The sequence below is a fragment of the Pseudomonas sp. Root329 genome, from assembly GCF_001424925.1.
Classification (GTDB): Bacteria; Pseudomonadota; Gammaproteobacteria; order Pseudomonadales; family Pseudomonadaceae; genus Aquipseudomonas; species Aquipseudomonas arabinosi.
The window spans coordinates 57672-173014 of the sequence record NZ_LMCV01000049.1 but is presented as its reverse complement, the minus strand read 5'-3'; the positions used below and the strand labels follow the sequence as shown (position 1 = coordinate 173014).

Sequence of the window (115343 nt, the reverse complement as noted above, 5' to 3'; positions counted from 1 at the left end):
TGCAAACACCTTCAGGGCCGTCCATCGATGAACTGGTAGCGGCTCAGCAGAGCAACGTCAAGCGCTTGGCCGCGTTGATCAGTCAAGCCGCTGCCGGAACACCGAGAGGCTGTCCATCGGTTCAGTAAAAGGTTTACTCGCGGTCCAGCTCAACGGTGAAACAACAACCGTTGGGCTGGCGGCTACTGAGTTGTACTCGCCAGTTCTGATTGCTGCAGATTCGTTGTACTAGTGAAAGGCCCAACCCCAACCCTTCACCTCGACTCTCGTCACCGCGCACGAACGGCTGAAATATCGCATGGCGTTCTTCTTCCGGGATGCCTATGCCGCTGTCTTCGATAATGAAGCCGTGTTCACGCAGGGTCAGTCGAATGTGGCCTTGATCCGTGTAGTGCCAGGCATTTCGCAACAAATTGCCCATGACCGATTGCAGGAACGTCAGGTTATGACGATCCGACGAAACGTGCTCGATGTCGTAAATGAATTCAATGCCCTTCTCCCGGATCAGTCGCCCCCAGATATCAACCAGCGCATCGGCGACTTCTTTGAGGGTGGCATTCGCCTCCGAACCGGAATCCTCTCGAGCGCGAGCCAGCATCAAAAACGTTTCGACCAATTGACGCATTTCGTCGGTGGCCCGGGCGATTCGGTTGACCTGAGCCACGGAACGAGGGTCCAGCGAGGGATTGCTCAGCAAAAGCTCACAGGAGCCGCCCAGCACCATCAGCGGGGTACGCAATTCGTGACTGACATCACTGGTGAAGAGTTTTTCCCGGCCCAGTGCTGCGCGCAGACGTCCCAGGGTCTGGTCAAAGGACTGCGCCAGCTCGCCCACCTCATCAGCCGCATAGTCGGGTCGAAGCGGCGACGCGAGGTCCAATAGTTGATCGCGATGACGCACCTGGTGCGCCAGGCGAATCACCGGAGCCATCACACGCCGAGCCAATAACCGGCCCAGCAGAATCGCCAGCAGAATGCTCAAAACGAAACCGACCATGACGATACCAAACAACATCCGCTCACGCTGTTCGAGGCTTTGCTGATCGCGCAGCAATACATACTTGCGTCCATCCACGACCTCGACCATCGCGTAGAAATCGGCGCCGTGATACAGGATTTCCTGAAATCCAAGATGTAGCGATTCCAGCTGCGAATCAAGCGCCATGAGGCCCTTCCCGCCCTGGGTAAAAAACAGCTCGTCTTTTTCCGGTTGATGGGTCCACTGACCGGGATTGTCCATCGACAGCAGACGGTGCATCCCTCCTGCCAATCGCGTCGTCGTGAGCTTTCGTTCAACCACGTGCACTGTTGCGACGATGCCCACCGCAAATACGCCCGCCACCAACGCACTCATCAGGGCGAATACGATGACGATCCTTTTCGTCAGGCTCTGTTTGAAATCCATTCTTCGTTTCCACTAGCAAGGTGTAAAAGATAAGAGTTCGCAAACATAAACTAACTAGGCGCTGCCCATAATCCGTGCAAATTTTTCACATCCATTTCACTTGTCCCACACCTGCCGATATTTAGCCTCTCTTATACCACCTCAATTTTGAATCCGCGCTCTGGCTTGACTGATAGGTTACTCGTCATGGGCGTATTGTAAGTTATTCGCTATAGCGTACTGACGGGTAAATAAAACGTGATTAAATCTTCATTGCGCAAGCAGTTATCCACGCGAGTCTTGAGCCCGCGGCTGACCAGGCTGACGTTGTCGGCGGTGGCACTCATCGCTGTAGCGTTAGTGACGGGTTTTGTCTTGTGGCCAAGATCGCCGGTCAATCTGGGCACGACCGGATCCGACGTTACCACGCGCTTGATCAATCAGTGGCACGCAGGCGAGATCATCGTACTGGTTCGCCATACCGAGCGCTGCGACCGCTCCGCCAATCCTTGCCTGGGCCCGGCCGACGGCATTACCCGAGTCGGCAGCGATGCCGCCGCGGCCGTGGGTCAAGGGTTCCAGCGCCTGGGTATGGACCAGACCGATGTCTTGAGCAGCCCGGTCACCCGTACGGCACAAACCTCGCATTCCATGTTTGGCAAAGACGCAATGACCCAGGAATGGTTGGCCAGCTGTGGCAAAACCCTGCGTAATGATGTGGTGGCGCACAAGCGTGCCCAGCACAATCTGGTGCTGGTGACGCACAGCGGTTGCATCAGCGATTTCGAAGCCCAGACCGGTTTTAAACACGCGGCTTCGAGTGAGTATGGCAGTTCGTTATTTGTTCGCATTGATGCCAATGGTCAGTTGCAAGTACTCGGCATACTTAATGCCGGTGATTGGCACTCCTTATTTAACGACCCGCGGACCAAGTAATAAGCTTGCAGTCTTGATGAGCCGCCCTCGATAAAAGCGCGCAGCGCTCGTCGCAACTAACAAATACATGATCTGATGTTTGCAGTTCGGATCAGTATTGATTGACGACATAGATAAAGTTCCGCGCACGCTGAAATGCCCTGCGCACGTCCCCCCTCCGAGCAACCTCTGCTGCGCCAAGGTCGAATCATGACACCTGATAACTTGCGGCCCTACGCTGCTGACGATTTACTGCGCCCCGCGGTCCAGACCTCCACCCTCACCGAACGCTGGGCCCTACCTGCGTTGCTGCTGGCGTTTTTGCTGTTTTATCTCTTGCCCCTGATGTCCCATGGACTGTGGACGCCAGACGAAACCCGTTATGGCCAGATCAGCCAGGAAATGCTGTTGAGCGGGAACTGGACCTCCCCGCATTTCATGGGCATTCGCTACTTCGAGAAGCCGATCGCCGGGTACTGGATGATCGCCATCGCGCAGGCTATTTTTGGCGACAACCTGTTCGGGGTGCGTATCGTCTCGGCACTGAGCACCGGACTGAGTGTCTGGCTGACGTACCTGATGGCCAGCCGCTTATGGGGCGAGCGGCGCAAAAGCGTTGCCTGCGCAATGCTGTATATGAGTTTCGGGCTGATCGCCGGTCAGGCCGGATATGCCAACCTCGATCCGCAATTCACGCTCTGGGCCAACCTGAGTCTGGTCTCGCTGTGGTTCGCCATTGATAGCCGTTCTTTGAGTCGTCGCCTCGGCGCCTGGGCGCTGTTGGGCGTTGCCTGTGGGATGGGTTTCATGACCAAGGGCTTTCTGGCGTGGCTACTACCGGCGTTGATCGCCCTGCCCTACATGCTCTGGCAACGACGCATGGGTGAGCTGTTGCGCTACGGGCCGTTGGCGGTGCTTGTCGCCATGGTGGTTTGTCTGCCGTGGGCGCTCGCAATCCACCATCAGGAACCGGATTTCTGGCGGTTTTTCTTCTGGAACGAACACATTCGCCGTTTCGCTGCCGATGATGCTCAACACGCTCGTCCGTGGTGGTTCTACCTGCCGCTGCTGGTCGTGTCGACTCTGCCATGGGCTGCGTTGTTGCCCACGACATTCGTCCAGGCCTGGCAGCAAAAGCGCCAGCCAGCGATCGGCTTCCTGTTGCTCTGGCTGCTGTTGCCACTGGGGTTCTTCAGCCTGAGCAGTGGCAAATTACCGACCTACATCATGCCGTGCCTGTTGCCCTTGGCGTTGCTGATGGGTCACGCACTGATGACGCTGCTGAACCAGGCACGAGGGCGCGCGATTCGCATCAACGGCGTGCTTAACACCGTCATCGCCACGTGTGCCCTGATCGCCTTGTTGTATCTGCAGGCCACCAAAGAGGTCTATGAAAACACCGAGATGTTCAGTTTGTCCCTGGTGTTTATCGTGTTGGTCGGCTGGATTATCGCCAATGCCTTGCAAGTCCTGCGTCCATTGGTGTTCTGGGGAGCGCCGGCGTTGGGTATCTGGCTGCTGGTTGCGTTGCTGCCGGCGGCGATGCCCAGCCAGATCGTCGATAGCAAGATGCCTGATCAGTTCATTGCCGAGCATCTGGATGCCTTGAGCCAGACGACCTCGCTGCTCAGTAACGATTTGGGTGCGGCATCGGCCTTGTCCTGGCGCCTGAAGCGGCCGCAGATCGCTCTTTACAACACTGTCGGCGAGTTGAAGTACGGCCTCGACGATCCCGCGATGGAATCAAGAAAAGTGACCAAGGACAGTGTCGGCCAATGGATGACCGAGGCCCGCAAAAAAGGCGCGGTCGGCGTGGTGATGCGGGTCAACAGTGTCCAGGAAGTGCAAGAAGTCGAGTTGTTGCCTATCGATGGCAAGCGTTATGAGCGCGGCAATCTGGAGATTCTGATTTTCCCGCAAATCCGCCCCTGACAAGACCGGCAAAAAAGAGAGGCCCTTGGGCCTCTCGATTCATTCGGGTTTAACAAACTGTCAGTGCGCGCTTTGTCTGGTGATTTTCGTCGACAAGGTATCCAGCGCCTCGGTGCAGGCTGCCAGGTCCGGCGACCCCGTCCTGACCTGCTTCAATGCCCGGTCCAATGACTTGTCGATCGAGGTCCAGCCTTCAGGATCGATCGCACGCAATTTTTCCTCGGCCTGATCCCAGGCACTCTCCAGGTCGGTGATCCGTGCGCGGGCACCTTTCATGTCGCCGCTGGCGAGCAGCTGTTGAGTGTCGGACAGAATGACCTTCAGGTAAGACAAATCGCCCATGGACCCCGCGGTCGCGGCCACCACTGGGGGGGCGGCACTGCTCTGCTTGTTTTCCAGCTTCGCCAGCAGGGTTTTCAACGCCTCTGCACAGGCTGCCGGATCTGGCTTACCCGAACGCAATTGCGACAGCGCGCGGTCTATTGACTTGTCGACGGAGGTCCAGTTAGCCGGAGACTTGGGTTGCAAGGTTTCTTCGGCCTGATCCCAGGCGGTTTCCAGGTCAGTGATCCGGGCCTTGGCTGCCTTCATATCTCCTGCATCCACTAATCGGGCGGTGTCCACAGTGATTTGCCGGAAACTCGACAAGTCTCCCAGGGAACCCGTATCGGTCGACATACTGAGCGCCGACTTGCCTGCCGTTGCCTGGGCGGGAATCCAGAACCACCCGCCCACACCAACCATACACACCGCCAGCAGCGCGCCAAGGAACGGCGTTGATGCCAGGTGCGGGACAGACCGAGGATTGATCTTCAAGGGTGAGCCAGCCTTGGCCGGCCATAGCTGGCGGCGCGACAGGGTCAGCCAGATCGCACTGGAGATGAAAATTGACGACGCTGCACCTGATATCAGCCCCAGCACAAGTGCCAGCGAAAACATTTGCAACGGCTCACACGCGAACAAATAAAGGCAGGTCGACGCCATCACTACCGTCAGCACGGTGTACAGCGAACGCCCCAGGGTCTGGCGGATACTCAAGTTGATCAAACGCCACAAGGACACTGGATCGCCGGGCGGGGATTTTTTCACATTCTCGACGATGCGCCCGAAAATCACGATTTTGTCGTTCAGCGAGTAGCCGATAATCGTCAATAGGGCCGCGATGTAGGTGACGTCGACCTCAAACTTGAACAGCGAAAATATCGCCGAGACGATCAGAATATCCTGAACGATCGGCAGCAGTGTCGCCAGGGCGATGGCCCAGGAAAAGCGCAGGCCGATGTAAATCGCGATACTGGCGAACGCCGCAATCACGGCATAGATCGCCCGGGTAGCGAAGTCTCGCGCTACGCCAGGGTCCGCGGTGTTCTCTTCGTATTCGACGCTCTGGTACTTGCCTTTGAATGCAGCAATGATTTGCTTCAGATCAGCCGGTTTGAGCACTTCATCGAAGCGCACGGCGATGTGTTGATTCTGGGCGCCGCCTACAGCCACCGTGGCCGGTATGGTGCCCGCCTCGGTCATGATTTGGGTGGCCGTTTGCTGAGTAATCGCCCGGTCAACGTCGATGTCCAGCGCGGTGCCTGCGGTGAAATCGATGTCCAGGTTCAGACCGTGAGCACGGTAGTACAGCGATCCGGCGACGATGGTCAGCAATGACACAAAAATCGCTGTTTTGCCCAGGCCAATGAAGTTGAAACTGCGGGCTGTGGTCGCGGGTGATTTGCCCTTGCCGATCAACCAGCGCTGGCTGACCCATTGAGTATCGGCCAGCCACAGTACTAGCCGCCGAACCAGGAAGAAGTTGGTGGCGATGCTGATCACGATGCTCACCAGCATCGTCAGCGCAAAGCCCTGGATCGGGCCAATGCCCGCCGCAAACAGGGCGATCATGGCCAGTGCGGTCACCAGGTTCGCGTCGCGAATTGTCGGCAGCGAGCCGTTGAAACCGTTTTGCACGGCCTCGCGCAATGACCGACCGAGGCCGAGTTCTTCACGAACGCGCTCCAGACAGATGATGCTGGCGTCTGCCGCCATGCCAATGCCCAGCACGAACGCGACCACCGCCGACAGCGATAAGGTCGCCCCCGATGCCGTGAATACAATCAGCAATACCCAGAGGTAGACCACCGTACAAAACGCGGCAAGCAAACCGGCGATGCGATACAGACCCACCAGCAGCAGGAAAATACAGGCGATACCGATCAACCCCGCTTGTACCGTTTCCGCCAGAGCCGTCTTGCCCAGCACGCTGCCGACGGTCTGGGTGTATTTCTCCGTCAATTGGGTGGGCAGTCCCTGAGCGCTGCCGAGCAGGGAACGCGACTCCTCGGCAGACGTCAGGCCGGCCAGTTTGACCCGAATGTGGTTGGCGCCTTCAACCCGGATGTCCGGCTCGGTAATGCCGATGCTATCGGCGCGCTTACTCAGGATCGCGACCGTTTGCAAAAGGTCATCCTTGGAAACCTGGGTTTTGCCCGGCGCCGGGTTTACAACGTAATAAATCTCGTAACCACCGCGAAACTCCAGTCCGAAACGCACATGGGTGGCCAGGCTGGAAAATGTCGCGGCCACCAGACAGGCCAATAGCACCGTCAGGAAGATGAACGACAGACGTCGACTGGAAAGGCTCATAAGGGAAGTCCAGGTGAGAAATTGAAAAGCGAACCGAACCCACAGGATCATCGTTCACCACTGCCGGGCAGTCTAAAGAGGTGAAAATGAACCGCTTGTTAACGAAGCCACGTTGTTGCGCGATGGCTTGCCAGCGCGTGGCGGACATGCAATGAATGCCCTCCTCTGCAACGCCCGGACAGGGAGCGAGTGATGAAAGTTCTGGTGGCTGAAGACAATGTTTTGCTGGGCAACAGCATCAAGCGTGGGCTTGAGGAAGAAGGCTGGGTGGTGGACCTGGCCAGGGACGGCAAAGAGGCGTTGTACTACGCGCAATCGAGCGAATACGACGTACTGGTGCTGGATTGGATGCTGCCGCACAGATCGGGCCTGGACGTGCTGAAGGAACTGCGCGGCATGGGCAACGAGGTGCCAGTGATCATGGTCACCGCCCGAAGTGAAGTGGCGGATCGGGTTCAGGGACTGGATCGCGGCGCCGACGATTATCTGACCAAACCGTTCGAAATGATCGAACTGGTGTCGCGCTTGAATGCGCTCTATCGACGCTCGATCGCCCGAGGCTCGAGATTGCTGTCTTTGGGCAATCTGAACATCGAACTCGACACGTTGCGGGTCAGCATCGGTGACCGACCGCTGGTACTGACGGGCATGGAATACGATCTGCTGGTGGCTTTGGCCGGCAAGGCCAATCAGTTGCAGACCCGCACGGTTTTGCTGGGGCTGCTCTATCCTTTTGACAGCGAGCCGGACAGCAACAGCCTGGACGTTCTGCTCAATCGTCTGCGGCGCAAGCTGACAGGTGCCAACGTCGAGATTGAAACCATTCGCGGCAAGGGGTTGATCCTTCGTGTGGCGTAGCCTGGCACTCAACATAAAAATTGCCATCACCTTGTTCCTGGTGCAGGCGTGCGTGTTACTGATCGGGTTTGTGTGGCTGAGTCATTGGGTGCAAACCACCCGCCTCGATGAATTGCGTCACCATCTCGATACCCAGTCGGATGTCATCGAATCATTGATCAGTGTCGAAGACGGTGATCTGGTCTATCAGCGCCATGGCGAGTTTGCCTCGGAACTGGATCACGATCACGACATGTACTTCGCACTGTCATCGATATCCGGGGCGCTGCTGCAAGACTCTCAAGGCCCGACTCCGCCCATGCGCGAAGCACTTCGCCGCGCCATGAATCAGGTTCGGGCGGACGGCGAAGAGACGTTCCTGTTCGACGTCGGTTATGAAAAATGGATTGCGCAGATCGGCGACCTTGAGCGCAATAGCCCCGAGGGGGCGATGAAGGCCAAGTTGCTGGTGGCTACCAACGCACAACCGGTACTTGATGCAGTCGCCGCCTTCAAACGCGTGGTGGCGCTTGCCGCATCGGGAATACTGCTGCTGACCACGCTCGGCAGTTTTTTCGTTGTGTCGTTCTCCACCCGAAACCTGCGCAGCTTCGCCCGACAACTGCGCACCTTGAAGCCGCCGGAGTTCACCCGTCGAGTGGTGTTCGAGCCGCATTCGGCGGAAGAAAAACTGCTGTTCGACAGCTATGCGCAAATGGAAACGGCAGTCCAGGAGGTGTTGGAGCGCCAACGGCTGTTTATCGCCAACGCCTCCCATGAACTCAAGACGCCGATCGCTGCGGTGACCTCGGCACTGGAGGTGATTCTGACCCGGCCCCGACAGGCCGAAGACTACGAACAGACCTGCCGTGATGTGCTGGCCGAAATGCAAGTGCTCAAACGCCTGTCACTCGGCCTGCTGAACCTGGCAGAACTGGAAGGCACCGCAGACACAGCCGGGCAGTCGAGCGTGCTGAATGACAACGTATTCGATGCCGTCGAGCGTTGGCGTAAAGCGGCGGAACAAAAGCAGCTCAATCTCTCCCTACGGTCGCTCGACGATGTCGGGGGCCGGGTGATGGGCACTCAGGAACAGTGGGAAGTGGTCATCGGTAACCTGCTGGACAATGCCATCAAGTACACCGCCCCTGGCGGTGAAATTAATGTACTCGTTGCGCACCACCCAGGCACTGGCTTCACAATCGACATTTGTGACAACGGCGTGGGCATGTCCGCCGATGAACTCAAGCAACTGGGCCAGGTGTTCTTTCGCGCCGATGCAGCTCGCTCACAAACATCTTCGTTCGGGCTGGGCTTTGCCCATTGCAAACGCATTGTCGAAACACTCGGTGGCCACATCACCGTGCACAGCGCTCCAGGCAACGGCTCGCGAGTGACTGTCTCGGTACCCGAGCCCACACGCCAAATGACAGGAATTAACGATTAAATTGACGTTTTTTTCTCATTTCAGGCACTACATTCGCCGCGTCTTAAACATGCAAATCATTCGTATTGATCTACACTCATCGACGACCTACCTCGTCGACGCTGTCGAATCTGCGCGCACGATTAAAAAAACAGGAGCTGCCGACGCATGAATGCCCATTTTCCCTCTTTCCTGAAAACCGCACTGCTGGCCACCGCTCTGCTGAGCGCCGGCCACGTATATGCAGCTGAGGCCGATGGCATTGTGGTCTACAACGCCCAGCACGAAAGCCTGACCAAATCCTGGATCGAGGGCTTTACCAAGGAAACCGGGATCAAGGTCACCGTGCGCAATGGCGACGACACCGAGATGGGCAATCAGATCGTGCAGGAAGGCGCTGCCTCCCCGGCCGACGTGTTCCTGACCGAAAACTCCCCGGCCATGGTGCTGGTCGACAACGCGGGGCTGTTTGCGCCGGTTGCGCCGGCCACCCTGGAACAGGTCGGCAATGCTTACCGCCCGGCCCATGGCAAATGGGTGGGGATCGCCGCGCGCTCCACGGTGTTTGTCTATAACCCGAGCAAACTGCCCGAAGCCGAACTGCCCAAATCGCTGATGGACCTCGCTGGCCCGAACTGGAAAGGCCGCTGGGGCGCATCACCGGCCGGTGCCGACTTCCAGGCCATCGTCGCCGCCGTGCTGGAACTCAAGGGTGAAGCCGCCACGCTGGAATGGCTCAAAGGGTTGAAGGCCAATGCCACGATCTATCGCGGCAACAGTGCGGTACTGAAAGCGGTCAACGCCGGGCAGGTCGACAGCGGCGTGATCTACCACTATTACAGCTTCGGCGACCAGGCCAAAACCGGCGAAAACAGCAAGAACACCGCCCTGCACTACTTCAAGCACAAGGATCCGGGCGCGTTTGTCAGCGTCTCCGGCGGCGGCGTGCTGGCGTCCAGCAAACACAAGGAACAAGCCCAGGCGTTCCTCAAATGGATTACCGGCAAAGATGGCCAGGCCATCCTCAAAACCGGCAAATCGTTTGAATACGCCGTGGGCAAAAACGCTGAATCCAATCCAAAACTGGTGCCTTTGCAGCAACTCGACGCGCCGACAGTCGATGCTTCAAAACTCGACAGTAAAAAAGCCGTGGAGTTGATGACTCAGGCGGGACTGCTCTAATTGATGCCTGAAACCTTGCCAGCGGGCGTCGCCGAGGCGATACCCGCGAACTTGCGACGACGATCCCGCGGCCTCTTCGCGGGGCGTGGTGGCGCGTGGGTGATCAGTTTGTCGGTGCTGGTGTCGCTGTTGTCGCTGCTGCCGATTGCCTTCGTCATCGGCGTATCGTTTCAGACAGGCTGGGCGACCCTTGTGCCGCTGGTATTCCGGCCGCGGGTCGCTGAACTGTTGATCAACACCGTTTTATTGGTGGTGATCACGATTCCGTTGTGCGTCACGTTAGGCCTGTCTCTGGCCTGGCTCACCGAGCGCACCAACCTGCCGGGGCGGCGCTGGTGGTCGTTGTTGGCGACCGCGCCGCTGGCGGTGCCGGCGTTCGTTCACAGCTATGCGTGGGTCAGTCTGGTCCCACCGATTCACGGGCTGTTTGCCGGGGTTCTGGTCTCGGTCATCGCCTACTTCCCGTTCCTCTACCTGCCGATTGCTGCGACGCTGCGCCGGCTCGATCCGGCCATCGAAGACGTTGCCGAATCGCTGGGGCTAAAACCCTGGGCGATATTTTTCCGCGTGGTGCTGCCGCAACTGCGCCTGGCCATCTGTGGCGGCGCATTGCTGGTGGGCCTGCACTTGCTGGCCGAATATGGCCTGTACGCGATGATCCGCTTCGACACCTTCACCACGGCCATCTTCGATCAGTTCAAATCCACCTTCAACGGCCCCGCCGCCAACATGCTGGCCAGCGTGCTCGCCCTGTGTTGCCTGGTGATGCTGACCGCAGAATCGGCCGCTCGCGGCACGGCGCGTTACGCCCGGGTCGGGTCGGGAAGCGCTCGCGAACAGCGAGTGGTGCGCCTGAAATCTGGAACCACACTCCTCGCCCTGACCGTGCAGGTCGCGACCTGTGCGCTGGCGCTGGGGGTGCCACTGGTGACCTTGGGTAATTGGCTGATCGCCGGCGGTACGCAAGTCTGGCAGATGGACGAACTTCTGCCGGCGCTGGAACAGACGCTGCTGCTCGGCCTTGCGGGTGCAGCCCTCACCACCTGCGCCGCCATTCCGATTGCCTGGCTGTCGATTCGCTCTCCGGGCCGGTTGCAACGTGTACTGGAAAGCTGCAACTACATCACCAGTTCGTTGCCCGGGATCGTCGTGGCCCTGGCATTGGTGACCGTCACCATCCATTTCGCCCGGCCGATTTACCAGACGACCATCACGGTGCTGCTGGCGTACCTGCTGATGTTTTTGCCCCGCGCCCTGGTGAGTTTGCGCGCCGGGATCGCACAGGCGCCGGTGGAGCTGGAAAACATGGCCCGCAGCCTCGGCCGCTCCCCCGCCCGGGCATTGTGGCTGATCACCCTGCGCCTGGCCGCGCCTGGTGCTGCCGCTGGCGCCGCACTGGTGTTCCTGGCGATCACCAATGAGTTGACCGCCACCCTGCTGCTCGCCCCCAACGGCACACGCACCCTGGCCACCGGATTCTGGGCCATGACCAGCGAAATCGACTACGCCGCGGCTGCGCCCTATGCCTTGCTGATGATTTTGCTGTCGCTTCCCTTGACCGGACTTCTTTATCACCAATCCAAACGAACGGCTGGCCGATGAACGCTCTTGAACTCCATTCCATTTCCAAGTCCTACGGCGCCCATAAAGCGCTGGAGAGCATCAACCTGTCGGTGCCAACGGGCAGCCGAACGGTCATCGTCGGCCCGTCCGGCTCAGGAAAAACCACGCTGTTGCGGATGATTGCCGGCTTCGAATTCCCGGATGCAGGCCGACTATCACTCAATGGCCAAACGCTCGTCGACGACACCCACGAAGTCCCGGCGCATCAGCGTTTGATTGGTTATGTTCCACAGGACGGCGCGCTGTTCCCGCACATGACCGTGGCCGCCAACATCGGTTTCGGGCTTTCGATCAAGGGCGGTGCAAAACAGGAGAGAGTCGCAGAGTTGATGGACAGCGTGGCGCTGGATGCGAACATGGCCAATCGTTGGCCCCATGAACTCTCCGGCGGCCAGCAACAGCGCGTGGCGCTGGCGCGGGCGTTGGCGCAACAGCCGCGCTTGATGTTGCTGGACGAGCCGTTTTCGGCCCTCGACACCGGACTTCGAGGCGCCATGCGCAAAATGGTCGCACGGCTGCTGTCCGACGCCGGCGTGACCACCATTCTGGTCACCCATGACCAGAGTGAAGCCTTGTCGTTTGCCGATCAGCTGGCGGTAATGCGCGATGGTCGGCTGGTGCAGTCAGGCCATCCGCTGGATCTTTACCGCTACCCCGAGGATGAACAAACCGCGCTGTTTCTGGGGGATGCCGTGGTCATGCCCGCCAGAATCGAAGCCGGCTGGGCCCATTGCGATCTCGGTCGCATACCGGTGAACAATCACCGGAACAACAAATCGGCGCAGATCATGCTGCGTCCCGAACAATTGCAACTCGTCAGCATCCAGCCCAGCCCAACCGAGGCTGCCGGGTGTCGTGCCGTCGTGACCGAGCGGGATTTCAGCGGCAATACCTGCACGTTGACGGTGGAACTGGAGGCTTTGGCTTCCGGGCAACAGTCTGGTCGATCATTGATGGTGCGCAGTTCAGGCCTGTATGCGCCACCCGCCGGCAGTGCGGTTCACGTCTCGACGATCGGCCATGCCCACGTACTGAGCGAATCCTGAACCCCGTCCATCAAAGATCGAACCGGTCCACGGCCCGACGCCGTTCGTTGTCATCGCGCACATCGTAGTTGGCCGTGGTCTGGATGTTGCTGTGATGGGCGAGTTTCTGGGCGATCGACAAGTCATATTCCTCAATCACTCGGGTAATGAACGAACGTCGGAAATCATGCGGCATGATTTTCACCCCGACCTGCGCGCCCCGCTGTCGGGCGATGTAATAGATCGCATGTTTGGTGATGCGTTCGCGGGTGATGTGGCTGCCGCGGCGGATGCGGTTGAACAGGAACGAATCGTCCACTTCACCCTCCTTCAGTAGCGAGCGCCGCAGTTCCAGCCAGTCATTGAGTTTGGCGAACGCCCAGGCCGGTGCGTACTTGATCAATTGCTTGTTGCCCTTGGCGGTCACACGAAGGCTGCGCTCGGTGAAATCGACCTGGTTCAGGTCCAGGTTGACCGATTCCGATTTGCGCATGCCCGAGCCATACAAAATCCCGATGATCGCCGCATCCCTCAACCCTTGTGGCCGTGGATCGGCGGCGCAGACCGCCATCAATTCCTGGATCAGCGTGCGCCTGAGGTTTCGCCCCTGGGACAATCGCGTGCCGGCAATCCCTTTCACCGAACGCATTTTCAGCAAGTGTTCCTGACTGATCAGGCTCATGCGCCACGCCTCGTTCATCACCCCGCGTACCGCGTTGACGTAAAGCGAAGAGGTGTTCGGCGCGTAGCCATCCGTGCGCAAGGCTGCCACCAGTGCGATGACATCTTCAGGTTGCAGGTTGTGCCAGGGAATTTCCTCGACGTTCATGTCTTCGAAGCCCAACCGGTCAGCGGCGTCCTGCAAAACATAACGCATGGTCAGTTGGCTGGAGGGCGCCAGACGCGCCAGATACAGGGTCAACGGATTGGTCTTTGAGGGAGTTGAGTCGGTAGCGGGTAAGTCGATCAAACGAAACGGCCTTCAGTGGAAACAGTTCATTAAACAACTAAGGATTGAAACATCCTTCATGTAAAGCGGGACACTTCTGTAGGACTTCTTACTAGAAAACTCGATGAGCGGCAGAAGCCTGAACAGTGGCTGTATGACATCCAGATAAACGATTCGCCGACCGGTTTTTCATGTTCCTTTCACAAAATCGGGAATAACCTCAATGGATCCGGCCTGTCTCTTTGCGAGGGACCAACCTGCCGACCATCGCAAAAAATGTCAACCTATCTAAATCGTCAGGTATTTCGAGTAAGTAATTGATGCAGCTTTTGTTTTAGCGTCTACGCTTGCAATGGATCCAAAATTTTTTTAGCCTCACAGGCTATTCACTCTTCAGCCCCGAGGTGTCCATGAGTCAGGCTTTTCTCCCCTTCTCCCGCCCCAGTATCGGCGATGAAGAAATTGCCGCCGTAGAGCAAGTATTGCGCTCTGGCTGGATCACTACCGGGCCGAAAAACCAGGAACTGGAAGAGCAATTCGCCAACTACGTGGGATGCCGTCATGCCGTGGCACTGTCCTCGGCCACCGGCGGGATGCACATTACTTTACTGGCACTGGGAATTGGTCCGGGCGATGAAGTCATCACGCCGTCGCAGACCTGGGTGTCCACTGCCAACATGATCTGCCTGTTGGGCGCGACACCGGTGTTCGTCGACGTTGATCGCGACACGCTGATGAGTGACCTGGCCAGCATCGAAGCAGCGATCACGCCGCGCACCAAAGCCATCATTCCAGTGCATTACGCTGGCGCGGCGTTCGATCTCGATCCGCTTTATGCGTTGGCCGACAAACACGGCATCCCCGTCATCGAAGATGCCGCTCACGCCGCAGGCACCTTCTACAAAGGTCGTCATGTCGGCGCGAAAGGCACGGCGATCTTCTCGTTCCACGCGATCAAGAACATGACCTGCGCCGAGGGCGCCATGTTTGTCAGTGACGATGAAGCCCTGGCCAGTCGTGTGCGCATGCTCAAGTTCCATGGCCTCGGTGTCGATGCCTATGACCGCCTGACCCACGGCCGCAAACCTCAGGCTCAGGTCATGGAGCCCGGCTTCAAGTACAACCTGGCCGACATCAATGCCGCCATCGCCCTGGTGCAGCTGAAGCGACTGGACGAAATCAACGCCAAACGCACGGAGCTGGCCGGCACTTATTTGCAGCGACTGGAAGGTTTGCCGGTGCAACCCCTGGCCCTTCCGGCGTATGCGCAGCAGCACGCCTGGCACTTGTTCATCCTGCGTATCGACACCGAGCGCTGCGGAATGGACCGTGAAGCGTTCATGAAGGCCCTGCAAGCGCAGAACATCGGCACCGGCATTCACTTCATCGCCACTCACCTCCACACCTACTACCGCCAGCGCTTCCCCAACATCTATCTGCCCAACACTGAATGGAACTCGGCACGGCTGTGCTCGATTCCGTTATTCCCCGACATGACCACCGATGACGTCGATCGTGTGGTCGGCGCTATTGAAAACGTTATGGACTCAAGCCTGTGAAACCTTACCCGATCCGTTGCGTGTCAATCGTCATCCCGGTCTACAACGAGCAAGACAGCCTGCCCGAGTTGCTCCGGCGTACTGAAGCGGCATGTCAGCAATTGCACCATGACTACGAGATTGTGTTGGTGGACGACGGCAGCCGCGACAACTCGGCGCAAATCCTCGAAGAGGCCGCCCATCGCGAGTGCAGCTCGGTGGTGGCGGTCATTCTCAACCGCAACTACGGCCAGCACGCGGCAATCATGGCCGGTTTCGAGCAGTGCAAAGGTGATGTGATTATTACCCTCGACGCCGACCTGCAAAACCCTCCCGAAGAGATTCCGCGGTTAGTGGCTCAGGCCGAGCTGGGTTATGACGTGGTCGCCACCGTGCGCAACAACCGTCAAGACTCGGCACTGCGCCGTTGGCCGTCAAAGCTGATCAATCTGGCCGTGCAGCGCTCAACCGGCGTCGCCATGACCGACTACGGCTGCATGCTCCGCGCTTACCGGCGAACCATTGTCGACGCCATGCTCGCCTGCCGTGAACGCAGCACCTTCATCCCGATCCTCGCCAACAGCTTCGCCCGGCACACCACGGAAATCCTCGTGCCCCACGCCGAGCGCGAACACGGGGAATCGAAGTACAGCCCCATGCGCCTGATCAATCTGATGTTCGACCTGATCACCTGCATGACCACCACGCCCCTGCGTTTGCTGAGCATCGTCGGCTTTGGCATGGCGGCCCTCGGCGTGCTGTTCGCCATTACGCTGATTGTGCTGCGCCTGGCCTTCGGCGCCCATTGGGCCGGCGACGGGACATTCGTGCTGTTCGCCGTGCTGTTCATCTTCACCGGTGGCCAGTTCATCGGCATGGGCCTGTTGGGCGAGTACCTGGGACGCATGTACGGCGACGTTCGCGCCCGCCCCCGGTTCTTTATTGAAAAAGTCCTGCGTAACCAACCCGCAGCCCCCGCTCCCGTTGTCACCGTTGACGGTCTCACCTCCATTTCTTCAGATCAGGTTCACTCATGAGTGCAAAAGCTGTTGTCTTCGCCTATCACGATATTGGCTGTGCCGGCATCGAATCCCTGCTCAACTCGGGCTTTGATATTGCCGCCGTGTTTACTCACCCTGATGATCCGAAGGAAAACGCGTTCTACGGCTCCGTTGCGCAACTGTGCGCACGCAAGGGCATCCCGGTGCACGCCCCGGAAGATGCCAACCACCCGCTGTGGATCGAGCGCATCAGCAAACTCAACCCGGATTACCTGTTCTCGTTCTACTACCGCAACCTGTTGAGCGAGCCGCTGTTGGCCACTGCCAGCAAAGGCGCCTTCAACCTGCACGGTTCGTTGTTGCCGCGTTACCGTGGTCGTGCGCCGGCCAACTGGGTGCTGGTCAACGGTGAAACCGAAACCGGCGTCACCCTGCACCGCATGGTCAAACGGGCCGATGCCGGCGCAATCCTCGCCCAGAAAAAGGTGGCGATCGAGCGCAGCGACACGGCGCTGAGCCTGCACGGAAAATTGCGTCTGGCCGCTACCGACTTGCTGCGTGACACGCTACCGGCGTTGCTTCAGGGCAAAGTCAACGAAACCCCACAGGACGAGTCCAAAGCCACGGTCTTTGGCCGTCGCACGCCAGCCGACGGCAAACTGGTCTGGAGCAAACCGGCGGAAGAACTGTTCAATCTGGTTCGCGCCGTTACCCAGCCGTACCCGGGTGCTTTCTGCGCCGTGGGCGAACACAAGCTGATTGTCTGGAACGCAGAAGTTGCCCAAGGCAATGAAGGTCAAGCGCCTGGTCGCGTCATCAGTGTCGACCCCCTGCGTATCGCCTGCGGCGAAGATTCCCTGGTGATCACCGCCGGCCAGCGCAACGACAACGGCCTGTACCTCAGTGGTCCGCAACTGGCCAACGAACTGGGCCTGGTGGACGGTTCCGTACTGCGTGGCGCCGAGTCCGGTCGCGCCCCGCGTCGCACCCGCGTGCTGATCCTCGGCGTCAACGGCTTCATCGGCAATCACCTGTCCGAGCGCCTGCTGCGCGACGACCGATACGAGGTGTATGGCCTGGACATCGGTTCGGATGCCATCGAGCGCCTGCGCAGCCATCCGAATTTCCACTTCGTCGAAGGCGACATCAGCATCCACTCCGAGTGGATCGAATACCACATCAAGAAGTGCGACGTGGTCCTGCCACTGGTCGCGATCGCCACACCGATCGAGTACACCCGCAACCCGCTGCGGGTGTTCGAGCTGGACTTTGAAGAGAACCTGAAACTGGTTCGTTACTGCGTCAAATACAACAAACGCGTGATCTTCCCGTCGACCTCGGAAGTCTATGGCATGTGCCAGGACCAGAACTTCGACGAAGACACCTCCAACCTCATCGTCGGTCCGATCAACAAACAGCGCTGGATCTACTCGATCTCCAAGCAACTGCTCGACCGAGTGATCTGGGCCTACGGCCAGAAAGGCCTGAATTTCACGTTGTTCCGTCCCTTCAACTGGATGGGCCCACGCCTCGACCGCCTGGACTCGGCGCGTATCGGCAGTTCCCGGGCGATCACCCAGCTGATCCTCAACCTGGTGGAAGGCACGCCGATTCGCCTGTTCGATGGTGGTGAGCAAAAACGCTGCTTCACCGACATTGCCGACGGCGTAGAAGCCCTGGCGCGGATCATCGACAACGACAACGACGCCTGCAACGGCCAGATCATCAACATCGGCAACCCGGACAACGAAGCCAGCATCCGCCAGTTGGGCGAAGAGCTGCTGCGTCAGTTCGAAGCGCATCCGTTGCGCGACAACTTCCCGCCGTTCGCCGGGTTCCGCGATGTCGAAAGCAAAGCGTTCTACGGCACCGGTTATCAGGACGTTTCGCACCGCAAACCGAGCATCGCCAACGCCAAGCGCCTGCTGGACTGGACCCCAACGGTTGAAATGAGCGAGACCATCGGCAATACGCTGGATTTCTTCCTGCGTGAAGCCATGCTCGAAATCGCGGACAAGCGCTGATGCGGGCAGGTCTGCGGATTGATGTCGACACTTACCGAGGCACCCGTGAGGGGGTGCCGCGGCTGCTGGAAATCCTCGATGAAGCGCAGGTCAAGGCGACGTTTTTCTTCAGTGTCGGGCCGGACAACATGGGGCGTCATTTATGGCGCCTGATCCGCCCGCAATTTCTCTGGAAAATGCTCCGTTCCAACGCGGCCGGCCTGTACGGCTGGGACATCTTGCTGGCCGGCACCGCGTGGCCCGGTAAACCGATCGGCCGTGATCTTGGGCATTTGATGCGTCAAACCGTGGCAGCCGGGCATGAAGTCGGCCTGCACGCCTGGGATCACCACGGCTGGCAGGCCAATGCCGGACGCTGGAGTGACAAGCAGCTGATCGAGCACCTTCGTCGGGGCGTCGACACCCTCGCCGACATCCTCGGGCAAAACGTCGAATGCTCGGCGTCCGCCGGGTGGCGGGCGGACGAGCGCGTGATCGAGGCCAAGCAGGCGTTCAGCTTTCGCTACAACAGCGATTGCCGGGGCCAGAGCCTGTTCCGACCGCGATTGGCCGATGGTGGTTTGGGTGCGCCGCAGATTCCGGTGGACCTGCCGACGTTCGATGAGGTGGTCGGCCCCAACGTGGCGGCCAAGGACTTCAACGCCTTCATTCTTGATCGCTTCAGCCCCGAAAAACTCAACGTCTACACGATTCATGCCGAAGTAGAAGGGATTCTGATGGCCAACGATTTTCGTCAACTGCTGGCCGATGCGCGCCAGCGAAACATCCGTTTTCAACCCTTGGGCGATCTGCTGCCCGAGGCCCCCGACACCTTGCCGGTCGGCCGGGTGCTGCGTGGCGCACTCGAAGGACGCGAAGGCTGGTTGGGAGTGCAAGGCGTATGAGCAAGCGCTGGGCATTGCCGTTGTTGCTGGTCATCTTCTCTCTGGCGTATCTGCTGCCGCTGGGCAGCCATGGCTTATGGATTCCCGACGAAACCCGCTACGCCCAGATCAGCCAGGACATGCTCCTGAGCGGCAACTGGGTGTCGCCGCATTTCATGAGTTTGCGTTATTTCGAAAAACCCGCGGCCGGCTACTGGATGATCGCCGCCAGCCAGGCACTGTTTGGCCAGAACCTGTTCGGCGTGCGGTTTGCCTCCGCCCTGAGCACCGGGCTGAGTGTGTTGTTGTGTTACCTCATCGCTCGCCGGATGTGGAACGATCCACGCAAGAGTTTTGCCTGTGCGCTGTTGTACATGAGTCTCACCGTCATCGCCGGCGCGGCGGGCTACGCCAATCTCGATCCGCAATTCACGTTCTGGGTCAATTTGAGTCTGGTCGCTTTGTGGTTTGCGCTGGACAGCGTCGACCGCACCCAACGCCTGATCAGTTGGGCCGTGCTGGGACTGGCCTGCGGCATGGGGTTCATGACCAAGGGTTTCCTCGCCTGGTTATTGCCGGTGTTGATCGCCCTGCCCTGGATACTCTGGCAAAAACGCTGGCGTGAGCTGCTGATCTACGGGCCGCTGGCGATTGTCGTGGCCATCGCCGTCAGCTTGCCGTGGGCCTTGGCGGTGCATGGCCAGGAGTCCGATTACTGGCGGTTCTTCTTCTGGCACGAACACATCCGCCGTTTTGCCGGGGACGATGCCCAGCATGACGCCCCGTGGTGGTACTACTTGCCGTTACTGGTTGCGTTCAGCCTGCCGTGGGTGGCGCTGTTGCCACCGGCGCTCAAGCAAGCGTGGCAAACACGTCGTCAGTCGAATATCGCTTTCCTGTTGTTGTGGCTGTTGATGCCGCTGCTGTTTTTCAGCCTCAGCAAAGGCAAATTGCCGAGCTACATCCTGCCGTGCCTGTTGCCATTGGCGTTGCTGCTGGGCCACGCACTGGTGGACCGCTTGAAGCTTGAGCAAGGCCGGGTACTGGGCATCAATGGTCTGCTGAACCTGCTGCTGGGCCTGACGATCCTGGTGGCCCTGGTCTACCTGCAACTGAAAAAACCGCTCTACAACCATGAACTGCACAACCTGGTGCTGGTGTTCATCGGTCTGACCGGCTGGATCATGGCCAACCTGCTGCAAGCCTTCAGACCTTTGCAATGCTGGGCGGCGCCGGCCTTCGGCAGTCTGCTGCTGATCGCCTTGTTGCCGGCCGGGCTGCCCGAGTCGGTGGTCGCCAACAAGATGCCCGATCAATTCATCCTCGAGCATGCCCAGGAACTCGGCCAGACCGATCAGTTGCTGAGCAACGACCTCGGCGCCGCCGGAGCGTTGGCCTGGCGTCTGAAACGCCCGGACGTGGCGTTGTACAACACGATAGGCGAATTGAAATATGGCCTCGCCTATCCTGACGGCGCACAGCAGCAAGTCGACCCGCGCCAGGTTCAAGCGTGGATGCGCGATGCCCGCCAGAGCGGTTCGGTCGGCGTGGTCATGCGCATCAAGGGTGACGACGAACTGCGCGAAATCGAACTGCTGCCCAAGGATGGCAAGCGTTATGAACAAGGCAACATTGTGATTCTGATTTTTCCTCAGGAGGCGTCATGAGCCTGTTACTGCTCTTGGCCGCCTGCCTGCTGACCTGCCTGGGCCAGATCGCCCAAAAATACGCGGTGGAAAGCTGGCGCGACAAGGCGTCAGGCTGGGCTGAGAAACTGCGCTCGCCGTGGTTGTGGCTGGCGCTTGCCTCTCTGGGATTGGGCTTGCTGGTGTGGCTGCTGGTGTTGCAGCGCCTCGAAGTCGGCATTGCCTACCCGATGCTGAGCCTCAATTTCGTACTGATCACCCTGGTCGCCCGCTTCGTTTTCCACGAAACCATCGACCGTCGCCACTGGTTGGGTGTGGCGCTGGTGATCGGTGGCGTGGTGCTGCTGGGGCAACACACATGAACCTGCGTCGCGGAATTACCTTCGCGCTGGGCAGCGTGCTGCTGGTCAGTGCCGCACAATTGGGCATGCGCTGGAGCATGAGTCGCCTGCCATCGCCCGAGCACTGGTTCACCACCAGCATCGATCTGAGCGCTGTCGCGGTGGTGCTGGTCGCCATTCTCGCTTACGCCCTGTCGATGCTCTGCTGGCTCGCCGCCCTGCGGGATTTACCGCTGGGCCGGGCCTATTCGCTGCTGAGTATCAGCTACGCGCTGGTCTACCTGCTGGCCGCCAGCCTGCCGCTGTTCAACGAAGCATTCAGCCTTTCAAAAACCATCGGGGTGGCCCTGGTCATCCTCGGTGTCATTACCATTAATTCTCGGCCTGCTCGCGCGCGCGAACTCAGGAGTACCCCATGAAAATCAGTGTATTTGGTAGCGGTTATGTTGGTCTGGTGCAAGCCGCCGTCCTGGCAGAAGTTGGCCACGACGTGGTCTGCATGGACATTGACGAGAAGAAAATCGAACTGTTGCAACAAGGCCACGTGAGCATTTTCGAACCGGGGCTTGCCAGCCTGGTGCGCGAAGGCCTGGAAGGCAAACGTCTACAGTTCACCACCGACGAAAAACTCGCGGTGCAGCATGGCCAGGTGTTGTTTATCGCGGTCGGCACACCGTCCCGGGACGATGGTTCGGCAGACCTGCGTTATGTGCTGTCGGTAGGAGAAGCCGTGGCGCGTCATCGTGAACAACCGGTGATTCTGGTGGAGAAATCCACGGTGCCGGTGGGCACGGGTGACGCCTTGCGCGCGCATATCGACAAGTGCCTGATCAAGGTCGGCCGCTTGCTGCAGTTCGATATCGTCTCCAACCCGGAGTTTTTGAAAGAAGGCTCGGCCGTGGCCGATTGCCGGCGCCCGGACCGGATCATCATCGGCTGCGAACGCGATGAGGTGCGTGACGTGATGCGTGACCTCTACGCGCCCTTCAACCGCAATCATGACCGGGTCATGTTCATGGACCTGCGCAGCGCCGAGCTGACCAAATACGCCGCCAACTGCATGCTGGCGACCAAGATCAGCTTCATCAACCAGATCGCCGAACTGGCCGAACACTTGGGCGCCGACATCGAATCGGTGCGCCTGGGCATCGGTGCCGATTCGCGCATCGGCTATCACTTCATCTACCCCGGTTGCGGTTATGGCGGCTCGTGCTTTCCCAAGGACATGCGCGCGCTGATCCACAGCGCTGAAGAGGCGCATTGCTCCAGCGATCTGCTGCAAGCGGTAGAAGCGATCAACGAGCGTCAGAAGCACAAGCTGTTCGAGCGCATCAACGCGTTCTACAAGGGCGATTTGCGCGGCAGGACTTTCGCCGTGTGGGGGCTGGCGTTCAAACCGAACACCGACGACATGCGCGATGCACCGAGTCGGGTGCTGCTTGAATCGCTGTTTGCCGCCGGGGCCAACGTCCGCGCGTTCGACCCGGAAGCCATGCAGGAAACCCAGCAGCTGTACCTCGATGAGTCCAAGTTGATGCTCATGGGCACCCCGGAGTCGGTATTGTCCGGCGCTGACGCGTTGATCATCTGCACCGAATGGCAGCAGTTCAAGGCCCCGGATTTCAGCCTGATCCAACAGCGGCTCAACGCACCGGTGATCTTCGACGGACGCAACCTCTACGACGCCGATCGCCTGGCTCGTGCCGGTTTCAAGTACTTCCCGATGGGTCGCGGTGAATCGCGCAATCTGCCGATTCCGCATCAGCAGTGGCCCGCTGCGTCGGTCATCGCTTGATTGCGACATCACCCGGTATCCGCCGACAGTCTCTAGGCCTAGGGCTGTTGGCGCTGCTGCTGTTCAGCGCCGGGGTGTATCAGCAGACAGTGATCGGCTTCGATTCGCGCTTCGTGCTGTTTGCTCAGGAAATGCTGCGCCACGGGCCGTCCGTTTTTCCGACGACCTATGGCCAGCCGTATGCGGACTATTCGGCGCTTTCGACGCTGTTCACCTGGCTGCTGTCGCTGCCGTTCGGGCAGGTCAACAGTTTGACTGCCTGGTTGCCGAGCGCCATTGCCGGGGCGGTGATCGTCACGTTGATGTACCGGCTGCTGGCGCCCTACTCCCAGCGCTGGGCGTTGCTGAGCATCACCCTGATGATGCTGACCAACACCTTTGTCACCGAAGCCCGTGCCGTGTCCCTGGATTTGATGCTCGCGGCGGTGGCGTTTTCAGTGTTCTACCTGGGTTATGCCGCCGATCATTTCGCCGCAAAGCGCCGGTGGTTGCTGATCTTTGCCTTGTTGTTGCTGGGTTTCGGGATTCGCGGGCCGATCGGGCTGGTGATTCCCACGGGCATGCTGTGCAGCTATTTCTTGCTCAATCGTCAATGGCAGCATTTTTTTGGTTTTGGCTTGGTGGCCGCCGTACTGCTGGCAGTGTGCATTGGCGTGCTGCTGTGGCTGGCGGAAACCATCGGAGGGGCGGACTTCATGCACGACGTGGTCCGCATGCAGTTCATGGGGCGCATGGACGGTAGCGAAGGAGTCAGCGGTTCGCTGTACTACTTCACCAGCTCGGTGGGCAACTATGCGCTTGCGTATCCGTTGGCGTTGCTGGTACTGGCCGCGGTCTGGCTGACAACTCCGCGGCAGGCGGGTCCTGCGTTGCGCCTGTTGCAGTACTGCACGGCAGCCGGCCTGATCGTGATGGTCGGGCTCTCGATCCCCCAGGCAAAAAAAGCCCGCTACCTGCTGCCGATGTTGCCCATGGCGGCGATCATTGCAGCGTATCCGTTTCAGGTAGCGCAAGGTCGGGTATTCGAGTGGTTGCGGGGGTTGATGCAAGGGGTGTGGCTGGTGGTCCCTGCCCTGTTGATCGGCGGACTGCTGGTCGCCCAGCGACGGTTTCCCGATGAACTGACGACGCTAACTTCGATACTGATCATTCTCGGCGTGCTGCAAGTCATTGCCCTGGCGGTGCTCGTGCGACCGCACTGGCGGGCGCAAACACTTGCCTTTTGCGCAGTCCTGGCGCTGTGGTCGGTGTATGTTTTGGTGTTCGAGCCGGTCGAACGCCGGCTCTACGATACCCGGACCTTCAGCCGCGCGGCATTCGCACTTGTCCAGAAAGACCCGGCGCCGCTGGTGCTGCACGCCATGGGTAAAGACGCCAAGGCGATCAAGTTCATGGTCAATATCGAGCAGGACTTTCAGCCGGTATTCACTGAATCAATCCAGGAACTGGAAGCACTTCCAGGACCAGCCTGGTTAATGATGGATCAGAACGATTACAAGACATTGCAAGGCACTGTTTTGGGTGCGCTACAGCCAGTGTTGAGTGGGCGTTTCGATAAGAACGATTTCGTGTTGCTGCACTTGCTGAAACCTTGAAACTTCTCGGTGTGCGCCCTTTGAGGCAGACATTCGTCTGACCTCAAACCGGCGCCTTCAAATCAACCCCCAACGCCTGGGCAAACGCCTTGACCAACGGACTGCGCACGGTGTTGTGGCGAAGGATCAGATTGAACGGCGTGACGATGTTGATGAGGTCCGGACGCACCGCCCGGAACTGCCCCAGCGCCACCAGCGACGCGGCGTAATGTTGGGGAAGAAAACCCACGAAACGCCCGGTCTTGATCAGTAATGCCACCGCTTCGACCTGGGTGGCCGAGGCGGAAAAGCTGTCGTAGTGGGCAAAATTCAGTTTGTCGCGATGAATCGCGTAGCGGTGGTTGATGCACTCATAATCCTTGAGCACATGACTGCCGATTTCTGCGTCCGGCACCGTAAATAACGGATGACCGACGGCGCAATAAACTTCGGAGCGTTCTTCATAAAGCGCGTAGTAATCAAACTCTTCGCGCTTCTGATAAACCGGCACGATCCCCGCCACTAATCGCCCCTCTACCACGCCTCTTTCCACCTCATCCAACTGAGAGGATTGAAGTTGGAACCTGACTTTGGGCGATGTCTCATTAATTATTCTAAGTGCAGCAACTAACGGCGAATTAACATCGGAAATCGTATTATCAATAACCCCCACACCAAGGTCACCGATCAGTTCGTTTTGCGCTGAACTAAGCCGATCACGAAAGTTGTCGACCGAGGCGAATAAATCAATGGACGCCTGATACACCAGACGGCCCTCTTCGGTCAGGTGAAAACCCTCGCGACCTCGGGTGCACAGGCGCATGCCGATGCGGATCTCCAGGTCGGAGATCTGTTTGCTGATGGCTGCCAGTCCCACATTCAGCTCGTTTTGGGCGGCACTGAAGCCGCCGGCCTCGACCACGGCCTTGAACACTTTGAGCAATTTGAAATCCAGGCCACTGAGGGTCAGCGGTGCCCGATGGCTCGTTTTCAACGGCGGGTTTCCGGAATTGGAAAGTGGGGTTTCCATAATGCCTATTTACCTCTGGCGCCCTATTCAACAACCTGTGTCCAACAACAAAAATAGTGCTGGTAAATAATAATGACCACAGAAAACCAGGCTTGGCAACCGCTAATAAATCCCGCACATCAGTGCCAACTCACTGATTTCGAACTATTAAAAGCTGACACTTCGACGTAGGAGCTGCCGAAGGCTGCGATCTTTTGATCTTGATCTTTTATGGGTCAACCAAGATCAAAAGATCGCAGCCTTCGGCAGCTCCTACATGAAGTATCGCTTCGATCTGACGGCACGCCGATTTCAGTTCGCTTTACCGACGAGGAAAACAACAATGTCTCAAACCACCGACCGTCTCTGGGGTGCTCGCTTCAAAAGCGGCCCGTCCGAAGCCCTGGCGGCCTTGTCCCGTTGCCCCGAGCGCTACTTTCGCCTCACCCCGTATGACCTCGCCGGTTCCAAGGCGCATGCCCGTGAATTGCAGCGCGCCGGGTTGCTGAGCGAACAAGAAACCCAAACCATGCTCGACGCTCTTGAGCGCATCGGTGATGACTTCCGCGCCGGCAGCATCGCACCGACCCTGGACGACGAAGACGTCCACACCTTCATCGAACGCCTGCTGACCGAACGCCTCGGCGCCCTCGGAGGCAAGCTGCGCGCCGGCCGTTCACGCAACGACCAGACCGCCAACGACTTGCGCCTGTTCCTGCGTGATCACGTCCGCACCCTGACCGTTGAAGTGCTGGCCCTGCAACAAGCGCTGGTGGATCAGGCCGAGCAACACATCGAAAGCATCTGCCCGGGGTTCACTCACCTGCAGCAGGCCCAACCCATCGTTTTCGCTCACCACTTGCTGGCCCACGCCCAATCGATGTTGCGTGACGTGCAACGCCTGGTGGACTGGGACGTGCGCACTTCGTTGTCGCCACTGGGTGCTGCGGCCATGGCCGGTTCCGCCATCGCTCGCCTGCCGCAGCAGTCGGCCAAGGAAATGGGTTACAGCGGCGTGTGTGAAAACTCCATCGACGCCGTGGCCAGCCGCGATCACGTTGCCGAGTTCCTGTTCATTGCCAGCATGCTCGGGATCAACATTTCCCGCCTCGCTGAAGAGTTCTGCCTGTGGTCGTCGCGGCAGTTTCGCTGGGTCGCACTGGACGATGCCTACGCCACCGGCAGTTCGATCATGCCGCAGAAGAAAAACCCGGACATTGCTGAACTGGCCCGCGGCAAGGCAGGTCGCCTGATCGGCAACCTGACCGGCCTGCTCTCCACCCTCAAATCCCTGCCGCTGTCGTACAACCGCGACTTGAGCGAAGACAAAAACGGCGTGCTCGACAGCGTCGACACCCTGTTGCTGGTGTTGCCCGCCATGGCCGGAATGGTCGCGACCATGAAGGTCAACGTCGAGGAGTTGCGTCGTCAGGCACCACTGGGTTTCACCCTCGCCACCGAAGTCGCCGACTGGTTGGCCATGCGCGGCGTGCCGTTCAAGGAAGCCCACGAAATCACCGGTGCGCTGGTCCAGGCCTGTGAGAAACACGACATCGAATTGTGGGAAGCGTCCCCGGCATTGTTGGCCGAGATCGATCCACGCCTGACTGCTGAAGTACGCGAGAGCCTGACCCTCGAAGCCGCCATCGCCGCCCGCAGTGGCTGGGGCGGCACCGCGCCGCAACAGGTGCGCGAGCAGATCGGCCGCTTGAAAACCGCCCTGGCCGCGCAGCACGAATGGACCGAGAACTATCAAGGTTTCCGGCTCTGACGCAGAACACAAAACCTGTGGGAGCGGGCTTGCTCGCGAAGGGGCCGTGTCAGTCGCCATTTATGTTGAATGACACACCGCATTCGCGAGCAAGCCCGCTCCCACAGGGAATTGTGGTTGGCTTGAATGACCAAGTGTACGGAGAAACAACATGAGCCAGACTCAGGCAGAACGACTCCAGTCGGAGCGCAAACTGGCGGAAAACCAGTTCGATATCACCCAGTACCACCATGTGCCACGGCGTTACTACGGGCGGATCTTCTTCGCCACCGTCATCGTCATTGCGATTCTCGGGTTGGTGCGGGCCTTCGCCGAAGGCAAGATCGAATGGTCCTACATCGGCCAGTTCCTCACTTCCCAGGCGATCATGTGGGGCTTGCTCAACACCATCGTCATGGCGGTGCTGGCGATGGCGCTGGGCATTGTCTTCGGGGTAATCACGGCGATCATGCGCATGTCGGCCAACCCGATCCTGCGCTACGTGGCAGTGACCTACACCTGGCTGTTTCGCGGTACGCCACTGATTCTGCAACTGCTGTTGTGGTTCAACCTGGCGCTGATCTTCCCCACCATTGGCATCCCCGGCCTGTTCGAAATGGACACCGTGAGCCTGATGACGCCGTTCGTGGCCGCCCTGCTCGGTTTGAGCATCAACCAGGGCGCCTACACCGCCGAAGTGGTGCGTGCCGGCCTGCTGTCGGTGGACACCGGCCAGTACGAAGCCGCCAAGTCGATCGGCATGCCGCGCCTGCAAGCGCTGCGCCGGATCATCCTGCCGCAAGCCATGCGGGTCATCATTCCGCCGGTCGGTAACGAGTTCATCGGCATGGTGAAGATGACCTCGCTGGCGAGCGTCATCCAGTACTCGGAACTGCTCTACAACGCCCAGAACATCTACTACGCCAACGCCCGGGTCATGGAACTGCTGATCGTCGCCGGTATCTGGTACCTGGCCACCGTCACCGTCCTGTCCTTCGGTCAAAGTCGTCTGGAGCGTCGTTTCGCTCGCGGCGCCGGCAAGCGTTCTTGAGGAGTTCAACATGAGAAGCATCGTCAAGGCCGTGAGCCTGAACAAGTACTACGACCATTTCCACGCCCTCAAGGACATCAACATCGAAGTCGAGCAAGGCGAAGTACTGTGCATCATCGGCCCGTCCGGCTCCGGCAAAAGCACCTTGCTGCGCTGCATCAATCAGCTGGAAAAAATCGACAAGGGTGGCCTGTGGGTCGACGGCGAACTGGTGGGTTACCGGATCGTCGGCAACAAACTGCACGAACTCAACGAGTCGCAGATCGCCCGTCAACGCCTGTCCACCGGCATGGTGTTCCAGCGTTTCAACCTGTTCCCGCACATGACCGTGCTGCAAAACATCATCGAAGGGCCATGCCAGGTGCTCAAGCGTTCGCCCAAAGAGGCGCACGAAGAAGCCGTGGAATTGCTCGCTCGCGTCGGCCTGGCCGACAAGCGCAACAGCTACCCGATCGAACTCTCGGGTGGTCAGCAACAACGCGTCGCCATTGCCCGTGCACTGGCCATGCGGCCCAAGCTGATGCTGTTCGATGAACCCACTTCGGCACTCGACCCGGAACTGGTCGGTGAGGTGCTGTCGGTGATGCGCGACCTCGCGCAGACCGGCATGACCATGATCGTCGTCACCCATGAACTGGGCTTCGCTCGCGAAGTTTCCAACCGCATGGTGTTCATGGACGGCGGGCAGATCGTGGAGGCTGGAAGCCCCGAAGAAATACTAATAAGTCCGCAAAACCCGCGCACCCAAAGCTTCATTTCTGCCGTTCGAACCTAAGCGCCGGTTGGCGTAACAACACTCATAAGAGAACGACCATGAAGAACTTCGTTATCCCAGCAGTACTCGCAGGCGTTATGGCCTCCGGCTTTACCTTTGCCGCCGAGTTGCCGGCGAGCATCAAGGCCAAGGGCGAGATTGTCGTCGCGATCATGCCGAACTACCCGCCGATGGATTTCAAGGACCCGGCCACCAACACCCTCACCGGGCTCGACTACGACCTGGGCAACGCCCTGGCCGAACGTCTGGGCGTGAAGATCAAATGGCAGGAAACCGGCTTCGAGCAAATGATCAATGCACTGACCACGGACCGCGTGGACATGGTGCTGTCGGGCATGACCGACACCGTCGAACGGCAGGCCAGTGTGACCTTCGTCGACTACTTCACCAGCGGTCCGCAGTTCTACACCTTGCAGAAGAACAAGGATTTCAACGAAATCACTGATCTGTGCGGCAAGAAAGTCGGTACTAGCCGACGTACTACTTTCCCGGCGGAAATCGCTGAATACAGCAAAGCCAACTGTGAAGCCGCCGGCAAACCGGCCATCGTGGTGATTGGCACCGAAGGTTCGGCCGATGCCCGTGCACAACTGCGTCAGAGCCGTATCGACGCCGCCATGCAAGGCAGCGAGACCTTGTCCTACCTGAAGACTCAGGAAAAGGACATGTACAAGACCGTGGGCCAGCCGATTTCCGTGCAGTTCTCCGGGATGGGCGTGAGCAAGAAAAAGCCTGAGCTGAGTGACGCGGTGAAGGTCGCGTTGCAGAGCATGATCGATGACGGCACCTACCAGACGATCCTGAAGAAGTGGGATCTGGAGTTGGGTGCGATCAAGACTGTGACCATTAACGCCGGCAAATAACTCGTTGGCCCGTAGCAGCTGTCGAGCAGCGCGAGGCTGCGTCCGACTGCGAAGCAGTCGTGAAGTCAGACAACGCGGTGTGCCAAGAGAACCTCGCGTGTTGGGTTTACGACGGCTCCGCCGCCGAACGCAGCCTCGCAGGCTCGGCAGCTGCTACGGGTGTTTCAATCATAAATTGCCGGAGTGCCACTGATGTCCGCCTCTGCTCAACCCACCTGGCCCGACCCGCACAAAGCCTGCCTCGCCCTGGCCTTCGACCTCGACGGCCCGACCGGCGATGCCATGCTCAACGGCTCGATCTGGCGTAAACCCGAGTACTTCGGTTTCGGCGGTTATGGCCCTTACCGCGCCCTACCGCGAATCCTCGATGTGCTCGACGAGTACCAAATCCCGACGACGTTCTTCGTCCCGGCCTGGGTCGTGGAGAACTGGCCGAAACAGTGCCAGGCGATTGTCGAGCGCGGGCATGAGGTGGCCTACCACGGCTACAAACACGAATCCTTTTACGCCCTGACGCTGGAACAGCAAAAGGACGTGATGAACAAATCCCGCGAGGTGTTCTGGAAGCACTTGAACATCCGCGCCGAAGGTTTCCGCACGCCGTCCGGCGACTGGCGGGCCGAAACCCCGGCGATGCTGGTGGAAGCCGGCGTGACCTACTCCAGCAGCATGCGCGGTGATGACCGGCCGTACCTGGTGAAAGTGCCAGGTCACGAAACACCGCTGGTGGAAATCCCTGGCCGCTGGGAAATGGACGACTACGCCTCCCTCGCCTACACCCGCGCGCCGGACTTTCCTTCCGGGCTGGACCGCACCGCCAGCTACGCGCTGACCCTCGATAACTGGTGCCGCGAGTACGACGGCGCCATGAACGAAGGGTTGTGCCTGACCACCCTGTTCCACCCCAAGATCACCGGCAAACCAGGACGCATCCTGTTGCTGGAAAAACTCTTCGAACACATGCGCCAGCGCGATGACGTGTGGTTCGCCACGTGCCGCGATGTCGCCCAGTGGTGGCTGAAGGAGCAACACCATGGCTGAGTCCACTGTCTGGCCCAAAGGCTACCGCTGCGCCGTGGTGTTGACCGTCGATTACAACGACATCCACGGCATCCTGACCCAGGCCCCGGAGGTCGCCGGGCGCGACAAGACGCTGTCGGTCTGGCGCTATGGCACCCAACGCGGCGTCGACCGTTTACTCGGTTTGTTCGAAGAATTGGGGGTTTCCAGTAGCTGGTTTGTGCCCGGTATCGTCGCCGAGGAAAACCCCGGGCACATTCGGGCAATCCAGGCTGGCGGGCATGAGATTGCCTGCGCCGGTTATCGCCATCAGAACTACGACACCCTGAGCCTTGCCGAACAAAACGCCGAGATCGCCAAAGGCTGTGAGGCGTTGACCGCGCTGACGGGCCAACGTCCGACGGGGTTTCGCATCCCGGCCGGCAACGGTGCGCCGGGCTTCATCGAGTCTTTAAGGGATCAAGGCATTCGCTGGTCCTCATCCTGGCGAGGTGATGATTTGCCGTTTGCTCACCCGACCGCGCCCGATGTCATTGAGTTGCCGTTGCACTACGAACTGGAAGACGAACCCTACTTTGCCTTCAACCTCAGCCCGGCGGTGCCGCCGGCGCAATCGCGGATCGCTTCTTACAGCCACACCCTGGGCAACCTGCAAATGGACTTCGCCGGGTTTCACCGGTTTGGCTTGTGTTACGTGCTGCGACTGCATCCGGAGATCATTGCGACGCCCGGGCGGATTGGCGTACTGCGCGAGTTGCTTGAGGGGATTCAACAGCACGATGACGTGTGGATCGCCACGGGCGCCGACGTCGCTCAATGGTGGGCTGAATCGGCGCTGCCGGTGACCGAGGACCATCCGGCGGCCGTGTATGAGCGGCATTATCGGGATTACCTTTCATGAGTGAACGAATGCAGCGACTGGCGCAGTTCTGCGTCGACACCCGATTCGAAGACTTGCCGCCCGCACTGGTGGCCCAAGCCAAGCGGCACATACTCGACACCTTCGGCGCGACGTTGGCCGGGGCTGGCAGCGATGTAGCGAAACAGGCACGTCAGGTGTTCGACGGTGAAGTCGGGAGCACGCTGATCTGGGGCACCGATCAGCGCACCGGCGCGGCTCAGGCCGCCATGCTCAATGGTGTCGCCGCCCATGCCCTGGAACTGGACGACACCGGTGGCTGCGACCATTCCGGCGCGGTGGTGCTGCCGGCCGTCATCGCGGCGGTGTCGATGTCTGGAAAACCAGTGAATGGACAGGAGTTGATCACTGCCGTGGTGATCGGCTACGAAATCGGCCGCCGGGTGCTCGAAGCCTGCGGCAGTTATTCGGCCCACAACGGCGCCGGCTGGCACTCCACCGCCACCTGCGGCGTGTTCGGCGCGGCGGCGGCCAGTGCGCGAATTCTCGGACTGGATACTGCGCAAACCGTCTCGGCGCTGGGCATTGCCGGCAGTTTCAGTGGGGGGTTGTGGGCGTTTATCCACGACGGCTCGCAAAGCAAAAAACTTCACAGCGGTCGTGCCGCCGAGGGTGGATTGCTGGCGGCGCGATTTGCCCAACGCGGCATCACCGGGCCGACGCAGTTGTTCGATGATGTCTGGGGCGGGTTTCTCAAGACCCTGGCCGGTGAGACGGCACAACCTGAGGCGCTGGATGCGGAACTGGGCGTCGTATGGAAACTCGCTCGCTGTTCGATCAAACCTTATGCCGCGTGCCGAGGAACACATTCGGCCATCGATGCATTGGGACTGTTGCTGGATCAACTGCAGGTCAGCGCAGATCAGGTCGAGGATGTTCAGGTGTCGTTGTGCGGGTTTCTGCAGGACATGTGCGGCGGACGCGATGTCGGCACGCTGGCGGCGGCGCAGATGAGCCTGCCGTATACCCTTGCGGCGCGGCTGGTGCTGGGTCATTGCCGGTTGGAGGCTTATGACGATGAACAACGGGGCGATCCACGGATTGCTCAATGGATGTCGCGCATCCACCTTGAAGTGGACTCGCAACTGTCAGAGGATGGCGAGCCCGTCGTCAGCGTGCGGACCGTGGACGGTCGGCAAGCGAGCCTGTGCGTTGACGTGCCGTTGGGTGCACCGGGCAATCCGTTGAGTGATGCGGCGCTGGAGGAGAAGTTTTTCAGTCTGGCGGTGCGGGTGATGCCGCGACAGCAAGCGGCAGAACTGCTTGAGCAGTTGTGGCGGCTGGAAACGCTTGAATCGGCTCGTTCGCTGGATCGGTGGCTGACTTGAATCTTGCGTTATCTATGCGGACCTCTTCGCGAGCAGGCTCGCTCCCACATTTGAAATGCATTCCCCTGTGGGAGCGAGCCTGCTCGCGAATGGCCGCGACTCGGTACATCGGCGAACACCACAAAATCTAAATAAGGATATTTGCACCACCGTGGCCACTTACTCACTCGTTATCCGCCGGTTGATGATCGTTTCGCTGACCATCGTTGTCAGCCGCGCCATCACCAGCCCGCTGCTGACGTTGTTCCTGAGCAACAAACTCGGCCTCAACCAACAGGACGTCGGCTTGCTGCTGGGCATCGCGGTGTTCATCGCCACCCTGCTCGCGCTCTACGGCGGTTACATCATCGACCGCCTCGAGAAGCGCCGGCTGCTGATCCTCGCGATGCTCTCCAGCGCCATCGGCTTCGTGCTGCTGACCTTCGCCGACAACCTCTACCTGACCACCGCCACCCTGGTGATCACCGAAACCGCCTCGGCGCTGTTCCTGATCGGCTCGAAGGCGATCCTCAGCGAAAACCTGCCCATGGGCCAACGCGCCAAGGCGTTTTCCCTGCGCTACACCTTGACCAACATCGGCTACGCCACCGGCCCGATGCTGGGCGTGGTGATTGCCGGCGTGTACCCGATTGCACCGTTCCTGATCGCCGGCGGCATCGCGTTCTTCAGTATTTTCCTGATGATCGGGATACCGAAGGACTCGGCCCAGGCACCCGTAATCGGCCAGCCCCAGAGTTTTCTCAAGACGCTGGTCACCCTGAAAAACGACCGCACGCTGATCATGTTCACCTGCGGCTGCCTGCTCAGCACCGTGGTCCACGGGCGTTTCACCCTGTACTTGTCGCAATACCTGCTGGTGACCCACGATTCCAAGCAGGCATTGGAAACCATGGCCGCCCTGCTCGCCTGCAATGCGATCAGCGTGATCCTGCTGCAATACCAGATCGGCCGATTCCTCAAACGCGAGCAATTGCGTTACTGGATCGCGGGCGGTACCAGCCTGTTCATCGTCGGGTTGATCGGTTTCAGCCTGGCCGACAGCCTTGTGAGCTGGTGCGTGGCCATGTTCATCTTCACCCTCGGTGAAATGATCATTTACCCCGCCGAATTCCTCTTCGTCGACACCCTGGCCCCGGAAGAACTGCGCGGCAGTTATTACGGTGCGCAAAACCTCGCGGCCCTCGGCGGTGCCCTGAGCCCGGTGATTTGCGGTTACCTGCTGATGCACACCCCGGCGCCAACGATGTTTTATGCCCTGAGCGCACTGACCGCCATGGGCGGTTTCCTGTGTTTCATGAGTGGTCGTCGGGTGGCCTTACAGCAAAATTAATGCACTAAAACTGCATTAATATGAATTTGTCAGCATCAGGAATGAACGGCACACTGTGCCCGTTCCTCCCCCAATAGTTGGAACAACTTCAAGGGCTTTCTGGGTATCCCAGCTAAGCCTTTTTTTTGCCTCGGTTTTTTTCAACGGATCGTCTGCCTCATGTTCGCTCGCTGGTTTCCCGCCGCCATCAACACCCGCCCCTCCGAATGGAGCCGCGCCGCGATAGGCATGTCCTTGGGCACGATGTTCAGCGTCTGGCTCTGCAGCCAGGTATTCGGCATGCAAGTGGCGCAGCACCTGATCGGTCCGCTGGGTGCATCGGCCGTGTTGCTGTTCGCAGTGTCCTCCGGCGCCCTTGCCCAGCCCTGGTCGATTCTTGGCGGCTACCTCAGCGCCGGGGTGGTTTCACTGCTGGTCGCTCACGTACTCGGACGAACCCTCGGCAGCGCCTGCCTGGCGGCGGGCATGGCACTGATTCTGATGTGCTGGCTGCGTTGCCTGCACCCACCGGCCGGGGCCTTGGCGCTGCTGTTGGTGCTGGCAGACCCGGCGACCATCGCCCTGGACTGGAAAGCCCTCGGCCCGGTGATGCTCAGCGGATCAACCATGCTGCTCAGCGCCCTGGCCTACAACAACCTGACGCGCATTCGTTACCCAAAACGCGCCAGCGAACCGGTGTCCAGGGTGCCGGCCGATCACCCGCCCACCGACAGCCAGGCGATCACCGCCCAGGACCTGAAACTGGCCCTGGCGGACATGGAAGCGTTCTTCGACGTTACCCCCGAAGACCTTGAACAGTTGATCCATGCCAGTGAGTTGCATGCGAAGCGGCGCAGCATTGGTGAAGTGTTGTCAAAGCGCATTTGATATTTCCGATACCGGAGAAAGAAAGGCCATCATACCTGGTGGCACTTTCGATTGAATTGCCTTAAAGTCAGTCTTAATCAGGCGCCATTAAATTAATTAAAACAAATACCCCCCAATAAGGATCTTCATAGAAATGGAATTTTACTTTTCAAAAAGTTACAGCGACCTTCCTGAAGGCATCCATCTTATACAAGACCACGTCGGGACTAATTTCTCATCTCCGTGGAATGACTACGACTATATAGTTACATTTAACGCCATTCTAATTAAAAATAAAGAAACTTCGAAAATAGGCGAAATAAAGATACTCGTAGACAATCAAGTTAACACTTCAAAGTTTTTTCTAGAAAAGGGGATTAAGCTAGATGACGGAAAATCGTCAAACATAACCGATGTTTTAGACCCCTCCAATACAGTCTCACTAGCCTCGGATATATCGTTTTATAAAATAATAAATAAGCTTTTTAGTGCGGAAGAAGCCACAGAGCTTTTAAGCGGTATATGTGATGCTGGCTATTATTATGAGAATTACGAAGTTTACAAGAAATGGCCTGGCTTCGACAACTCGTTACTTAGGCAAGGAACAGCAGCTGAAGCGAGAATTAAGAAGGGCTTTCAAATCGCAACTGGTAGATACGCGCCTGAATCGAGCTTTAAAATTGAAATTGACAGTCTTCCCGAAACCTTTGAACCTATCGAGTTCAACTTTGACAATCAGCGCGAGTTAGGCGTTACGAATATCAACCTGCTTATCGGTAAAAATGGTACAGGCAAAACCCACATACTTAAACATCTTACCGAGATAATTACAGGGATAGAGCCCAGCACGACAAGCTGGCCCTATTTTCACAAGCTAGTCGTCGCAGCCTATTCTCCTTTTGAAACGTTCTACACCAACAATGATGTGATTGAGTTACTAGTCAACAAATACGCGCCCCAGAAATTAGTTAGCAGAGAGCTGACTAAAAGTAAAAGAAGGCGCCTACTAAAAACCAATAAATATTCTTACATTGGCTACAAAAACGATTCCGGAAAGTTTCAGCTGGAATGGCCAAAAGAGTACAGCGCAAAATCGTTAATAAAAATAATAGAAGACGACAAGCTAAAAAGCTTGTGGCTTGAGCAGTCGCGTTTCGAAATACTTAAAAACACCCTAAAAATCTCGATCAATTTTGACGCTCTGGGCTTTAAGTCTAAAGAAAACAAAAATATTATAATAAATGAAGGCTTCCTAATCTCTCCGGAGCTTTTCTCTAAAAACGTGGATACAAAATCAGGAATTTGTTTCTTTCACAACGGTGTCGAAGTACCACTTAGCTCTGGGCAAGTCATTTATTCGTATTTAATTCCAGCATTGGCAGCAGAAATCGAAGAAGAAAGCCTAGTTATATTGGATGAACCTGAGCTTTATCTGCACCCAAATCTTGAGGTTGGGTTGATTTCAATGTTGAAAAACCTACTCAAAAAGACATCATCTTACGCTGTTATAGCGACGCACTCTGCTGTTCTAGCTCGTGAGATTGATAGGGATGGTATCAATATACTTAAACGCTCAGCATCCGGAACAATAAGTGTCAAGCCAAGCTTTGAAACGTTCGGCGGATCTTTAGACTCGATAATCGGCGAAGTATTTGATGATTATTCGGAATCGAAACCTTTTCAATTAGTAATCGATAAAAAAATAGAGGGGTCCACAGATCATAGCGCACTAATAAAATCTATTAGCTTAAAGATCGGAGATGAGGCACTCGCCTATATAACATCCAAGCTCAACCCTATGACTGACACCATTGTTTTTGAGGAGAAATAAATGGAGTCTCTGGCCCACATGCATTTAACAGATGACTGGCAAGTGATCGCTCATCAATCTACAAAAGAGAGTGTCGCAGATCTCATAGATCTTTACGACCGATTGAATGATTGCTATGCCGCCTATACGGTCAATATTTCAGCACATGAAACACCACTATCTGCTAGCCTATTAACACCTAGCAAACAGGTATTGGTCGACTTTTACGAATCCCCCCCCACAAAACTAAAAAAACTAATCAGAGATCGAAGAAACAAACATAATCTTGATTGCTGCCCTTACTGCGGCTGCCCAAACAAGCCTGACACCTTGGATCACTTTATCCCAAAAGATGATTGGCCAGAGTATTCCATTTATCCGAACAATTTGATTCCTCAGTGCGGTGGGTGCGCTCCAATTAAAGGTAAATTTTATTTTTGTAACGCCCAACGCTCGGTGCTTTTTCTACATCCAATCTACACAAATCTTCTCTCTAAGGTTTTTTTTAGCGTTGAAATTAATCTTGCAGATGACAATTCAGCGCCAACATTTACACCTAGATTTCATATTGAAGATATATCAGAACCAGATAAACGAAGAGTGGCAATCCACTTAATAAAGCTCCAAACCAAAAGACGATTCATCGAGTACTGCGAGACCGAATTTATCATATGGAGAAATCTCAGACGAAGAAGTGCATTCTCCATAGAAGACGCTATGAATCAAAGAATAATTGAAAAATCCCCCGATAGAATTAGTGCTCAAGATTGGGGTACAGCGCTTTACATTGGAATTATTTCTAATCCGCAGATAGTTGATTACTTCAACAGAATAAAATCTCACACCACAAAGACTGTCACTTCGCTGCGCGTCGAAATCACTATCTAGTTTTTAATAATGCTCAGAATGTAGGTTCTAAAGAGGAAGAGCGCCTGTTGGCGCTCCCTTCTTGAGAGTAAAGCACGGCCTTGCCTACATTATTTTTTCTGCAAAAATGCAGATTGAACCTGCACATATCCCGGTTGTACATCACAAATTTGCACTGGTACGATCCAGCATCGCTCGCACGCGAGCTTCTCTATAAAGAACAATAAAAGCAGGGAGTTAGTGATGACTGCTCAGGTTTCATCGAAGTGGACTTCGTCCATGGATGCCACGCAAAACGAAGTGCTGGCCGAGGTTCGCAACCACATCGGTCACCTGACCCTCAATCGCCCCGCCGGCCTTAACGCCATTACCCTTGAGATGGTGCGCAACCTGCAGCGTCAGCTCGACGCCTGGGCACTGGATCCACACGTGCACGCGGTGGTATTGCGCGGTGCTGGCGAGAAGGCGTTCTGTGCCGGCGGCGACATCCGTTCGCTGTATGACAGCTTCAAAAACGGCGACACGCTGCACGAAGATTTCTTCGTCGAGGAATACGCCCTCGACCTCGCGATTCACCATTACCGCAAACCGGTGCTCGCCTTGATGGACGGTTTTGTCCTGGGCGGTGGCATGGGCCTGGTACAAGGCGCTGACTTACGGGTGGTGACCGAGAAAAGCCGTCTGGCGATGCCGGAAGTGGCGATCGGTTATTTCCCGGATGTCGGTGGCAGTCATTTCCTGCCGCGCGTTCCCGGTGAACTGGGGATCTACCTCGGCGTTAGTGGCGTGCAGATCCGTGCGGCCGATGCGCTCTATTGCGGCCTGGCCGATTGGTACCTGGAAAGCGACAAACTGGGCACCCTCGACGAGCAACTTGATCAACTCGAATGGCACGAAACACCGTTGAAGGACCTTCAAGGTCTGTTGGCGAAACTCGCCGTGCAACAACTGCCGGCACCACCTTTGGCGGCGTTGCGCCCGGCCATCGATCACTTCTTCGCCCTGCCCGATGTGCCGAGTATTGTTGAGCAACTGCGTGAAGTAACGGTCGCCGACAGCCACGAGTGGGCCACGACCGCCGCCGACCTGCTGGAAAGCCGTTCACCGCTGGCCATGGGTGTGACCCTGGAAATGCTCCGGCGTGGTCGGCACCTGAGTCTGGAAGACTGCTTCGCCCTTGAGCTGCACCTGGACCGTCAGTGGTTCGAGCGCGGCGACCTGATCGAAGGCGTGCGCGCCTTGCTGATCGACAAAGACAAGAAACCGCGCTGGAACCCGCCGACTTTGCAGGCGCTGGATGCCGAGCACGTCGCGAGTTTCTTCACGGGTTTTGACCAAAGCGGGAGCTGAGCCATGCACGATATCGAATTGAGCGAAGAGCAAGTCATGATCCGCGACATGGCCCGGGACTTTGCCCGCGGCGAAATCGCGCCCCACGCACAGGCCTGGGAAAAGGCCGGCTGGATCGATGACGGTCTGGTGGCGAAGATGGGCGAACTGGGACTGCTGGGTATGGTGGTGCCGGAGGAATGGGGCGGCACCTATGTCGACTACGTCGCCTACGCCTTGGCCGTGGAAGAGATTTCGGCCGGCGACGGCGCCACTGGCGCGCTGATGAGCATTCACAACTCCGTGGGCTGCGGTCCGGTCCTCAACTACGGCACTGACGAACAGAAACAGACCTGGCTGCCGGATCTTGCCAGCGGTCAGGCCATCGGCTGCTTCTGCCTGACCGAACCCCAGGCCGGGTCCGAAGCCCACAACCTGCGCACCCGCGCTGAACTGCGCGACGGCCAGTGGGTGATCAACGGCGCCAAGCAATTCGTCAGCAATGGCAAACGGGCGAAACTGGCCATCGTGTTCGCGGTGACCGATCCGGACCTGGGCAAGCGCGGCATCTCGGCGTTCCTGGTGCCGACCGATACCGCGGGTTTCATCGTTGATCGCACCGAACACAAAATGGGTATTCGCGCGTCCGATACCTGCGCAGTGACCCTGAGCAACTGCACCATCCCCGAAGCCAACCTGTTGGGTGAGCGCGGCAAAGGACTGGCGATTGCCCTCTCCAACCTCGAAGGCGGCCGCATCGGCATCGCGGCGCAGGCGCTGGGCATTGCCCGCGCGGCATTTGAAGCGGCGCTGGCCTACTCGCGGGATCGGGTGCAGTTCAACAAGCCGATCATCGAGCACCAGAGCATCGCCAACATGCTGGCCGACATGCACACCCGGTTGAACGCGGCACGACTGCTGATCTTGCATGCCGCGCGGTTGCGCAGTGCCGGCAAGCCGTGTCTGTCGGAGGCTTCACAGGCGAAGTTGTTTGCATCCGAGATGGCCGAGAAGGTGTGTTCGTCGGCGATGCAGATACATGGCGGGTATGGGTATCTGGAGGATTACCCGGTGGAGCGTTACTACCGGGATGCGCGGATTACGCAGATTTATGAAGGGTCGAGCGAGATACAGCGGATGGTGATTGCCCGAGAGCTGAAGCATTACCTGGTTTGAAGCCTTAAAAGCTTCGCGAGCAAGCCCGCTCCCGCATTAGTCCTGCGGTGTACACAGCATTTGTGAACACCCTGGATCAAATGTGGGAGCGGGCTTGCTCGCGAAAGCGTCCGTGAGAACGCTACATCACTTGCCCTGGAACTCGGCCTCACGCTTGGCAATAAACGCTGCCATCCCTTCCTTCTGATCCTGCGTCGCAAACGCCGCATGGAACACCCGACGCTCAAAGCGCACACCTTCCGACAGGCTCACTTCAAACGCGCGGTTGACGCTTTCCTTGATCATCATTGCAATCGGCAGCGACTTCTTGGCAATCAGCGCCGCGACTTTCAACGCTTCTTCCAGCAACTCATCAGCCGGAACAATCCGCGCCACAATCCCGCAACGCTCCGCTTCCACCGCATCGATCAAGCGACCGCTGAGGCACATTTCCATGGCCTTGGCCTTGCCCACCGCGCGGGTCAGGCGCTGGGTGCCGCCCATGCCCGGCAGTACGCCGAGGTTGATTTCCGGCTGACCGAACTTGGCGTTGTCGCCGGCCAGGATGAAGTCGCACATCAGCGCCAGTTCACAACCACCGCCCAAGGCGAAACCATTGACGGCGGCAATGATCGGCTTGCGGCGGTTAGCCACGCGATCGCTGTCGCTGAACAGGTCGTCAAGGTAGATCTGCGGGTAGGTCAGCTCGGCCATTTCCTTGATGTCGGCGCCGGCCGCGAAGGCTTTTTTCGAGCCGGTCAGCACGATGCAGCCGATGTTCGAATCGGCTTCCAGGCCATCGAGGGCGTGGTTCAGCTCGCTGACGATCTGTGCGTTCAACGCATTCAGCGCTTGCGGACGGTTGAGGGTGATCAGGCCAACGCGACCATGGGCTTCCAACAAAATCGTTTCGTAGTTCACAAGTAGCTTCCTTCTCAAAGATTGCGCGAAATAACCATGCGCTGAATATCGCTAGTGCCTTCGTAGATCTGGCAAACCCGCACGTCGCGGTAGATACGCTCCAGCGGGAAATCGTTCAAGTAACCGTAACCGCCGAGGGTTTGCAACGCCGAGGAACAGACTTTCTCGGCCATTTCCGAGGCAAACAGCTTGGCCATGGACGCTTCTACCAAAGCGGGTTTGCCACTGTCTCTTAACGCCGCCGCGTAATGCACCATCTGCCGGGCCACAGCGATTTGGGTGGCCATGTCCGCCAGGCGGAACGCGACCGCTTGATGTTCGATGATCGGTTTGCCGAAGCTTTCACGCTCGCGGGCATAGTCGCGGGCTGCTTCGAAGGCAGCGCGGGCCATGCCCACCGATTGCGAGGCGATGCCGACACGGCCGCCCTCGAGGTTGGCCAGGGCGATTCGGTAGCCTTCGCCCTCCTCGCCCAAGCGGTTGGCTACCGGCACCTTCACGTCTTCGAACAGGATCTGGCAGGTGTCGGACGCGTGCTGACCGAGCTTGTCTTCGACCCGCGCGACTTTGTAGCCCGGCGAATCGGTGGGCACGATCAGCGCCGTGATGCCACGTTTGCCGGCACTCGGATCAGTCACGGCGAACACGATCACCACCCCGGCGTTCTGCCCGGACGTGATGAACTGCTTGCAGCCGTTCAACACGTAATGATCGCCTTCCAGACGGGCGCGGGTTTTCAAGCCGCTGGCGTCGGAGCCGGCCTGCGGTTCGGTCAAGGCAAAAGCCCCCAGCATCGAGCCGCTGGCCAACGGTTTGAGGAAGCGTTCTTTCTGGTCGTCGTTACCGTACTTGAGGATCGGTACGCAACCCACCGAGTTGTGCACGCTCATGATGGTCGAGCAGGCGCCGTCGCCGGCCGCGATTTCTTCCAGGGCCATGGCGTAGGCCAGGTAACCGGTGTCGCAACCGCCCCACTCTTCCGGCACCAACATACCGAAGAAGCCCAGTTCCGCCATCTCGCCGATGGCTTCCTTGGGGAAGCGATGCTCGCGGTCCCACTCGGCGGCGAACGGTTTCAGCCGTTCCTGGGCAAACTGCCGGGCCGCTTCGCTGATCTGAAGTTGTTCGTCATTGGGAATCATGCCAAATCCTTAAATAAGGTACAGAACCTGTGGGAGCGGGCTTGCTCGCGAAGGGGCCGTGTCAGTCAGCATTGATGTTGAATGACACACTGCATTCGCGAGCAAGCCCGCTCCCACAGGGATTGCCGTTTGCCTTAGTACAGGCATTCAACGGCCACGGCCGTGGCTTCGCCGCCGCCGATGCAGATCGCTGCAACGCCGCGTTTCAGGCCTTTCTGGCGCAGGGCCGAGAGCAAGGTCACGAGGATCCGCGCGCCGGACGCACCGATCGGGTGACCGAGGGCGCAAGCGCCGCCGTGAACGTTGATCTTCTCGTGGGGGATTTCCAGTTTGCTCATGGTGACCAGACTGACCACGGCGAAGGCTTCGTTGACTTCGACCAGATCGACTTCGTCCAGAGACCAGCCGGTTTTCTTCATCAGCTTCTCGATCGCGCCCACCGGTGCCACCGGGAACAGGCCCGGAGTGTCGGCAAACGCCGCGTGGCCGTGAATCACTGCCAGCGGTTTCAGGCCACGCTTTTCAGCTTCGGAACGGCGCATCAACACCAATGCCGCAGCGCCATCGGAGATCGAGCTGGAGTTCGCCGCCGTCACCGTTCCGCCGTCGCGGAACGCCGGTTTCAAGGAAGCGATCTTGTCCAGTTTGGCTTTCGGTGGCTGTTCGTCGTTGCTGATCAGCACCTGCTCTTTGCCGACGGTCACGGTGAGCGGCACGATCTCGTCTTTGAAGCTGCCGTCCTTGATCGCCTGCTGTGCGCGGGTGGTCGAGGCAATGGCAAACGCGTCCTGGGCTTCACGGGTGAAACCGTTGGTTTCAGCGCAATCCTCGGCGTAGGTGCCCATCAGGCGGCCTTTGTCGTAAGCGTCTTCCAGTCCGTCGAGGAACATGTGATCAAGCACACGACCGTGGCCCATGCGGTAACCGCTGCGGGCGCGGTCCAGCAGGTACGGCGCATTGGACATGCTTTCCATGCCGCCAGCGACAACCACATCGGCGCTGCCGGCCACCAGCATGTCGTGGGCCAGAATGGCCGCTTCCATGCCCGAGCCGCACATTTTGTTCAGGGTGGTGCAGCGGGTCGATTTATCCAGCCCGGCGCCCAATGCGGCTTGGCGCGCCGGCGCCTGGCCGAGGCCGGCGGACAGGACGCAACCGAACAGCACTTCTTCAACCGAGTCTGGCGCCACACCGGCACGCTCGACAGCAGCGCGAATCGCCGCAGCACCGAGTTGCGGTGCGGTCAGGCTTTTCAGTTCGCCCTGGAAACCACCCATCGGGGTGCGGACGGCGCTGACGATAACAATGGGATCGTTGGAAATAGTCATGACAAATCCTCCTTACTTGGCGGCCATGCGCAAAGCGCCGTCGAGACGGATCACCTCGCCATTGAGCATGCTGTTTTCAATGATATGCCTGACCAGCCCGGCATACTCGCCTGGTTTGCCAAGACGCGGCGGAAACGGCACGCCAGCCGCCAGGGACGCGCGGACTTCCGGGGTCATGCCGGCCATCATTGGGGTTTCGAAAATGCCCGGGGCGATGGTCATCACGCGGATGCCGAAGCGCGCCAGTTCACGGGCGGCGGGCAAGGTCAGGCTGACGATCGCGCCTTTGGAGGCGGCATATGCGGCCTGACCGATCTGGCCGTCGTACGCGGCAGCCGAGGCGGTGTTGATGATCACGCCACGCTCGCCGTCAGCATCCGCTTCGGTTTCGGCAATCGCCGCAGCGGCCAGGCGCAGCATGTTGAAGCTGCCGATCAGGTTGACGTTGATCACCTGGCTGAAATTGGCCAACACGTGCGGGCCGTTCTTGCCGAGGATCTTCTCACCGCGCACGATACCGGCGCAGTTGACCAGACCATTCAGGCCGCCGAAGGCTTTGACCGTCGCCTGCACAGCGGCTTCCGCTGCGGCTTCGTTGCTGATGTCCGCCACCACGCTTTGCGCGCCGAGACGTTCAGCCTGGGCCGCAACGGCTTCGGCGTTCATGTCCACCAACATGACTTTGGCGCCCGCCGCGACCAGCATTTCAGCCGTGGCCGCACCGAGGCCGGACGCACCGCCGGTGACGAGAAAAACCTTGTTTTCGATCTGCATCATTGTTTCCTTGGATTCAAGCTGAAACGTTCTTCGCGGCGGCCTCTTGAGCCTTGGCGATTTCCTGGTTGCGCAAGATAAAGCGCTGCAATTTGCCGCTTGGGGTTTTCGGCAACTCGCTGACAAATTCGATTTCACGGGGGTACGAGTGCGCCGCCAGTCGTTTGCGCACGTGTTGGCGCAATTCTTCGGCCAGTTCCGGTGTTGCGCGGTATTGCGAGCAAATCACGACGAAGGCTTTCACCAGCTCAGTGCGCTCCGGATCCGGCTTGCCGACGACGGCGGCTTCGATCACTGCAGGGTGTTCGATCAACGCACTTTCCACGTCGAACGGACCGACGCGATAACCTGAGGTGGTGATCACGTCGTCGCTGCGACCGACAAAGCTGATGCTGCCGTCCGGGTTCCACTCGACGGTGTCGCCGCTCAAGTAATAGTTGCCGATGAAGGCCTTGGTCGGTGCGCCTTCGTAACCGGCGAACCAGCACATCGGCGACTGGGTGCGATCGATGGCCAGAATGCCCGGCTGACCGACGCCGAGTTCTTTGTACTCGTCATCCAGCACCACGATGCGATGGCCTGGCGAAGCGAAACCGGCGGCGCCCATGTGGATCGGATGCTCGAGGCCATGGTGATTGCACAGGACCATGCCCAGTTCGGTCTGACCGTAATGGTCATGAATGACCACGCCGAGGTTGTCGGCGAACCAGCGAATCACTTCCGGGTTCAGCGGCTCGCCGGCGCTGCTGACGATGCGCAGTTTGCCCTTGATCGAGCGGGCGAACTCGTCGCCACCCGCGATCAACAGACGATAGGCCGTCGGCGAACCGGTGAGGTTGGTGATCCCGTATTTGTTGATCACCCGGCAGGTGCTTTCGAGGGTGAACGGGCCATCGTAAAAGGTGATCGGATGCCCCATGGCCATGGGACCTGTGACACCGAAATAGATGCCATAGGCCCAACCCGGATCGGCGACGTTCCAGAAGGCGTCTTCAGGGCGTAAGTCCACGGCGTCACGGGTGTAGCTCTGGAAGGCGACGATGGCCTTGAGTGGTACGGACAGCGCTTTCGACGGACCGGTGGTGCCCGAGGTGAACATCAGCAGGAACGGGTCTTCGCCGGTCAGCAGGACCGGTTCGCACTCAGGAGAATAATTGGCCAGTTCGGCCCAGAAGCTGTAATCGCCGCGAACGATACCTTGGCCTTTGGGACCGGCGACGGTGACGATGGTCGGGCAGTCGGCGACTTCAGTGAGTTTGGAACGGTTGCCCGCGTCGGTGACCACCACTTTGGCGCCAGAGGAGCTGAGGCGGTGTTCGATGGCTTTCGGGCCGAATGCCGTGAACAGCGGCTGGTAGACCGCACCGATGCGCCAAGTGGCGAATACGGTGATCAAAAGTTCGATGTTACGTGGCAGGAGACCGGCAACCTTGTCGCCTTTTTTCACGCCTTGGGCCAGCAGGAAATTGGCGAAACGCGCCGCTTTGTCCTGCAAGTCGCTGAAGGTGTAGGTCGCGCTGGCGCCATCGCGGCCTTCCCAGAACAGCGCGATGCGCCCCGGCAAGGCATGCCGGTCGCAACACTCGACACAGGCGTTAAGGGCAGTCAAATCGCCCGCGAGTGCGGCGTCGACGGTGTGCTGATAATTGAACTGTGATGTAGCAGACAAATAATCGCGCATTGCCAGAATCCCTTTGTATTTTTATTAGGCTGGGGGAACCTTGAGTAACTGGGAAATACTCGCTCTGCGCGGGGCGCGGGACAATGGTCAAAGCTATCAAGTTGCGTGACTGGTTTGGCCAAGACTCAAGAGGTGCGTCGTCAGGAATGGCCTCTTCGCGAGCAAGCCCGCTCCCACAGGGGATTGTTGGTGTTACATAGATAGTGTTCACACCACAGAACTACTGTGGGAGCGGGCTTGCTCGCGAAGGCGCCAAACCAATCAACTCAAAATCCGGATCAGCTCGCCTCGTTGAGGATCAAACTGCGGTAATGCCCCGGATTTGACCCGGACCACTTGCGAAACGCCTTGTAGAACGAGCTGGTATCGGCAAACCCCAGCCGCGTGGCGATCTCGGCAAAGCTGATGGCAGGCTCGGCCAGCCAGACAATCGCCAGTTCCTTGCGCACGCTGTCCTTGAGCCCTTGGTAAGTCTGGCCCTCTTCGGCCAGGCGTCGACGCAGGGTGGAAGCCGACATGCACAGCTGTTGCGCCAAGGGTTCGGTTTCCGGCCAGTGTTCCGCGGGCAGTTGCCGCAAATCGTGCTTGATCCGGCTGGCCAGGCTCTCTGGATCACGGTACTTGACCAGAATATTGGCCGGCGCATGGGCCAGGAAACGCTTGAGTTCTTCCGGGCTGCGCTTGATCGGCAAGTCCAGGCACTCGGCCGAGAAAATCATCCGCGTGCGCGGCCGGTCGAAACGCAGGTTCTCGGAGAACATCACCTGATAGTCATCGCAGAAGTCCGGCGCCGGGCAGCGTAACTCGATGGCCAGGATCGGAATCCGCCGTCCCGCCAGCCAGCAGGCGACGCCGTGCACGATCATCCAATAGGTGAAATAGGTAAAGGCGCGGCGTGGGTCCTGGTCGTCTTCGAGCAGGACGATTTCCGCCAGGCTTTGCTGACGAACCAGTTCCGCGGGCAGGTGTTCGAGCATCAACGACAGAAAGCTCAAACCCGAGGTCAGGCCGGCAGCCAGGCTCGGCTGGACCATGGAGCAGCGACAGAGAAACTCCAGGCTGCCTGATTTGAGTTTGCGCGGGTCCATGCCAAAGAATTCATCGTCCCGACGCCGGGCCAACAAGCGCCACAGCCTTGCGTAAGCGGTGGCCGGTACGCGGGCAGTGGTGGTTTCCAGCAGCGCCGGATCGATGCCGACCTTGTTCAACACCTCATCGGTGGTCGCTCCGGGGGCGCAACTTTGCAGCAGCGCTTCACGCACCAGTTGAATGGAGATGGTGTCTTTTTCCGACATTGACCGAGGCAAGCCTTGTTCTTTGAGTGGTGGGCATATTAGCCCGTTAAGATCAAAAGATCGCAGCCTTCGGCAGCTCCTACAGGTGGACGCATTCCAAGGTAGGAGCTGCCGAAGGCTGCGATCTTCTGATCTGTTCAGGTTAGGTTCAGCTAAATGCCAATCACTGCCATTTGGGAATGAGTGTCATTATGTTACAAATTAGCACCCTATCGAATGACACCACGGTGCTGAATGCTCGTTCCTTTTCTGATCATGTTGCGCGAAGGCATTGAAGCCGCGCTGATCGTTGGCATCATCGCCAGCTACCTCAAGCAGACCGGGCGCGGCGAGTGGATGCCGGCGGTGTGGATTGGCGTTTTCCTCGCCGCGGCCCTGGCCCTGCTGGTGGGCGGAGGCCTGGAACTGGTCAGCGCCGAGTTCCCGCAAAAACAACAGGAATTGTTTGAAGGCGTGGTCGGCCTGGTCGCCGTGGGCATTCTCAGTTCCATGGTGTTCTGGATGCGCAAAGTCGCGCGCTCAATCAAACACTCACTGCACGCTTCACTCGATCAGGCGCTGACCGGTTCCAGACACCAGGTCACGGCGCTGATCGCCATGGTGTTTTTCGCCGTGGCACGGGAAGGCCTGGAAACGGTGTTCTTCCTGCTCGCCGTGTTCCAGCAAAGCGAAGGCCCGGCGGCACCGATTGGCGCCCTGCTCGGCCTGATCCTGGCGATCATCGTCGGCTTCCTGATTTACACAGGCAGCATGCGCCTGAACCTCGGCGCGTTCTTCCGCTGGACCGGGTTGTTCATTCTGGTGGTCGCCGCCGGGATCCTCGCCAACTCGGTGCAAGCGCTGCATGAAGCCGGGGTCTGGAATCACCTGCAAACTGTGCTCTTCGACTTCAGCGCAACGCTGCCGATGGATGGCCCGCTGGGCTCGGTGCTGGCCGGGATGTTCGGCTACCAGGACGCGCCTACGGTCAGCACCCTCGGGGCGTATCTGATTTATCTGGTGGTGGCGTTGATGATGTTTTTTCTCCCTGCACCTGTGCCTGCACCCGCCAAGCAATCCTCTTCCGTTTCCAGTCAGTAAGGGCACCCATGCCAAATCAAGCCTCTCCTCAGGCCTCCCCTCCTCGCGCCTTGCGTTGGGCGGTGACCGGTTCGGTGATCGTGATGATCGCCGCCGGTGGCCTGTTCTACTACGCCTCGAAAGTGGCCGCCGCCAAGCGTCAGGCCAACCATGATGAAGTGCTGGTGACCATTCACCCGCACAGCTGCGAGCCGAATGCACTGAGCGTCCCGGCCGGTCGAGCCAGTTTCCGCATCGTCAATCGCTCGGACCGGGCCGTTGAATGGGAAATCCTCGACGGTGTGCTGGTAGTCGAAGAGCGGGAAAACATCGCACCCGGCCTGAGCCAGGTGATCAATGCCAACCTGTTGCCCGGTGACTATGCGATCACGTGCGGCCTGCTGAGCAATCCGCGTGGCACCTTGCACGTCAGCCCGACGGCCGCTTCAGACGCTGCGGCCAAAGCCAAACCGTCGATGGTGGCCTTTGTTGGTCCATTGTCGGAATTCCGCGTTTACCTGAGCACTCAGAGCAGCGCGCTGATCAAAGCCGTCACCGCCCTTGAGCAAGCCATCGAAGTCGGCGACCTCGGTCAGGCGCAAGCCTTGTATGTGCCAGCCCGCGCCGCGTATCAACGGATCGCCCCGGCCGCCCAGCGTCTGGCCGAGCTGGACAATACGATCAACGCCCGCGCCGATTACTTCGAGAAACGCGAGCAGGATCCGGGCTTCACCGGTTTCCACCGGATCGAATACGCACTGTTCCAGCAACGCACGCTCGACGGCCTGATGCCCGTCGCCCAGCGTCTGATTGCCGATGTCACCACACTCAAACAACAACTGCTGGCCCAGTCGCTGCCGCCTGAACAGCTGGTGAGCCTTTTGGTGCGCAATCTCAACAGCTTGGCCGACGTCCGCGCCAACAGCGGTGAAGAAGAACGCTACAGCCACACCGACCTGAACGGTTTTGCCGCCAACCTCGACGCCACCCGCAAAGTCGTCGACCTATTGCGTCCGTTACTGAGCAAATCCGCCGCCGAACTGCTGCCGAAGATCGACAGCGCCGTCACTGCCCTCGACGCCGAGCTCAATGGCTTCAAGGTCAATGACGGCTATGCGAGCTACGACAGCGTCAGTGCCGAGCAGCGCCAACAGATCGCCGACAAGGCCAAGGCTCTGGCCGATGCACTCGATGGAATCGATCCCGCCCTTGGCCTTTCCGGCCTGTAAGCAGAAGAACACACCGATGAACGATTCAGAGCAATTCAACCTCCAGCGTCGCCGGGTATTGATGGGCATGGGCGCCGCCGGCGTGGCATTGGCCGGCACCACGCTCAGTTGCCCGGCCATGGCCGCCAGCCCCGCACAAGTGACCGAAGCGCCGAGCAGCGACAAGACTGAAGACCGCCACGCGTTCCACGGCATGCACCAGACCGGCATCGTCACCCCGCGCCCGGCCTCCGGCATGTTGGTGTCGTTTGATGTATTGGCCAGCGACCGCGGAGACCTGGAGCGTTTGTTTCGCACCCTCAACGAGCGCATCGCCTTCCTGATGAAGGGCGGCCCGGTCACCCAGGTCGACCCGAAACTGCCGCCGGTGGATTCGGGAATTCTTGGCCCGGTAGTCACGCCGGACAACCTGACCATCACCGTGTCGGTGGGCGAGTCGCTGTTCGATGAGCGCTTCGGCCTGACCGCCGCCAAACCCAAGCGGCTGATCCGCATGGTCGGCTTTCCCAACGATGCGCTGGAAGCCGATTGCTGCCACGGCGACCTCAGTTTGCAGTTCTGCTCCAACACCACCGACACCAACATCCACGCCCTGCGCGACATCGTGAAAAACCTGCCGGACTTGCTCCTGGTGCGCTGGAAACAGGAAGGCAGCGTGCCGCCGCAAGCCCCGGCGAAACCCGGCGTGCCAGCGCAAAGTGCACGCAACTTTCTCGGTTTTCGCGACGGCTCAGCCAACCCCAACTCCAACGATGTCAAGGTCATGGACAGCATTGTCTGGGTTCAGCCAAGCAGCGACGAACCGGCCTGGGCGGCCAATGGCAGCTATCAAGCGGTGCGAATCATCCGCAACTTCGTCGAGCGTTGGGACCGCACGCCGCTGCAGGAACAGGAAAGCATTCTCGGCCGGGTCAAGAGCACCGGCGCGCCCATGGGCGGCGAGCATGAAACCCAGGTCCCGGACTATGCCAAGGACCCGGAAGGCAAGCTGACCAAGCTCGATGCGCATATTCGCTTGGCCAACCCGCGCACCGCCGCGACCCAGGCCAACCTGATCCTGCGCCGGCCGTTCAACTACTCCAACGGCGTGAACAAGAACGGTCAGCTGGACATGGGTCTGCTGTTCATCTGCTATCAGGCGGATCTGCAAAAAGGCTTCATCACCGTGCAAACCCGACTCAACGGCGAGCCGCTCGAGGAATACCTCAAACCGGTTGGCGGCGGCTACTTCTTCACCCTGCCCGGAGTGATTGGCGACAAGGACTTCATCGGTCGTTCGCTGCTTGACGCCACGCAACCAACTCTTCAACCAAAAGCAACCGCATAACCAACCCCCACCACGGAACCGCCCCATGAAAAAGTCGCCCCTCGCGTTACTGCTGACCCTTGGTTTGCTCAACACCCCACTTTCGGCTTTCGCGGCGACGGCACCGCTGGAGTTGGTGGGGCCGATTTCGGACTACAAGATTTATGTGACGGAACAGCTCGATGAGCTGGCCAGCCACACCCAACAGTTCACCGACGCCGTGAAAAAAGGCGACCTGGCCACCGCCAAAAAGCTCTACGCCCCGACCCGCGTCTACTACGAGTCGATCGAGCCGATTGCCGAGTTGTTCAGTGACCTGGACGCGTCCATCGACTCCCGTGTCGATGACCACGAAAAAGGCGTGGGTGCCTCCGACTTCACCGGTTTCCACCGCATCGAATACTCGCTGTTTTCGGAAAACAGCACCCAGGGCCTTGGCGGACTGGCCGATGGCTTGAACAAAGACGTGAAAGACCTGCAAACACGCGTCGCCGGCCTGACCTTCCCGCCAGAAAAAGTGGTGGGCGGCGCCGCGGCGCTGCTTGAAGAAGTCGCTGCGACCAAGATCTCCGGTGAAGAAGATCGCTACAGCCACACTGACCTTTATGACTTCCAGGGCAACATCGACGGCGCGAAGAAAATCGTCGATTTATTCCGTCCGCAGATCGAAAAGCAGGACGCGGCTTTCATTGCCAAAGTCGACAAGAACTTCGCGACGGTGAACAAGACGCTGGCCAAATACAAAACCAAAGACGGTGGTTTCGAGACGTATGACAAGGTGAAGGAAAACGACCGCAAGGCGCTGGTCGGGCCGGTGAATACACTGGCAGAGGATTTGTCGACGTTGCGTGGGAAGTTGGGGTTGAACTAAGTTTTTTGTAGCGTCTAAGCGGGCCTCTTCGCGAGCAAGCCCGCTCCCACAGTTGACCGCGTTGTTCAGACGAATGCGGTTTAATGTGGGAGCGGGCTTGCTCGCGAAGGCATTTTGGAGGGCGACGCACCTACCCCACCATGCTCACAAAATCCGGTACAACAACCGCTCGATCCGCACACGACTCACGCGCTTGAGAAACTTGGCCACCCCCGCCGGGTATTCCAGCAGCGTTTCCAGTTCCTGATAACGCTCGATGCGGCGGGTGTTCTCGAAAATCTCCGCCAGCTCTTTACGACGCGGCTCCAGCAATTCGCCTTTCGGATCATCAATCAGCAAGGCGTTTTCCAGGTCGAGTCGGAACGCCCGCGGGTTGAGGTTGTTGCCGGTCAGCAAGGTGTAGCGCTGATCGATCCACATGCCCTTGAGGTGATAGGTGTTGTCGCCGTCACGCCACAGATGCAGGTTCAGCTGGCCGCTGTCGACGCTGCGATGATGGCGCTTGGCGAAACGCCGCAGGCTGATCTCGTAAAGGTACGGCAGCGCCGAAATCACCTTGAACGACTCGCTCGGCGGGATGTAGAAGTCGTTGGCCGTCTTGTCGCCGACGATGATGTCGATCTTCACGCCCCGCGCCAGTGCCCGGTTGATTTCCCGGGTCACGGGCAACGGCAGGTTGAAGTACGGCGTGCAGATGGTCAGTTGATGCTGAGCGCTGGCGATCAATTCGCAAATCACCCGGCTCAACGGGTTGTTCTTGCCGACACCGAGCAATGGGCTGACCGACAAGCCACCCTTTTCCGTGGTGCCTGTCGTGGTGTCGTACGCCGCGTGCTTGAGGCGGCTGCGCAGGTCGCCGATGTCGTTGCGCAGGCTGCGGGTGGTCGGCAGGTTCGGCAAATCGAGACGATGTACTGCTTTGGAGGCGATCAGGCCGTGCTGGACCAGGTGCTGCATCGAATCGGCCAAGGGACTGTTATGTAGCAGGTGATAACGGTCGTAGCGGTACTTGTCGAATTTGTGCAGGTAAACGTTGTTCAGGCTCGCGCCGCTGTAGATCACGCAATCGTCGATCACGAAGCCTTTCAAATGCAGCACGCCGAACAGCTCTCGGGTCTGCACGGGAACGCCATACACCGGGACTTCACTGGCATGAGTCCGGGTCGTTTCCTGGTACCAGGCCGAGTTGCCCGGCTGCTTGCCGGCGCCGATCAAGCCGCGCTGAGCGCGCAGCCAGTCAACCACCAGCACCACGTCCAGTTCCGGACGTGCCAGTTTGGCCGCGTGCAAGGCATCGAGAATTTCCTGGCCGGCTTCATCCTGTTGCAGATAGAGCGCGACGATATAAATGCGCCGGGTGGCGCTGGCGATCTTTTCCAGCAGGCACCGACGAAACTCGGCAGCGCCGGAAAGAATGGTGACGGCATCGGCGGTCAGCGGAAAACTGCGCAGTTTGGGCAGCAGAGAGCGTTTGAAAAGCGACGGCATAGGGCTCGCAAAAAGGTCGAATCCGAAGAACCCGAGAGCTTACACCATGGATTGCCTTGGGTCTTGTTAGTGTCTGTAAAGGCCCCTTCTTCGCGAGCAAGCCCGCTCCCACAAGGGAACGCATTTCAAATGTGGGAGCGGGCTTGCTCGCGAAGGCGATTTTTCAGACGACAAAAATATCCGCTTGACCAAGGAGAACGATCGTTCTACTGTTCGCCACATGAACGAAATAACCAGCAACGACACACGCGACATCATTCTGGATGTCACCGAAAAGTTGATCTACAAAAGTGGCATCGCTGCCACCGGGATGGATCTTCTGGTGAAAACCGCCGGCGTCTCCAGAAAGAGTATTTACCGCTACTTCGCCAACAAGGAGGAGCTCACCGTCGCGGCCCTGCAACGCCGTGATGTGCGCTGGATGCATTGGTACAGAAGCGAAGTCGACCAGGCTGAAACACCGGCCGACCGGCTGCTCAACCTGTTTACCGTACTCAAGGCCTGGTTCGCCTCCGAAGGCTTCCGTGGCTGCGCATTCATCAACACCAGCGGCGAAACCGGCGACCCGCAAGACCCGGTTCGCCTGGTCGCCAAAGACCACAAACAGAAGCTGCTCGACTACGTGCGCGAGCTCTGCACCGAACATGGCGCCACAGACCCGGAGACGCTGGCCAAACAGCTGCTGATCCTGATCGACGGTGCCATTACCGTGGCGCTTGTCATGGGTGATCACAGTGCCGCCGATAATGCGCAATGCATGGCGCGAAAGTTATTGGACCTGTAACACTTTAACCAAGCCCGACAACTTGCTAGAACTTTACTTTGATAGGGAGACTATTAATGTCTAATGCCGAAGTTCGTCCGCCATTGCCGCCATTCACCCGTGAATCGGCCATCGAAAAAGTACGCCTGGCCGAAGACGGCTGGAACTCCCGCGACCCGGAACGCGTGTCGCTGGCCTACACCCTGGACACCAAATGGCGTAACCGCGCCGAGTTCGCCTACAACCGCGAAGAAGCCAAAGGTTTCCTGACGCGTAAATGGGCCAAGGAACTGGATTACCGCCTGATCAAAGAACTTTGGGCCTTTACCGGCAACCGCATCGCCGTGCGTTATGCCTACGAATGGCACGACGACTCGGGCAACTGGTTCCGTTCCTACGGCAACGAAAACTGGGAGTTCGACGAGAACGGTTTGATGGCCAATCGGTTTGCCTGCATCAACGACTTGCCGATCAAGGAAAGCGACCGCAAGTTCCACTGGCCGCTGGGCCGTCGTCCGGATGATCATCCAAGCTTGTCCGACCTGGGCCTGTAACTTCACATAGACCAAATGTGGGAGCGGGCTTGCTCGCGAAAGCGGTGTGTCAGTCAACATAGATGTTGAATCTGATGGACCCTTCGCGAGCAAGCCCGCTCCCACATTGTTTTTGTGGTGTTCAGGCGACTGCGGCTTGGGGTGTTACACCTGTCTTGGCTTCCAGCTCCCTCACCAACGGCAATACCCGCTTGCCGAAGTACTCCACTTCTTCCTGGAAGTGCAGAAACCCCGCCAGCACCAAATCCACGCCCACCGCTTTCAGCGCAACGATCCGCTCGGCAATCTGCTGCGGCGTACCGATCAGGTTGGTCTTGAAGCCATCGTTATACTGCACCAGGTCCTCGAACGTCGACTTGGCCCAATTGCCCTCACCCTCAGGTGACGCCCTGCCCGCCTGCTTCGCGGCATCGCCAAACGCATTCACCGCCTCGGGGTCCGCCTGATCGATGATTTGCGCCAGCACGGCTCGCGCTTCTTCCTCGGTGTCGCGGGCAATGACAAACGCGTTCACGCCGACTTTCACCGAATGATTGTTGGCCGCCGCCTTGGTGCGGATGTCATCGACCTGGACCTTGATGCCTTCCGGGGTGTTGCCGTTGGTGAAGTACCAGTCCGAAACCCGCGCGGCCATGTCCCGAGCCGCGCGGGAACTGCCACCCTGGAAGATTTCCGGCTGACCGAGCGGTTTGGGTTTGAGGCTGTAGTTGTCGAAGCGGTAGAAGTCGCCGCGAAAGGTAAAGTTGTCCTGGCTCCAGATACCTTTCAGCGAACGAATGAATTCTTCGGAGCGGCGATAACGCTCGTCGTGTTCCAGCCAGTGTTCGCCAATCGCCTGGAACTCACCCTTGAACCAGCCACTGACAATGTTCACCGCCACCCGGCCATTAGTCAGCTGGTCGATGGTTGCCAATTGCTTGGCCGCCAGTGCCGGTTGCCAAGGGCCGGGCAGGATCGCGGCGATCACTTTCAGTTGGGTGGTGGCGGCCAGCAGCGCATGGCTGAAGGCGACGGATTCATGCTGGTACTCGGCGCCGTAACCGGCGGTGAAGCGGATCTGCGTCAGGGCGTATTCGAACCCCGCCTCTTCGGCCAGTTGCGCCAGTTTACGGTTGTAGTCGATGCCCCAGTGGGTGCGTTGCTCGATCTTGCTGACCACCAGCCCGCCGCTGACGTTCGGCACCCAGTAGGCAAATTTGACGGCTTGCTGACTCATTGGCATGTCCTCGGGACTTTAGGGAAGTCCTGAGGCAAGAGCAGCAACCGTGCCAGCGCTGAAACGGGGCGTGTGGCACGACTGTCTTGAGCCTGGCGAGAACCCTGTGGGAGCGGGCTTGCTCGCGAAAGCGGTGTGCCATTCAACATCTTAGTTGGCAGACATACCGCTTTCGCGAGCAAGCCCGCTCCCACAGGGATGTGGCTGTGTCTGAGGCAATTTGCTGCTGCGCTGTTGACAGGGCAACAGTTGCAGACGAAGTAAACCCAGACCAGCCCGCAATAACTGGCCTCTGGGTTTCGGCATGGACCATGCAATTGCCCCTGGCAGACACAACACTTTCTACTGCCGATCCAAGGAGCGCCCCAATGACCGAACACCAGGTAATCAATCCGCTATCCATTGGCACTGACTATGAAGCGCTGGCCGCAAGGTTCCGGCCGATTTTCCAACGCATCGCCGCCGGTGCCGTTGAGCGCGAACAAACCCGCAGCCTTCCGTACGAACCGATTCAGTGGCTCAAGGACGCCGGTTTCGGCGCCGTACGGATTCCGGTTGAATACGGCGGTGGCGGTGCATCCCTGCCACAACTGTTTGAGCTGCTGATCGAATTGGCCGAAGCCGATTCCAACGTGCCTCAGGCCCTGCGCGGGCACTTCGCCTTTGCCGAGGATCGCTTGAACTCGACGCCCGGGCCGGCGCGGGATCTGTGGTTCAAACGCTTCGTCGACGGTGACATCGCCGGCAATGCCTGGACCGAAATCGGCAGCGTAGCGATTGGCGACGTCATCACCAAAGTCTCGCCTCATGGCGATCAGTGGCGGCTCAACGGCGAGAAGTTCTACAGCACCGGCAGCCTGTTTTCCGACTGGATCGACGTGTACGCGCAACGCAGCGACACCGGCGGCGACGTGATTGCTGCGGTCCGCACTCGTCAGCCGGGCATCGTGCAGAGCGACGACTGGGACGGTTTCGGCCAACGCACTACCGGCAGTGGTACTTCACGGTTTATCGATGCCGACGTGGAGGCCGAGAACATCCTCGACTTCGCCACCCGCTTCAAATACCAGACCGCTTTTTATCAACTGGTGCTGCTGGCGACCCTGGCCGGGATCGGTCGTGCGGCGTTGCGCGATGTGGCTCATCAGGTGCGTGAACGCAAACGCATCTACAGCCATGGCAATGCGCAGCACGTCAGCCAGGATTCGCAGGTGCAGCAAGTGGTCGGTGAAATCGCGGCACTGGTGTATGCGGCCGAAGCCAGCGCATTGAAGGCTGCGCAACCGGCGCAGCGGGCTTATCTGGCGCGATTCTCGGGTGATGACGCCTTGGAACAGGCGGCGAATGTCGCGGCGGAAATCGAATCGGCCAAGGCGCAGGTGGTGGTGTCGGAGCTGATCCAGCGAGCGACCACGCAACTGTTCAACGCACTGGGGGCTTCGGATACTCGCGTGGGTAAATCGCTGGACCGGCACTGGCGCAATGCGCGGACGGTGTCGTCGCACAATCCGGTGATCTACAAGGCACGGATTGTCGGGGATTGGGCGATCAACGGGACAGAGCCGCCGTTTGTGTGGCAGATCGGGAATGGGCCACAGATCAAGTGATGTAGCGCCAGGGAGGACGCCTTCGCGAGCAAGCCCGCTCCCACATTTGACTGCATTCTTCTATGGGAACACGGTTGAATGTGGGAGCGGGCTTGCTCGCGAAGGGGCCGGACGGGTCGCCGCAAAGGGTGGATATGCGTAAGATATCGGCCCTTCCCCGCAGCCCTGTCCTGCACCCCGCCGAATAAGCCGATTCCATGCCTTTCGAACTCAGCGTTGACCTCACCACCCTGGCCATTCTGGCCCTCGTCGCTTTCATTGCCGGTTTCATCGACGCCATTGCCGGCGGCGGTGGTTTGTTGACCACTCCGGCGCTGCTGACCGCAGGCCTGCCGCCGCATCTGGTGCTGGGCACCAACAAACTCAGTTCGACGTTCGGCTCGGCCACCGCCAGTTTCACCTTCTACCGACGCAAGCTGTTCCATCCAAGGCAGTGGATGCACGCCATTGTCGGCACGCTGGTGGGCGCGCTGACCGGTGCCGTGGTCGCTCACTACCTGCCGGCGGAATGGCTGAACAAGATGCTCCCGGTGATCGTTTTCGGCTGCGGCGTCTATCTGTTGTTTGGCGGCACGCCGAAAGCGCCGCTGGACAGCGACGCACCGATCAAGAAAAAGTGGCAATCGACCCAAGGCTTCGGCCTGGGTTTTTACGACGGCGTGGCCGGTCCCGGCACGGGTGCGTTCTGGACCGTCAGCACGATGCTGATGTACCCCATCGACCTGGTGAAGGCCAGCGGCGTGGCGCGCAGCATGAACTTCGTCAGCAACATTGCGGCACTGTCGGTGTTCGTGTTTTCCGGGCAGGTGGACTGGATCATTGGCCTGAGCATGGGCCTGTCGGTGATGATCGGGGCGTTCTTCGGGGCTCGCACCGCCATCAGCGGCGGTGCGAAGTTCATTCGCCCGGTGTTCATCACCGTGGTGCTGGGCTTGACCGTGCGGTTAGCCTGGCAACACTGGTTCAGCGTGGCCTAAGCGCCGCGCCACATAGACGTCGATCAGGTAACGGGCAATCGAGCGTGACGCCGGCAACGGCGGCAGCTCATGAACGTTGAACCACTGGGCGTCTTCGATCTCGTCCTCCTGACACACGATCTCGCCGCCGGCGTATTCGGCATGGAAACCCAGCATCATCGAATGCGGGAACGGCCAGCACTGGCTGCCCATGTACTGGATGTTCTTGACCTCGATCTGCACTTCTTCGCGGACTTCGCGAATCAGGCAGTCTTCGGCCGACTCGCCCGGCTCGGCAAACCCCGCCAGCGTGCTGTAGACCCCGGTGACAAAGCGCGGCGAACGGGCCAGCAGGACTTCATCGCCCCGGGTCACCAGCACAATCATGCTCGGCGAAATGCGCGGGTAGCTGCGTAAATCACACGGCTCGCAATACATCGCCCGTTCCCGGGTCACCTGGGTCATCGCCTGCCCGCAGTTACCGCAAAAACGGTGTTCGCGGGCCCAGGTGCCGATTTGCGCGGCATAACCGAGCACCTTGTAAACCGTATGGTCGCCTTCGAGCATGAACGCCCGCAGGCCTTTCCAGTTGCAGCCCGGCACGTCGCTGTGATTGCGCAGCTCCAGTAAATAGACCGGTTCGCCGTCCAGGTGACCGATGCCATGTTCGGCGAGAATCGACAGGTCCTGGCGCTTGAGCCATTCGCGGGGGAACAGCGCGCCATTGTCATCGAACAGAAAGCCTTCGGGGCTGCGCGCTACCGCCCAGCCGCCCGGTTGGTCGGTGTCCAGTACTGCAGTGGTCCAGCGTGGAGTCATTTTTAATCAATCCAGAAATTCGGGTTTCTGTTTGCTCATATGGGCGGCCATGGCCACGCGCAAATCGTTGGATTGCAGCATGGCGGCGTTCCAGGTGGCGACGTATTCGAGGCCGTCATCGATGCGATGGTCGCGCATGTAGCTGATCATCTCTTTGGTGCCGGTGATCGCAATCGGCGACTTGCTGGCGATCTCGCGGGCAATGCCCATGACACCGTCAAGCAGGCTGGCGGTGTCGCTGTAAACACGATTGACCAGGCCCATGCCACGCGCTTCTTCGGCACCGAACGTGCGACCAGTGTAAGCCAGTTCACGCAGCATGCCGTCACCGATGATCCGCGGCAAGCGTTGCAAGGTACCGACGTCGGCGGCCATGCCGATGTCGATTTCCTTGATCGAGAATTGCGCGTCTTCAGCAGCGTAACGCATGTCGCAGGCAGCAATAAGATCGATGGCGCCACCCAGGCAATAACCCTGAACCGCCGCCAGTACCGGCTTGCGGCAATTGTCGACGGCATTGAAAGACGCTTGCAGGGCGAGGATCTTGCGGCGCAGCAGGCGCGCGTTGCGACCCACGTCCTTGCCCAGTTCATTGGCCACGCCGGCCAGCATCATCAGGTCGATGCCGGAAGAAAAATGCTTGCCTGCACCACTGAGCACCACCACCCGGACTTCGTCGGTGTCGTCGACCCACTGGAAAATCTCGATGATCTCGCTCCAGAACGCGGCATTCATCGAATTGATCTTTTCCGGCCGGTTGATCTGCACATGGGCGATTTTATCGGCCAGTTCGACGGTGAACGCAGTGTACTGAGACATGGCAGTGATCCTTTTACCGGGCAGAAAATGAGGCCCGGACTATAACAAGGCATCAAGGCGGACCGTAAGGCAGCGGTTCAGCCAAAGACGGGACTTAGCCTGCGCACCACAACGGTGCGCGAGCATTGCCGCGCTTCGCACATTCATGTGACATCTCGACTTTTTTTTGAGGCAAAAAGGTAAAAAAACATGCCCTTCGTCGGTGCGTTTCTCCCTCCAGGCGGTACGTCCGTACCTCTTTAAACCGATTGTCGAACAATTTTGCCATCTGGCCTCACACGCTCTAAGTTCTGGCCTAGACTCAGTTCCGCGGGGCGAAACCGGTCGGTCACAAAGCGGAAAGAAAGTCGAAACTTTTGCCGGTCGTGACGGGTCAGCTTAAAAGGAGGTGCGTTGCGACTGGTGCAATCCTTGCAACGATCTCTACAGCCATTCTGCTTCATCGTATTGGCAGCGCTTGCTCACCGATGCGTAGCGCGTTTGCGCCCGGCCACAGGAATTGGCCACGAAACACCGTTTGTGCCAGACCTAAGAATTAGATCAACAACACGGGAGATTCATATGATCAGTGCGGCTTTAGATATTCAGGGAGAACGTGCTCATCAGCAGGTCGGCGAAACGAGCGCCGTGAGCGCCCCAAGCCACCAATCGATCAGCGTCCCCGGCACCAAGACGCTGGCACCGGTGGCCAGTCAGAATCCCAACAAGAAGAAAGTCCTGTTCGTCACCTCGGAGATTGCCGATCTGGTGAAAACCGGAGGTCTGGGCGACGTTTCCGCAGCGCTGCCGCGAGCCATGGCTCATTTGCACGATGTGCGCGTGTTGATCCCCGGTTACCCGCAAGTGCTGCACAGCGAGAACCCGATTCATATCATTGGTGAGCTCGGTGGTCACGCCGCGTTGCCCCCCTGCAAAATCGGGCGCATGGACATGCCCGACGGTCTGGTCATTTACGTGTTGATCTGCCCCGAACTCTACGAGCGCGAGGGTTCTCCTTACGGTGCCAACAACGGTCGCGACTGGCCGGACAACCACATCCGTTTCGCCCGTCTGGGCCTGGCCGCCGCCGATATCGCCGCCAACCTTGCACAAATTCACTGGTGCCCGGACCTGGTGCACGCCCATGACTGGCCTGCCGGTCTGGCACCCGCTTACATGCACTGGCGTGGACAGCGCACCCCGACGCTGTTCACCATTCATAACCTCGCCTACCAGGGCGTGACCAGTCTGGGGTCGTGCCCGGAACTGGGTATTCCCCTGCATGCCTTGCAACAGGAAGGCATGGAGTTCTACGGCAAGATGTCGTTCCTCAAGGCCGGCATGGCTTATTCGAGCCACATCACCACCGTCAGCGCCACCTATGCCCAGGAAATCACCACCCCGGCCTTCGGCTGCGGTCTCGACGGTTTTCTTGCCGCCAAGACCCAGCAAGGTCTGCTCAGTGGTATTCCCAATGGCATCGATGAAAGCTGGGACGCCGCCACTGACCCGCACCTGTTCTGCCCTTTCAAAATTGGCGACTGGGAAGGCAAAGCGGTCAACGCCGCCCACGTGCGTGAGCTGTTCGGCCTGGACGATAGTGAAGGTCCGCTGTTCGCCGTGGTTTCGCGACTGGTCTATCAGAAAGGCCTGGACCTGACCGAAGCCGTCTCCGAGTACATCGTCAAATCTGGCGGGCAGATCGCGATCATCGGACGTGGCGAGCCGGAAGAAGAACAAGCCATGCGTGAGCTGGCCCTGCGCTTTCCAGGCCAGATCGGCGTGCGCATCGGTTTCAACGAGACCGACGCCCGTCGCATGTTCGCCGGCAGTGATTTCCTGCTGATGCCTTCGCGTTACGAGCCTTGCGGGCTGAGCCAGATGTACGCCCAGCGCTTCGGTTCGTTGCCGGTGGCACGCAACACCGGTGGTTTGGCCGACACCATTGAAAACGGCGTGACCGGTTTCCTGTTCGACGAATCCACGGCCGAAAGTTACGAGGAAGCCCTGAGCCGGGCCTTCAAGGTTTTTGCCTTCCCCGACCTGCTCAATGCCATGCGCTGCCGGGCCATGGCCGCGCCTTTCAACTGGTGCAAGGCGGTCGAACCGTACGCCGAACTCTACGAAAAACTGGTGACCAAGGCGCTGGGTAAATCGGGCAAACATTAAGAGGTTTTCATAGATGCCGTTACGGACCCTTGAGACCTGGCCCCACGGCGCAATCATGCTGGACGCAGAGCACACGCGTTTTGCCTTGTGGGCGCCAGATGCGTTTTACGTCAGTGTCGAACTGGAAGATGGACAGTCCTTGCCACTCCTGCCCCAGGCAGATGGCTGGTTCGTGATCAACACCCGCTGTCCCGCCGGCACGCGTTACCGCTACAACATCGACGGCGAGCTGGAGGTGCCCGACCCGGCCTCCCGCGCGCAGGCCGGTGATATCGACCGCCACAGCGTGGTGGTCGATCCACTTGCCTATCAATGGCAACACAGCGCCTGGCTTGGGCGGCCGTGGAATGAGGCGGTGATCTACGAATTGCACGTCGGTGCGCTCGGCGGCTTCAGCAAAGTCGAGCAGCACCTGGCGCGCCTCGTGGAGCTGGGCATCAGCGCGATCGAACTGATGCCACTGGCGCAATTCCCCGGTGACCGCAATTGGGGTTACGACGGGGTTCTGCCCTACGCGCCCCAAGCCTCCTACGGCACTCCCGAACAACTCAAACACCTGATCGACACCGCCCACGGCCATGGCCTGGCGGTGATTCTCGACGTGGTCTACAACCACTTCGGCCCGGACGGCAACTACCTGCATCGCTATGCCAAGGCCTTCTTCCGCGAAGACAAGCACACCCCGTGGGGTGCGGCCATCGACTTCCGGCGGCGCGAGGTGCGGGACTTCTTCATCGACAATGCGTTGATGTGGTTGCTGGAGTACCGCTTCGACGGTTTGCGCCTGGACGCGGTACACGCCATTGAAGACCCTGACTTTCTTCAGGAACTGGCGCAAAAGGTTCGCCAGCAAACCGATCCGGCCAGGCATGTGTGGCTGACCGTTGAAAACGAACACAACCAGGCCAGCCTGCTCGAAGAAGGCTTCGACGCGCAGTGGAACGACGACGGCCACAATGCCTTGCACGTGCTGCTGACCGGCGAAACCGACGCCTATTACGCCGACTATGCGCAAAACCCCACTGAACAACTGGCCCGCTGCCTGAGCCAGGGCTTTGTGTTTCAAGGCCACGTGACCCGTCACGGTACAACCCGTGGCGAGCCCAGCGGTCATTTGCCGCCCAGTGCTTTCGTGCTGTTTCTGCAAAACCACGACCAGATCGGCAACCGCGCCTTGGGCGAACGGCTGCATCAACTGGCCAACCCCGATGCGCTCAAGGCAGCCACGGCATTACTGCTGTTGTCACCGATGATTCCGCTGATGTTCATGGGCGACGAGTTCGCCGCCGAGCAACCGTTCCTGTTCTTCACCAGTCATCACGGTGAACTCGCGGAGTTGGTCCGCGAGGGACGCCGTAACGAGTTTGCAGCCTTCAGCGCGTTTGCTGATCCGCACAAACGCGAGCAGATTCCCGACCCCAACGCGCGCCAGACCTTTGAGGCTTCACGGCCCGAGCTGACATTAACCCGACAGTCCGCCATGCACGATCTGTATCGCCAACTGCTGCAGATCCGCCATCAGCAGATCATTCCCCGTCTGCCCGGTGCTCAAGCACTGGGCGCCGAGGTGCTGGCCACAGGCGCGGTAACAGCGCGCTGGCGACTGGGCGATGGCAGTCAGCTGCGCATTGACCTGAACCTCAGCGACACGCCTGTGGTCCACTCCCCACAGGCCGACGCTTCGTTGTTGTTGTTCGAATACCCGCCACAGTCAGCCGGTCTGTTAGATCAGGGCACCCTCGCCCCGTATTGCGCGCTAGTCAGCCTCACGGCCGCAGCCCCTTTGCTACCCCCGGATGGAGAGCGCCAATGAGCGATGCGCAATTGGAAATACTGGCCAGCCGAGCTGGCCTGGCTGTCGACTGGATCGACGCCAACGGCCGCCCACAGAAAGTCGCTCCATCGGTGTTGCGTAACGTCCTCACAGGACTCGGCCACCCGGCCGGCAGCGCTCAGGAAATCGACGCCAGCCTGCTGGAACTGCAGCAGGTGCAACAGACCCGACACCTGCCGCCGCTGCTGACCGCAGACTTCGGTGTCGGCCTGAGCCTGGCGCATTACTTTGAGCCCGAAACACCGTGCGAAATCCACCTTGAAGATGGCTCGCGACTCAACCTGAAACTGGATGCCGAGGCGATACTGCCCGGCCTGATCCCGGTCGGTTATCAACACGTCAGCATCGACGGCCAGCAATTTACGTTGGCCGTTGCACCGTCTCGCTGCTACAGCGTCGGCGATGCCGTCGACAGCCCGATCCCGCGTGCCTGGGGCCTGAGTGTGCAGCTGTACTCGCTGCGTCGTCCGGGTGATGGTGGTTTCGGCGATACCCAGGCGCTGGAAGACCTGGCCCGGGTGGCCGGTGAACGCGGCGCCGAAGCATTGGCGATCAGTCCGCTGCATGCCATGTTCAGCAGCGACACCCAGCGTTACAGCCCGTATTCGCCGTCCAGCCGTTTGTTTCTCAACAGTCTGTACGCCGCACCGGGCGCCATCCTGGGCGATCGAGCATTGCGCACCGCGATTGATGCCACCGGCCTGGCGGCAGAACTCAAGCACCTTGAAGCCATGCCGTTGATTGATTGGCCGGTGGCGGCCGAAGCCAAACATCGCCTGTTGCAGGCGTTGTACGAAGGCTTTGTCCAGGGCGAACACCCGTTGCATGCCGACTTCAGCAGCTTCCGCCACGCTGCTGGCGAAGCCCTGGAAAACCACTGCCGCTTTGAAGCCATTCAAGAATCCCGCGCTGCCAAGGGTGAAAGCCTCGACTGGCGGCAGTGGCCCGAGCCATGGCAAAACCCGCGCAGCGCGGCCCTGGCCGAATTCGCCGAAGAGAACGCCGGGCGCATCGGCTTCTTTGCCTTCTGCCAATGGCTGATCACCCGCTGCCTGGAACGCGCACAAACCGCCGCCCGCGGCGCCGGCATGAGCATTGGCCTGATCGCCGATCTGGCGGTGGGTGCCGATGGCGGCGGCAGTCAGGCCTGGAGTCGTCAGGACGAGTTGCTCGCCTCGCTCACCGTGGGCGCACCACCGGACATCCTTAACCGCACCGGTCAGGGCTGGGGGATTTCCGCGTTCTCGCCCGAAGGTCTGGTACGCAATGGTTTTCGTGCCTTCATCGAAATGCTCCGCGCCAATTTTGCCCACGCCGGTGGCCTGCGCATCGATCACGTCATGGGCCTGCAACGGCTGTGGGTGATCCCCAATGGCGCGTCACCCGCCGACGGCGCCTACCTCTATTACCCGGTGGACGACCTGCTGCGCTTGCTGACCCTCGAGTCCCATCGCCATCAGGCCATCGTCCTCGGTGAAGACCTCGGCACCGTGGCCGATGGTTTGCGAGAAAAGCTCATCGCCCGTTCGATCCTCGGCATGCGCGTGCTGCTGTTCGAACAGGACAACGCGCACTTCAAACCGATTCTCGACTGGCCGGACAACGCCCTCGCGACCACCAGCACCCATGACCTGCCGACACTCAATGGCTGGTGGCATGGCCGCGATATCGACTGGAACGCCCGACTGGGCCTGGTCGACGCCCCGGGTGAAATCGAATGGCGCCACCACCGCGAACGCGAGCGTGAAGGCCTGCGCAGGGTGTTGAGCGAGGACCCGCAGAACTTTCGCGAAGAGTCCCATGAAACCGATCAGGTGCTCGACGCCGCGATACGTTTCCTCGGTCATACCCGTGCGCCGCTGGTGTTGCTGCCGCTGGAAGATGCCTTGGGCATCGAGCAGCAGGCCAACTTGCCCGGCACCACCGACACGCACCCCAACTGGTCCCGACGCCTGCCCGGCGACAGTGAAGCGTTACTCGATGACGTGGACGCCGCCCGACGCCTGGAACTGCTCGCCTGTGCGCGGCTTCAGGCGGCCGAGCGTGACCAATGACGCAAACGCTTACCCAACCGCTGCGGGCCACCCTGCGGCTGCAGTTCCATAAAGACTTCACGCTGGACGATGCGGTGCCGCTGGTGCCGTACTTCGCCAGCCTCGGCATCAGCCATGTCTATGCGTCCCCCCTGCTGAGCGCCCGCGCCGGCTCCATGCATGGCTACGACGTCGTGGACCCGACCACGGTCAACCCGGAGCTGGGCGGAGAAGCGGCGCTGCGGCGTTTGGTCAGTGCATTGCGCGAGCTGAACATGGGGCTGATCCTCGACATCGTCTCCAACCACATGGCCGTCGGCGGTGGCGATAATCCCTGGTGGCAGGACTTGCTGGAATGGGGACGCCTGAGTCCTTACGGCGAGTTCTTCGATATCCAGTGGCATTCGCCCGACCCGTTGATGGAAGGCCAGTTGCTGCTGCCTTTCCTCGGCAGTGACTACGGCATCGCCTTGCAGGACGGCACCCTGCCCCTGCGCTTCGATGGGCAAAAGGGTGCGTTTTATGTCGAGCACTATGAGCATCACTTCCCGATCTGCCCGACGAATTACGGCGAACTGCTCAGGACCGATGACCCGCTGAGCGCCGAATCGCTCAAGACGCTGGCAGACCGATTCAGCACCTTGAGCTACCAGACTGACGCCCACAGTCTGGCGATGCCGCTGAAAACAGAGCTGCGTGAACTGGCCAGCGATCCGGCGATTCTGCACGCCATCCAGCACAACCTCAGCGCTTACGACTCGCTCACGCCCGAAGGTTTCCAGCGCCTGCACCTGTTGCTTGAACGCCAAAGCTATCGCCTGGCCAGTTGGCGCACGGCGGCAGATGACATCAACTGGCGGCGTTTTTTCGATATCAACGAACTGGGCGGCCTGCGCGTCGAACGTCCTGCCGTGTTCGAAGCCACCCACGCGAAAATCTTCGAATTGGTGGCCGAAGGCCTGGTTGACGGTCTGCGCATCGACCATATCGACGGCCTCGCCGACCCTCGGGGTTACTGCCGCAAATTGCGGCGGCGGGTCGACAGCCTGTCGCCGGATCGGCACCTGCCGATCTACGTCGAGAAGATCCTCGGCGAAGGTGAAACCCTGCACCGTGACTGGTCGGTGGATGGCACCACGGGTTACGAGTTCATGAATCAGCTGTCGCTGCTGCAACACGCTCCGGAAGGCGCCGACACCTTGGGCAAACTGTGGAATCGCTACAGCGAACGGCCCGCCGATTTCTGTCAGGAAGCGCAACTGGCCCGCCAGCAGATCCTCAACGGCTCCCTCGCCGGAGACTTCGAAAGCGTCGCCCAGGCCCTGTTGCAAGTGGCCCGGGATGACCTGATGACCCGCGACCTGACCCTCGGTGCGATCCGTCGGGCGTTGCAGGAATTGATCGTGCATTTCCCGGTGTACCGCACCTACATCAGCCCCCGTGGGCGGTTGGCTGAAGACGATGTGTTTTTCCAGCAAGCCATGGACGGTGCCAGACAAACCCTCGGCGAGGCCGACTGGCCGGTGCTCGATTGCCTGGCTGGCTGGCTAGGTGGTGAATCATGGCGCAAACGCCCGTTGGGCCGGCCGCGCAAGATGCTCAAGCATGCCTGTGTGCGTTTTCAGCAACTGACGTCGCCAGCGGCGGCGAAGGCTGTGGAAGACACCGCGTTCTATCGCTCGGCGACGTTGCTGTCACGCAATGACGTGGGCTTCAGCACCGAGCAGTTCAGCGCCCCGGTGGCCGATTTCCATGCGGCTTGCATCGACCGTCTCGAAGCCTTCCCCGATAACTTGCTGGCCACCGCGACCCACGACCATAAACGCGGCGAAGACACCCGCGCGCGCCTGGCGGTGCTAAGCGAGCGCAGTGCCTGGTACGCCGAGGAAGTCCCGTTCTGGCGAACCCTCGCACGCCCCCTGCGCGACGACGACCAGATGCCGACTGCAGGCGATGAGTTGATCCTCTATCAAGCGATCCTCGGCAGTTGGCCGCTCGATTTGCGCAGTGACGATCAAGCAGCCTTGGAAAACTACACTCAACGCCTGTGGCAGTGGCAACAGAAAGCCTTGCGCGAAGCCAAGTTGCAAAGCAGCTGGAGCGCGCCGAACGAAGCTTACGAACAAGCGGTTCAGCAATTCCTGCAACGTCTGCTTCTGAGCCCCGAAGGTGAGCTGTTACGCGCGGCCCTCGGCAAAGCAGCCAAGAGCATCGCCGTCCCCGGCGCCCTCAATGGGTTGGCGCAAACCTTGCTGCGCATGACTGTGCCGGGGGTACCGGACCTGTATCAGGGCAACGAGTACTGGGACTTCTCGCTGGTCGATCCGGACAACCGCCGGCCGGTGGATTACGCCAGCCGTCAGCAGTCGATGCAGACGCCATTGGCACTGCCCGAGCTGTTGGCAGACTGGCGCGACGGGCGCATCAAGCAAACCCTGATCGCTCAGGTGTTGAACCTGCGACTCGAGCACACCGAGCTGTTTCGGCGAGGGACGTATCAAGCCCTGGAAGTCGTCGGCAGCCAGGCTCACCGGGTGCTCGCATTTGCTCGCTCGCTGGAAGGAAAGCGCGCCATCGTGATCGTACCGATACGCTGCGCCGAACTGCTGAAAAACAGTGCCGAACCCCGAATTGACGCGCCGCTGTGGGGCGATACACGGGTCAAATTACCGTTCACCGCCCCTGATGAAAATTTGAAGGGACTTTTTTCAAGCGCAACAGTCACACCCCAAAGGGAGTTGAACATCAGCGACGCGCTAGTGGATTTCCCGATCAATCTTTTTATCCAAACTACCCACACTTGAGTTCAGTTCAGGAGCATTGCGATGAGCACAAACGATAAACGCATCCGCGAATTCGCCTATCAAATCTGGGAATCGGAAGGAAAACCCGAGGGCCAGGACGCTCGCCACTGGGAGATGGCCCGCAAACTGGCTGAAGCCGAAGCCCTGGCACCGAGCAAATCGCCAAAAGCCGCTGGCAGCAAAGCCGCCGTCAAGGCCCCTGCCAGCAAAGCCAATGGCAAGGCTGCCGAGCCAACAACCAAAGCCAAAGCCAAGCCTGCCGCGGCGTCGAAGGTGATCCCTGCGGGCGAAAAAGCTACTGAGAAAAAGCCTCGAGCAGCGCGTAAACCGCCCGCTGTCTGACGCCTCTCACCCGTGTCCTGATTGACCTCGTGGCGAGCCTTCTCGCCACCGAGGGCTCGCTCGCCCTCAAAAAAAACCAGAGCCAAGAACTGTCCCCCCTTTGCAGGAGCACCTATGACCAGTCCGAAGAAAGCCGCGCCAGAACCTCAGGTCGAGGCCTCGCGAATTCGTGAAGGCTTGCCCTTCCCGCTGGGCGCGACCTGGGATGGCCTGGGGGTCAACTTCGCCTTGTTTTCCGCCAATGCCACCAAGGTCGAGCTGTGCATCTTCGATGATGCCGGCGAGGTCGAACTGGAACGCATCGAACTGCCGGAATACACCGACGAGATCTACCACGGCTACCTGCCCGACGCGCATCCGGGGATGATCTACGGCTACCGTGTCTACGGCCCGTACGACCCGGCGAACGGTCATCGCTTCAACCCCAACAAGTTGCTGATCGACCCCTACGCCAAACAACTGGTCGGCCAGTTGAAATGGTCTGAAGCGCTGTTCGGCTACACCATCGGCCACCCCGACGCCGACCTGAGTTTCGATGAACGTGACAGCGCGCCGTTCGTGCCCAAGTGCAAGGTGATCGACCCGGCCCACACCTGGGGTCACGACCATCGGGTCAGCGTGCCGTGGGACAAAACCATCATTTATGAGACTCATGTGCGCGGTTTCAGCATGCGTCACCCCTCCGTCCCCGATAACGTGCGCGGCACCTTCGCCGGGTTGATGGTCGATGACGTGCTGGAACACATCCGCAAGCTCGGTGTGTCGACGGTGGAATTGCTGCCGATTCATGCCTTCGTCAACGACCAGCATCTGTTGCACAAAGGCATGACCAATTACTGGGGCTACAACAGCATCGCGTTCTTCGCCCCCGACCCGCGTTACCTGGCCAGCGGCAAGATCGCCGAGTTCAAGGAGATGGTCGCGCACCTGCACGAAGCCAATCTTGAAGTGATTCTCGACGTGGTCTACAACCACACCGCCGAAGGCAACGAACAAGGCCCGACCCTGTCCATGCGCGGCATCGACAACGCCTCTTACTACCGCTTGATGCCCGACGACAAGCGCTTCTATATCAACGATTCCGGTACCGGCAACACCCTGGACCTGAGTCACCCGTGCGTGCTGCAAATGGTCACCGACTCCCTGCGCTACTGGGCTTCGGAAATGCACGTCGACGGTTTCCGCTTCGACCTGGCGACCATTCTCGGGCGTTATCACGATGGCTTCGACGAACGTCACAGCTTCCTGGTGGCCTGCCGTCAGGACCCGGTGCTGCGCCAGGTGAAGATGATTGCCGAAGCCTGGGATTGCGGCCCCGGTGGCTATCAGGTCGGTAACTTTCCGCCGGGTTGGGTCGAGTGGAATGACAAATTCCGCGACACCGTGCGTGCGTTCTGGAAAGGCGACGACGGCCAACTGGCGGACTTCGCCAGCCGCATGACCGCCTCCGGCGAGATGTTCAATCAGCGTGGCCGGCGGCCGTACGCCTCGGTGAACTTCGTCACCGCCCACGACGGTTTCACCCTGAACGACCTGGTGTCGTACAACGACAAGCACAACGAAGCCAACGACGAGAACAATCAGGATGGCAGCAACAACAACCTGTCCTGGAACCACGGCGTCGAAGGTCCGACCGACGATCCCGAGATCAATGAGCTGCGTCAGCGGCAGATGCGCAATTTCTTTGCCACGCTGCTGCTGTCCCAAGGCACGCCGATGCTGGTGGCCGGCGACGAATTCGCCCGCACCCAGGAAGGCAACAACAACGCCTATTGCCAGGACAGCGAGATCGGTTGGGTCAACTGGGACCTGAGCGAAGACGGCAAGGCCCTGCTCAAGTTCGTCAAACGTCTGATCAAGTTACGCCTGGCGTACCCGATCTTGCGTCGCGGCCGGTTCCTGGTGGGCAATTACAACGAGGACATCGGTGTCAAGGACGTCACCTGGCTCGCGCCGGATGGCAGCGAAATGTCCATCGAACAATGGGAGGAAGGCCATGGCCGCTGCCTCGGCATGCTGATGGATGGCCGTGCCCAGGAAACCGGTATTCGCCGCAAAGGCGCCGACGCCACCCTGCTGTTGGTGGTCAACGCCCATCACGACATCGTCAATTTTCTGCTTCCGGAAGTGCCAGACGGCGGTTTCTGGACCTGCATGATCGACACCAACCAACCGTCGATACGGGGTCAGGAACGCTTCGAGTTCGGTCACGAATATTCGGTCACTGGCCGTTCGCTGCTGCTGTTCGAATTGCAGCATGAGGAAGAAGAGTGAAATGGACCTTCAGGGATAGCCCGGATAAAAAAACGGACTGAATGGCGCATCGAGGCGACGAATAGCGTGACATGAGCAATACTCTGCTCGCGGCAATCCAGGGTTTGGAGCGCCGCACATTGCTATCAACGAGAACAAGGACGTAGCCATGAAATCGGTTTCCATCAGTGAAAGCATCCCGCCAGTACAAATCTGGAACAGCGCCCCGCAACTGGACAACATTCCTGTCATCAGCACTCAGACCCTGGTCCCCGCCGGCGCACGCGCGGTAGTGATTGCCCCACACCCTGGCGATGAAGTCGTGACCTGTGGCGGCCTGCTGCAGTTGCTCAGCGCCTTGGGTCATCCCCTGCAATTGATCTCGATTACCGACGGCAGCGCCAGCCATCCGGGCTCGCAGCAGTGGTCGGAGAAACGTTTGAGCGTGTTCCGCCCCCAGGAAAGCCTCGAAGCCTTGCGCCGGCTCGGGCTGCCGATGCACAGCCTCAAATGGATTCGTGGCGGCTTCACCGACAACGGCCTGGCCGAACGGGAATTTCAGATGTCTCAATTCATTGCCCGTTATTTACGCCCCGGGGATGTGGTGTTCAGCACCTGGCGCGAGGATGGCATTGTCGACCATGACGCCGTCGGCCGGGCCAGCGCCAAGGCCGCAGCCATGGTCGGTGCGGCGTTCAATGAAGTACCGGTCTGGGCCTGGCACTGGCCAACGCGTGATCGAGGGCTCATCCCCTGGCATCGCGCGCGCAAGGTGCGCCTGGACACCTGGACCGTCGCGCGCAAAAGCCACGCCACCCACGCCTACGCCAGCCAGCTCGACGGCGAACCGGCCATCGGCCTCGCCCCGCTGCTGCCCCCGGTGCTTCTGGAACGGATACGGTTGCCCTACGAAATTGTGTTCGTCTGACGTAGCGCTGGTAGCAGCCTGTAGCAGCTGTCGAGCCTGCGAGGCTGCGTTCGGCTGCGAAGCAGCCGTAAGACCCGGCAGCGCGGTGTGTCAGACAAACTGCACGTTCTGGATGACGACTGCTTCGCAGCCGAACGCAGCCTCGCAAGCTCGACAGCTGCTACAGTTTTCGGTGAGCGGTAGTTACGACGAATCACTCTGAACTGCCCGCCGCTGCATCAGTCGCATACATAAGCAGCCCTGATTCAGAGGAGTGAACGTGACCAGTGATTCCAAGTGGCGGGCCGTCGAGTCATCTCCATTGAACACGCCCCCGGCGATTCATCGACTGAGAGTGCTGACGGTCAACACCCACAAGGGTTTTACCGCACTCAACCGACGTTTCATTCTCCCGGAACTGCGTGAAGCGGTACGCAGTACATCGGCGGACCTGGTGTTCCTGCAGGAAGTCGTCGGTGAACACGACCGCCATTCCACTCGCTACAACGATTGGCCGCTGACCTCACAATACGAGTTCCTGGCCGACAGCATGTGGAGCGACTTCGCCTACGGTCGTAACGCGGTCTACCCCAACGGTCACCACGGCAACGCCCTGTTATCGAAATACCCGATCCGCGAACACCGCAACCTCGACGTCTCGATCACCGGCCCCGAACGGCGCGGGTTGCTGCATTGCGTTCTGGATGTGCCGGGGCACACTGAAGTTCACGCAATCTGCGTGCATTTGAGCCTGCTGGAAAGCCATCGCCAGTTGCAGCTCCAGCTACTCTGCCAACTGCTCGAATCGTTACCCGACGATGCGCCGGTGATCATCGCCGGTGACTTCAACGACTGGCAGTTGCAAGGCAACACCGCCCTCGCCCGACGCGACTATCTACATGAAGCCTTCGAACGCCACCACGGTCGCCCGGCGAAAACCTATCCGGCGCGCTTCCCGCTGCTGCGTCTGGACCGGATTTATCTGCGCAATGCCAGCAGTCATGAGCCGCGGATACTGGGGCACAAGCCCTGGACGCATTTGTCGGATCATTTGCCGTTGGCGGTGGAAGTGCATCTTTGAAACGCTCATTAGCTTCGGCGTTTAGCGGACGCGTTTAAAGACACTCGGTGTTACGTCCTAACGGCTACAACGCCTTGCGTCGTTACCTACACGTACGCCAGAATCCGCTGGCTTGTGCGCCTTGTCCCTGGCCTCTATTGTTTCCCTACCACTGCCCATCAGTGGTCGGGTTTAGTAGCCCGGATTAAGCGATAACGGTTGCACAAGTATCATCCAGACAGGAATTCGCCTGTTCTTCATGGTGGCTGTGCGCTTGGCGCCCTAGGGCGCGCCGGTTTTTTGTTGCTTATCCGGTCTACTAACTCGCGCACAGCTGCCACCCTCTCGTTTAGTAGCGAGATGGTTGCCGCCTCACTATGAGAGAAAGCAACTATGTTCAAAGTAACGCCGAATCCCCCGAATACCCGCCCCGCAAACCCAGCACCATTTTCACCATCGACGCAGCGGTGGATGACGAAACGTTGCTCGTCGAGGCCTGCGAATCGTTGGCATCAGCCAGCGCCATGGTCAACGATCTCGCCGACGTAACGGACGGCCCGCGACGGCAAACGATGCTGCAACGGATGATCATGTTGGGTGAGTTAGCGTTCAATCGCGTACTGGATAACCACAAGCCTGGATAGTCGCCAGGCGGGTAGCGAGGGCGCTTGCGCCCTCACTATTTAGAAGCATTCAAAGGTCGCAACCGCGACGCGCTTCTTTATGACTACACCAGCAATATCGACAGCAATCAGCTGCGCGGAACGGCCGCAAATGTCGGTCTCAGGGTGAGTGGGTAAACCGGTAGCCCACTATCAAAAGCGCTCTGGAACGCGGATCTTTTGACGATTTTTCGAACAAACAAGAACTTAGATGTGCGGCGTAAATCAGTCACTTGCGAGTCCTAAAATACACATACCATTTATCGGCCATTTTCTTGACGCGATGTCAAGGGTCTTCTTAGCTACACGTTACTACCCCCGGAAATTCACCCGGGGCAAACCCCCAGACACCCGCGAAATCGGGCGGCCACAGGCTTGCCTCGCTACATTCGGTCGCCCCTCATTCGGGGTAGGAGAGACGCCAGAGCGAGATACGGCATGCGATTGCAAGGTAAACCTCCATGAAAACTTCATTCACCCAACAAGAGATCAAAGTCACTTTTTGCGCTGTCTCGAGTTCACTCCTTCTGTGCTCGTCCATGGATGTACAGGCAGGGACTGCAGAAGATGAAACCACGCCTTGGTACCGTCAGGATATTCCGGTCATGACCTTGCCAGCCGTCACTTTCACCACCCCCTACCCCGGCCGCTTCAGCACCGCCTCGGATGCACAAAGTTCACACCTGACCATCGAGGGCGCTGCGCCTTCGGCCTGGGATCAGGTGTATGGACAAGCTTCGCGGCAGGCGCAAACCGATGTTCTGGCTCAGGGGTTTGCTATCCCTGGCAGTAGCGAATTCAAAGGTCCGGCGATCCTGACTCTGCAAAGCGGTAGCGGTAATACCCAGCGGGTCGGACTGGTCGGCGGCATGACTCAGTTACAAGGCAACAGCAACGGGCTGCTGACCGGTCGCGCCCTTGCTGACCCCGGCAACGACACCCTCAACCTCGAAGGCCAGAGCCTCGGCGCTTACTGGAGCCTGACCGGGCCCCAGGGCTGGCACGTGGACTTGACGGCCAGCGGCGGCCGGGTCAACGGCTTTAGCCGCAATGACCAGGGCGCCCGACAAGCGACCGAGGGCAGCGCGGTGACGCTGTCGGTAGAAGGTGGTTTCCCCATTGGTCTGAGCGATAACTGGGTAGTTGAACCCCAGGCGCAATTAATCAATCAACGCATTACCCTGGACACCCCGTATGCCGGCTCAGGCAATGCCTCGTCCAGCGATCTGACGTCCTGGAGCGGCCGAGTCGGTGCACGGTTGAAAGGTAGTTACGACATCAACGGCATGGGGGTCGAACCCTATGTGCGAACCAACGTGTGGCACACGGTGTACACCAGCGATACCGTGAACCTCGATCAGGTCGAGAAGATCAGCAGCAGCCGCTATTCATCGACCGTCGAAGTGGGTTTGGGTTTGGTGGCCAGAGTGACACCTGCCGTGAGTTTCTACGTCAGCGCCGACTACAGCAGCAGTGTGGATGACAATGATTTGAACGGGTTGATTGGGAGTTTGGGTGTGCGGATGCGGTGGTAAGTGTTTCAGCTCAAGAAATTGATTGTTCGGGCTGACCCCTTCGCGAGCAAGCCCGCTCCCACATTTGGTTTTATGTCGTACACAAAACTACTGTGGGAGCGGCGGTGCGACGATTCGACTTGCTCGCGAAGGGAGCGACTCGGTGTTAGATCAACCCTCCGGACGCAACATCAACACCGCCAGCGGTGGCAGGTTCAATACCAACGAGAGTGCCTGGCCATGGCTCGGCTCATCCTCGGTAAATGCCCCGCCGCTGTTGCCATAGTTCGAACCGGCATAGGTGGCCGCATCGCTGTTGATCACCTCGGTCCAACGCCCGGCAAACGGTACGCCGATGCGGTAACCCTCACGCGGCACCGGCGTGAAGTTAGCCACAACCAACACTGGCCGCCCATCCCTGCTCCAGCGCATGAAGGCATAAACGCTGTTGATTGCGTCATCACCGATCAACCACTGGAAGCCTTGCGGCGCGTCGTCCTGATCATGCAGCGCCGGCTCTTCGCGATACAGCCGATTGAGATCGCCGACGAGTTTCTGCACACCTTTGTGTTCCGAGTACTGCAGCAAGTACCAGTCAAGTTGCTGATCGTGGTTCCACTCACGCCACTGTCCAAACTCGCAGCCCATGAACAACAGCTTCTTGCCCGGATGCGCCCACATGAAACTGAGGTAGGCGCGCAGGTTGGCGAATTTCTGCCAGCGGTCGCCGGGCATCTTGTCGATCAGCGAATGCTTGCCGTGTACCACCTCATCGTGCGAGATCGGCAGGATAAAGCGCTCGGACCAGGCATACACCAGACCGAAGCTCAGTTCGTTGTGGTGATGGGCACGGTACACCGGGTCCTGCTGGATGTAGTGCAGCGAATCGTGCATCCAGCCCATGTTCCACTTGTAGTCGAAGCCCAGCCCGCCCTGTTGCGTGCCCTGGCTAACACCCGGCCACGCGGTGGACTCTTCGGCAATCACCAGCGCGCCGGGGGCTTCGAGGTCGACCACGTCATTGAGATGGCGCAGGAAGTCGATGGCTTCCAGGTTCTCCCGACCGCCGTGGCGGTTTGGCACCCATTCGCCGGCCTTGCGCGAATAATCGCGGTACAGCATCGAAGCCACGGCATCGACCCGCAGGCCGTCGACGTGGAAATGCTTGAGCCAGTGCAGCGCCGAGGCCAGCATGTAGCCGTGCACTTCGGTGCGACCCAGGTTGTAGATCAGCGTGTCCCAGTCCTGATGGAAGCCTTCCTGCGGGTTGCCATATTCGTACAGCGCGGTGCCGTCGAACTGCGCCAGGCCGTGGGTATCGGTCGGAAAATGCGCTGGCACCCAGTCGAGGATTACGCCGATGCCGGCCTGGTGGCAGGCATTGACGAACGCGGCGAAGTCATCCGGCGACCCATAGCGAGCGCTCGGGGCGAATTGCGACAGCAGCTGATAGCCCCAGGATCCGCCGAACGGGTGTTCCATGATCGGCATCAGCTCGATGTGGGTAAACCCCAGATCCTTCACGTAAGGAATCAGCCGCTCGGCCAACTCATGCCAGGTGTACAGGCGCGCAACTTCGCCCAAATCGTCCAACTCACATTGCCAGGACCCGGCATGCAATTCGTAGATCGACAGCGGCGCACTCACCCGATGACGGTCGCCCCGGGATTGCATCCACTCCTGATCCTGCCAATCGATGTTCAGCGGCGAAGCGACTTTTGATGCGGTGTCCGGCGGCAGCGAGGTGGCCAGCGCCATCGGGTCGGCCTTGAGCGGCAGAATGCCGTGGGTGCCGAGGATCTCGTATTTGTACGTTTCCCCCGCTTGCATGCGCGGGACGAAGATTTCCCATACGCCAGTCGGATGACGCAGGCGCATCGGGTGCCGGCGGCCGTCCCAGTTGTTGAAGTCACCCACCACCGACACCCTTTTGGCGTTCGGCGCCCACACGGCGAAACGCACGCCATCGACACCGTCGACCGTTCTCAGCTGCGCGCCCAGGCACGCGCTGAGATCGCGGTGATTGCCTTCGGCGAACAGGTACAAGTCCATCTCGCCGAGCAACGGGCCAAAGCTGTAAGGGTCTTCGGAAACCTGTTCGCCGCCGGCCCACCGGGTTCGCAGCAGATACGCCTGCGCCCGATCGAAGTGCCCGACGAACAGGCCCGGCGTCTGGGTGGCCTCAAGGTTGCCGAGTTCTTCCCCGGAGTCCTTGGCCAGTACCTGCACGCTTAAGGCGTCCGGCAAATAGGCCCGAATGAATTGCCCACCATGACCATCGCCGTGGGGACCAAGAATTGCAAAGGGGTCGTGATGTTCGGCGCGTACCAGCGCGTCGATGTCCCGCGATCTGGGCAGCAACGCTTCTTTAGCGTGACCCTGTTCCTTGTTCGAGAAACTCATGACTACTCTCCACCAAGATCGGAAAAGGGTTTAAGCCCACTCAATAACCCATACAAACCGTGCAACGGCACGGGCAACCATGTGGGGCGATTTTCTGCCTCATAGGCTACTTCATACGCTGCCTTCTCCAGGCCGAACAACGCCAATGCGGCGTCCTCGCCTTCCGGATCTTGCCATGCATGAGCAAGACTAGCTGCCGCCAGCCGATAAGCGTCGACAAATGCTTGTCTTGCTTCATTTAAATAGCGATCAGCGACACGTTGACGAGCGGCTCGGGCATCAGCCGTGTTATCGACGTTGTGCACATTAATCGCCATCGCCGCAGCGTAGTCAAAAGAACGCAATACGCCACTGACGTCTTTGTATGGGCTGTGTTTGCCCCGTCGTTCGTGCAGCGGTCGCGCCGGCTCGCCTTCGAAGTCGATCAGGTAGGCGTCGCCCTTGATCACCAGTACCTGGCCCAGGTGCAAGTCGCCATGGACGCGAATGCGCAGACCACCCACGGCTTTTTTGCCCAGTTCCTGAACATGGCTGAGGATGGCTTTTTTGTTGTCCAGTAAACGAGTGACCAAGGCTTTGTCTGCCGGGTTCAATTCGCTTTGATGCTGCTTGAGCAACTTCAGCGCGTACTCCAGTTGCGCCGCCACGTCCTTGGCGCAGGCCAGGGCATCTTTCTGGGTGGTGACCTTCGGGGCGAAGTCCGGGTTGTCGCTGGGCGCAGCCAGCACTTGATGCATTTCGCCCAGACGCTGACCGAGCATGCCGGCGAAGTCTCTCAGTTCGCCCAAGGCGTTGTAGTGTTGCTCCTGCTCGGACATGGCGTCGGCCAGCTCGTCGCGCAACGCCCGTTCGAGGTTGTTCTGGGTCCATTCCCAGGCGTCGCCCTGATTGCTCAAGTAGCCTTGGGCAATCATCAGCAGACTTTCCTCGCCCGCCGGGTCGCGGCGAACCACCGAACCCAGCAGCGGCGAGATATTGCGGAAACCGGCGTGAGTCAGGTACGCGCTCATTTCCAGTTCCGGGTGCACGCCAGACGCGACCTTGCGGATCAGTTTCAGCACCAGGCTGTTGCCGATCACCACCGAACTGTTGGACTGTTCGGCGGACAGGTAACGCACTTCCGATTCCCCGGTCAGACCGAGTTTCGCTAGTTCCCACGTCGGCTCAAAGCAGATATCGCCCGCACTGGATGGCAATACGGTATTACTTTGCATGCCCTGCAATACCGCATGCACAAAGGTGTCGAGGCTGAAGGCGTCGGTGATCAAGCCGACCTGACGCACGCGCCGGACCCGAGACAAGGCCAGTTGCTGAGGCAACGCGGCACCGACCTGATCTTCGGAGATAAAGCCGAACGGCAGCTGATAGCGACTGGTCTGGCCGCCACTGGTGACATCGATTTCACTCAACAGCACCGGATGTTGTGGATCGCCGAAGCGCACGCCGTAAGCGATGTTGACCTGATCGATGGCCGCGTCCTTGCCGGCAAACCAGCGGCGATTCTGCAGCCAGTTCGGCAAGATGCCCTGCTCCAGCGTGTCGCGTGACGGCGCTTCGAGCAGTTCTTCCATTTGTTTTTTCAGCACCAGCGTGGTGAAGTCCGGCAGGCTTTGCGCCGGCTCCACGTGCCAGCTCGGCATCTGGTTTTCCGCCGCCAATACGAACCAATAGAAGCCGTAGGGCGCCAGGGTCAGCAGGAAATTCAACTGACCAATAGGCGGGAAGGCGTTACCGCCGAGCATCTCCACCGGCACCATGCCGACGTAGGCCGACAGGTCCAGTTCCGCCGCTTGCGCGCTACGGGACACGTTGGCCACGCACAAGATGATTTCGTGCTTGCCGTCCGGCCCGGTGAATTCCCGGGTGTAGGCCAGAATCCGCCGGTTAGTCGGCGAGAGCATTTTCAGCGTACCGCGCCCGAAGGCCTTGGACTGCTTGCGCACAGCGAGCATGCGCCGGGTCCAGTTCAGCAACGAATGCGGGTCGCCGGCCTGGGTTTCAACGTTGACCGACAGGTAACCGTACTGCGGGTCCATGATCGGCGGCAGCACCAAGCTCGCCGGGTCGGCGCGGGAGAAACCGCCGTTACGGTCAATCGACCACTGCATGGGCGTGCGCACACCGTCGCGGTCGCCGAGGTAGATGTTGTCACCCATGCCGATTTCATCGCCGTAATACAGGGTCGGCGTGCCGGGCATCGACAGCAGCAAACTGTTCAGCAACTCCACACGACGACGGTCGCGCTCCATCAGCGGCGCCAAGCGGCGGCGAATGCCAAGGTTGATCCGCGCCCGGCGGTCGGCCGCGTAGTAATTCCACAGGTAATCGCGCTCCTTGTCGGTGACCATTTCCAGGGTCAACTCATCGTGGTTGCGCAGGAAAATCGCCCACTGACAGTTGGCCGGGATCTCCGGGGTCTGACGCAGAATGTCGGTGATCGGGAAGCGGTCTTCCTGGGCCAGCGCCATGTACATGCGCGGCATCAGCGGGAAGTGGAACGCCATGTGGCATTCGTCGCCGTTCAGGCCTTTGGCGTCGGTGTCACCGAAGTACAGTTGCGTGTCTTCCGGCCATTGGTTAGCTTCGGCCAGCAGCATGCGGTCCGGGTAATTGGCGTCGATTTCGGCACGGATCTGCTTGAGGACGTCGTGGGTCTCGGGCAGGTTTTCGTTGTTGGTGCCGTCGCGTTCGATCAGGTACGGAATCGCGTCCAGACGCAGACCGTCGATGCCCATGTCCAGCCAGTAGCGCATCACCGACAGCACGGCTTTCATCACTTGCGGGTTATCGAAATTCAGGTCTGGCTGGTGAGAATAGAAACGGTGCCAGAAGTACTGGCCGGCCACCGGGTCCCAGGTCCAGTTGGATTTTTCGGTGTCGAGAAAGATGATCCGAGTGCCATCGTACTTTTGATCGTCATCGGACCAGACGTAAAAGTCCCGCGCCGCCGAACCTTTCTTGGCTTTTCGCGCACGCTGAAACCAGGCGTGCTGGTCAGAGGTGTGGTTGATGACCAGTTCGGTAATCACCCGCAGGCCACGTTTGTGGGCTTCCGAGATGAACCGCTTGGCGTCGGCCATGGTGCCGTAATCAGAATGCACGCCACGGTATTCGGCAATGTCGTAGCCGTCATCACGCCGTGGCGAGGGATAGAACGGCAACAACCAGATGGTGTTGACGCCCAGATCGGCAATGTAATCGAGTTTGGCGATAAGACCGGGAAAGTCGCCGATCCCGTCATTGTTGGAGTCGAAAAAAGACTTAACGTGAACCTGGTAGATCACCGCATCCTTGTACCAGAGCGGGTCCTTGATAAAGGTGGCTGCCTTGGGTTTCTTCGCCATTTGAAACTCCTGTTGAATTCGGTAAAGCCGATACGACGCAATACGGCCCCACTGTAGGAGCTGCCGAAGGCTGCGATCTTTTGATCTTGCTCTTCAGCTATTTCCAAGGCGCCAAAAGCTAAAGATCAAAAGATCGCAGCCTTCGGCAGCTCCTACGGGGTTATTCGTCCGTCGTCGAAGAGGTGTCGCCTTCGTCGGCGTTCAAGACGTAGAAATCCGCCAGATCCCGAACGGTTGATGCGCCGGGTCGATTCGCATGAACTGGTACTTGCCGTGCCAGGTCCAGCGATGACCGCTCATCAAGTCTTCACCCTGGGTGCTGGCGTCGTCGGAGAGGCCCATTTCCCACAGCGGCAATTCGAAATTCGCTTCCTGGACGTTATGCGGATCAAGGCTCACCGCCACCAGAACGAAATTGCTGCCGTCCGCGCTGCGTTTGCCGAAATACAGAATGTTGTCGTTCCAGGCGTTGTAGACCTTCAAGCCCAGATGCGTCTGCAGCGCCGGGTTCTGCCGGCGGATGCGGTTGAGCTGGGCGATCTCGGCAATGATGTTGCCCGACGCGTTGAAGTCCCGTGGGCGGATTTCGTACTTCTCGGAATTGAGGTATTCCTCCTTGCCCGGCACCGGAGCCGCTTCGCACAGTTCGAAGCCTGAATACATGCCCCACAGACCAGAGCCCATGGTTGCCAGCGCCGCGCGGATCAGAAAACCAGCGCGCCCCGACTCATGCAAAAACGCCGGGTTGATGTCGGGCGTGTTAACGAAGAAGTTCGGCCGGAAACATTCGCGCCACGGTGATTCATTGAGTTCGGTGAAGTAGGTGGCCAGCTCGGACTTGTTGTTGCGCCAGGTGAAATAGGTGTAGCTCTGGGAGTAACCGACCTTGCCCAACCGCGCCATCATTGCCGGGGTGGTGAAGGCTTCGGCCAGGAAGATCACCTCGGGGTACAGCGCCCGCACATCGGCGATCAGCCACTGCCAGAACGGCAGCGGTTTGGTGTGAGGGTTGTCGACGCGAAACAGCTTCACGCCCTCCTCGACCCAACCCACCACGATGTCGCGCAACTCGACCCACAGACTCGGAATCGCATCGGTGGCATAGAAATCGACGTTGACGATGTCCTGGTATTTCTTCGGCGGGTTCTCGGCGTATTTGATCGTGCCGTCGGGACGCCAGTTGAACCAGCCCGGATGCTGCTGCAGCCACGGGTGATCCTGGGAACACTGAATCGCGAAATCGAGGGCAATCTCCAGTCCATGGTCCGCGGCCGCCGCGACAAGACGTCGGAAGTCTTCGCGGCTGCCCAGCTCCGAATGAATGGCTTCATGCCCGCCCTCTTCGCTGCCGATGGCATACGGACTGCCCGGATCGTCCGGCCCGGCGGTCAAGGAGTTGTTCGGGCCCTTGCGATAGCTGCGGCCGATCGGGTGGATCGGCGGGAAGTACAGCACATCGAAGCCCATGTCCTGGATCATCGGCAGCCGCGAATGCACATCGTTGAAGGTGCCATGACGGGCCGGATCGTCAGTGATCGAACGCGGAAACAATTCATACCAACTGGCGAACTGCGCCAGCTCCCGTTCGACGTCGAGCGGGTACTCAGGGCTGATGCTCAAATAGGCACGATGATCGGCCAGCGCCATCAACTCGGCGCTACGCTGGTGCAGAAACAGCTCGACCTGCTCGATTTCGAGCAGGCCTGACAATTCATGGTGCAGCGCCGCCAGTTGCTCGCTCAGCTGTCCTTCCGTGCGTTCGGCGGCTTGCTGGACTTGAGTCCGCCCTTCCTGCAGCTCCAGGCTGATCGGCACTCTGGCGGCGTGTTTTTTCTCCAGGTCATAACAGAAGCTGGCGAACTGATCGATCCAGGCTTCGATGCAAAACACATAACGGCCCTGGCGCGCGACCCGGAACTGGCCCTGCCAACCGTTATTGCCCAGGTCGGCCATGTCTTCGCTTTGCCAGGTCTCCTCACCCTCGGCGTGCCAGCGTATGCGCACGGCCAACTTGTCGTGACCGTCGGCAAACACTTTGCTGGTCACCACCACGTCCTGACCCACCACGGCTTTGACGGCGAACTGCCCGCCATCAAGGGTCGGCATGGTGTTTTCGATGGCGATGCGCGGTAGCAGTAAAGCCTGCGACAGCGGCATATGAGGGTTGTAGTTCAGCTCTGTGGGTTTTTCAGCAGTCATCGAGCATCTCTCCTTTACGCCCCATGGACGCTCATGTGTCTGTGGCTTGTAACAGGATAGCCATCCCGCAGGACCGTCCGCCCCGGAATGGACTCACTTAGGTTCCGAGCCACAGGCAACGGTAAAGTTCACGAGGATTTGCCTGGGCCTTCGGCGGAATCAATTCCTTTACACGGTGGTCAACACACTTAAGCACGACTTACGCCATGTGCCACTGGAGGCTGAATTTATGAGCATTCCGATCCCTGCCGAAACGCCTGATCCAAACATCGACAGCCCGACTATTCCGCCAACCGAGCCTGAACCTGTGCCTGAGCAAGACCCGCCCGGTACCACACCGCCTCCGCGGGAAGACCCGCCGAGCACCATGCCACCGGTGATCGTTACACCGGAGCATTGATCGTTCCCACGCTCCGCGTGGGAATGCAGCCCGGGACGCTCCACGTCCCTGCCGAAGCGGACGCGGAGCGTCCATTGAGGCATTCCCACGCAGAGCGTGGGAACGATCAGCGTAGGAGCGTCGACCATTAATCGGTTGCACAGAACGATGATCCTCGGCTGCGCCCTAACACTTTAGAACCCGCAGAAAAAAGGACACCTCCATGACTGTGCGCATCGAAAGCCAGACCTGCTTCTTCATTACCGAGAACGGCGAAGAAATTCGTTTGTGTCCCGACGTCACCATCATTACCGACTCGGAAAAAGCCATGTCGGCGGTGGAGCTCAATGGCCAGCGCTTCTACATTACCGAAGCAGAAGCCGACGCATTGACCGTAGCAGGCGCAGTCGACGGGCGTAAGCATTTGAAGGCCACCGACAGTGATTCGGTGATTTGACTGACCCGGATCAAGAACACCCGCAGACGCTTGATATAGGTGTCTGCGTCCCACTGCAGCGGGTGCATCAACTTGTCGCAGGCAGCGGATCAACGCCCATCTGATCCGCTTTTTATTGCAATAGGTGAGTCTGTTATGCAAACAGATCGCCGCTCATAGTGCTCAGGCCTGATGGAGGCTGATGAGCGAAAGACCATGAGCGATAGAATCCCCGTCCGAACCGTAGAAACCGCCCCTTTAATACAGAACCCTTCAGTGCAGAGCTATGAGCCTTCGCGTCCAAAGATGAAGGCCAAGTCCAGCGACAACCTGATCCACACCCGCAGCTTCACCGGGTTATTCCGCACCCTGCGCATGAGCGGCGCGGGGTTTCTGTTTTTGCTGTTCTTCGGCACGGTGTGGTTGAACTGGGGCGGCCGCCAGGCGGTGCTCTGGGACCTTTCCGAAAGCAAATTCCACATCTTCGGCGCAACCTTCTGGCCGCAGGATTTCATCCTGCTGTCGGCGCTGCTGATCATTGCCGCGTTCGGCCTGTTTGCGATTACCGTGTTCGCCGGGCGGGTCTGGTGCGGTTACACCTGTCCACAGAGCTCCTGGACCTGGATCTTCATGTGGTGCGAGAAACTCACCGAAGGCGAACGCAACCAGCGGATCAAGCTGCAAGCCGCGCCCTGGGGCCTGAACAAACTGATCCGCCGCTCGGCCAAGCACACCTTGTGGCTGGCCATCAGCCTGTTGACCGGCCTGACCTTTGTCGGCTATTTCACCCCGATCCGGCCGCTGGCCGAAGAACTGCTGACTTTGCAGATGGGCGGCGTCAGTCTGTTCTGGGTGCTGTTCTTTACCGGCGCGACTTACATCAACGCCGGTTGGCTGCGTGAAGCGGTGTGCATGCACATGTGTCCGTATGCGCGGTTCCAGAGCGTGATGTTCGACAAAGACACCCTGACCATCTCCTACGACGTGGCCCGTGGCGAAAACCGTGGCCCGCGCAAACGTGACGTGGCACCGGCTGAAGTCGGCCTCGGTGATTGCATCGACTGCCAGGTGTGCGTGCAGGTCTGCCCGACCGGCATCGACATCCGCGACGGCTTGCAGATGGAATGCATCGGCTGCGCCGCGTGTATCGACGCCTGTGATTCAATCATGGACAAAATGGGCTACGCCCGCGGGCTGATCAGCTACACCTCGGAGCATCAGTTGCAGGGCGGCAAGACTCATTTGTTGCGGCCGCGATTGATCGGCTACACCGTGGTCCTGCTGGTGATGATCGGTGCGCTTGCCCTGGCGCTGGTGGAGCGGCCGATGGTCTCGCTGGACGTGAGTAAGGACCGTGGCCTGTTCCGCGAGAACAGTCAGGGGCAGATCGAAAACATCTACAGCCTGAAAGTCATCAACAAGACCCAGCAACGTCAGGATTACCGTCTGACCCTGGTCGATGGCGACGGCTTCCTGCTGCAAGGCAAGACCGAACTGAGCCTGGCACCGGGCGAGATTGTGGATGTGCCGGTGTCGGTGGCGATGACCACGGAACGGCCGAGCAGCAGTTCGCAGACGATCAGCTTCAAGATTGTCGACAGTGATGAGCCGCAGATTTACAGCGTGGCGAAGAGCCGGTTTGTTGCGCCGATGAATCGTTGATCCCTTAGACTGCGGTGCTGCCATTCGCGAGCAGGCTCGCTCCCACAAGAACCCTGCAATACCTGTGGGAGCGAGCCTGCTCGCGAAGAAGTCACCGCCGATTTTCCAGAACGACACCAAACCGGGCACTCGATGAAACGCTACGAAAAATTCGCCGACGACATCGCTGAACTGATCCGCTCCGGTGTCCTCGGCCCCGGCCAGCGCGTGCCGTCAGTACGCTACGCCAGTCAGACCTACGGGGTCAGCCCGTCCACCGTGTTCCAGGCCTACTACCTGCTCGAACGCCGCGGCCTGATCCGCGCTCGCCCGCGTTCCGGCTACTTCGTCAACGCACACGCGCCGAGCCCGTTCTCGGAGCCGGTGATCAGCAGTCAGGTCAACGAGTCCACCGAAGTCGACGTCAGCGAACTGGTGTTCTCGGTACTCGACTCGATCAAGGACCCGAACACCGTGCCCTTCGGCTCGGCATTCCCCAGCCCGACCCTGTTCCCGCTGCAGCGCCTGTCTCGCTCGCTGGCCAGCGCCGCCCGCGAGATGGACCCGCGCATGGTCGTCACCGACATGTCGCCGGGCAACCCGCAACTGCGTCGACAAATCGCCCTGCGCTACATGGTCGGCGGGCTGATGCTGCCCATGGAAGAACTGCTGATCACCAACGGCGCGCTGGAAGCGCTGAACCTGTGCCTGCAAGCGGTCACCGAGCCCGGCGATCTGGTGGCCATCGAAGCCCCGGCGTTCTACGCGTGCCTGCAAATCCTGGAGCGGCTGAAGCTCAAAGCCGTGGAAATCCCTGTGCATCCGCGCGATGGCATCGACCTTGGCGTACTCGCGCAAACCCTGGCACGGCACCCGATCAAGGCTGTCTGGTGCATGACCAGTTTCCAGAACCCGATGGGCGCGACGATGCCCGAGGCGAAGAAACAGGAACTGGTTGAGCTATTGCGCAGCCATCAAGTGCCGCTGATCGAGGACGACGTCTACGCCGAGCTGTATTACGGCCAACAGGCGCCGAAACCGGCCAAGTCCTTTGATACCGAAGGGCTGGTGATGCACTGCGGTTCGTTCGCCAAAAGCCTGGCCCCCGGCTACCGCATCGGTTGGGTCGCCGCCGGGCGCTATGCGCAGAAGATCGAACGGCTGAAACTCATGACGTCGCTGTGCGCGTCGATGCCGGCCCAGGCGGCCATTGCCGATTACTTGCAACACGGCGGCTATGACCGGCACTTGCGAAAACTGCGCTACGCCCTGGAGGAACAGCAAAGCGCCATGCTCGCCGCGATCGCGCGCTACTTCCCGGCGCAAACTCGCGTCAGCCAACCGGCCGGCGGTTACTTCCTGTGGCTGGAATTGCCACCGCAGATGGATTCGCTGAAGTTGTTTCAGATGGCGTTGGCGCAAGGGATCAGCATTGCGCCCGGGCCGATCTTTTCACCGACCCAGCGCTTCAGGAATTGCATTCGGCTGAATTACGGCAGCCCCTGGGATGAGACTGCCGAGAAGGCGATGGAGACGCTGGGCCGGATTGTGCGGTCGTTGCGAGCAAGCCCGCTCCCACATTGGAATGCGTTCAACTGTGGGAGCGGGCTTGCTCGCGAAGAGGCCGGATCAGACAACAAAGAATCTATACGGTTAACGCCCGCCGCCCAGATCAACGAATGTCCCGGTCGCATAGGAAGCCTTGTCCGACAACAACCACACAATCGCCTCAGCCACTTCTTCCGGACGCCCGCCCCGAGCCATCGGAATCGCCGACTCCAACTTGCTGACCCGATCCGGGTCGCCGCTCAATGCGTGGAAATCGGTGTAGATGTAACCAGGGCGCACCGCGTTGACGCGGATGCCTTCGCCGGCCACTTCCTTGGACAGGCCGATGGTGAACGTATCCAGCGCACCTTTGGAGGCGGCGTAGTCGACGTACTCGCCGGGCGCGCCCAGGCGTGAGGCCACCGAAGACACGTTAACGATGCTGCCACCCTGCCCGCCATGCTTGGGCGACATGCGCAGGATCGCGTGTTTGGCGCAGAGGATCGGCGCTAGGACGTTGGTTCTGAGGATTTTGAGAATACGGAATTCCGACATTTCATCGATCCGCGACTTATGCCCGACGGTGCCGGCATTGTTCACCAGTGCCGTGACCCGGCCCAACTCAGTGTCCACGCGGTGGAACATCGCGATCACTTCGTCTTCGATGCTGACATCAGCGCGCACTGCGATGGCAGTGGCGCCGAGGGCGCGGACTTGTTCCAGCACAGTTTGCGCAGCGGATTCATCGGCCAGGTAGTTGATGCAGATCCGATAGCCTTGTTCGGCGGCCAACAGGGCTGTGGCGGCGCCGATACCGCGGCTACCGCCGGTGATGACGATGACTTTGTCCATGCGAAATTTCCCCCATTCCAAGCGTTAGCAGTCGGGGCCAAGAATAACCGTCATTGCTGGCTTTTGCATGGGCTCACATCAATCACATTGTTCTCAACTCACCGCCAATTGCTCTGCACGCAGAATATCCACCATGAAGCGTTCGGCCGGCAGCGGGTGCCCGAGCAGATAGCCCTGCAGCGAATCACAACCGAGTTGCGTCAGAAAGTCTTGCTGCGAGTCGGTCTCCACCCCTTCGGCGACGATCCGCAACCCCAGCGCCTGGCCGAGGGCAACGATGGCGGAGACGATGGCGGCGTCATCACTGTCACGCTCCAGGTCGCGGACAAAACCCCGGTCGATCTTCAGTTCGTTGGCCGGCAGGCGCTTGAGGTACATCAAACTCGAGTAGCCGGTGCCAAAGTCGTCGATCGACAGGTCGACACCCATTGTCGACAGCTCCTGAAGCACCGTCATGCTCGCATCGGCATCGCTCATGGCAGTGGTTTCAGTGATCTCGAGGGTCAGGCTGTTGGCCGGCAAGTGGTGAGTGGCCAAGGCTTTGGCGACGCTCTGGACCAGACCCGCGTGGCAGAACTGCAAGGCAGAAAGGTTCACCGCGATACGCCAGTCGGTGTACCCGAGCACGTACCACTCGCGCATCTGACGGCAGGCTTCGTTGAGCACCCACTCGCCAATCGGAATGATCAGCCCGGTCTTTTCCGCCAGCTCGATGAACTTGTCCGGCAACAGCATGCCCTGGGTCGGATGCTCCCAGCGCAACAACGCCTCCGCACCGACCGGTCGGCCATTGTTGGCATCGAACTTGGGTTGGTAATAGAGACTGAATTGCTGCTGATCAATGGCGATACGCAAGTCCTGCAATAACTGCAGCTGTTTGCGCGCGTTGTTGTTCATCGAGGCATCGAAGAAGCTGTAGCCGTTTTTCCCGGCGCCCTTGGCGTGATACATCGCCGCGTCAGCGTTCATCAGCAATTCCTCGGCGGTTTCACCGTTGCCCGGGTATATAGCGATGCCGACGCTGGCGGAAATCTGCAAGTCATGTTCGCCGACCCGGAACGAACGCCCGATCAGCCCGACCTGACGGGCCGCCAGGTTCAATGCGTCATTCTGCTCGCCGAGCTGCACCAGTAAAACGAACTCATCGCCGCCGATCCGTGCCAGGGTGTCCTGGCTGCGCAAATCCTCGCGCAGTCGCAAGCCGACCTCACGCAACAACAGATCGCCCATATGGTGACCGAAGGCATCGTTGACTGGTTTGAAACCGTCCAGATCGATGAACATCAACGCGAAACAACCGCCTTGCTCGCGCACCATAGACATTGCCTGATCGATGCGGTCAGCCAGCAACACGCGATTCGGCAGGCCGGTCAGGGTGTCATGCAGGGCCAGTTGGGTCAGTTCGCGGTTGGCCTCGGTCAATGAGTGGGCAAGGCCTGCGGTGCGGGCCTCAAGGCGCGCATCGAGGATCGAGGTCAACAAGGCAAGGCTCAACACTGCCAGGGTGGTGATCAGCACCAGATTGTCCAGGCCCTTGCCGTTCAGGCCGCTGACGGCCGCGCCACAGAAGCTGCCATCCGGGAAACGCGCCGCCGCCATGCCGGTGTAGTGCATGCCGACGATCGCGAAACCCATGATCACCGCCGCACCGCCACGGATCAGGCCGACGTAAGGTGTGTGCTGGCGCAGGCGGAAAGCGATCCATAACGCGGCGCCCGAGGCGACTACGGCGATCAGCAGCGAGGCGCCGAACAGCGTCGGATCGTAATCGATACCCGGCTGCATGCGCATGGCGGCCATGCCGGTGTAGTGCATCGCGCTAATCCCGCTGCCCATGACCAGCGCGCCGAATGCCAATTGCCAGGCTGGCAATTTTGGCTGGCTGACCAGCCACAGGGCAAAGCCGCAGGACAGGATGCCAGTCAGCAGTGACAGCAACGTGATGCCGACGTCGTAACCGAGGTCGATGGGCAATTTGAACGCGAGCATGCCGATGAAATGCATCGACCACACGCCAACCCCCATGGCAAAGGCGCCGCCCGCCGTCCATAAATGCACGGCCCGGCCCTTGGCCGTGGCGATGCGTTCGGTCAGGTCGAGCGCGGTATAGGAGGCGAGAATCGCCACAAAAAGCGAGATGATAACCAGCGTGGGGGAATAGCTACCGATAAGCATGAGACTTCTCGCGACAGCCCTCCGTGCTCGGGGGGCAAATCGGGCGATTGTACTGATTGCGCAAAAGAACGCACTGACAAAATAAGCAAATGGCCATCAAGTCGATGAAACGCTTGTTTTAAGGTTTCACATTAACTGCCGCCCACCGATGATCGTTCCCACGCTCTGCGTGGGAATGCAGCCCGGGACGCTCCGCGTCCCTTTCGAGAGTTGGAACGCGGAGCGTCCCTTGAGGCATTCCCACGCGGAGCGTGGGAACGATCGGTTGAGCTGGCGCCTACTCTTTTTCGCTCACTTGCAATGCTCCATCCCAGCCACCACCCAATGCCGCGATCAACTGCACACTGGCAATCAACCGGCTCTGCAACAGGCTCAGCACGCTGCGTTCATTGTTCAACGCTGTGGCCTGAACGACCACCACGCCCAGATAAGCGATCACACCGGCCTTGTACTGGTTCTGGGTCAGGCGCAAGGACTCTCGCGCCGCGTCCAGTGCTTCCTGGCGCACGCCCGCTTCGTCTTCCAGGACCTTGAGCTGCACCAGGTAGTTTTCCACTTCACGGAAGCCATCGAGCACGGTCTGGCGGTACTTGGCCACTGTTTCGTCGTAGGCCGCTTCGCTGCGGTCAACTTCCGCGGAACGCTGACCGCCGTCGAACAAGGTCATGGCCAATTGCGGTCCGACCGACCAGAAGCGGTTCGGCACGCTGATCCAGTTGGCATAGGTGCTGCTGCTATAGCCACCGTTCAGACTCAGGGTGAAGTCCGGGTAAAAGGCCGCCTTGGCCACGCCGATGTTGGCATTGGCGGCCATCACCGAGCGTTCAGCGGAGGCGATGTCCGGGCGACGCTCGAGCAATTGCGAAGGCAGGCTCAGCGGTATCTCGGGCAACGCAGGAATGTCTTTGGTTTCAGCCAGACTGAACTCGGCCGGCGGTAGCCCGATCAGTACGGCAATGGCATTCTCGAATTGAGCGCGCTGCCAGATCAGATCAACCATGTCAGCCTCGGTGCTTTTGAGCTGAGTCTGAGCCTGCGCCACCGCATCCTTGCCTGAGACACCGGCGCGGTACTGGTTTTCGGTCATTGTCAGCGAGCGCTGATAAGCCTCGACCGTCGCCTCCAGCAGGCGTTTTTGCTCGTCGATCACCCGCAATTGCAGATAGTTCTGCACCAGTTCCGACTGCTGGCTCAAGCGCATCGCCGCCAGATCGGCATAACTCGCCTCGGCGTTGGCGGTGTCGGCTTCCAGTCCTCGGCGCAGTTTGCCCCAAACGTCAGCTTCCCAACTGACCCCGGCCTGTGCGGTGTAAGTGTCACGAATCCCGCTGGAAGAACTGGTCAGGCTCGAACTGCTGCTGCCGGTGCCCTGGCTGGAGCGGTTTTTCCCGACGGTCAGGTCCACAGTGGGGAAAAACGCGCCACGGGCACTGCGCACCAAGGCCTGGGCCTGACGGTACTGGGCTTCGGACTGCGCGACCGTCTGGTTGGCACTGTTGAGTTTTTCGATCAGGCCATTGAGCTGCTGATCGCCATACAACTCCCACCAGGCGCCACGGGCCAGGGAATCGCTGGGATTGGCCTGACGCCAGCCGGCCGCTTCCTTGTATTGCGCCGGCGCAGCTGCTTGCGGGCGCTGGTAATCCGGGCCGATGGCGCAGGCGCTGAGCATCGCCACGCACAGCGCCAGGCTCAACAAACGCGAGCCTCGGGCCGTAACCAGCGGTGCAGCCAGAGTGATAAGCGAACGGTCAGTCATAGCGGAGTTTCCAGAGCAGCATCGGTACGCACCCCACGCCAGCGGTTGAAGCGATGGCGCAGTTTGTCGAGATAGAGGTAAACCACCGGGGTGGTGTAAAGGGTCAGCACCTGGCTGAAGATCAGCCCGCCAATGATGGTCAGGCCCAGCGGCTGACGCATTTCCGCACCTTCGGCGCGGCTCAGCAGCAACGGCAACGCGCCGAGGATCGCCGCCAGGGTGGTCATCAGAATCGGCCGCAGACGTTGCAGACAAGCGCTGCGAATCGATTCCAGCGGCGCCATGCCCTGATGCCGCTCCAGCTGCAAGGCCAGGTCGATCATCAGAATGGCGTTTTTCTTCACCACGCCGATCAGCAGGAACAGCCCCAGCAACGAGATCAGGCTGAACTCACCGCCCAGCGCATAGATCGACAGCAACGCGCCGACCCCGGCCGACGGCAAGGTCGAGAGAATGGTCAGCGGATGGATGTAGCTTTCATACAACACACCGAGCACCAGATACACCGCCACCAGCGCGCCGAGAATCATCCACGGCTGGCTCTTCTGGGTCGCGGCAAAGGCGTCGGCAGTGCCGGCCATTTTCACGATCACGTCTTCCGGCATACCCAGTTTGGCGATAGCCCGCTCGATGGCCGCCGTGCCCTGTTCCACCGTCACGCCTTCGGCCATGTCGAAGGAAATGCTCTCGGAGGCGAACTGGCCTTCGTGGCTGACGCGGTCGTCTTCCAGGCTGTTTTCGTAATGCGCGATGGTCGAGAGCGGAATCCGCGCGCCGTCGGCAGTGATCACCTGAACCTGTTTTAGGGTGATCGGGTCCTGGGCATATTTCGGATTGACCTCCATGACCACCTGATACTGGTTAAGGCTGTCGTAAATCGTCGAAATCTGCCGCTGGCTGTAGGCGTTGTTCAGCACCGCGGTGACCATGTCCATGTCGACGCCCAGGCGTTTGGCCTGATCACGATCGACAATCAGCGTCACCTGTTGGGCGCCGCGCCCTTCACGGGCATCAATCGCGGTCAGCTCCGGCAAGGCCTTGAGCGCAGTCACTACTTTCGGGTACCACTCGCGCAACTCGCCAAGATCAGCGCTTTGCAGGATGTAGGAATACTGCGACGTGGTCTGTTCACGACCGCCACCAAACTGCAGGTCCTGATCGGCCATCAGCATCAACTGTGCACCGGCGACCTTGGGCATTTCCTTGCGCAGGCGTTCAATGACCTTTTGCGCAGAAATGTTGCGTTCCTTGATCGGTTTCAGCCGCACCAGCATGAAGGCGTTATTGGTGCCGTTGGTGCCGCCGATGAAGCCGGCGACGCTTTGCACCGCGTCATCCTTGAGCACGGCGCGGCGGAAAGTTTCCATTTTCGGCTGCATCACACTGAATGACAGCCCGTCGTCGCCGCGCACGAAACCGATCAGCTGACCGGTATCCTGCTGAGGCATAAATGTTTTAGGAACAACGACATACAGCGCAATGTTAACGCCGACTGTCACTATCAAGCTAAGCAAGGTCAACCGGCGGTGACGCAGCACCCAGTCAAGGCTTGTCGCGTATTTGCCGACCATCCACTCGTTGGCGCGCTGACTCCAGCGCTGCAAACGGTTTTCCTCTCCCGGCGTATGCGGCTTGAGCCAGCGGGCGCAGAGCATCGGTGTCAGCGTCAGCGAGACCACCAGCGACACCACAATGGACGCCGCCAACGTGATGGAAAACTCGCGAAACAGGCTTTCGACAATCCCGCCCATGAACAGGATCGACAGGAACACCGCCACCAGCGAGACGTTCATCGACAGCAAGGTGAAGCCGACTTCCTGCGCCCCGAGGTACGCCGCCTTCATGGGTGGCACGCCTTTGTCGATGTGCCGGGTAATGTTCTCCAGCACCACAATGGCGTCGTCCACTACCAGCCCGGTGGCCAGAATCAGCGCCATCAGCGACAGGTTGTTCAGGGAGAATCCGTAGAGGTACATCACCGCAAAGGTGCCGACCAGCGACACGGGCACCGCAAGGGTCGGAATCAACGAGGCGCGGAAGTTACCGAGGAACAGGAATACCACCAGAATCACCAGTGCCACGGCAATCAGCAGGGTCATTTCCGCTTCGTGCAAGGTCGCCTTGATCACCGGCGACCGGTCCATCGCCACGTTCAGCTTCACGCTGGCCGGCAACACCGCCTGCAACGCCGGCAGTTGAGCCTTGATTTCGTTGACCGTTTCGATGATGTTGGCGCCGGCCTGGCGGTTGATCACCAGCAGTACCGCCGCGTCGTTGTTGAAGAAGCCGCTGTTGTAGCGGTCTTCGACGCCGTCGCTGACCTTGGCCACATCCTTCAGGCGCAGGGCCGCGCCGTCCGCGTAGTGAATGATCAGCGACTCGTAATCCTTGGCTTTTTCCAGTTGATCGTTGGCCTGAACCTGCCACAGCCGCTGGCTATCTTCGACCGACCCTTTTGGCCTGCGCACGTTGGCGTTGGCGATGGTGTTGCGCACATCGTCCAGCGCCACGCCGTATTGGTTGAGCGCCTGCGGTTCGAGTTCGATGCGCACCGCCGGCAGGGAACTGCCGCCGATCTGCACTTCGCCGACACCCTGCACCTGAGACACGCTCTGGGACAGAATCGTCGAGGCCAAATCGTAGAGCTGGCCTTTTTCCAGCACGTCGGAGGTCAACGACAGCACCATGACCGGCGCCTGGGACGGGTTGACCTTCTTGTAGGTCGGCATGCTGCGCATCCCGCTCGGCAGCAGGTTGCGCGAGGCGTTGATTGCCGCTTGGACTTCTCGCGCCGCGCCGTTGATGTCGCGGTCGAGGTCGAACTGCAAAATCACCCGGGTCGAGCCCTGGCTGGAGCGGCTGCTCATGGTGTTGACCCCGGCAATGGCGCCGAAGGAGCGTTCCAGTGGCGTGGCCACCGTCGAGGCCATGACCTCAGGGCTGGCACCGGCCAGACTCGCCTGGACCACGATCACCGGAAAGTCCATCTGCGGCAGCGGCGCCACCGGCAACAGGCCGAAGCTCACGCCGCCCAGCAGCATGATCGCCAGGCTCAGCAACATCGTCGCGACCGGGCGCTTGATGAAAGGTCCGGACAGGTTCATGGCTGTTCTGCCGCTTCCACGGCTTCAGACTTGCGACCCCAGCGCCGACCGAGGCGGTCGAAGTACAGGTAGATGACCGGCGTGGTAAACAGCGTCAGCACCTGACTCACCAACAAGCCACCCACCATCACCAGACCCAACGGTTGACGCAGTTCCGCGCCGGAACCGGTCGCCAGCATCAGCGGCACCGCGCCGAACAACGCGGCCAGTGTGGTCATCAGAATCGGCCGGAAACGCAGCAGCGCCGCCTGATAGATCGCCGTTTCCGGGTCCATGCCCTGATTGCGCTCAGCGTCGAGGGCGAAGTCGATCATCATGATCGCGTTCTTTTTCACGATACCGATCAACAAAATGATGCCGATGATCGCGATCATGCCCAGATCATTCCCGCTCAACAGCAGCGCCAGCAAGGCGCCGACCGCCGCCGAGGGCAAGGTCGAGAGAATGGTGATCGGATGGATGTAGCTCTCGTACAGCACACCGAGCACGATGTACATGGTCACCACCGCCGCCAGAATCAGCAGCAAGGTACTCGACAGCGAGGCCTGGAATGCCTCGGCCGCGCCCTGGAACTGGGTCTGCACGCCAATCGGCATGCCGATGTCCTTCTGCACCTGGTCGATGATCTCCACCGCATGCCCCAGCGCCACGCCGGGTGCGAGGTTGAAGGACATCATCACTGCCGGGAACTGACCGATGTGGGTGATTGCCAGTTGCGCCTGACGCTCCTCGATGTGCGCCAGACTGGACAGGCGCACTTGCCCGCCGTCAGTGGTTTTCACGTGAATCTGATTCAGCGCATCCGGGCCGATCTTCTCGCCGGCCTGCGATTGCAGCACCACGCGGTATTGGCTGGCCTGGGTGTAGATGGTGGAAATCTGCCGCTGACCGAAGGCGTCGTACAGCGCATCGGTGATGTTCGACACTGACACACCAACCCGGGACGCCGCATCGCGGTCAATCACCAGATACACCTGCAGGCCTTTGTCCTGTAAATCGCTGGCGACGTCGGTCAGCTCTGGCCGTTGGGCCAGGGCTTCCACCAGACGACCGCTCCACAGACTCAGCAGCTCGGAATCCGGCGACGACATGCTGAACTGGTATTGAGTCCGGCTGACGCGGTCTTCGATGGTCAGGTCCTGCACCGGTTGCATGAACAGGCGAATGCCAATGAGCTTGTCGAGTTCCGGTTGCAGGCGTGCAATCACCTCGGTGGCGCTGAGGTCGCGATTGCTGTGGGATTTGAGGTTGATCAGCAGACGACCGCTGTTGAGCGTCGAATTGTCACCGTCGACGCCGATGTAGGACGACAGGCTCTCCACCGCCGGATCTGCCAGGATCACTTTGGCCAGTTCCTGTTGACGTTCACTCATGGCTGCAAAGGAAATCGACTGCGGCGCCTCGGAAATACCCTGGATCACCCCGGTGTCCTGCACCGGGAAAAAGCCCTTGGGCACCACCATGTAGAGGAACACCGTCAACGCCAGCGTGCCGATGGCCACCATCAGGGTCAGCGGCTGATGCTTGAGAACCCACTTTAACTTGCGCCCGTAAGCCGCGATCATCCAATCAATTGTGGCGCCGCTGGCCCGATAGAAACGGCCCTGTTCTTCTTCCTTCGGCTCACGCTTGAGCAACCGCGCGCACATCATCGGCGTCAGTGTCAGGGACACCACCAGGGAAATCAGGATCGCCACCGCCAGGGTGATGGCAAATTCGCGGAACAAGCGCCCTACCACGTCGGCCATGAACAGCAGCGGAATCAGCACCGCAATCAGCGACAGGGTCAGGGAAATCAGGGTGAAGCCAATCTGCTTGGCGCCCTTGAGCGCCGCCTGCAGCGGGCTATCGCCCTCTTCGATAAATCGGGAAATGTTCTCCAGCATGACGATCGCATCGTCCACCACGAAACCGGTGGCGATGGTCAGTGCCATCAGGGTCAGGTTGTTGACCGAGAAACCCGCGAGGTACATCACGCCGAAGGTACCGATCAGCGACAGTGGGACCGCGACCGACGGAATGATCGTGGCGCTGGCCCGACGCAGGAACAGGAAGGTCACCATCACGACCAGCGCAATGGCGATCAACAATTCGTGCTGCACGTCTGTGACCGAGGCGCGGATGGTCTGGGTGCGGTCGGTCAGCACGGTGACTTCGAGACCGGCCGGCAGGTTGTCGGTGATGCTCGGCAGCAGGGCTTTGATCCGGTCAACCACTTCGATGACGTTGGCGCCAGGCTGACGCTGGATATTCAGCAGCACGGCCTGATTTTCGTTGGCCCACGCCGCCAGGCGTTCGTTTTCCGCGCCATCGACGATCTCTGCCACATCCTTCAACCGCAACGGCGCGCCGTTGGCGTAGGCCAGAATCAGGTTGGCGTAGTCCTTGGGCGAGGTCAGTTGATCGTTTGCATCGAGCATCGACACCCGGGTCGGGCCGTCGAAGTTGCCCTTGGGCTGGTTGACGTTGGACGCGCCGATCAAGGTGCGTACGTCCGACAGGTTCAAGCCATTGGCGGCCAAGGCTTCAGGGTTGACCTTGATCCGCACGGCCTGGCGCTGGCCACCGGCAATGCTGACCATGCCGACGCCGCTGATCTGGGCAATTTTCTGCGCCATGCGCGTGTCGACCAAATCATTGAGTTTGGGCAGCAGCATGGTCTTGGAGGTGATGGCCAGGGTCAGCACCGGGGTGTCCGCCGGGTTGACCTTGTTGTACACCGGCGGCGCCGGCAGGTCCTTGGGCAACAAATTGGTCGCGGCGTTGATCGCCGCCTGCACCTGCTGCTCGGCGACGTCCATGTTGATGTCGAGACTGAAACGCAGGGTCAGCACTGAAGCGCCGCCGGAACTGGTCGACGCCATCTGGGTCAGGCCGGGCATCTGCCCGAATTGACGCTCAAGGGGCGCGGTCACGGCGCTGGTCATGACATCCGGACTGGCGCCGGGATACAGCGTCATGACGCGGATGGTCGGGTAATCGACCTGAGGCAATGCCGACACCGGTAACAGCCGATAGGCAATCACGCCGGCGAGGATAATGGCCAGCATGCTCAGGGTCGTGGCGACCGGGCGAAGGATGAACAGCCGCGAGATGTTCATGCGCCGCCCTTTTTCACCTTGTCGGTGGTCGTCGCGTCAGGTGCCGTGGCGGCCGATTTGCCTTGCAGGTGCCCGGTCGGGGTGGTCGGCACATCCTTGGTGTCGTTGACCACTTCCACTTCGCTGCCTTCCTTCAAGCGGTCGGTGCCTTCAAGGACCACGCGATCCCCAGGGGCGAGGCCTTCGGTAATCACGGTGTTTTCACCGTCACTGGCGCCGACTTTCAACTGACGAATCGCCACTTTCTTGTCGCCGTCCAGGGCGTAGACAAACGTGCCGTTGGTGCCGAACTGAATCGCTGCCGACGGTGCGAGCACCACGTCTTTGAGGGTGTCGGCCAGCAGGTGGACGTTGACGAACTGATTCGGGAACAGCGCCTGATCGCGGTTCTCATACCGAGCCTTGAATTTCAGGGTGCCGGTGGTGACGTCGATCTGGTTGTCCAGGCTCTGCAAGACGCCGGTGGCCTGCAACTTGGTGTCGCCACGGTCCCAGGCTTCGGCGGGCAGTTTGGCGCCGGTGCGATAACGGGCCAGCACGGTGTCCAGGCTGTTTTCCGGCAAGGTGAAGGCCACGCTGATCGGCTGGGTCTGGGTGATGATCACCAGCGCGGTGGTGTCGTTGGCTGCCACCAGGTTGCCGACATCCAGCTGACGCAAGCCCACACGCCCGGCAATCGGGGCGCGGATCTTGGTGAATTCCAGATTGAGCTTGGCGTCGTTGACCGCCGCCTGATTGGTTTTGACCGTGCCCTGATACTGGCCCACCAGCGCTTCGGCGGTGTCCAGGGTCTGCTTGGCGATACTGTCTTCGCGATACAGGCCGCGATAGCGTTCCACATCGACCTGGGCGTTTTTCAGTTGTGCCTGGTTCTGCAGCAACGTGCCTTCGGCCTGAAGCAAGGCGTTCTGGTAAGGACGCGGGTCGATTTCAGCCAGCAGATCGCCAGCCTTGACCATCTGCCCTTCCTCGAAGGAGATCTTCATCAGCTCACCGCCGACGCGGCTGCGCACATTGATGGTGTTCAGCGCCGTCACGGTGCCCAGCGCCTTGTAGTACAGCGGGAAGTCGCCCTTGACCGCTGGCGCGACACGCACCGGAACCGGCCCGGTCGCCCCGCCGAAACCGGGACGCATCCCCCCCGACCTGCCGGTGTGCCCGGCAACGGCTTTTTGCCCTGCGCCCTCTTTTTGGGCAGTGCCGGCGGGCCAGAATTTCCAGCACAGGCCAGCGATGACCAACAGGACAAGCAGGCCAAACAGCCAGCGACGGGGACTACGGGAAACGGAGGATTGCATGGAATGATCAACCATTGGGCGCGTGGGCTTCTTCTACAGGAGGCTGAACGATAAGCACTGGCGGGCATTAAGCAAAGCGGCTTTACCGGCAATTTACCTTCGGCTTACGTTACAGGAGATGTATCTAAGACACTGAAGCACAAATGAAAACGGCCTGGACAGGGCCAGGCCGTTAACAATTGTAAAACTACTTTTACTTCAGAACGGCGAGTGCTGCTTCGTAGTTCGGTTCTTCAGCGATTTCCTTGACCAGTTCGCTGTGCAGAACGTTGTCGTTTTCGTCCAGAACCACGACGGCACGGGCCGTCAGGCCTTTGAGCGGGCCGTCAGCGATGGCAACGCCGTAGTTCTCGATGAACTCGGCACCGCGCAGGGTCGACAGGTTTTGTACGTTTTCCAGGCCTTCGGCGCCGCAGAAGCGCGCTTGAGCGAACGGCAGGTCAGCGGAGATGCACAGCACGACAGTGTTGGCGACATCACTGGCCTGGGCGTTGAACTTGCGAACCGAAGTCGCGCAGGTCGGGGTATCGACGCTTGGGAAGATGTTCAGCACTTTGCGCTTGCCGGCGAAGCTCGCCAGGGTCACGTCGGACAGATTGCCGGCAACCAGGGAAAAGGCTGGCGCCTTGGAACCGGCTTGTGGCAGTTGGCCGTTGACTTGAACCGGGGAGCCTTTAAGAGTGACTTGAGCCATGAACGGAGTCCTTCTGAACGTTGTTGTAGAGAATTTTGAAGAGGCCGAAGTTAACCACGAAATGGCCCGACGACCTATGCCCAGATACAAATTGTGATGTGTCGCCCCCTAAATTGGATACAACTCTGACAATCAACACAAAATCTGTGGGAGCGAGCTTGCTCGCTCCCACAGGGGTCGGTGTACAGCGTACCGCCCTCGCCGGCCGCAACCCGGTGTTCATGACGAAAGGCAGTCAGCATTGTCGATTCAGGCGACGGCCATTCGACTAGCCTGTGAATCACTCACATCCAGCGGAGATAAGACCATGCGATTCATGATCATTGTGAAAGCCAGCCAGGATTCCGAGGCCGGTGTGATGCCCAGCGAGGAACTGATGACCGCGATGGGCAACTACAACGAGGAGCTGGTCAAAGCCGGCATCCTCATCGACTGCGATGGCCTGCAACCCAGCAGCAAAGGCGCCCGTGTGCGTTTCTCGGGTGACCAGCGCACGGTGATCGACGGCCCGTTCGCCGAAACCAAGGAGCTGATCGCCGGCTACTGGATATGGCAGGTGAAGTCTAAACAGGAAGCGATCGAGTGGGTCAAGCGCTGCCCCAACCCGATGCCGGGCACCGACGCCGAGATCGAGATTCGCCAGGTGTTCGAGGCCGAAGATTTCGGGGCCGAGTTCACACCGCAATTGCGGGAGCAGGAAGAGCGTGTGCGTGCGCAGGCGAAGAAACGCTGAGGCACTGTGGGAGCGAGCGTGCTCGCTCCCACAGGACTGCATACAGGCGCCTTTAACCGAGCAAGCGCAGCATATTGCGATGCCGAGCCTGGAAGATTCGACGCATATAGGCATTAACCATCAGCCATTCCAAAGGTGCACCGCCAATCGCCGCATAAGTCACCCGGTCGGTGTACAGCGTACCGCCCTCGCTGGCCGCAACCCGGTGTTCATGACGGAAGGCCGCCATCGGCCCTTTGAGCATTTCGTCGATGAAATGATGTTCGCCGACCTCGCGTATCACCACCGTCCAGTTCGCCGGAATGCAATTGAACATCCAGTGCCGAAAGCAGAACTGTCGGCCGGCTTCGATGCGCAGGTTACTCAAATCGATATCGCTCAGCAGCGAGACTCGCTCGGGGAAGATCTTCGGGAAGTTGAGGCCCTCCAGACAGAAGTCGAGGACAAGTTCGGGTGTTCGATTGGGAATCAGCGTGGTGAGTTCCAGTACAGGCATAGAGAGCGACATTCCTTTGTTTATCTGGTGACAGCCGGTTGTGTCCGACGTCAGGTCTAAGGCCTTGCTTCAGCAATTGTCGTATCAGGATATTCGCGCCGATCTCTGAACATGACGTACACCGGGTCCAGTCCTGCCTCGATGGGGAAGACAACGATGTAGTCGTCGAACCGGACATCTCCCACCGAAGTTTCAAGTACCGGCACCGGTGACGATCGAACGAAACCCAAACGACGCGATGGGGCCGGGGCCACGGGAGGGCTAGCGTCCAGAGTGGCCGGGGCAGACCAGTCAACAGTGATCGGTGCGGCGTCATCAGCCGTAAAACTGAAAGTATTCAGTCGCTCATTATGTTGTGCTGCTCTGACCCGAACCCAGGATGCCGGATGACTGCCTTTGGACGGTGTGATGTGAACCTGTGACAGCGTTTTGATTTCGCGTAACCCCTGGAACATCGTTCTGGGTTTGGCCGGGACCACAGCGGTGTTCATCCTGTAAGGAACGTCGACCTCAGCCCTGCTCGCCGCCAGACTTTGCCAATCCTGACCTTCGATGGGTAGAAGCTCAGCCAGGGGAACGCTGAGACCGTAAACCTGCCTATCTACGCGGCTGGAAAACTCAAAGTGCAACACCGCAGCGCGTTGGATCTCATCGGCAGGTTCGCCTGACGTGTTCTGCCAGGTAAATTCCGCAACGGCTGAGCGAATGGCTTTTTGCAAATCTATCTGTTGTGACCCCAACAATGCCGATGGCCCACCCTCCAGCAAAACATCGGGGCGTTTATCGGCAAAAGCCAATGATGTTGTGATCGCACAGGCAGCCTGAACCGGACCGGTCCCTGTCAGATTACGTGAGCGAATCAACTGTTCCTGCGCGGCTATCAACAACACTTCGGCCTCATCATGCAGAACGCGATGGTGCTGGGTAATGCTGGCCAATCGCGCAATGTACCGGTCGTGCGTTGAGTTGATCTGGTGCACGATGCTCTGCCACTGTGCTTGCTCGGACCGGGCATAGGTCAGGTTGTGGTGAGCATCGCTTTTGACGAATTCCATACGCATTTTCCAGAATTCGAATTTGCTGATTGCTATAACAGTTTCATGCTGGGCAAGTTCCAGAGTCCGGCTGTTTGTTTCCTGCTCAGGGATACCCAGATGGACACTCTGCTGACTCCGCAAGTGCTGGATACCTTGCTCGAAAAAGCCGAACGCCGTTTCGACAGCCCGTTCCGATACGGCCACGCCTGCAGCGATCCTATGTACCTCTGCCAGGTTCCGGGCGACATGGGTTAGCTGCACCAGTGGAGTCGATACGAAAACATGCTCTTCCTTAAAGGCTGCCACACCCCGCTTGCGATGCCAGTCCTTGACGAAAAGCACAACCGATCCAATGCGATTCAAATTGACTTTTTCGTCAGGATAAAACAACAAGTCCGCGCCTTTGGGATGGCCAACGATCCGGTCGAAATGATTGATCAGCCGGTCATGATCCTGCTTGGGTAAATCAACGGCCAAAATCTTGTTGAACAGCGCCTGGAATTCCGGCTTGGTGTAATCCTTGAGAGTTGCTTTAAGTTCCATCTTTGGTTCTTCCTTGTGTCTTTGGGGCAAACTGCTAAAAACAATGGCATCTGCTCATTTCGTTATGAACAGATGCCAGTAAGTCATTGGTGGCAAGTCATTCGGGTTTGAAGCCAGGTTTGTTATTGAGTGCGCGCCACTCTTTGACTTCTTTCAGAATCCCTTCGGGACTGTCCTCCTGACCGTCCTTGGGATAGAAAATGACGTCTGATCGGTCTGGGTGTTCGGTGATCGCCTCGAAATGCTTGACGCGTTCAATCATGTATTTATCAAACTCATCCGCCGTTAAGCTCTCTCCACCATCAAAAAGTTCTCTGAGGAAGTCCATAAATTCAGATTCTGTGTAATCTTCAAGACGTGAGTATTTTTTCATAGCTGCTTACCTCCTTTATGCACGAGAACATGTCGTCTCGGTGTCATCACGACAATGTTTTCCATGTCGTACACCGCACCTCCCTGCGCAATTTCTAATTGGTGATGGAGTTCAAATTTTACTCGCCCTCCGTACTGATCGTTTGCGATGGGGAAAGGTGCAGCGCCCTTGCGCATAAACCTCAAATTTGTGGCATTGAATTGAGTACTTAAACTTACGTCAGCCGCAACTGCCTTCCAAAACGCCTCCCTGAATCTATGAAAATTAGAAAATTCCTTCCCTCTTAACTGATCAGCGATCTGCGAAGGAATAGGCGCTCCCTCCCCTCGAGAGGCTTCGCCCAACCATACTCCTGAAACCGACTGTCCAACCCCTGTTGCCATGCCCGGATCATCTCGCCGATCAAGAAACAGGACGTCCGAGGAAGGCAATTCCATATCCCCCGGATACCCAGGAATACTGGCACCAATCTGCCCTTCGTCAACAGCCGGAAACGTCTCGTTTTGAGGTAGGACGGGGATGACCGGTGCGCCGGGGTAAACCGCTGGAATCGACAGCGTGATCGGCAAGGTCGTTGGCCCCAGATGTTCGATGCCTGGTGGAACCAACGGGGCCCAGGTACCGCCACCCACGGGACGAATCGGCCAAGGTAGAACGACAGGTATGATCCCTAGTCGTCCCTGAGTGCTTTGCGGTGTGGTGATGCTTATTTTGTCGAGGTTAAAGGGGTTCGCACCAAGTTCTGCCCGCTCTTGATAACGCAGTTCGAATTCACGACGTTCACCGACCCAGGTGCTTTTCGGCGCATACGGCGCGAATCCTTGTTCGATGCGTTTTTTGTTCACCTTATCGAAGAGAGGGGTGAGTGCCTGGTGCTCGCTGAGGGTTCGCCACAGTGCTTCGTCGAAGGACTGGAACGACTTGATTTCCCGACCCCGGAACTGGTCGCCGATTTGAGTCGGGATAGTTGCGCCCTTCGCTCGGCTCGCGGTTTTCCACCAGTCAGCCGTGGCGGGTTGACCGCTCCCGGTGACGATACCCGAGCCCATAGACGGCAGGTTGAAGGACAGGTACATCGGCGACAGGCCCGGCACGCAAACGATGCAATCCTGAATGCGCAAGTCGACACCCGCCGGAATGTCCTGGATCTGCGGTGTCATCACCGCAAGCCCCGGCTGACCGGTAATGGCCGATTGAGGCGTAGCCTCGGCGGCAAACTGCAGGTGCCTGGTGGGTGACCCAGGAACCTCAACGTTGTAGGCCCCGGTCAGGGGGTCGAATACTGCGTTGATAACCGGAACACTGGCGCCAATCTCGCCAGCGGTGCTAGTGACGATAATCGCGGTACCTTCCGGTACGGCTTCGGGTTTGAGCCGATACGACACCTCCGCCGAACCGCCCGCATTTGCGATTGATTGCAGCGCTCGATTGTCAGTAAGACCCAGCGCTTGGGCCGGAACGCCAATGCCCTGGAACAAACGCCGGCGTTGTTCCGCGGTCAACTCGCCATTACCAAGGGATGGCGAATAAACCATTGCCGTAACAAATACTGGCCCCGTCCTGGCTACGATGCGCCCGGCATCGATAAGGGTGTCGATGGCAGCCTGGACAGCCCTTTCAAGTGCAGCGGCGACGTCTTGCGCAACCAACACGCTTTCTCGAGTCAAAAACATTCCGCCAGCGGCCACCGAAGTTACCGGAGCTGTCAGCGTGTTGGCGTGCCTGACCCGTTCAACCCTCGCATCTTCGTCGACTTGCTGCTTGAAGCGAACTCGCGCATCACGCTGCTCGGCGTACTGACGCTGGGCTTCCCGGATGGCCTCCAGCTTGCGCCAGACAGCAGTCTGCTCGGCGTGATGCTTGGCCAGTGCATTGGACTTACCCGTGAGGGCATTTATCTGTGCCGATAGCAGTTGAACTTCATGGGCTGCGGTATAGGCGTTTTCCCAGGTCTGGTGGCCGTGAACGAGCGCCTCGCCGAACTGCTCAAGTCGGGCCTCGTAATCGTGCAACGTGCGGGTGAGCGGATCATGCCCATCGAATGATCGGGCAACCCCGCTATTTGCATTGAGCTCTGTGGTTTTTCGGGCGATCAGCCCGTCTATTTCGCTTTTTTGTCTAGTGATGAGGTAAAGCTGCCAGCGCTCGCTTGAGTGGCTATCAGACGGCCGTCGCGCTGCCAGGACTTCCTGCTCCAGGGTGGGCGCAAGTTGCACGGTCCGGGCTGCAAAACGTTGGTCTACCTCAACTCTTACGGCGGCATGACGCTGCGCCAGCGCCGCGAGTTGTTGATGCCGGGCCTGCACGCGGGCCTGCTCCTGCGCTTGTGCAGCGCTGGCCTGCGCCTGAGCCGCTGCTTGCGCACTTGCTTGTTCCTTTGCCTTACGATCCGCCTCTATAGCTCGCTTTCGGGCTTTTCGCTTTCCCTTGCTGGTTTTACCAAAGCCGCCTGAAACCCCGCCGCCGCCACCGAAACCGCCACCCGAACCACCACTCGAAGCGGGCGGTCCCGACCTGATGGCAACGCTCCCTGATGATCCATCGTTCAATGTGTTTTGTGCCATACAGTCACTCCTTGTCTGTAGGGCACAGCATGTCGACGGGGCGGTGGTCAGGTGCGGTACATAGTTATATGGGGTGGATTTATATCGAGCGGCTTTGCCACCTAACGGGGCGATGCGGCGTTCCGACAAGCTCCCTCACCACATCAACAGTCCATCGATCTCAACCCCGCTTCGCATTAACTTTTTAGTACACACAAATCCCCACAAGCGTGTACAAAAAAACCAAATGTTCCCCCCTTCGACTGGCGAACCCCGGGTTAGCTGCTAGCGTCAACAGACATGTCCTACAGGCTTGATAGGAAAGAGATTTCGCAGCAACGGCCGCCAAGTGCCGAGTCGTCCAATGAGCCACGAAGGAACGGGGGATTCATGTCGAACAATGCGGGAGCACACGCCTTTCTATTGGCGGCATCAATGGCGTCTGCCGTTTATGCCCACGCGGATAACGCCGATACGGCCAACAAAAGTAACAACCCGCTGAACCTGGCGCCCGGCGCCAACCTTCAGGATTACTACACACCCAAGCTCTACGACACCAATGCCCACACCAACGACGTCCTGATGCGTGGCACGTTGCCCATCGCACCCAACGACTTCATTGGTGTGCCGCAATTGCTGCGCGCCACCGTGCCGATCAGTACTCGTCCCGATCCAAACGGCGGCTACAGCACCGGCGAAGGTGATCTGAACATTTTCGACATCTTCTTGCTCAAGACTGATGGTGTGCAGCTAGGCATCGGTCCACTGATCACCACCCCCACCGCCGATCAGGACGAACTGGGCACCGGCAAATGGCAGGCCGGCCTGGCGGCCGTTGCGATTGATTCATCGCCGCGCGGCCTGCTCGGCGCATTGGTGCAATACCAGAGTTCGTTCGCCGGCGACCATGATCGCGCCCACGTCGAAACCGCCACGATGCAGCCCTTCATCATTCATAACCTGGCCAAAGGTTGGTATTTGCGTTCGACCGGCACCTGGACGTTCGACCTGAAAAACGACACCCATTACATCCCCATCGGGTTCGGCGGCGGCAAGGTCTGGAAATCCGGGACGAATATTCTCAACGTATTCGTCGAACCTCAGTGGACCGTGGAACGCAAAGGCGATGGCTTGCCTCAGTTCACGCTGTACACCGGGATCAACGTCACGTTTGGCAAATAAGGACTTTTCTATGCACGGTGCAATTCGCGCAGCCGGTTTCAGCCTGATGACGATGTTCGTCAGTTGCGGCGTCGGTGCTCTGGACCTCGATACGCGGATCGGCAAGATCGCGATGGAAGGCGAACTGCCGGCCCATGAATCGATTGCCAAACTCTACGCTGAACTGGATTTCCAACAGGCGACCCAGAGTTACCTGTGGGCCTTGCCGCTGGTGTCCTACGCGCAATGGCAGGAAGAGTTTCGCGACAAACTCGGCGCCCACAACGGCGACCTGATGGTGCTCAACAGCTACGAAGACAAATTGGGCGTGATCACCGCCAACGCCACCACGCCGTACATCCTCGGTTTCGTTGACCTGAATGAAACCGGTCCGCTGGTGATCGAACTGCCGCCCGGCCCGACGGCGGGCGGTGTGGGTGATTTCTGGCAACGCGCAATCATCGACATGGGCCAGACCGGCCCGGACAAAGGCAAGGGCGGCAAGTATCTGGTACTGCCACCGGGTGCCGAGCCACCGGCCGACGCCGGCAAGTATTACCTCGCCAAGTCGGAAACGATGAACGTGCTGGTGGGTTTTCGCGTCCTCGATCCGGACCCGGCCAAGGGCAAGGCGCTGGTCGAACAATTCAAGATGTACCCGTACGCCAAACGCGCCGAACCGGGCAAGACCCAACTGCTCTCCCCCGGCGGCAAGGCCTGGTCCGGCACTCAGCCACGTGGCCTGGCGTATTGGCAACGCTTGCACCAGATCATCCAGAAAGAGCCGGTCAACGAACGTGACCGTTTCTACATGGCCATGCTGGCCAGCCTGGGCATCGAAAAAGACAAACCCTTCAACCCCAACGACAACCAACGTAAGGCGCTGGAACAAGGTGCGCAAGTCGGCGAGCTGATCGCCAAGGCCAACACCTTCGCCAAGCGTTTTCCAGACGCCCAGTACTGGAAAGACCGGCAATGGGACACCGTGCTGAACATCGCCGAGCCGTCGCAGCGCGTCGCCTATTACGACCAGTTGTGGGAACGCAGTGCCTGGTTCTACGAAGCGGTGACCAACACCAAGGGCATGGTTTCCAAGACACCGGGCCTGGGCCAGACCTACCTCGGCGCCTACACCGACGCCAAGGGCCACTGGCTCGACGGCGGCAAAAGCTATCGCCTGCACGTCGGCGCCAACCCACCGGCCAAGCAGTTCTGGTCGATGACCGTCTATGACATCGACAGCCGTTGCCTGATCGATAACCCGCAGCGCAAGGCCGATCTGTCGTCCCGTCAGGATCTGAAAAAGAACCCCGACGGCTCGGTGGACCTGTACTTCGGCCCGACTGCGCCCAAAGATTTCGAGAACAACTGGGTGCAAACCGTACCGGGCAAACACTGGTTCAGCTATTTCCGCCTGTACGCGCCTACCGAAGCCTACTTCGATAAAAGCTGGAAACTCGACGACATCACGGCCGTGGAATGACGCCCAAGCGTTTTATAAGGAAGTTCTATGAATATCCGCATGCTGCTCACCGCACTCTCGCTCACCCTGAGCACCAGCGCCTGGGCCGACTTCACCGCCACCCCGGAAGAAGCCCGGGGCATCGCCAAGGAAGCCTATTTGTACGGCTTCCCGGTGGTAGAGATGTACAAGACCCTCTACACCCAGGCCGTGGACAAGAAGAACCCGAACTTCAAGGCGCCCTTCAACCAGATCGGCAACACCGCCAAGGCGTTTACCGCCAAAGACACCGCCTTCGTCACCCCGAACGCCGACACGCCCTACTCCTTCATCTGGATGGACCTGCGCGCGGAACCGCTGGTGCTGACCCTGCCACCCATCGAAGAACACCGTTACTACTCGGTGCAGTTGATCGACGCCTACACGCAGAACTTTGCGTACCTGGGCACGCGTAGCACGGGCAACAACGGCGGGCATTTCATGATTGCCGGGCCGAACTGGCAAGGCCAGCAACCGGTGGAAATGGATCGGCTGCTGCGTAGCGAAAGCAACATCGCCTACGCGCTGTATCGCACGCAGTTGTTCGATGAAAAGGACTTGGGCAAGGTCAAGGAGATCCAGAAGGGTTACAAGGTTGAGACGCTCAGCCACTACGTCAAACAAAAAGCCCCGCCCGCCGCGCCGAAGATCGACTGGCCGAAACCCACGCCGACCATGAGCGATACGCCCGACCTGTTCCGCTACCTGAACTTCATGCTGTCTTTCGCCCCGCCCCAGGACGTGGAAAAAGACCTGCTCGCACGCTTTGCCAAAATCGGTATTGAAGCCGGCAAGCCTTTCAAACTGGGCGCGCTCACGCCTGAGCGGCGCAAGGCGCTTGAGGACGGTATCAGCGATGCCAAAGCCGAGTTTGCCCAGTTCAAAAAAGACAGGGTCGACACCCACCAGGTCACCAGCGGTGACATCTTCGGCACTCGCGATCACCTGAACGGCAACTACCTGTACCGCTACGCCGGCGCCAACATGGGGATCTTTGGCAACTCCGCCGAAGAGGCGAATTACATCGGCTATTTCGTCGACAAGGACGGCCAGCCGGTCGACGCCTCGAAACACGATTACACCCTGCATTTCGACAAGGGCGCCCTGCCCCCGGCCGATGCGTTCTGGTCGCTGACGATGTACGACGGCAAGAACAAGTTGCTGGTGGCCAACCCGTTGAATCGTTACCTGATCAACTCGCGGATGTTGCCGGATCTCAAGCTCGACGCCGACGGTGGGCTGACCCTTTTTGTGCAGCACAAGGCACCGGCCAAAGACTTGCAAAGCAATTGGCTGCCGGCGCCGAACGGTCCGTTTTACGGCGTGTTGCGCTTGTACCTGCCGAAACCGGAAGTCACCAGTGGCGAATGGAAAATGCCGCTGCTGACCCCCGTCAATCAACCCAAACAATAACCGGAGTCCGTCATGGTCAGGCCTTATGTTGTGCGTCCTTTACTGGCCCTGTGCGTGCTCGGTGCAAGCCCGTTGGCCCTCGCGGCCGAGGGCGGTGTCGGCCGGCCGATCACCGGACAACAGGTATTTTCCAATGCCGGGATCGTGCCGCCGGAACCTGGCTGGGTCATGTCGCTGACCAGCATCTGGTACGACGGTAACCTCAAGGGCAGCAAGGGTGTGCCGATTTCCGGTGAGATCGGCGCAGACCTGGACATGAAAGTCTCCTACACCATGGCCAACTTCACCCATATCTGGGACACCGGCAAAGGTCGCTGGAACTACGCCTCGGCCATCGGCGTGCCGGTGCAGTACACCGACGTCAACATCAGCATTACCGGCCCGCGCGGCCGGACACTGGGCACCGAAGACACCGGCACACAGTTCGCCGACATGCTGATCACGCCGATCGCCGCCGGCTACCACTTCGACGAGGTCAACCACCTCTCGCTTTCCCTGCCGATCTACGTGCCGACCGGTGCCTATAATGACGATCGCCTGGCCAACCCCGGGCAGAACACTTACACCTTTATGCCCACCGTGGCCTTCACCCATCTGGACGGCAAGGGCGGTGAGTTCACCCTGTCGAGCGGCCTGGAGTTCTACACCGAGAACGACGCCACGGATTATCGCAACGGCAATATTTTCACCCTCGATGCGCTGTGGACCCACGGTTTCGGCAATGGCTGGAGTGCTGGCGTTGTCGGCGGTTATGTGCAGCAGATCACTGATGACAAAGGCCAGACCGCCGATTCACTCAACGGCTTTCGCGGCCGCTCGGTGGGCGCCGGTCCGGTGGTGGGCTGGGCCGGTAAATTTGCCGATGCCCAGGCCAGCGTCAGCGCGCGTTGGGTACCGGAGTTCGACACCAAGAACCGCCCTGAAGGCAATGGTTTCAGCGTCAACCTGACGCTGGCGTTTTTCTAGGAGTGGAACATCCCATGACTGCGCTCCAAGACCTCAACGCCCTGCAAGCCAGCATCGCCGAAGCCGTGCTCGGCCAGGATCAGGTGATCCGTCAGATTATCCTTGGCCTGTTGGCCAACGGGCACTTGTTGCTCGAAAGCCTGCCCGGCCTGGCCAAGACCCGCACGGTCAAAGCGCTGGCCAAACACCTGGACGCGAAGATGAGCCGCATCCAGTTCACCCCCGACCTGCTGCCCTCGGACATCACCGGCGCCGAGGTGCTGCACCAGATCGATGGCAAGAACCAGATCCAGTTCCAGCCCGGCCCGCTGTTCGGCAACCTGATCCTGGCGGATGAAATCAACCGCGCCCCGGCCAAGGTTCAGGCCGCGTTGCTGGAAGCCATGGAAGAACGGCAAATCACCGTGGCTGGTAACAGCCATGTGTTGCCGGAGCTGTTCATAGTGGTGGCGACCCAGAACCCGATCGAGCAGGAAGGCACCTACCCGCTGCCGGAAGCGCAGATGGACCGGTTCCTGATGAAGGTTCTGCTGGATTACCCGAGTGCGGAAAACGAAAGCCAGGTGCTGCGCCTGTTACGTGAAGAAGAATTTGCGTTGGGCGCGAAAACGGCTGCCGTGCAAGGCTTCGCGCTGTCCCAGGAGGTGATCTTCGCGGCGCGTCGGGAAGTCAGCGCCGTTCACGTGTCCCCGGCCATCGACCGCTACCTGATCGACCTGATCAATGCCACCCGCCACCCGGCCGATTACGATGCCGACCTCGGTCGCTGGATCGCCATCGGCGCCAGCCCTCGCGGCGGTATTGGCCTGGATCGTTGCGCCCGGGCCGACGCCTGGTTGCAGGGGCAGGATTTTGTCTCGCCGGACAACGTTCGTGCCGTGGTGCATCCAGTGCTGCGCCATCGTCTGCCACTGAGTTACGACGCGGTGGCCGACGGGGTGACGGCTGATCAGGTGCTGGATCGCGTGCTCGACAAAGTCGCGATTCCGGCCTGAGGTCGAAAATGAACAGTGCGGACGGTCTGGTCTATGTCTCTCTGGCGCAGTTGATGGCCCTGGAGTTCAAGGCGCGTGACCTGAGTTTCCTCGCGCGTCAGCCGCAAGGCAGCATTCTCGCCGGCAACCATGCCTCGCGCCTGCGGGGCCGTGGGTTGAACTTCGATGAGCTGCGCCGCTATCAGCCGGGAGACGACTTGCGTCATCTGGATTGGCGGGCGTCGTTGCGCACCGGCAAACCGGTGGTTCGTACCTTCACCGAAGAGCGCGACCGCCCGGCGTTGATTCTGGTCGATCAGCGCATGTCGATGTTCTTCGGCTCCCAGCGCAGTTTCAAATCCGCCGTTGCCGCCGAGCTTGGCGCGTTGGCCGCGTGGATGGTGTTCCACGCGGGAGATCGGGTCGGCGGCCTGGTGTTCAACGATTTGCGCATCGACGCCATTGCCCCGCTGCACAGCCGTAAGCGTGTCGAAGCGCTGTGCAGTCGCATCGCTGAGCAGAATCAGCAACTGAACGCGGCCAATCCGGACGCCGAAGGCGAGGACCAGCTCGACAAGGTGTTAAAGCATTGCCTGGCGGTGGCCGGTCACGATCACCTGATTTGCATCGTCAGCGACTTTGCCGGCGCCGGTGAGCGCACCTTGCAGTTGATGCGCCAATTGGCGGCTCACAACGATGTGATTGCCATGCAGGTCTACGACCCGTTGGCGCTGAACCTGCCGAAAAATGGCCGTTTGCTGATCACTCAAGGCCAGTTGCAGGTGGAACTGGCCGTCGAGCAACGCAGTGTTCATCAACCGTTGGGGGACTTTCTCAGTGGTCGGCTCAAGGACGTCGCCACGTTGCTGCGCCGCAGTCAGGTGCCGTTGATGATGTTCAGCACCGCCACCGAGGCGCAGGAACAATTGCGCGCCGAACTGGGCAAGCTTGGCAGAAGTCGGCGATGAACCCGAACATCCCGAGCATCGAACAGCTCAAGGAGATCGCACTGCCCGCGCCGGTGAGTTATGCGCCGCAGACGTGGGGTTGGTGGGTGTTGTTCTGCCTGTTGGTGATTGCCGTTTTGCTGGTCAGCGCACGGAGGTATTGGCAGTGGCGGCGGGATCGCTATCGGCGCGAGGCGTTGGTGCGATTGGTCGAACTGCAAAACAGCGACAATCAACTCAATGCCCTACGCGAACTGCCAGAGCTACTCAAACGCGTGGCCCTGTCGATGCCCGCCGATTGGAATACAACCCCTGTGGGAGCGGCGGTGCGGCGATCCGACTTGCTCGCGAAGGCGTCTGGTCAGGCGACATCAATGTTGAATGGAAGTCCGTCTTCGCGAGCAAGCCCGCTCCCACAGGGGGGTGTTGGTGCGCTTGGGGGGGATGACTGGCAGGCATTTTTGGTGCGGCACAGTGCGCAGCCGTTACCGACCGACTTCAGCCAGCAACTGGCGCAATTGGCCTATGCACCTGATGCCTCATTGTTGGCGCTTAAGACTGAACAACGCGATCAACTGTTCGCCACCTGCAAACACTGGGTGGAGCATCACCATGTGGCAGCTTGATTACCCTTGGCTGCTAATCCTTTTGCCGTTGCCGTGGTTCGGCTACCGCTACCTGCCCGATTACCGCGAAGCCCGCAGCGCCGTGCGCGTACCGTTTTTTGCTGCCATGAGCCGAGCCATCGGCCAGGCACCCAGCCAGGCCGGCACCCGCAGCAATCGCTGGCAGTTGCTGCTGAACCTGCTGGTCTGGGCACTGTTGCTACTGGCGGCCGCGCGCCCGGTGTTCGTCGAAAAACCGATTGAGCGCCAGCAACCGGTACGTGACCTGATGCTGGCCATCGACATTTCCCAGTCCATGGAAACCACCGATTTCACCGACGCCAACGGCCAGAAGATCAACCGTCTGGCGGCGGTCAAGGACGTGGTTCATGGCTTTATCGACAAGCGCAAAGATGATCGACTGGGCCTGATCGTGTTCGGCAGTGGTGCTTACCCGCAGGCGCCGCTGACCCTCGATCACGCCAATCTGTCGCTGTTACTGGACGACACCGGCATCGGCATGGCCGGTCCCAACACCGCCATCGGTGACGCCATCGGTCTGAGCCTGAAACTGCTCGACCAGGCCCACGAACAGGAAAAAGTCCTGATTCTGCTCACCGACGGCAACGACACCAGCAGCGCCATCACGCCGGATCACGCGGCGTCCATGGCGGCCGCCAAAGGCGTGGTCATTCATACCATCGGCATTGGTGACCCTGACGCCTCGGGCGAAGCCAAGGTCAACCTTCAGGGTTTGCAGCAAATCGCCGAGACCACGGGCGGCCAGTTCTTCCGTGCCGAAGATCGCAATGCGCTGGATCAGGTGTACGGCACCCTCGACAAACTCACGCCGCATCAAGTGAAAACCCTCAGTCATCAGCCGAAAAAGGACCTGTTCTGGTGGCCACTGGGGGCCGCGATCGGCTTGCTCGCGCTCTATCATTTGGGCGCCCTGCTCCGTCCGCACCTGGCATTCGCGCGTCAGCGGCAGG

87 protein-coding genes and 2 pseudogenes (2 of these 89 cut by a window edge) are annotated in these 115343 nt (G+C 59.4%); 61 read left to right on the top strand and 28 right to left on the bottom strand.

All coding sequences use genetic code 11. The annotated features are described in order from the left end of the window. Window positions 1–128: the end of a PqiC family protein gene (locus ASC74_RS28360; RefSeq protein ID WP_056746013.1), read on the top strand. 433 nt of this gene lie to the left of the window's left edge; only the last 128 of its 561 coding nucleotides appear in the window; its start codon lies off the left edge, out of view; it ends in the stop codon at window positions 126–128. A 5-nt stretch (window positions 129–133) separates the two neighbouring features. On the opposite strand, the gene ASC74_RS28355 is transcribed toward ASC74_RS28360, so the two are convergent. Beyond that, the gene (locus ASC74_RS28355) at window positions 134–1405 is read right to left on the bottom strand and encodes a sensor histidine kinase (protein WP_056746011.1); all 1272 of its coding nucleotides are present in this window, start codon (window positions 1403–1405) and stop codon (window positions 134–136) included. A gap of 237 nt (window positions 1406–1642) precedes the next feature. Here ASC74_RS28355 and ASC74_RS28350 point away from each other — a divergent pair, with 237 nt between their 5' ends. Together ASC74_RS28350 and arnT (ASC74_RS28345) are read left to right on the top strand one after the other, a co-directional pair. Further along, window positions 1643–2320 carry a phosphoglycerate mutase gene (locus ASC74_RS28350; protein ID WP_056746009.1) on the top strand — a complete coding sequence of 226 codons (678 nt, stop codon included), beginning with the start codon at window positions 1643–1645 and terminating at the stop codon, window positions 2318–2320. 189 nt (window positions 2321–2509) lie between these two features. Continuing rightward, window positions 2510–4231, top strand: a complete 1722-nt coding sequence (gene arnT, locus ASC74_RS28345; RefSeq protein WP_056746007.1) for a lipid IV(A) 4-amino-4-deoxy-L-arabinosyltransferase — start codon at window positions 2510–2512, stop codon at window positions 4229–4231. Between the two features lie 60 nt (window positions 4232–4291). Here the strand turns inward: arnT (ASC74_RS28345) and secF are convergent, their stop codons facing one another. Next, window positions 4292–6865: a protein translocase subunit SecF gene (gene secF / locus ASC74_RS28340; RefSeq protein ID WP_056746005.1), complete on the bottom strand. Its 2574-nt coding sequence runs from the start codon at window positions 6863–6865 to the stop codon at window positions 4292–4294. A 192-nt stretch (window positions 6866–7057) separates the two neighbouring features. On the opposite strand from secF, the gene ASC74_RS28335 reads away from it, so the two are divergent. The 5 genes from ASC74_RS28335 (at window position 7058) to ASC74_RS28315 (ending at window position 12979) form a co-directional block, all read left to right on the top strand. After that, the gene (locus ASC74_RS28335; protein WP_056746003.1) at window positions 7058–7723 is read left to right on the top strand and encodes a response regulator transcription factor; all 666 of its coding nucleotides are present in this window, start codon (window positions 7058–7060) and stop codon (window positions 7721–7723) included. Beyond that, window positions 7713–9149 (top strand): sensor histidine kinase, encoded by a 1437-nt coding sequence (locus tag ASC74_RS28330; RefSeq protein ID WP_056746001.1) that lies wholly within the window; start codon window positions 7713–7715, stop codon window positions 9147–9149. The genes ASC74_RS28335 and ASC74_RS28330 overlap by 11 nt, the downstream gene beginning before the upstream one ends. Window positions 9150–9296: 147 nt before the next feature. Then, window positions 9297–10310 (top strand): iron ABC transporter substrate-binding protein, encoded by a 1014-nt coding sequence (locus tag ASC74_RS28325; RefSeq protein ID WP_046047019.1) that lies wholly within the window; start codon window positions 9297–9299, stop codon window positions 10308–10310. Window positions 10311–10313: 3 nt separating this feature from the next. Beyond that, window positions 10314–11912, top strand: a complete 1599-nt coding sequence (locus ASC74_RS28320) for an ABC transporter permease (RefSeq protein ID WP_056745999.1) — start codon at window positions 10314–10316, stop codon at window positions 11910–11912. Then, complete coding sequence (locus tag ASC74_RS28315; RefSeq protein WP_056745997.1) at window positions 11909–12979, top strand: ABC transporter ATP-binding protein; 1071 nt, start codon at window positions 11909–11911, stop codon at window positions 12977–12979. The genes ASC74_RS28320 and ASC74_RS28315 overlap by 4 nt, the downstream gene beginning before the upstream one ends. Window positions 12980–12989: 10 nt before the next feature. Here the strand turns inward: ASC74_RS28315 and ASC74_RS28310 are convergent, their stop codons facing one another. Then, window positions 12990–13928, bottom strand: coding sequence for a site-specific integrase (locus ASC74_RS28310; protein ID WP_056745995.1), 939 nt, complete (start codon window positions 13926–13928; stop codon window positions 12990–12992). 389 nt (window positions 13929–14317) lie between these two features. On the opposite strand from ASC74_RS28310, the gene arnB reads away from it, so the two are divergent. The 9 genes from arnB to ASC74_RS28265 are packed head-to-tail and all read left to right on the top strand — an operon-like array spanning window position 14318 to window position 24710. After that, a complete protein-coding gene (gene arnB / locus ASC74_RS28305; RefSeq protein WP_056745993.1) occupies window positions 14318–15466 on the top strand; it encodes a UDP-4-amino-4-deoxy-L-arabinose aminotransferase in 1149 nt (382 codons plus the stop codon). Next, on the top strand, window positions 15463–16482 hold the full coding sequence (arnC, locus tag ASC74_RS28300) for an undecaprenyl-phosphate 4-deoxy-4-formamido-L-arabinose transferase (RefSeq protein ID WP_056745991.1): 1020 nt from the start codon (window positions 15463–15465) through the stop codon (window positions 16480–16482). Before arnB ends, arnC begins: the two co-directional genes overlap by 4 nt. Further along, window positions 16479–18470 (top strand): bifunctional UDP-4-amino-4-deoxy-L-arabinose formyltransferase/UDP-glucuronic acid oxidase ArnA, encoded by a 1992-nt coding sequence (gene arnA / locus ASC74_RS28295; RefSeq protein ID WP_046047013.1) that lies wholly within the window; start codon window positions 16479–16481, stop codon window positions 18468–18470. Before arnC ends, arnA begins: the two co-directional genes overlap by 4 nt. Continuing rightward, entirely contained in the window at window positions 18470–19354 is an 885-nt protein-coding gene (gene arnD / locus ASC74_RS28290; RefSeq protein ID WP_056745989.1) for a 4-deoxy-4-formamido-L-arabinose-phosphoundecaprenol deformylase, read from the top strand. Before arnA ends, arnD begins: the two co-directional genes overlap by 1 nt. Then, on the top strand, window positions 19351–21000 hold the full coding sequence (gene arnT, locus ASC74_RS28285; protein ID WP_056745987.1) for a lipid IV(A) 4-amino-4-deoxy-L-arabinosyltransferase: 1650 nt from the start codon (window positions 19351–19353) through the stop codon (window positions 20998–21000). The genes arnD and arnT (ASC74_RS28285) overlap by 4 nt, the downstream gene beginning before the upstream one ends. Next, window positions 20997–21341, top strand: a complete 345-nt coding sequence (gene arnE / locus ASC74_RS28280) for a 4-amino-4-deoxy-L-arabinose-phosphoundecaprenol flippase subunit ArnE (protein ID WP_046047010.1) — start codon at window positions 20997–20999, stop codon at window positions 21339–21341. The genes arnT (ASC74_RS28285) and arnE overlap by 4 nt, the downstream gene beginning before the upstream one ends. Beyond that, on the top strand, window positions 21338–21739 hold the full coding sequence (gene arnF, locus ASC74_RS28275) for a 4-amino-4-deoxy-L-arabinose-phosphoundecaprenol flippase subunit ArnF (protein WP_056745984.1): 402 nt from the start codon (window positions 21338–21340) through the stop codon (window positions 21737–21739). Before arnE ends, arnF begins: the two co-directional genes overlap by 4 nt. After that, window positions 21736–23115 carry a UDP-glucose dehydrogenase family protein gene (locus ASC74_RS28270; protein ID WP_056745982.1) on the top strand — a complete coding sequence of 460 codons (1380 nt, stop codon included), beginning with the start codon at window positions 21736–21738 and terminating at the stop codon, window positions 23113–23115. The genes arnF and ASC74_RS28270 overlap by 4 nt, the downstream gene beginning before the upstream one ends. Next, a complete protein-coding gene (locus tag ASC74_RS28265; RefSeq protein WP_056746109.1) occupies window positions 23112–24710 on the top strand; it encodes an ArnT family glycosyltransferase in 1599 nt (532 codons plus the stop codon). The genes ASC74_RS28270 and ASC74_RS28265 overlap by 4 nt, the downstream gene beginning before the upstream one ends. A gap of 43 nt (window positions 24711–24753) precedes the next feature. On the opposite strand, the gene ASC74_RS28260 is transcribed toward ASC74_RS28265, so the two are convergent. Next, window positions 24754–25719 carry a LysR family transcriptional regulator gene (locus tag ASC74_RS28260; RefSeq protein ID WP_056745980.1) on the bottom strand — a complete coding sequence of 322 codons (966 nt, stop codon included), beginning with the start codon at window positions 25717–25719 and terminating at the stop codon, window positions 24754–24756. Window positions 25720–26041: 322 nt separating this feature from the next. Between ASC74_RS28260 and argH the strand changes: the two genes are divergently transcribed. The 13 genes from argH (at window position 26042) to ASC74_RS28200 (ending at window position 40762) form a co-directional block, all read left to right on the top strand. Continuing rightward, window positions 26042–27469, top strand: a complete 1428-nt coding sequence (argH, locus tag ASC74_RS28255; protein ID WP_056745978.1) for an argininosuccinate lyase — start codon at window positions 26042–26044, stop codon at window positions 27467–27469. Window positions 27470–27620: 151 nt separating this feature from the next. Then, window positions 27621–28499, top strand: coding sequence for an amino acid ABC transporter permease (locus ASC74_RS28250; RefSeq protein WP_056745976.1), 879 nt, complete (start codon window positions 27621–27623; stop codon window positions 28497–28499). A 10-nt stretch (window positions 28500–28509) separates the two neighbouring features. Further along, entirely contained in the window at window positions 28510–29274 is a 765-nt protein-coding gene (locus tag ASC74_RS28245) for an amino acid ABC transporter ATP-binding protein (RefSeq protein ID WP_033054778.1), read from the top strand. A 38-nt stretch (window positions 29275–29312) separates the two neighbouring features. Continuing rightward, window positions 29313–30137: an ABC transporter substrate-binding protein gene (locus tag ASC74_RS28240; protein WP_056745973.1), complete on the top strand. Its 825-nt coding sequence runs from the start codon at window positions 29313–29315 to the stop codon at window positions 30135–30137. A gap of 192 nt (window positions 30138–30329) precedes the next feature. Beyond that, window positions 30330–31178 carry a polysaccharide deacetylase family protein gene (locus ASC74_RS28235; RefSeq protein ID WP_056745971.1) on the top strand — a complete coding sequence of 283 codons (849 nt, stop codon included), beginning with the start codon at window positions 30330–30332 and terminating at the stop codon, window positions 31176–31178. Beyond that, window positions 31171–32058: a polysaccharide deacetylase family protein gene (locus ASC74_RS28230; RefSeq protein WP_056745968.1), complete on the top strand. Its 888-nt coding sequence runs from the start codon at window positions 31171–31173 to the stop codon at window positions 32056–32058. The genes ASC74_RS28235 and ASC74_RS28230 overlap by 8 nt, the downstream gene beginning before the upstream one ends. Further along, window positions 32055–33404 carry an MmgE/PrpD family protein gene (locus ASC74_RS28225; protein ID WP_056745966.1) on the top strand — a complete coding sequence of 450 codons (1350 nt, stop codon included), beginning with the start codon at window positions 32055–32057 and terminating at the stop codon, window positions 33402–33404. The genes ASC74_RS28230 and ASC74_RS28225 overlap by 4 nt, the downstream gene beginning before the upstream one ends. Before the next feature lie 151 nt (window positions 33405–33555). Further along, window positions 33556–34734 (top strand): MFS transporter, encoded by a 1179-nt coding sequence (locus ASC74_RS28220; protein WP_056745964.1) that lies wholly within the window; start codon window positions 33556–33558, stop codon window positions 34732–34734. Window positions 34735–34893: 159 nt separating this feature from the next. After that, window positions 34894–35601, top strand: a complete 708-nt coding sequence (locus tag ASC74_RS28215) for an HPP family protein (protein WP_056745963.1) — start codon at window positions 34894–34896, stop codon at window positions 35599–35601. Window positions 35602–35734: 133 nt separating this feature from the next. Then, window positions 35735–37411, top strand: coding sequence for an AAA family ATPase (locus ASC74_RS28210; protein WP_056745961.1), 1677 nt, complete (start codon window positions 35735–35737; stop codon window positions 37409–37411). After that, the gene (locus tag ASC74_RS31735) at window positions 37412–38278 is read left to right on the top strand and encodes an HNH endonuclease (protein ID WP_156400858.1); all 867 of its coding nucleotides are present in this window, start codon (window positions 37412–37414) and stop codon (window positions 38276–38278) included. It abuts the gene before it with no gap. A 222-nt stretch (window positions 38279–38500) separates the two neighbouring features. After that, the gene (locus ASC74_RS28205) at window positions 38501–39607 is read left to right on the top strand and encodes an enoyl-CoA hydratase/isomerase family protein (RefSeq protein WP_056745959.1); all 1107 of its coding nucleotides are present in this window, start codon (window positions 38501–38503) and stop codon (window positions 39605–39607) included. A gap of 3 nt (window positions 39608–39610) precedes the next feature. After that, the gene (locus ASC74_RS28200) at window positions 39611–40762 is read left to right on the top strand and encodes an acyl-CoA dehydrogenase family protein (protein ID WP_056745957.1); all 1152 of its coding nucleotides are present in this window, start codon (window positions 39611–39613) and stop codon (window positions 40760–40762) included. A gap of 126 nt (window positions 40763–40888) precedes the next feature. Here ASC74_RS28200 and ASC74_RS28195 read toward each other — a convergent pair whose 3' ends face one another. From ASC74_RS28195 to ASC74_RS28170, 6 genes are all read right to left on the bottom strand, one after another. Continuing rightward, window positions 40889–41662: an enoyl-CoA hydratase gene (locus ASC74_RS28195; RefSeq protein WP_056745955.1), complete on the bottom strand. Its 774-nt coding sequence runs from the start codon at window positions 41660–41662 to the stop codon at window positions 40889–40891. A gap of 14 nt (window positions 41663–41676) precedes the next feature. Beyond that, a complete protein-coding gene (locus ASC74_RS28190; RefSeq protein WP_046046988.1) occupies window positions 41677–42804 on the bottom strand; it encodes an acyl-CoA dehydrogenase in 1128 nt (375 codons plus the stop codon). 134 nt (window positions 42805–42938) lie between these two features. After that, window positions 42939–44132, bottom strand: coding sequence for an acetyl-CoA C-acyltransferase (locus ASC74_RS28185; protein WP_056745953.1), 1194 nt, complete (start codon window positions 44130–44132; stop codon window positions 42939–42941). Window positions 44133–44144: 12 nt separating this feature from the next. Beyond that, window positions 44145–44906, bottom strand: coding sequence for an SDR family NAD(P)-dependent oxidoreductase (locus ASC74_RS28180; RefSeq protein ID WP_033054749.1), 762 nt, complete (start codon window positions 44904–44906; stop codon window positions 44145–44147). A gap of 16 nt (window positions 44907–44922) precedes the next feature. Continuing rightward, window positions 44923–46587 (bottom strand): AMP-binding protein, encoded by a 1665-nt coding sequence (locus ASC74_RS28175; protein ID WP_056745951.1) that lies wholly within the window; start codon window positions 46585–46587, stop codon window positions 44923–44925. 278 nt (window positions 46588–46865) lie between these two features. Further along, on the bottom strand, window positions 46866–47882 hold the full coding sequence (locus tag ASC74_RS28170; RefSeq protein ID WP_056745949.1) for an AraC family transcriptional regulator: 1017 nt from the start codon (window positions 47880–47882) through the stop codon (window positions 46866–46868). A 234-nt stretch (window positions 47883–48116) separates the two neighbouring features. Here ASC74_RS28170 and efeU point away from each other — a divergent pair, with 234 nt between their 5' ends. From efeU to efeO (ASC74_RS28150), 4 genes are read left to right on the top strand one after another with little or no spacing between them, the layout of a single operon-like run. After that, window positions 48117–48962, top strand: coding sequence for an iron uptake transporter permease EfeU (efeU, locus tag ASC74_RS28165; RefSeq protein ID WP_056745946.1), 846 nt, complete (start codon window positions 48117–48119; stop codon window positions 48960–48962). Window positions 48963–48970: 8 nt separating this feature from the next. Then, window positions 48971–50170: an iron uptake system protein EfeO gene (gene efeO / locus ASC74_RS28160; RefSeq protein WP_056745945.1), complete on the top strand. Its 1200-nt coding sequence runs from the start codon at window positions 48971–48973 to the stop codon at window positions 50168–50170. Between the two features lie 16 nt (window positions 50171–50186). Next, window positions 50187–51497 (top strand): iron uptake transporter deferrochelatase/peroxidase subunit, encoded by a 1311-nt coding sequence (gene efeB, locus ASC74_RS28155; protein WP_056745943.1) that lies wholly within the window; start codon window positions 50187–50189, stop codon window positions 51495–51497. Window positions 51498–51522: 25 nt separating this feature from the next. After that, the gene (gene efeO / locus ASC74_RS28150; RefSeq protein ID WP_056745941.1) at window positions 51523–52347 is read left to right on the top strand and encodes an iron uptake system protein EfeO; all 825 of its coding nucleotides are present in this window, start codon (window positions 51523–51525) and stop codon (window positions 52345–52347) included. Between the two features lie 144 nt (window positions 52348–52491). Here the strand turns inward: efeO (ASC74_RS28150) and pssA are convergent, their stop codons facing one another. After that, window positions 52492–53835, bottom strand: a complete 1344-nt coding sequence (pssA, locus tag ASC74_RS28145) for a CDP-diacylglycerol--serine O-phosphatidyltransferase (RefSeq protein ID WP_056745938.1) — start codon at window positions 53833–53835, stop codon at window positions 52492–52494. A gap of 220 nt (window positions 53836–54055) precedes the next feature. Here pssA and ASC74_RS28140 point away from each other — a divergent pair, with 220 nt between their 5' ends. Both ASC74_RS28140 and ASC74_RS28135 read left to right on the top strand, forming a co-directional pair. After that, entirely contained in the window at window positions 54056–54619 is a 564-nt protein-coding gene (locus ASC74_RS28140) for a TetR/AcrR family transcriptional regulator (protein ID WP_008152706.1), read from the top strand. Between the two features lie 56 nt (window positions 54620–54675). Next, the gene (locus ASC74_RS28135; RefSeq protein WP_056745936.1) at window positions 54676–55152 is read left to right on the top strand and encodes a nuclear transport factor 2 family protein; all 477 of its coding nucleotides are present in this window, start codon (window positions 54676–54678) and stop codon (window positions 55150–55152) included. 121 nt (window positions 55153–55273) lie between these two features. Here ASC74_RS28135 and sfnG read toward each other — a convergent pair whose 3' ends face one another. Next, the gene (gene sfnG, locus ASC74_RS28130; RefSeq protein ID WP_056745934.1) at window positions 55274–56368 is read right to left on the bottom strand and encodes a dimethylsulfone monooxygenase SfnG; all 1095 of its coding nucleotides are present in this window, start codon (window positions 56366–56368) and stop codon (window positions 55274–55276) included. A 368-nt stretch (window positions 56369–56736) separates the two neighbouring features. Between sfnG and ASC74_RS28125 the strand changes: the two genes are divergently transcribed. Both ASC74_RS28125 and ASC74_RS28120 read left to right on the top strand, forming a co-directional pair. Further along, the gene (locus ASC74_RS28125) at window positions 56737–57975 is read left to right on the top strand and encodes an acyl-CoA dehydrogenase family protein (RefSeq protein ID WP_056745932.1); all 1239 of its coding nucleotides are present in this window, start codon (window positions 56737–56739) and stop codon (window positions 57973–57975) included. Between the two features lie 197 nt (window positions 57976–58172). Beyond that, window positions 58173–58952, top strand: coding sequence for a TSUP family transporter (locus ASC74_RS28120; RefSeq protein WP_056745930.1), 780 nt, complete (start codon window positions 58173–58175; stop codon window positions 58950–58952). Here ASC74_RS28120 and nudC read toward each other — a convergent pair. Then, entirely contained in the window at window positions 58920–59750 is an 831-nt protein-coding gene (nudC, locus tag ASC74_RS28115) for an NAD(+) diphosphatase (RefSeq protein WP_056745928.1), read from the bottom strand. The genes ASC74_RS28120 and nudC overlap by 33 nt on opposite strands. Window positions 59751–59756: 6 nt before the next feature. Continuing rightward, entirely contained in the window at window positions 59757–60569 is an 813-nt protein-coding gene (locus ASC74_RS28110) for a crotonase/enoyl-CoA hydratase family protein (protein WP_056745926.1), read from the bottom strand. Window positions 60570–61130: 561 nt separating this feature from the next. Between ASC74_RS28110 and glgA the strand changes: the two genes are divergently transcribed. The 10 genes and pseudogenes from glgA (at window position 61131) to ASC74_RS28060 (ending at window position 76147) form a co-directional block, all read left to right on the top strand. Beyond that, window positions 61131–62717 (top strand): glycogen synthase GlgA, encoded by a 1587-nt coding sequence (gene glgA, locus ASC74_RS28105; protein ID WP_056745924.1) that lies wholly within the window; start codon window positions 61131–61133, stop codon window positions 62715–62717. A gap of 13 nt (window positions 62718–62730) precedes the next feature. After that, window positions 62731–64530, top strand: coding sequence for a malto-oligosyltrehalose trehalohydrolase (treZ, locus tag ASC74_RS28100; RefSeq protein ID WP_056745922.1), 1800 nt, complete (start codon window positions 62731–62733; stop codon window positions 64528–64530). Then, entirely contained in the window at window positions 64527–66605 is a 2079-nt protein-coding gene (malQ, locus tag ASC74_RS28095; RefSeq protein WP_056745920.1) for a 4-alpha-glucanotransferase, read from the top strand. Before treZ ends, malQ begins: the two co-directional genes overlap by 4 nt. Next, the gene (locus tag ASC74_RS28090; protein WP_056745919.1) at window positions 66602–69388 is read left to right on the top strand and encodes a malto-oligosyltrehalose synthase; all 2787 of its coding nucleotides are present in this window, start codon (window positions 66602–66604) and stop codon (window positions 69386–69388) included. The genes malQ and ASC74_RS28090 overlap by 4 nt, the downstream gene beginning before the upstream one ends. Before the next feature lie 21 nt (window positions 69389–69409). Further along, window positions 69410–69730 carry a DUF2934 domain-containing protein gene (locus ASC74_RS28085; RefSeq protein WP_056745917.1) on the top strand — a complete coding sequence of 107 codons (321 nt, stop codon included), beginning with the start codon at window positions 69410–69412 and terminating at the stop codon, window positions 69728–69730. A 114-nt stretch (window positions 69731–69844) separates the two neighbouring features. Beyond that, window positions 69845–72004 carry a glycogen debranching protein GlgX gene (gene glgX / locus ASC74_RS28080; protein WP_056745915.1) on the top strand — a complete coding sequence of 720 codons (2160 nt, stop codon included), beginning with the start codon at window positions 69845–69847 and terminating at the stop codon, window positions 72002–72004. A 148-nt stretch (window positions 72005–72152) separates the two neighbouring features. Then, on the top strand, window positions 72153–72911 hold the full coding sequence (locus ASC74_RS28075; protein WP_056745913.1) for a PIG-L deacetylase family protein: 759 nt from the start codon (window positions 72153–72155) through the stop codon (window positions 72909–72911). A gap of 259 nt (window positions 72912–73170) precedes the next feature. After that, window positions 73171–73971: an endonuclease/exonuclease/phosphatase family protein gene (locus ASC74_RS28070; protein ID WP_056745912.1), complete on the top strand. Its 801-nt coding sequence runs from the start codon at window positions 73171–73173 to the stop codon at window positions 73969–73971. Between the two features lie 401 nt (window positions 73972–74372). Then, a pseudogene (locus ASC74_RS28065) lies at window positions 74373–74594 on the top strand (DUF6124 family protein); the annotation flags it as partial. 479 nt (window positions 74595–75073) lie between these two features. Beyond that, window positions 75074–76147, top strand: coding sequence for an autotransporter domain-containing protein (locus ASC74_RS28060; RefSeq protein ID WP_056745910.1), 1074 nt, complete (start codon window positions 75074–75076; stop codon window positions 76145–76147). 150 nt (window positions 76148–76297) lie between these two features. On the opposite strand, the gene glgB is transcribed toward ASC74_RS28060, so the two are convergent. The 3 genes from glgB to ASC74_RS28045 form a co-directional block, all read right to left on the bottom strand. After that, window positions 76298–78529 carry a 1,4-alpha-glucan branching protein GlgB gene (glgB, locus tag ASC74_RS28055; protein ID WP_056745908.1) on the bottom strand — a complete coding sequence of 744 codons (2232 nt, stop codon included), beginning with the start codon at window positions 78527–78529 and terminating at the stop codon, window positions 76298–76300. Window positions 78530–78531: 2 nt separating this feature from the next. Further along, a complete protein-coding gene (gene treS / locus ASC74_RS28050; protein WP_056745907.1) occupies window positions 78532–81873 on the bottom strand; it encodes a maltose alpha-D-glucosyltransferase in 3342 nt (1113 codons plus the stop codon). A gap of 201 nt (window positions 81874–82074) precedes the next feature. Beyond that, window positions 82075–84072, bottom strand: coding sequence for an alpha-1,4-glucan--maltose-1-phosphate maltosyltransferase (locus ASC74_RS28045; RefSeq protein ID WP_056745905.1), 1998 nt, complete (start codon window positions 84070–84072; stop codon window positions 82075–82077). Window positions 84073–84301: 229 nt separating this feature from the next. Between ASC74_RS28045 and ASC74_RS31900 the strand changes: the two genes are divergently transcribed. The 4 genes and pseudogenes from ASC74_RS31900 to ASC74_RS28030 all read left to right on the top strand — a co-directional run. After that, the gene (locus ASC74_RS31900; RefSeq protein WP_177338888.1) at window positions 84302–84472 is read left to right on the top strand and encodes a hypothetical protein; all 171 of its coding nucleotides are present in this window, start codon (window positions 84302–84304) and stop codon (window positions 84470–84472) included. Window positions 84473–84674: 202 nt separating this feature from the next. Then, a complete protein-coding gene (locus ASC74_RS28040; protein WP_056745903.1) occupies window positions 84675–84908 on the top strand; it encodes a DUF3203 family protein in 234 nt (77 codons plus the stop codon). Window positions 84909–85103: 195 nt separating this feature from the next. Then, window positions 85104–86549: a cytochrome c oxidase accessory protein CcoG gene (gene ccoG / locus ASC74_RS28035; protein ID WP_056745901.1), complete on the top strand. Its 1446-nt coding sequence runs from the start codon at window positions 85104–85106 to the stop codon at window positions 86547–86549. 132 nt (window positions 86550–86681) lie between these two features. Then, a pseudogene (locus ASC74_RS28030) lies at window positions 86682–88088 on the top strand (aminotransferase-like domain-containing protein); the annotation flags it as partial. Between the two features lie 93 nt (window positions 88089–88181). Here the strand turns inward: ASC74_RS28030 and ASC74_RS31470 are convergent. From ASC74_RS31470 to tpx, 7 genes are all read right to left on the bottom strand, one after another. Further along, complete coding sequence (locus tag ASC74_RS31470) at window positions 88182–88928, bottom strand: SDR family oxidoreductase (protein WP_082555907.1); 747 nt, start codon at window positions 88926–88928, stop codon at window positions 88182–88184. A 93-nt stretch (window positions 88929–89021) separates the two neighbouring features. Next, entirely contained in the window at window positions 89022–91103 is a 2082-nt protein-coding gene (locus ASC74_RS28025) for a putative bifunctional diguanylate cyclase/phosphodiesterase (protein ID WP_056745899.1), read from the bottom strand. A 277-nt stretch (window positions 91104–91380) separates the two neighbouring features. Next, on the bottom strand, window positions 91381–92862 hold the full coding sequence (locus ASC74_RS28020) for an efflux transporter outer membrane subunit (RefSeq protein ID WP_056745897.1): 1482 nt from the start codon (window positions 92860–92862) through the stop codon (window positions 91381–91383). After that, a complete protein-coding gene (locus ASC74_RS28015) occupies window positions 92859–95966 on the bottom strand; it encodes an efflux RND transporter permease subunit (RefSeq protein WP_056745895.1) in 3108 nt (1035 codons plus the stop codon). Before ASC74_RS28015 ends, ASC74_RS28020 begins: the two co-directional genes overlap by 4 nt. After that, a complete protein-coding gene (locus ASC74_RS28010) occupies window positions 95963–99067 on the bottom strand; it encodes an MdtB/MuxB family multidrug efflux RND transporter permease subunit (protein ID WP_056745894.1) in 3105 nt (1034 codons plus the stop codon). The genes ASC74_RS28015 and ASC74_RS28010 overlap by 4 nt, the downstream gene beginning before the upstream one ends. Further along, the gene (locus ASC74_RS28005) at window positions 99064–100380 is read right to left on the bottom strand and encodes an MdtA/MuxA family multidrug efflux RND transporter periplasmic adaptor subunit (RefSeq protein ID WP_056745892.1); all 1317 of its coding nucleotides are present in this window, start codon (window positions 100378–100380) and stop codon (window positions 99064–99066) included. The genes ASC74_RS28010 and ASC74_RS28005 overlap by 4 nt, the downstream gene beginning before the upstream one ends. A 178-nt stretch (window positions 100381–100558) precedes the next feature. Beyond that, window positions 100559–101059 (bottom strand): thiol peroxidase, encoded by a 501-nt coding sequence (tpx, locus tag ASC74_RS28000; protein WP_008150862.1) that lies wholly within the window; start codon window positions 101057–101059, stop codon window positions 100559–100561. Window positions 101060–101366: 307 nt separating this feature from the next. Here tpx and ASC74_RS27995 point away from each other — a divergent pair, with 307 nt between their 5' ends. Next, complete coding sequence (locus ASC74_RS27995) at window positions 101367–101792, top strand: YciI family protein (RefSeq protein ID WP_056745890.1); 426 nt, start codon at window positions 101367–101369, stop codon at window positions 101790–101792. Window positions 101793–101844: 52 nt separating this feature from the next. Here ASC74_RS27995 and ASC74_RS27990 read toward each other — a convergent pair whose 3' ends face one another. From ASC74_RS27990 to ASC74_RS27975, 4 genes are all read right to left on the bottom strand, one after another. Beyond that, window positions 101845–102288: an SRPBCC family protein gene (locus ASC74_RS27990; protein WP_056745888.1), complete on the bottom strand. Its 444-nt coding sequence runs from the start codon at window positions 102286–102288 to the stop codon at window positions 101845–101847. 56 nt (window positions 102289–102344) lie between these two features. Then, the gene (locus tag ASC74_RS27985; protein ID WP_056745886.1) at window positions 102345–103868 is read right to left on the bottom strand and encodes a bacteriocin immunity protein; all 1524 of its coding nucleotides are present in this window, start codon (window positions 103866–103868) and stop codon (window positions 102345–102347) included. Window positions 103869–103965: 97 nt separating this feature from the next. Then, the gene (locus tag ASC74_RS27980) at window positions 103966–104241 is read right to left on the bottom strand and encodes a bacteriocin immunity protein (RefSeq protein ID WP_056745884.1); all 276 of its coding nucleotides are present in this window, start codon (window positions 104239–104241) and stop codon (window positions 103966–103968) included. Beyond that, entirely contained in the window at window positions 104238–106805 is a 2568-nt protein-coding gene (locus ASC74_RS27975) for an S-type pyocin domain-containing protein (RefSeq protein WP_056745882.1), read from the bottom strand. Before ASC74_RS27975 ends, ASC74_RS27980 begins: the two co-directional genes overlap by 4 nt. Window positions 106806–107174: 369 nt before the next feature. Here ASC74_RS27975 and ASC74_RS27970 point away from each other — a divergent pair, with 369 nt between their 5' ends. The 8 genes in view from ASC74_RS27970 to ASC74_RS27935 are tightly spaced (at most 27 nt apart) and all read left to right on the top strand, a layout consistent with a single transcriptional unit that may run on beyond the window. Beyond that, entirely contained in the window at window positions 107175–107966 is a 792-nt protein-coding gene (locus ASC74_RS27970; protein ID WP_056745880.1) for a hypothetical protein, read from the top strand. 10 nt (window positions 107967–107976) lie between these two features. Next, window positions 107977–109428, top strand: a complete 1452-nt coding sequence (locus ASC74_RS27965) for a DUF1254 domain-containing protein (RefSeq protein ID WP_082555906.1) — start codon at window positions 107977–107979, stop codon at window positions 109426–109428. A 27-nt stretch (window positions 109429–109455) separates the two neighbouring features. Then, window positions 109456–110859, top strand: a complete 1404-nt coding sequence (locus ASC74_RS27960) for a DUF1254 domain-containing protein (protein WP_056745878.1) — start codon at window positions 109456–109458, stop codon at window positions 110857–110859. A gap of 12 nt (window positions 110860–110871) precedes the next feature. Then, complete coding sequence (locus ASC74_RS27955; protein WP_056745875.1) at window positions 110872–111825, top strand: SphA family protein; 954 nt, start codon at window positions 110872–110874, stop codon at window positions 111823–111825. Window positions 111826–111839: 14 nt separating this feature from the next. Next, on the top strand, window positions 111840–112820 hold the full coding sequence (locus ASC74_RS27950; RefSeq protein ID WP_056745874.1) for an AAA family ATPase: 981 nt from the start codon (window positions 111840–111842) through the stop codon (window positions 112818–112820). Between the two features lie 8 nt (window positions 112821–112828). Next, window positions 112829–113767 (top strand): DUF58 domain-containing protein, encoded by a 939-nt coding sequence (locus ASC74_RS27945; protein ID WP_056745872.1) that lies wholly within the window; start codon window positions 112829–112831, stop codon window positions 113765–113767. After that, a complete protein-coding gene (locus tag ASC74_RS27940) occupies window positions 113764–114372 on the top strand; it encodes a DUF4381 domain-containing protein (RefSeq protein WP_056745871.1) in 609 nt (202 codons plus the stop codon). Before ASC74_RS27945 ends, ASC74_RS27940 begins: the two co-directional genes overlap by 4 nt. Beyond that, window positions 114359–115343 carry the 5' portion of a vWA domain-containing protein gene (locus tag ASC74_RS27935; protein WP_056745868.1) on the top strand. Its footprint extends 8 nt past the window's final position, so 985 of the gene's 993 nt are visible here — the first part of the coding sequence; the start codon lies at window positions 114359–114361; its stop codon lies off the right edge, out of view. Before ASC74_RS27940 ends, ASC74_RS27935 begins: the two co-directional genes overlap by 14 nt.

Excerpts from the sequence above, each read along its gene's own strand:
- ASC74_RS28225 (WP_056745966.1), top strand. The coding sequence starts at position 32,055 with ATGAGTGAACGAATGCAGCGACTGGCGCAGTTCTGCGTCGACACCCGA.
- ASC74_RS28240 (WP_056745973.1), top strand. The coding sequence starts at position 29,313 with ATGAAGAACTTCGTTATCCCAGCAGTACTCGCAGGCGTTATGGCCTCC.
- ASC74_RS28230 (WP_056745968.1), top strand. The coding sequence starts at position 31,171 with ATGGCTGAGTCCACTGTCTGGCCCAAAGGCTACCGCTGCGCCGTGGTG.
- ASC74_RS28320 (WP_056745999.1), top strand. The coding sequence starts at position 10,314 with ATGCCTGAAACCTTGCCAGCGGGCGTCGCCGAGGCGATACCCGCGAAC.
- glgX (WP_056745915.1), top strand. The coding sequence starts at position 69,845 with ATGACCAGTCCGAAGAAAGCCGCGCCAGAACCTCAGGTCGAGGCCTCG.
- ASC74_RS28200 (WP_056745957.1), top strand. The coding sequence starts at position 39,611 with ATGCACGATATCGAATTGAGCGAAGAGCAAGTCATGATCCGCGACATG.
- ASC74_RS28140 (WP_008152706.1), top strand. The coding sequence starts at position 54,056 with ATGAACGAAATAACCAGCAACGACACACGCGACATCATTCTGGATGTC.
- ASC74_RS28005 (WP_056745892.1), bottom strand. The coding sequence starts at position 100,380 with ATGGTTGATCATTCCATGCAATCCTCCGTTTCCCGTAGTCCCCGTCGC.
- ASC74_RS28315 (WP_056745997.1), top strand. The coding sequence starts at position 11,909 with ATGAACGCTCTTGAACTCCATTCCATTTCCAAGTCCTACGGCGCCCAT.
- ASC74_RS28120 (WP_056745930.1), top strand. The coding sequence starts at position 58,173 with ATGCCTTTCGAACTCAGCGTTGACCTCACCACCCTGGCCATTCTGGCC.
- sfnG (WP_056745934.1), bottom strand. The coding sequence starts at position 56,368 with ATGAGTCAGCAAGCCGTCAAATTTGCCTACTGGGTGCCGAACGTCAGC.
- ASC74_RS28085 (WP_056745917.1), top strand. The coding sequence starts at position 69,410 with ATGAGCACAAACGATAAACGCATCCGCGAATTCGCCTATCAAATCTGG.
- arnF (WP_056745984.1), top strand. The coding sequence starts at position 21,338 with ATGAACCTGCGTCGCGGAATTACCTTCGCGCTGGGCAGCGTGCTGCTG.
- ASC74_RS28210 (WP_056745961.1), top strand. The coding sequence starts at position 35,735 with ATGGAATTTTACTTTTCAAAAAGTTACAGCGACCTTCCTGAAGGCATC.
- tpx (WP_008150862.1), bottom strand. The coding sequence starts at position 101,059 with ATGGCTCAAGTCACTCTTAAAGGCTCCCCGGTTCAAGTCAACGGCCAA.
- efeU (WP_056745946.1), top strand. The coding sequence starts at position 48,117 with ATGCTCGTTCCTTTTCTGATCATGTTGCGCGAAGGCATTGAAGCCGCG.
- ASC74_RS28015 (WP_056745895.1), bottom strand. The coding sequence starts at position 95,966 with ATGAACCTGTCCGGACCTTTCATCAAGCGCCCGGTCGCGACGATGTTG.
- ASC74_RS27975 (WP_056745882.1), bottom strand. The coding sequence starts at position 106,805 with ATGGCACAAAACACATTGAACGATGGATCATCAGGGAGCGTTGCCATC.
- treS (WP_056745907.1), bottom strand. The coding sequence starts at position 81,873 with ATGGCGAAGAAACCCAAGGCAGCCACCTTTATCAAGGACCCGCTCTGG.
- ASC74_RS28190 (WP_046046988.1), bottom strand. The coding sequence starts at position 42,804 with ATGATTCCCAATGACGAACAACTTCAGATCAGCGAAGCGGCCCGGCAG.
- ASC74_RS28205 (WP_056745959.1), top strand. The coding sequence starts at position 38,501 with ATGACTGCTCAGGTTTCATCGAAGTGGACTTCGTCCATGGATGCCACG.
- glgB (WP_056745908.1), bottom strand. The coding sequence starts at position 78,529 with ATGAGTTTCTCGAACAAGGAACAGGGTCACGCTAAAGAAGCGTTGCTG.
- ASC74_RS27960 (WP_056745878.1), top strand. The coding sequence starts at position 109,456 with ATGAATATCCGCATGCTGCTCACCGCACTCTCGCTCACCCTGAGCACC.
- ASC74_RS28355 (WP_056746011.1), bottom strand. The coding sequence starts at position 1,405 with ATGGATTTCAAACAGAGCCTGACGAAAAGGATCGTCATCGTATTCGCC.
- ccoG (WP_056745901.1), top strand. The coding sequence starts at position 85,104 with ATGAGCGATAGAATCCCCGTCCGAACCGTAGAAACCGCCCCTTTAATA.
- ASC74_RS28335 (WP_056746003.1), top strand. The coding sequence starts at position 7,058 with ATGAAAGTTCTGGTGGCTGAAGACAATGTTTTGCTGGGCAACAGCATC.
- ASC74_RS28045 (WP_056745905.1), bottom strand. The coding sequence starts at position 84,072 with ATGACTGCTGAAAAACCCACAGAGCTGAACTACAACCCTCATATGCCG.
- ASC74_RS28020 (WP_056745897.1), bottom strand. The coding sequence starts at position 92,862 with ATGACTGACCGTTCGCTTATCACTCTGGCTGCACCGCTGGTTACGGCC.
- arnE (WP_046047010.1), top strand. The coding sequence starts at position 20,997 with ATGAGCCTGTTACTGCTCTTGGCCGCCTGCCTGCTGACCTGCCTGGGC.
- ASC74_RS28170 (WP_056745949.1), bottom strand. The coding sequence starts at position 47,882 with ATGTCGGAAAAAGACACCATCTCCATTCAACTGGTGCGTGAAGCGCTG.
- ASC74_RS28025 (WP_056745899.1), bottom strand. The coding sequence starts at position 91,103 with ATGCTTATCGGTAGCTATTCCCCCACGCTGGTTATCATCTCGCTTTTT.
- ASC74_RS28260 (WP_056745980.1), bottom strand. The coding sequence starts at position 25,719 with ATGGAAACCCCACTTTCCAATTCCGGAAACCCGCCGTTGAAAACGAGC.
- arnT (WP_056745987.1), top strand. The coding sequence starts at position 19,351 with ATGAGCAAGCGCTGGGCATTGCCGTTGTTGCTGGTCATCTTCTCTCTG.
- arnA (WP_046047013.1), top strand. The coding sequence starts at position 16,479 with ATGAGTGCAAAAGCTGTTGTCTTCGCCTATCACGATATTGGCTGTGCC.
- treZ (WP_056745922.1), top strand. The coding sequence starts at position 62,731 with ATGCCGTTACGGACCCTTGAGACCTGGCCCCACGGCGCAATCATGCTG.
- arnD (WP_056745989.1), top strand. The coding sequence starts at position 18,470 with ATGCGGGCAGGTCTGCGGATTGATGTCGACACTTACCGAGGCACCCGT.
- ASC74_RS27980 (WP_056745884.1), bottom strand. The coding sequence starts at position 104,241 with ATGAAAAAATACTCACGTCTTGAAGATTACACAGAATCTGAATTTATG.
- ASC74_RS28215 (WP_056745963.1), top strand. The coding sequence starts at position 34,894 with ATGTTCGCTCGCTGGTTTCCCGCCGCCATCAACACCCGCCCCTCCGAA.
- ASC74_RS28175 (WP_056745951.1), bottom strand. The coding sequence starts at position 46,587 with ATGCGCGATTATTTGTCTGCTACATCACAGTTCAATTATCAGCACACC.
- efeO (WP_056745945.1), top strand. The coding sequence starts at position 48,971 with ATGCCAAATCAAGCCTCTCCTCAGGCCTCCCCTCCTCGCGCCTTGCGT.
- ASC74_RS28010 (WP_056745894.1), bottom strand. The coding sequence starts at position 99,067 with ATGAACATCTCGCGGCTGTTCATCCTTCGCCCGGTCGCCACGACCCTG.
- glgA (WP_056745924.1), top strand. The coding sequence starts at position 61,131 with ATGATCAGTGCGGCTTTAGATATTCAGGGAGAACGTGCTCATCAGCAG.
- ASC74_RS27970 (WP_056745880.1), top strand. The coding sequence starts at position 107,175 with ATGTCGAACAATGCGGGAGCACACGCCTTTCTATTGGCGGCATCAATG.
- ASC74_RS28270 (WP_056745982.1), top strand. The coding sequence starts at position 21,736 with ATGAAAATCAGTGTATTTGGTAGCGGTTATGTTGGTCTGGTGCAAGCC.
- ASC74_RS27955 (WP_056745875.1), top strand. The coding sequence starts at position 110,872 with ATGGTCAGGCCTTATGTTGTGCGTCCTTTACTGGCCCTGTGCGTGCTC.
- ASC74_RS27950 (WP_056745874.1), top strand. The coding sequence starts at position 111,840 with ATGACTGCGCTCCAAGACCTCAACGCCCTGCAAGCCAGCATCGCCGAA.
- ASC74_RS28180 (WP_033054749.1), bottom strand. The coding sequence starts at position 44,906 with ATGCAGATCGAAAACAAGGTTTTTCTCGTCACCGGCGGTGCGTCCGGC.
- ASC74_RS27990 (WP_056745888.1), bottom strand. The coding sequence starts at position 102,288 with ATGCCTGTACTGGAACTCACCACGCTGATTCCCAATCGAACACCCGAA.
- ASC74_RS28125 (WP_056745932.1), top strand. The coding sequence starts at position 56,737 with ATGACCGAACACCAGGTAATCAATCCGCTATCCATTGGCACTGACTAT.
- ASC74_RS27965 (WP_082555906.1), top strand. The coding sequence starts at position 107,977 with ATGCACGGTGCAATTCGCGCAGCCGGTTTCAGCCTGATGACGATGTTC.
- ASC74_RS28235 (WP_056745971.1), top strand. The coding sequence starts at position 30,330 with ATGTCCGCCTCTGCTCAACCCACCTGGCCCGACCCGCACAAAGCCTGC.
- ASC74_RS28135 (WP_056745936.1), top strand. The coding sequence starts at position 54,676 with ATGTCTAATGCCGAAGTTCGTCCGCCATTGCCGCCATTCACCCGTGAA.
- ASC74_RS28110 (WP_056745926.1), bottom strand. The coding sequence starts at position 60,569 with ATGTCTCAGTACACTGCGTTCACCGTCGAACTGGCCGATAAAATCGCC.
- ASC74_RS27985 (WP_056745886.1), bottom strand. The coding sequence starts at position 103,868 with ATGGAACTTAAAGCAACTCTCAAGGATTACACCAAGCCGGAATTCCAG.
- ASC74_RS27940 (WP_056745871.1), top strand. The coding sequence starts at position 113,764 with ATGAACCCGAACATCCCGAGCATCGAACAGCTCAAGGAGATCGCACTG.
- ASC74_RS31900 (WP_177338888.1), top strand. The coding sequence starts at position 84,302 with ATGAGCATTCCGATCCCTGCCGAAACGCCTGATCCAAACATCGACAGC.
- ASC74_RS28040 (WP_056745903.1), top strand. The coding sequence starts at position 84,675 with ATGACTGTGCGCATCGAAAGCCAGACCTGCTTCTTCATTACCGAGAAC.
- ASC74_RS31470 (WP_082555907.1), bottom strand. The coding sequence starts at position 88,928 with ATGGACAAAGTCATCGTCATCACCGGCGGTAGCCGCGGTATCGGCGCC.
- ASC74_RS28185 (WP_056745953.1), bottom strand. The coding sequence starts at position 44,132 with ATGACTATTTCCAACGATCCCATTGTTATCGTCAGCGCCGTCCGCACC.
- malQ (WP_056745920.1), top strand. The coding sequence starts at position 64,527 with ATGAGCGATGCGCAATTGGAAATACTGGCCAGCCGAGCTGGCCTGGCT.
- arnT (WP_056746007.1), top strand. The coding sequence starts at position 2,510 with ATGACACCTGATAACTTGCGGCCCTACGCTGCTGACGATTTACTGCGC.
- ASC74_RS31735 (WP_156400858.1), top strand. The coding sequence starts at position 37,412 with ATGGAGTCTCTGGCCCACATGCATTTAACAGATGACTGGCAAGTGATC.
- secF (WP_056746005.1), bottom strand. The coding sequence starts at position 6,865 with ATGAGCCTTTCCAGTCGACGTCTGTCGTTCATCTTCCTGACGGTGCTA.
- argH (WP_056745978.1), top strand. The coding sequence starts at position 26,042 with ATGTCTCAAACCACCGACCGTCTCTGGGGTGCTCGCTTCAAAAGCGGC.
- ASC74_RS28090 (WP_056745919.1), top strand. The coding sequence starts at position 66,602 with ATGACGCAAACGCTTACCCAACCGCTGCGGGCCACCCTGCGGCTGCAG.
- ASC74_RS28075 (WP_056745913.1), top strand. The coding sequence starts at position 72,153 with ATGAAATCGGTTTCCATCAGTGAAAGCATCCCGCCAGTACAAATCTGG.
- efeB (WP_056745943.1), top strand. The coding sequence starts at position 50,187 with ATGAACGATTCAGAGCAATTCAACCTCCAGCGTCGCCGGGTATTGATG.
- ASC74_RS27945 (WP_056745872.1), top strand. The coding sequence starts at position 112,829 with ATGAACAGTGCGGACGGTCTGGTCTATGTCTCTCTGGCGCAGTTGATG.
- arnB (WP_056745993.1), top strand. The coding sequence starts at position 14,318 with ATGAGTCAGGCTTTTCTCCCCTTCTCCCGCCCCAGTATCGGCGATGAA.
- ASC74_RS28060 (WP_056745910.1), top strand. The coding sequence starts at position 75,074 with ATGAAAACTTCATTCACCCAACAAGAGATCAAAGTCACTTTTTGCGCT.
- ASC74_RS28325 (WP_046047019.1), top strand. The coding sequence starts at position 9,297 with ATGAATGCCCATTTTCCCTCTTTCCTGAAAACCGCACTGCTGGCCACC.
- pssA (WP_056745938.1), bottom strand. The coding sequence starts at position 53,835 with ATGCCGTCGCTTTTCAAACGCTCTCTGCTGCCCAAACTGCGCAGTTTT.
- ASC74_RS28250 (WP_056745976.1), top strand. The coding sequence starts at position 27,621 with ATGAGCCAGACTCAGGCAGAACGACTCCAGTCGGAGCGCAAACTGGCG.
- nudC (WP_056745928.1), bottom strand. The coding sequence starts at position 59,750 with ATGACTCCACGCTGGACCACTGCAGTACTGGACACCGACCAACCGGGC.
- efeO (WP_056745941.1), top strand. The coding sequence starts at position 51,523 with ATGAAAAAGTCGCCCCTCGCGTTACTGCTGACCCTTGGTTTGCTCAAC.
- ASC74_RS28245 (WP_033054778.1), top strand. The coding sequence starts at position 28,510 with ATGAGAAGCATCGTCAAGGCCGTGAGCCTGAACAAGTACTACGACCAT.
- ASC74_RS27995 (WP_056745890.1), top strand. The coding sequence starts at position 101,367 with ATGCGATTCATGATCATTGTGAAAGCCAGCCAGGATTCCGAGGCCGGT.